Source organism: Thermovirga lienii (assembly GCF_036847465.1).
In the GTDB taxonomy this organism is placed as follows: Bacteria; Synergistota; Synergistia; order Synergistales; family Thermovirgaceae; genus Thermovirga; species Thermovirga lienii.
The window spans coordinates 19368-114731 of sequence record NZ_DAITZW010000004.1; the positions used below are offsets into that span (position 1 = coordinate 19368).

Consider the following 95364-nt stretch of genomic DNA (forward strand, 5'->3'; position numbering starts at 1 on the left):
GGTGCCTGTTCTTTCTGCTGAGCACCTTCAATCTCTGGGTTTTCAACCAACTTTAAAAGGTCAGAGAAGGCACCTTTCCCCATCCATTGAGATCTATCAAGCTGGAGAATGCTTTCCATTGGTGCCTGTTCTTTCTGCTGAGCACCTTCAATCTCTGGGTTTTCAACCAACTTTAGAAAGTCAGAGAATACCCCTTCCCCCTCGCATTGAGATCCATCAAGATGAAGAGCGCAAGAATCAAAACCATCCTTGCCAGCAACCGTATTCAACAGGCTTGAAATAGCGCTGATGTCCTTCATCTAACCACCGCCCAGCTTGATTTGAAAGCCCTCTAGATTATTTTTCGGCTCTTATGTTCCAAAGCTACATACCCGAGAGCCAAGTTTTCTATTCAGAACTGGTAGTAATTCAAAAAACCCAAGTACAACGTCATCTGAGTGAGCTCCGCGAGGCGTGTCTCCATGTCAGCGTACATGGCTTCAAGAGAGGCCTGCTCCATAGCCAACCGAGCCTCAAGCTCATCTATACGTTGGGATATAGCCCTGGCCTGCCTCTCCAGTTGGTCGATCTTATTGGGAATCTTTCCCTTCTTGGCGGTGGTGCCTCCCACGCTCTGGGATGACTCAGATACCATCCCATCGGCGTAGGCCTGAAGCTCCTTTGCAAAGGCGTTCATGACCGACTTGACCTTCTCCGGAGACTCCAACATGGCCTTCATGAACTTGCTCTCGTCAAAGGCAAGCTTTCCACTTTTTCCATAGTCACTGGAGTCCGTCTCGATTCCCAAAGAGGCCAAGGTGGCCAAGCTGCCGTCTTCATAGCTTCTAGGTTTGCTGATTATATAGCGCATGTTCTGCTTGGCTCCCCATAAGAGGGAATCGCCCCTTAGAAGCCCCCATCGTCTCTCTATGTCAGATTGGGGATCTGAAACCGGCTCTTCCGTCATTCTTATGTTGATCCAGTCCAACGCTGCGTTGTAAGCCTCGATCATGCTCTTTACGCTGCTTACTGCTTCCTCGGCATCGAGCACTATATCTATGGTTGCCTTACCCTGATACTTGACCTCAAATTTCACTCCATCAAAAAGGTCATCTATGGTGTTACTTGCGCGTTCCACGGTGAGCCCATCCACCTTGAGCATGGCATTGGAAGCCTCCTGGAGCTCGTTCTTGTACGCTCCCGTATCGTCCAAAAGACCCATCGCTTTCAGGACACCATCGGGGTCACTCACGGTAATTGAGTAATCCGCCCCCGTCTTTTCACTGGATAAAACCAACCTATTGTCTATTACCTCTGCCTTGAAGGGTGAAGCAACGCCCTTTTCCTCGGACACCTTGGAGATCTGCTCTGCTATCTTGGCCTCCACATCGGACAGGCTGTCATTGGCATCTACCGTTATGGTAACGCTGAAAGATCCAATGGACACACTGAAGGAGCCACTAACCCCCAAAGGTGCCCCTGGGTCATCCTGCCTATCCGAGGCCACCCGGTGTTCCTTGGCTACCTGAAGGACCTCTATTTCATATCTATCTATGGACGCATCACTTTGAGCATCCACAGATATAAAGTCCTCCGGCCCGCTCACCACATTTACCTCGGCGGACTTATTGAGAAACGTGGCCTCCCTGCTAAGGGGATCCAAACTGCTCCTTAAATCTTTGAAGTATGTGGCAAGCTCCTTGTAGAGGCTCTCCTTATCCTCTAACTTTTGCTGCTCTGACCTCCACTGGTTCTCTATGGCGCGCTTGCTGTTTATGAGCTCGTCAATTATGGAACCCCAATCTATTCCAGAAGATACCCCTGTAACCTGCATATCCGCCAATTAAATCACCCCCCCAATGGGCAGAAAAATCATCAAACCTTGAAGCGCTTTACTTCTTCCTCCATCTGCTCTGCAGTGGCGTTTAGCTCTTCGCTGGATGCACTGACCTCTTGAGCCGTATCAGCGAACTCCTTGAGGGATTGAGTCATGTCCCTAATGGAGAGGGCTATGGAGTTTACCGCCTCGGTCACATTCCCAACCATGCTGGCCATCTCCTGGCTTGACGCACTCTGCTCCTGCGCGGAAGCCGCCAAGTCTTGAATCTTATTGGCGACGGACTCTATGCCCTCCACTATGACCCTTAGCTTTTCCTTCACCGTTCTAGCATTAAGCTGAGACTCCTCAACGGCTTTGGCCGTGCTATGGGTCGCCTCCACCGCCCCTTGTACACCTTCTTTGATTTTGCCCAAAATGGCCCCAATGTGCTGCGTGGCTTCTTTACTGTTTTCAGCAAGTTTCCTGATCTCCTCGGCGACCACTGCAAACCCTCTGCCGGCCTCACCGGCGCGGGCCGCCTCTATGGCAGCGTTCAAAGCCAACAAGTTGGTTTGCTCCGCTATAGCGTTGATCTGCTCAAGGATATCTCCTATGTTCAAAGCCCTGTTAGCTACGTCTTTGACCACTCCCACCGTCAGAGATGTCTTTTCCTGAGCCACCTCCACGGCTTTGGTTATGTCCTCGGTGGCACTATAGCCTTCCTCGGCACTCTTCTGGACGTCGCTGGACAAGGAAGAAAGCTCCTGCGCCAACTCTGAAAGAGTCTGGGCACTGGAAGCCACTTCCTGCACACCAGCGGAAAGCTCCTCTATCGTGGCCGCTATGCTCTGGGATTCGTCGTTCACCGTCTGGGCCTTGGATGTCATCTCCTCACTCGCTGCACCCATTTCCTCCGCCATGGAAGCCAAACCATTGGCGGACTGACTTGTCTCAACTGCCATTCCCGCTATGCCTTTGAAAAGATCCCTGAGCTCCTCGGTCACCTTGTTTAGGGTCTCGCCCATCTGAGCTATCTCGTCCCTTCCCTCGGAGTCGAACCTTACGGTGAAATCTCCCTGCCCCACCAGCAAAAGCTTCTCCGCGAAAGTTCCTATCCGGCCGCTTATGTTGCTTGCAACGTACAAAATCGCTCCAACTATAACCAAAAGGCCCAACCCCATGACCAAAGAAAGCTTCATGGTCAAAGACCTAACGCCAGCAAAGAGTTCTTTCTCAGGAATCACAACACCCAAGGACCATCCTACACTTTTTATTGGAGCAAAAAAGAGAACCCTTCTATTACCCTGGGGGTCCACTATTACGCCAGAGCCTTCTTCACCAGCGACCATCTTGGAGGCCAAATCCGAAAAACCTTTGTAGCCCGCCCCATCTGCTCCCAGCACATTGAAGCTCATAACCAACTCTTTTTTGGGATGAGCCAAGGTTAAGCCGTCCCTTCCCACCAAAAAGCCATACTCCTTTCCGCCTAAGTTGAGACCTTTTATTTCATTGGTAAGATGTTCAAGCAAAATGGTGGCACCTAGGACACCCACCAGATTGCCGTTTTCTCCCTCCACCTTGCGGGCATAGACTATCACTGGCAAACCTGTTACCTTGCTTATCACTGGGTCGCTCCAAGCTGAGTCCTTTCCTTCTTTTATTATCTGCTGGAAATAATCTCTATCGCTTATGTTGGCCTTTTTCCCCAACGTTGTGTAAGCTTCACCATCGGGCTTTGCAAAAAGAAGCATCTCTACATTATCCATATTCTTAGCCGCATCCTGAAGTCCCCTTTCCATGAGCTGCCAAAACCCGGATCGAACGTCGCTTCGCACCGCTACCTGAGAAAGTTGAGATTCTACGGAGCGGAATGTCATATCCAAAAGGGCAGATTTTTCTTTCACTATGGTCATAGAGTAATCCCTTGCGTCCCTTTCTATATTGCCCTTGACGCTGCCCCACACCAAAACAGCAAGGACCCCAAACACCACAAGAGTACTTCCCACCAATAAAAGTAACATCTTGCCTCGGATGTTCATTCCTTCTCCTCCCCGCTTTATTGTTGTCTACTTCTCAATATTCCTCATAAAATATCTCCAGCACTTTGGCAGCTATGTTGCCCTTCTCCGTCTTACCAAAGGTAGCCGAGAACTTAGGTATGGCCCCCACCTTGACCACCCCAGGCTGGGATATAGGAACGCCAAGGTTTATAACATCACCCAAAGAGACATCGTGGATCTCCCTCAACGTAAGCTCAGCACTACAGAGTTCGGCTGTAACAGGAACCTCTACACCTTCTATCTTCTCCCTCAATTTGTCACGTTCTTCCTCGGACAAGGTCTTGTCCTTGGATAAAAACCACTCCTGAGGATTGAACTTATCCAATATGGGTTCAAGGGTATGATAGGGAAGCCCCAAATTCATTTTCCCTTCGGTAACCCCGACCTGCACTCTTATGGTCACAAGAAGCATCATCTCCGTCTTGGGAGCTATCTGAACAAAAAAGGGATTGCTCTCTATTCCCGAAAGCTTAAAGCGTACGTTGTTTTCAATGGTTTTCCAGCTTTCGTCCAGTTCCTTCAATACCCTGTGAAGAATTTTATCCACTATGGAAAACTCCAGATCGGTGAACTCCCTAATGTGAGAAGGAGGAGCCCCTTTGCCTCCCAAGAGCCTTTCTATCAACGCAAAGACCAAATGCTGACTTACCTCTAGGATAGCCTTTCCACCAAGAGGATTTACCTCCAGAATGGCTATGGTAGTGGGCGAAGCCACTGATCGCACGAACTCCTCATAAGGAATTTGCTCCACATTGGCTATGTCTACGGAGACCACTGAGCGGGTCATCGCGGAAAAGGTGCTCGTCAGGTACCTGCCGAACGCCTCATGGAGCATCTGAAAGGCCCTGATCTGGTCCCTATTGAACTTGCTGGGACGCTTGAAATCATAGACCTTAACACTTTTCCCAGGCTCCTCAACTACGGCATTTGCCTCGCCTGATGCAATAGCACTCAACAATTTATCTATCTCGGACTGATTAAGGACATCTACCAAGCTTTCTCCCCCCGCTATTGGGTAATAAAGGATTTCACTAAAACCCTTCTTATGGGCATCTCAACGCCCTCAAAGGTTGGAGCAACCTCGTTCAACCGGATAGCTATCCTCTCCAAAAGCCTAAGTAGCCCTTCAGCGCTCTTGAAACTATCCTTACCAGCCATGAGACACTGGGCTATTACCTCGTTCCTGAAGAGCACCTTCCAGTAATCGTCTTTGCTCAGCTCCTCCAGGACCTTTTCGTTCTCCAGCTCAAGAACCAACTCAAAACTCGCCAGAAGGTCCCCTGAAAGGTCGCCCGGCAAGGACAATCTAAACTCCCCAAGGTCGAAAACGGGGTAACTTTTGTTTTTAACCACGTCAAGACTTTCTGCAGGTTTTTTGCCTACTATCCCGCTGAAATAAAGCCCCGCAACCACTCCCACAACAATTACAATTAAAATAATGCCCCCAAAAATGGCTATTTTTTTAATTTTGCCTTTCAACGAAGGCCCCCCTAACTCTTGGCGTTTAAAGTAGACGTCATCTCTTATACTTTACTACTAGTATAAGAATCGGATGATGGCCATACAGCCTTTAGATTAGTGGCTTAACGTAAAGGAAAGGAAGATCGTTGAATGTTAAAAAAGTTTGTTCTTATGCTTGTTTTGTCCTTGCATTTGATAGTTATCCATCACACACCCACGGCCTTTGCGGAAAAAGGGCCTCGTCATAAAGTGCTCTTCATTACAGAGAGCAATCAAAAGACCCAAATGGCCACAAAAGCCTTGATGCTTCTTTTAAATGACCCCACGGAAAAAGTTCCTTTCATCACAGCCACACTAACCATAAGCCCTCTGGGTTCATTAACTTACTATAACATATTGGAACAGATAAAATCCCAAAAACCAACCGCATGCGTCTTTCTTCTAAAGACCCACCAATTCCCTTCCCTTGCAAAAATAATGGAGGAAGAAGAAATCCCATCCATATTCCCCTGGGGAGGCCCAGTGGAGGATAACCTTCATGAAAGGGCCTATACTTTCTTCATGAATTGGAACGAAGCCTCGCGCTTCGAGGCTTTAGGGATTTGGGCAGAAAGAAAAAATCTGCGAAAATGGAGCCTAATCGCCGAGAGATTGGACGCTACTTCGAGGGCTCTCAGCAAGGAAGCAGCCAAAAAACTTTTAAATGAAGGCATAAAAGATGTGAGAACATTCCAAATAAACCCCAATGACGACTCGAATCTCTTAAACACGCTAAAGGAAGGAAGGGCTACCGGCCATGGAAACATATTAGCTTTCTTGAACCCCATGAACATTATAAGGATAACCACCTTCGTCCAAAAACAAGGCATGCAGGACCTCCTTATAACAAGCGGCTGGGAATGGGAACAGACGCCTCCCGTAGAAGGGATACATGTTATCACCCAATACCCCCTCCCAACAGAAGAAACCCTATCCTGGGCAAAAAAACACTTCCATCAAGATATATTAGAACATATTCCCCTCGAGCAATTGATCAAAGCCTATGGGGCTGCTATGTGGCTATCCCAAGCTCTATCGCTGCCAACTTCGACTCCATTAGATGTAGCAAGAAACCTGGAAAGGACGGGCGCTCTAAACGTACTGGGATATGAGCTGGAGGTATCATCAAAGACACATCTGCCCCTTGAACAAACCTTCAGCTTGCTCAAACGCAGCCGAGGGAAATGGATATTAGAGGGAAAAATAACATTAGAAAAGCGTCAATGAGCCCTATCTATGGGACCAAAAGAGGGGCAGCATCTCAATGAAGCGATCAAGCTCCAAGGGCATGAGATACCTTATCACGGCAACAGAGAGTATCGCCAAAAACACAAGTCCCAAAAGAATCTTTACGGGAAACCCTAAAATGAAGATGTTCATCTGGGGAATCAGTTTGGCTATGAACCCCAATCCTATCTCGGTAAGGAGCAAAATGCCGAAGTAAGGCAATGCCACCTTCATGGCAAGAAGGAAGAGCTCCTTAAACCAAAGCCTGATCCCATCGAGCGATATCAAAGTAAAGACAGGGCTTCCCACAGGTATTATGGACAAGCTCTCCACTATCCCCTGAGTTGCCAAAAGGTGCCCCCCAAAGTAGAGCCAAAACCATGTACCTATGAGATATTTCATCTGACCAATAACTGACGTCCTCTGTTCCGACATGGGATCCATGACCTCAGCCATTGCAAAACCCATTTGCTGGCTTACCAGTCTGCCAGCAATCTTTAAGGCATATAAGGGGCTCGAGGCCAACACTCCCAAGATTATGCCCACCAAAAGCTCTCCCAAGGCCCCGAAAGCAAAGGTAAAGCTGGAAGACAAAATAGACACGTCCAAAGCCTTTGAAGATAAAGATGGATAAGATGCCACGGCCATAGCTAGGGACAAGTAGTACCTTACCATCATGGGCAGACTGGCATCTGAGAAGAAAATGAGGGAACTTATGACCCCCAAGAACCTCAAGGAGGCCAAAAACAAGAACAAGAGAAAAGGAACTATATCCAGCATCCTACCCCTCTTCTCATTTTATGAAGCTCTCCAAGTTACCAAATATATCTGATGCAAGCTTCAAAAGCGGGGAGAACAACGTTGTTCCCCAAAAAAGAGACACAAAAAGCACCACCAAAATCTTGGGGAGAAAGGACAAAGTCTGTTCCTGAATGGATGTAGCGGTCTGCAAAATCCCCATGGCCAACCCAACCAACGTGGCAGCCAAAAGTATGGGTAACACTCCACCTATGGCCGTCCACAGGGCGCTGCTAAACAGAGAACCTAAAGAACCATCCATCTTTAAAGCACTCCCTACCTAAAACTTTTTACAAGGCTGACTATCACGAGGTCCCAACCGTCAGCAAGAACGAACAACAGCACCTTGAAAGGCAAGGAAACCAACATGGGCGGCAGCATTATCATGCCCATGGACATGAGCACGCTTGAAACTATCATGTCGATGACCAAAAAAGGAACGAAAAGCACCACTCCCATTTGAAAGGCGGTCTTAAGTTCGCTGAGCATGAAAGCCGGCAGCAAAACAAGAGTGGGAACATCTTCGGGCGTGTTGGGCCTTTCCAAATCGGAAAGGGATATCATCAAGGAAAGTTCCTTTTCCTTGGTTTGACTTAGCATAAACTCCCTAACAGGCTTCAAAGTTCTATCCATGGCTTCCTGCGTAGTTATCTGTCCCTCCTGTAGAGGGATGTACGCCTCCTTGTACACTTCCTCCCACACGGGCCGCATTATGAAAAGGGTCAAAAATATCGCCAACGTTACAATCACCTGGTTGGGAGGCAACTGCTGAACCCCTATGGCACTCCTGAGGAAACCTAGAACAACCAAAATTCTGGTGAAGCTTGTGACCATCAAGGCCAACGCTGGCGCGAGACTGAGAAGAGTAACCAGAAGAAAGACTTGCATGGTTAAAGGCAGGTCTTGCTGGTTGCCATTGATGTTCAAGGAAACAGAAGGTACAGTAGGGCCTTGCACTTCTTGAGCAAAGGCTGCCTTCCCACACAAAAGATGCAACACCAATATTCCCACAAGAAACCAAAAAATCTTTTTATTACGAGTCATGTTGAGTGCAGACGTTCCCTTCACAAGATCGACTCTATCATATCCCTCTATCTAAAACCCAAGACTAAGTATAGCCTACCTCCTTCAGGGTCACACGACATGGGGATAGTGTAGTACTTTATGTCCGGAGACTCGGAGGGAACGGACTTTAGGTTCTCTCCGGAGAACATCTGAGGAGGAGTTACATCCACATGCTTACTGTAGCTCTTACTCAATTCCTGCAGTGCAGAACCACATATCATATTGGTAAGTTCTCCTAAGGCGCTCATGGAAATGGGATCATCAGGGGAGGGATTAGATATCATCCCCCCTGACATTACTTTTATTATGTAATTAAAGGCTTCATTATCTATTAGCAGAGACACTGATCCCTTGAAATCTTCACCTATAACTCCGATAAGAGCTGCAGCACAAGCAGTTTTGGACTTGATACCTGGAGCTATCGCACCTTTGTCCACTTTTATGGAAAGGCCTAGACTTTTAGATACCTTAACCGTAGAAACTGCAAAAGCCTGCACCATGACCGAAAGCAATTTCAAGTCTTTCATTTCGCCACCTCGTTCTCTCTTATTTCTACTTCCCATATAATACTACTGCTGGGTTTAATATCCACATATTTTTTTTCGTCCGTTTTGCCGATATAATTAACATATGTGCCCAACGTTGTTCAAGCTTTGAAATCTTCAAAAATGTGCTAAAAGGAGTCGTCGACATGTCCAATATGATCATCAACGTAAAGGTAACCGATCTAAAACCAGGACAAGTGATAGGCGAGACTATCTTCGATAAGCATGGACGGCCCCTTCTTTGCAAAGGGGTAAAGCTCACCCCTTCCCACATAACAAGGCTCTTGGCCAGAGACTACATAGAATACGTAAAAATAGAGATCCCTTACGAAGAGGCCTCCAAGGGCATCATAAAGCCCGCTGAATCCATAAAGAACATCCCTCCAATCGTTCACCAGAAGCTGGGACAATTCTTCAAAAAGGCCAGGCATATTGACCGTCTCGAGGAGAAGGCCGTGGAGGAACTGGCAGACGACATTCATCCTTTGATAGAAACCATATTCTCCTCGGAGCCATCAATACTGGACAACCTCCAGTTATTGTCTGGACATGACGACCATACCCACGAACATTCATGGACTGTGATGCTCATATCTCTTTCTACTCTACGAGCTGCTGAGATCCTGGGAATATATAGACCAACGGAAGAGGACAAAAACAGCCTCGCCATGGGAGCGGTACTCCACGACATAGGGAAAACCAAAATCCCCTTGAAAGTGCTAAACAAACCCGGGAAGCTATCCCCCGAAGAGTGGCAACTGATGCAGCAGCATGTCACCTTCGGCTACCAGATGGTAAAGGACACTCCCAACCTAATGCCCACATCCAAAGCTATAGTGGCCCACCATCATCGCTTCCTGGACGGAAGCGGATACAGCGCTCAAGGAGTCCAAGATTTGGAGTCCATCCCTAACCATGTACGGATAGTAACCATATCCGATATATACGACGCCATAGTCTCAGAAAGGCCATACCATGTTGCCGCTTTACCCTACCATGCGCTGAAGATACTTTATCAAGGTGCAGGCAAACGATTCGATAAAAGGTTCATAGATGCACTAAGCCACGCAGTAGCACCCTTCCCCACCGGATGCTTCCTGCTCTACAAAGACGGTATCCTTGCACAGGTAGAAGAGATCCCTAAAAAAGAGAAGGACAATCCCGTTGTACGCATCATTGGAACCTTCACGGAAAAATACACCCATCTCCTAGGAAAAACCTTCTCCTTCCAAAATCCTCCTATGGGCCTGCCAACTGAGGATACCCTCCTTCTGGGCTCCTATTCTCCCATGGGACTTGCGGATAAAACCAAAGGCGCTCTTAGCCTCGGCAAGGTGGGGAAAGACCTTTTGGGTACCGAAGAACCTACCAACCTATACGCCCTGCGCTCTTTTGACGATATTCTCCACAAAGCTTTCTCTTTCCTATTTGCATCCAAAGAAAAAGAGGAGCAACCGGCTAAAAGTTAACTAACCCTAGCCATCAGCTTGAAAGTGCCTTGTTAACCGCCTCCAAAACCCTTTCAGGCTGGAAGGGTTTGACCACAAAATCCTTGGCTCCTGCTTTTATGGCCTGAATTACAATATTTTGCTGCCCCATGGCGCTAACCATGACAACTTTGGCATTGGGATCCAGTTTTTTAAGGGCAAGGAGAGTATTGAGCCCGTCAAGTTCTGGCATAGTTATATCCAACGTCACCAAATCGGGTTTTGTCTTCGCGTACTCCAAAAGGGCTTGCTTTCCGTTCTCCGCCTCGGCAACAACCGTATGATTGCCTTTTTCAAGGATGTCCTTCATCATTATTCTCATGAAAGCCGCATCATCAACTACCATTATATTTGCCACTTCAAATACCTCCCTCACACCCTCATTTGCGCTAGTTCTTTTATCCTTTCTGGACCTTCCAGATTTCGTTAGTGAGTTTTTTTGCTGCACTTTTTACTCCCTGGGGATCCCCTGAAGCAAAAGCCTCAAGCATGCGAAAAAGCGCCTCTTCCTCCATGCGCAGTCCCGCCATTATCTTGCTGTACTCCTTTATCAATCTTGCGTCGGCCTTTGGTGGCTTGGGCACAGACGTTCTAAGAGCTTTATAGTACCGTGATATCCTCTCCTCCAAGACCCCTTTCTTGGAGGGATCCCTCAAACAAGTGGCCATCTCGCCGGCTGTAGGAAGTTTATCGGGACAACCCAACGAACTATTCACTCTCTATTCCCCCCTCAACTTGCGCAACAACCTCTGGAAGGCCCCAAAAGCCGCTAGCTCCTTCGAGTCTCCAGAAGCCTCTAGGCCACATTTTGTGATCAAGTTGCTTACAATAAGTTCCATGGCCCTGGCCATAGAACTTTTAGGATACGATTTTACCACAGGGCTACGTTCCTTCACTGCCTTCGCCACCTTGGGATCAAAGGGAAGATATCCCAAGTACCTCGGACTCAACGCTAAAAAACGATCGCTGACCTTTATAAGCCTTTCCGCTGCCGCATTAGCCTCCAACGAGCTTTGCGCCATATTAACCACGAAAAACAGGTCCTTCTTGGATAGCTTATCTCTCCCATAGGATAAAAGAAAGCTCTTCAGCAAACCATAGGCATCCTTCAAGGCCGTAGGTTCGGGAGTTGTTACTATTACTATCACATCCGAAGCCATGGCGAAAAACAAAACATCCCTGTTTACCCCCGCTCCCGTGTCGATCACTATGGCATCTGCCTTTTCGTCAAGGACATATAAATCTTTTAATAGGCCACTCTTTGATCCCCAATCCACCTCTTTAAGCCCTGAAATGCCGTTGCCCCCAGGAAGAAGCCATACTCTTTCTGAGATGGGAAGTATTATTTCTTTTAAGGTAAGTTCTTCCCTCAACACATGTCCCAAATTGAGCCTCACATTGAGACCCAAAAGCACATCCAGATTGGCCATGTTTATATCGGCATCCAGCAGGACTGTGGGGGTCTTGAACCTTTCCCCCAGAAGCAAAGCCAAATTCAGGGCTACATTACTCTTTCCTACTCCCCCTTTACCACTTACCACGGCGATGGACTTGGCTTTCATGGGGGAAACATCCCTTCTTGCTGTCGATGACCTCATGGCCCTTTCCAATTCCTTAGCCTGGATCGACGTAGGACCGTCCAACAGGGGAAATAAATTTTGATCATACAACGCTGTTCACCCCCGCCAGGAAACATGAGGTCACGAAGTCACAAGAAGCCACATGTATGTCCCTCGGCACGTTCTGCCCTGTGGTGACAAACGACAAAGGCACCCCCATAAACTTAGGCACCCAAAGTAAACTGGACGGCATTTGGGTCTCATCTACCTTTGTCAATATGACTCCATCAATAGCCACGTGAGTCCTTACGCTTTCAAAAGCTAGCTTGACATCCTGAAACTTCATGGTAGCCGAAACGGCAATATGCACCTTATCAGGCACAAAATGCTCGTAAACACCCTTTATGTGAGACAACCGATCAGACTCCCTGAATCCATGCCCTGCGGTATCCATGATGAACAGCGACTCTTCAGGATAGTTTCTCAAGATAGGCACCAACTCGGAGCCAGTGTTGATCACTTCCAAAGGCACGTTCAAAACCCTGGCGTAAGTCCTTATCTGCTCCACTGCGGCAACACGGTAATTGTCCGAGGACAAAAGCACCACCGGGAGCCCTTCCTGGATAGCCAATGCCGCTATCTTGGCTATGGTTGTAGTTTTCCCAACACCTGTGGGTCCAACTATCATGATCTTTCTGCCACCCAAAGCCTCCATGAGGGAACCTTCTCCTTTGCTCATGAAGAAGCCTTCCTTCTCTCTATTCATCCAAAGAGAAATAGGCACATCTTCCTCCAATGCTTCCCCGAAAATATGGGACAAAACCGATGTGGGAATTTCGCCCTCCAAAACCTCCTTCAACCTGAGGGAACTTTCCTGCTTCTTGGGCGGGAAAGGATCCCTACCACCCTTCGAACCGGAAGAAGGTTGAGATAGGGCTATCTCCACCTCATCCTCCACATTTTCTGCCAATTCCTCCAGGGTCCTGCCCCTTATTTTTTCTTTGCCCCCTAGATTACCCTTGAACTCCAAGAGAGCCTTAAAAACCTCTATCTGCTTTCTCTCCAACTCCCTATCCACAGAGCTGTCTGACGGTTTCTTTTCCTCCTCCACTATGCCTGCCCTAACTACTAATTTAGTTTTCTTCAAAAAGGGCAGGAAAAAAGGTACTTTCACTGTCTGGATTGACAATATTACACCGTCACTTCCCAGCCTCTGTCTTACTTTGTCGAATGCTTCCTTTTCCGTTTTGGCTTCAAATTCTATTTCCTTAACTATTCTCATCGATTTTCAACCTTCACCACCTGTTCCGCTTCGGCCACTTTCTTATAGAACGCAAACCCCGAATATTTGAACCCCATGTTCTCATACCCAAAGATCTGCTCCGTTGGACCTAGCATCAGGTAGCCGCCCTTTAACAGTATCTTGTTGAAATCCCTGTACAGCTTCTCCTTTGTCTCTGCGGAAAAATATATGACAACGTTCCTGCACAAAACGAGATGAAAACCTTTAGGTAAAGAGTCCTCCAAAAGATTGAGTTTCTTGAACTTTACGTTACTTTTAATTACGTCCTTTATCCTATATTTGTCAGGTCCCAGTTTCTCAAAATACTTATTTTTGACTGAACTGCTGATGTTTATAAGCTGCTCTTCTTTATAAACCCCTTCTTTGGCTTTCTTTAAAATCCCCTCATCTACGTCAACCGCCACGACCTCAAATTTTAGGTTACACTCGGTGGCCATAATGGCCAAAGAATAAGGTTCCTCGCCCGAAGAGCACCCTGCGCTCATCATCTTCAAGGGCCTATTCCCTGCCAGATCTTTGAGCTCCGGCAAGATCTTGTCCCTTAAATAATCCCACCTGTTGGGGTTCCTAAAAAACTCCGTCACATTTATGGTTATATAATCCAAAAACTCTCTTCTTTTTTCCTCATTTTTTTTTATGAGGTCATAGTAATCCTCGTATGACGAGATGTTCCAGTTTCTCATGAGAGTGTGAACTCTCCGATGAATTTGATACTTGTATATGTTAAGATCTATCCCTGTAAGCTGAGCTACCTTTTTCTTGAAAAGGTCGTAACCCTCACCAGCTGGATATACTTTCTCCTCCACTACAGTCCCTCCTATCACTACTATACCGCGCATATAAAGGGATTACTTTTTACCCTGCTTTTCAACTATCTCGGTGATTCGGACTCCAAAGTTCTCCTCTATTACGACCACTTCGCCTTTAAAGATGGGCCTGTCGTTCACCGTTATCTCCACAGGCTCTCCCACTTGTCTATCCAATTCTATGACTGCACCTGGCTCTATAGAAAGGATGTCCCCTATGGTCTTTTTGGTCCTACCGAGAACCACCGTTATCTTCACGGGTATGTCCATCAAAAGATCTATCTTCTCATCTACCGCTGCCGAAGGCACGAACCCTTGAGCCCCCTGACTTATATCGGGGAAGGACGCGGGCTGAGCTTTGGGCTGTTCTTTCGTAGGAACCTGCCCCCCCGGCGTGAAATCAAAGTTTGAGGAAGCTTTGACGCTTGCTATTAGCTCATCCATGGAAAGCTGGGCATCTTGGCCCATGCTTTCTAGATCGGGTATATCAGTCGCTGTGCCTTCATCCTCTAAGCCCTCAAGTCCTTTGGATATGGCCTCCAATTCCTCCATGCTCAAGTCAGGAGAAATCTCTTGTTCTTTTGCTTCACTTCCTCCCTCGGAAGAACCTTGCTTTTCTTCCTTTGGAGCTTCCACTTGCTCCTCTGGGTTTGGTTGTTGTTCGTTCTGCCTTTTTTCTTCATCCATGGGCCCAACTGCCACCTCACCACGAGAGGTAGCCCCACCTCCTCACGGCAAAATTTCAGTATATTCTAACATCTACACTCCGAAGGTCTCCACCATCTTCTGGGCTGTCTCGTTTTCCGATTCAAAGGATTTGGAGGCGGCCTCATAGGCTCTGCTGGCCTCTATGAGCCTAGCCATCTCCTCAACGACGTTTACGTTGGAACCCTCCAATGCCCCCACGGCCAAAGACACAGACTCCTGTAAAATTGCCTCACCAGAGTCTGGCGTAGCCGAAAAAAGACTATGACCCAATCGACGTAGAAAGGAGGGCCTTTCAAAGTCGTACAGTGCTATGACGCCAACAACCTCCCCGTCAGCTATCACCGATCCATCCTCCCGAATAGTCACTTCCTGAGCATCGCCCACCTCAATAGGGCCCCCTTCCCCCATGAGAAACAACCCCGATGGCGTTACGATCCTTCCCTCACTATCCAAGGTGAAATTACCAGCCCTGGTGTAAAACAGGTTTTGACCGTCGGAAAGTTGAAAAAAACCCTTGCCCTTTATTGCACAATCCAAAGGGTTGCCTGTACTCTTAACAACCCCTGGGGTAGCATCCATTGCCGTCTCGGCTACCACTACTCCCAGGTTGGTCTCCCCTACCACCTCTCTGGCGCTTTCCCCTCCTGAGCCTTTCTCCTCGCGGACAAGCTCCCCTGCGGGCAACGCCTTCTGGGTCAGTATTTCCTTAAAAAAACCTGTAGTGTTGACGTTGGCCAAGTTATTGGAAGCCACATCCACCTTGGACTGCTGCACCAACATGGCCGATATGACTTTATATATACCCCTAAACAATTTTTATGCCTCCCGCGCACGCCTATTTCTTAACCTTTAAGTAAATCCAAAGAGGCTTCCAGCATGGCTTTGGCTGATTTTACCACCTCTAAGTTGGCCTCGTATGCGCGGCTTGCCGTCATCATGTCGGCCATCTCGCGTACCACTGACACGTTGGGATATGCTACATAGCCTTCTTCATTGGCATCAGGATGACCTGGGTCGTACACCATTCTTGGTGCAGATTGATCGGTGGCAACCTCCTTAAGCTTGACTCCTGAGGCTCCCATCGCCTCATCCAACTTTTCCTCGAACACTGGGACTTTCCTCTGGTATGGGCCTCCATCCGGCGTTCTGGTGGTGTTTGCGTTAGCCAGGTTCTCAGAGATAACATCCATCATAGCTCTATGGGCGGTAAGACCGCTACCTGCTATGTCTATGGCCTTAAATATCTTCATGCTACTTACCTCCCATGGCAGTCTTGAGCATATCCACTCTCTTAGCCATCATACGTAGGACTCCATCATAGGCCAATCTGGTCTCCATCATCTTGGCCATCTCCACCTCGGGGTCCACGTTATTGCCGTCAAGCCTATAGCTTTCTCCTGAAACCCTCTTCTCCTTGAAGGCCTCAGCAGAGAGATCTTGAAGCTTCCGTCCGCCACCAATATGCCTTTCGTTAGTGACCTCAAGCTGAACCTTATCCGTCCCCTGGAGAGCCTCCTTCAAGGTCTTTTCGAACTCCACTTCCTTTCTTTTGTAACCTGGGGTGTTGACGTTGGCTATATTCTGAGCAACGGCCTTGAACCTCTTCGCCAGAGCACCAGCCGACACCTTGCTCACAAGCCATACTTTGTCGTCAAACATATCACTCCCCCCTCTCCGCAGTATAAACACAAAGAGCCCCTAATCGGCCCTTTTCTCTTCGCCTTTCATTCTCGCGTAATATATTATCTTCGAAGCCAATTCAGGCGCCATCTTTGAAAGAACCTGCATCCTCTGCTCCGAATCCATGATCTCCAAAAGCTGCATAACCTCCGGCAAGGGCAACTTGGACAATATCTTTGCAGCCTTGCTCGCCGGCATCTCAGCAACAGCTTCTCCAACCATATCGGAGATAGATTCTTTTTTGTCTTTCTGTGAGGCTGCCGCTTCTGCCTTCAATCTATCCAGTTGTTTCTTCAGGGCTGCCCTTTCTTTCTCCAGCTCCTGCCTTTTCCGCTCCAAAGCTTGCTCTCTCTCCTCCAGAAGCTTTTGCTGTTCCAATATGAAAGCTTTTTCCTGCTCAAGCTCCTTAAGGCGCCTTTCAAACCCTGTAAGGGGAGGAGATAACTTCTCCACCAAAGGATAAACTTTCTGCCCCACCCAAGGAAATTTCTCCAAAGCAGGCCCAACGCGGTCGATAAAAGGATATATACCTCCACCCACGTAGAGGCCCACTCCCAAACCGATCACAGCCGCAATCATAATTGCCAAAATTTTGAAGACCTTGAGGAATTTAGCCAGTCCCTTCACCATATCAATCTCCCAAAAGATCCCCCACTATCTTGGTCCTCCAAATTCCACAAACATAACCGCCGGTTGTACTGCTGTAAAGGCCCCAAAGGTGCTCGTAACCGTCCCACTCCTCGTGAATCAAAAACCAATCTTCCTCGGACGGAAGAACCCGAAGCATGACCTTTTTGGCTTCATCAAGGGTCCAAGCCAAATACGTCCCTACGAAAAAAAACGCAAAGGACGCCATGAAACTTTGAAGGCTTTTGTTGGGCTCCCAACTTCCACGTTCCTTGACCTCCTGAACCTTCTCCCAAAAGTTAGGATCCTTTGGCGATACTATTTGAATAACAAAGCATTGCAGATCGTCTACCCCATGGAAGCGCCCTTACACCTCCAAACATGCATATTCATCTTTTTGTTGAAAACCAACTCCACATCGAAGTCACCGGCCAATTTAAGAAGTTTAGCGTTTAAGGCCTCAAGGCCCTCCACGGTGGCATTTCTCGGGTTAACTTCAATAAAAGCATCTACGAAATCTCTACTTTTACCCGTTACCTCCACTCTCTCACCACACAAGTCCTTAGCTTCCGCAACAATAAGAGCGATCTCAAGAGCGTCTCGCAGGTTAGCCTGAACTCCACCATCGGAGAACGCCGCTCTCACCGCTTCCACCTTAGCCCTCATCCACTCCTTTGCATCATCGGGACAAAGCTCGTACATTAAGCCATCAGCAAACCATGCCCTGGAAACACAAAATATTGGCCATATAATCGACTCGAAGACCCTCTCCGGCAATGCTTCATCATACTCCACCACTATGGCAGAAAACAAAGGATTTACTTTCTCCGCTAGATAACTGTGGCAAAAATTTCTCAGCTTCACTATTTCAGGCACGGCCCCTTCTCGTGGAACATAAAAATAGTGTATCTTTTCTAGAGGATCAAAGGTAACATCGTAATAGGATTGGTCCCACTTTACTTCTGTTATAGGATACTCAAGCTCCCTTTGAATTTTATTGATGGCTTCCTGCAATGATATACTCTCCCTTCGATTCTTGGGGTTTCATTTTAGGTTCGGCATTTCCCTTATAAAAAAATAGCCCCCCATAAGTTTTTTCCTTGAAGGCCAATAAATATACTTACTGTTGAAAGGGGCCTTATTTGTGCTTATAATTGTCCTTCACGAAAGGCAGGAGATACCTAATGGACATGATGGCCTTGGGCTTTTTGGCAGTGACCATACTTCTGGTAGTGGGCGGGATAGTCCTTGGAGGGGCCCCAGGGGCCTTCATAAATATACCCTCCATGCTCATAACGGTTGGAGGCACCCTAGGAGCCATAGGAATAGCTACGCCTAAAAAGGATTTCTTCAAAATCCCTCAGACGGTCAAGGAAGCCTTTTCCAAGGAAGAGTTCATGGATTTGATCTCCCTTATGGACATACTAGTGGAAATGGCCAGGAAAGCCCGAGCGGAGGGTCTGTTGGCCCTGGAAGAAGAAATAAGCAAAATCGACAACGACTTCATAAGAAAGTCAGCTCAACTGGTCATAGACGGCACTCCCCCTGAGACAGTAAAGGCTATAATGGACGCAGAAATAGATATAACTGAACGAAGGTATGCAGTCTCCAAAAGAGCTTTTGACCTGATGGCAGAGTTGGCACCAGCTTTCGGCATGTTGGGAACCCTCATAGGGCTTATTCAAATGCTCCGCAACTTGGACACCCCGGAAGCTCTGGGGCCAGGCATGGCGGTGGCTCTTATAACCACCTTCTACGGATCCTTCATCGCCAACGTTATCGCCATACCCATATCAAAGAAGATCTCTGCTCGTGCATCTGATGCCATCTTGTCCATGGAAATAATCGTGGAAGGTATACTCTCCATCCAATCAGGAGAAAATCCAAGATTGGTGGAAGAAAAGCTCAAGATATTCCTGCCAAGGGAGGAGCGGGAAAAGCTTGCGGCGAGGAAGGCCTCGGGGAGAGCCTCAAGGGAAGCAGCAAAAGAGGCGGAGGAACCTGCTTCAGCATAAAAACTCAAAACTGGATGAAGGAACTCCAGAAGGGTATGCGGCCTTCCACCGTGGTTGGTCCTATCCTTCCCAAAACTAAAAGACCTGAATCGTCCCTAGATCCTGGAACATTGGGTGTGCTCGCAGAGCTGATCTTTAGTTTCATTACCCCTTCTTTAAGCATGTTGCTTTCCTCATCCATTAACAATCCTCCCCCAGTGATCTCAGCCAAGCGTACTTTCTCAACCTCCGGCATAGCATTGTCAGGTAATATGAAAATTTTAATGCCCTTTGCTAGGGCAAAGTTACCTAAACGAATCAAACTTGCCGTATCTTTAGGCAAGGCAGAACCCTTGATCGCCAGTACTGAAGCGCGAGAAGCCACAAGCTGAAGTTCCTTATCCTCTAACGATAAGGGAGCTTCTATTCTGACCACAGACTCTGGAGGGGCTGTCTTTTCTAGTACCTCCACTTCGGCAAGCTGTCCCTCTATGACCCCCTGAAGAATTACATTTTCAAGTTCCAATTTACCAAAGGGTATGACAACCCTTGCTTCGACCTTCCAAAAACTACCCTCCTTAGAAGGGGCCCTCATGACCAGGTAACCCTTTTTAGCTATCAACTTAAGACTTGAACCTTTGAAAAGCCTGGTATCCGTTGCGTAGACCTTTCCTTCCATGTTAAACAAAAACCAAGCTTCCGGGAAAATTTTTTTCGCTAAAAGTTCTGCCTGGTCTTTAATCGCCGAGATGATATATAAACTACCATCCTCTGTCAGAACTGCCCCTTCAGAGGAGTTAAAAAGTTCCACTGCCCTGGGAGGAGCTTCGAAGGAAAACTCCCTTATGATCTTCCTGTCCACTAGATCAAAAAGATACACTCTCATGGAGGACGTGTCCCCTACGGCCAATATGGGACCGTGCACGGCCAAAGATGCGGGCTTGAAATTTTTCACATCCGGAGGCGACCAAGAATATATATTTTCTCCAGTTGCGGCCCTTATGAAAGAAACCCTTCCCTCAATCCGCTCTGCAACCCCTATAATTCCACCACCAATGGAAACCCCATCGGAAGGAGATGAAAGATCAAGATCTACCTCGTGTATTTCCTCCAGCTTCCCTTTATCTTTATTCCATCTAGTAAGCTTCAAAAGGCCAGTATCAAAGAGCAGCGCAAGCTCTTGAGCCCCCAAAGGTATAGCCTTCAATATCCCCTTGCCTACATCAAATACCTCTTTTTTCTCCCACTTTTCTTTGTCGTCATCCTTTTGATAGATGTACAGCTTGCCCCTGATCTGATCCGTGAAGAACAAGTTCTCACCTGAACATACAGGCCGCCCAGGCATGTAGGGGATAAAACGATCCAAGGGCGAAACCCCCAACTCTTCCCACAGGGCAAAGGAGTTGCCGAGAAGAACTTGATCTACCGGAACCCCCTTTGTGATGGCGTTCTTTACGTAAACTTTCTTCTCCCTCACGTCCTCCAAAAAGGACTTAGCAAAAAAATCCTTGTTTCTTACTTCCAGATAAAAGTTGAGATTTGTGACGGCTTCATCAAACCTGCCCAGGTTGTACATACAAAATGCCTTCAGAAGATAGTACTCCACCAGGTAAGGATCCCATTTAATGGCAACTTCCAGCTTCTCCAAGGCCTCATCGATTTTGTCCTCCAGGGCGTATTGATAAGCAGAAACAAACGCAGCGAAACCGTACATTCGCTGCGCTTCCGGCAACTTCAGCCGTTCCTCCGCATAGCCAGTGGAAAGGTCGAAACAAAGTATTAAAAAAAGCAAACTCACTATTACTCTGAACTTGCTGCTCATATCAGGACTTAATTAAATCATACCTCCTCAACCTTTGCAGGATCTATTATCAAAGCTACGCTACCATCGCCCAGTATGGTTCCCCCGGAAAACCAGTTTATCTTTACCATTCCTGTGTTTCCTAGGCTTTTTATAACTATTTCCTGCTGCCCGATGAAATCATCGACTATGAACCCAACTTTTCTGAAGCCTGTGCGCATGACCACCACCGAAAGGACCGAAGAATCCTCTCTTTTGGGAAGTCCATAAAGGTCCCTGGAATCCACTAGATACAACATAGATCCCCTCAACATGGTGACTTGGCTCCCATTTACCACTTTTATATCATCCTTATTTACAAGGACCGTTTCATCCACGCTCTCCAAAGGTATCGCGTATATTTGCCCATCTATGTTCACCAAGAGAGCAAGGACTATAGCCAAAGTTATGGGAAGCTTTACTTTGATCGTGGTCCCCTTATCCACCTCGGATTCTATGGATAACCGGCCACCTATGGATTCTACTTTGTTTTTCACTGCGTCCAAGCCCACTCCACGACCTGAGATGTCCGTAACCTTATCGGAAGTACTGAAACCGGGGGTGAAAAGAAACTGTATGGCTTCCCTTTCTGTAAGAGAATCCAACTGCTCCTTGGACACGAATCCCTTCTCCAGAGCTTTTTGAAGTATCTTATCCTTGTCGATACCTCTTCCATCATCCTCCACCGAGACAACGACGCTACTACCATCCTGATAGGCCCTTATCCTCAAAAGGCCCGTTTCAGGCTTGCCCTTTGCGAGCCTTTCTTCCGGAGGTTCTATCCCATGATCCAAGCTGTTCCTTATCAGATGCACCATGGGATCGCCTATCTCATCTATCACTGAACGATCCAGTTCCGTGTCCCTTCCCTCCATCTCAAGGTGCACCTTTTTGCCAAGTTCCTGAGAAAGGTCCCTCACCAGGCGAGGGAAACGATCGAATATGAAGCTTATGGGAAGCATTCTGAGTTTAGTGACTAATTCCTGGATCTCCTTGGATATACGTCCCAACTGCAGAATAGGTTCCTCAAACTCCTTCAGGTTGCTGTCTTTCGCAAGCCTCTCTATCCTGGAACGGCCTATGACAAGCTCACCAACTAGGTTCAGGAGTTTATCAAGCCTGTTTACATCAACCCTAACCGTCTGATTGGTCTTCTTTTTTATGGTCTTGACTGTATCGGCTACCTTGCTGTCCCCTTTCTCTTTGGCCACCTCTTGAGGAGATTTGCTTTTAAACTCCACCCCTGGGCCGGACTCCGCCTCTTTTCCCACTGAAGGGGCTCCTTCTATAGAGCAAGATTCAACTTCACTTACCCTCAAAACTGCCTCCTCTATTCTTTCAGGCTCCTCACGGGTTTCCAGATGCACCACAAAAGACCTACCATCAAACTCCCCTTCCACAAGTTTCTCCATATCTGGCTCAGTGGACTCCACTCGGCCAAAGGAGGACAGTTCCTCCAGCACCATGAAAGCTCTGGCTCCCTTGAGCACACAATCTTTTCCAAGGACTACCTTAATCTTTTTGAAATCAGACACCGCTTTGGGCCCTTCTTGGTCTTTTACAACTTGATCTGTCACTTCATCGGAAAGATCTTGACCTTCCCCTGCTAAACTGCAAAGAGCTTTCAACCTGGATTTGATATCCTCTATATCCACCGATGTATCATCCTTGCCAGACCTTATCTCATCAAGCATTACGTTCAGAGTGTCCAAACATTCAAAAAGAAGCTCTATGTCCTCTTTGCGGCGCAATGCAAGCTTTTTTTGCCTTGCCAGGTCCAACACATCCTCCATATCATGAGTTAGCTCGGCCATCCTTGCAAAACCCATGGTTGACGCCATTCCTTTGAGGGTATGAGCTACTCTAAATATCTCGTCAATGACCGATGAATCGCCCTGCTCGAAGGCTAGAAGGCACTCGTTCAGTTTTTGCAAGTTCTCTTCCGTCTCATCGATGAAAGGGCCTATATAATCTTTCATATCCATTACATTTCACTCTCCTTAAGAACGTTTGGAGGCCTATCTCTCTTCTCGTTCTTTTCTCTCTACAGTATAGATCTTCCTGCTTTCACCGCTGGATTTCCTTTCTTTATCCATCTTTTGGATCTCCATCGAAAATTCCGATATAAGCCTTTCTTTCTCCCCTTTATCTCCAAGCCACGGTGCTTCTCTGTCGAATCGACCTTCTTCCGCCAAAATGTATATGTATATAGGATCAACTTCCAATCTATTGGCCAATTCTATGGCGTCCAGCTTCTCATCTGAGGGCAAATCCATCAGGATATCCCTGGCCTCAAAATAAATTCGATCCAGGTCATCTCTACAGGCCTCACATACCTTAGAACCTCTTATATAGGTAAAAGGCCTACCACATATACGGCAATTTTCCAATATGGGGAAACCCACGCCAGACACCACCTTCCACAATACAAGTTTAAGAGAGAAAAAAGAGACAAAAAACTCAAAAACCCTCAAAATATGGAACTCTCCGATAAAAAGACTATATCTGCCCTCCTGTTCATGTTTCTGTGCTCTGGAGTGTCATTGGGCATTATTGGCCTGGTATCTCCATAACCCACGGCCTGAAGGCGTCTGGACGATACCCCCGCAGTTTGAAAGTAGGCCACTATCCGCACTGCTCTCAAGGCAGACAGGGTCCAGTTATCTCGTACCACCCCATCTGCTCTTACAGGGATTTTATCAGCATGACCTTCCACGGAGACATCATTGGGCAGTTCTTTGATTATCCTGGTCAATATATCCAATACCCTTTTCCCCTCCGGCCTTATCTCGTACTCTCCTGATCTGAAAAGCAGCCCTTCTGCTATGGATACCACAACTCCTCTCTGGCTCACGGTAACAGAGACGTTGCTTTTCAATCCTTCTTGTTCTAATATGCTCTGGATTCTCTTTGCAGTCTCCATTATTTCCTGGGTGGTCTTCTTGGACTTCCCTATCTCATCCATAGTTTGACCCGAGAAGGCAGCCTCATCCTCCTCGAAAGTCTTTCCTCCTTTGACAACCCCTATGGCATCCTTGAAGGAAAAAAGCATTTTCTTGAACTTGATCACGTCTATCGTAGAAAAGGAATAAAGAAGTATAAAAAAGGTCAAAATAAGGGTGACCATGTCCCCATAGGTAGTAAGCCAGCTTCCGCCAGAAGATTCTTCCTCTTTTCTTTTCCTAGCCATTTCTTTCTCCCTCTACATTCATTCTACAACACCCACAGTGTTTATCTTGGAGTCTTTGGGAACCTCACTGTAACTTATAACAACCACGTTGGGAAAGGTCCGCTCCAAAAGTTTTCTCACGTAGAAACGCACGTCAGGATGAACTAGTACGACCTGAGGCAAGCCCTGCTCAAGAAGTTTTTTGGTCGCTTCTCCAACAGCCCTATTGAAATCTTGAACAACCTTGAAGTCCATGTTTATATGCCACCCCTCGACCAAATTGCCTTGAACGGACTCCTTTATTCTCTTTTCCCATACTGGAGATAAGGTTACAACAGTAAGTTCTCCAGTCTCCTCATTGGCATTTTGATAGTATATTATCTTACCCAACGACTCCCTCGCTCGCTCGGAGAGGAAGTCAGGACTTTGGGTGACTTTACCGTAATCAGCCAAAGTCTCAAAAATGCCTACCAAATCTCTAATGGGAACCTTCTCCCTTATTAGGTTCTGGAGAACCTTCTGAACGTCTCCAAGGCTCAAATAGCGCATCATCTCCTCCACAACGGCTGGAGAAGTCTCCTTGACCATGTCTATCATGCTCTGAACCGTCTGTCTCGTCAAAAGCTCCGCAGCGTGGGATCGAACCACCTCTGAAAGATGGGTGGCCAAAACCGAAGGAGCATCCACCACCGTGTACCCAAGTTCCTCTGCCTTGGCCCTTAGATCAGGGGTTATCCACAGGGCATCCAGCCCGAAGGCCGGCTCCTTGGTGGGTATACCAACCAACGTTCCAGTGGTATGTCCCGTGTCTATGGCCATGTAATAATCGGGCATGAGTTCTGAACTCTTTTTGGGCACTCCTCTTACCTTTATCACATAGGCTGTAGGCTTAAGCTGTAAATTGTCCTTTATCCTCACCGGTGGAGTCACAACGCCCATCTCCAAGGCCAGTTGTCTCCGCAATGTCTGTATCCTCTCCAAGAGGTCGCCTCCCTTGCTGGGCTCGATCAACGGTATGAGAGCATACCCAACCTCAAGCTCCAAGGGATCCACCGTCAAAAGCTTCATCACGCTACCAAAGTCACCAGGTGCTGCTCCCTCCCCAGGAGATTCTGCCTGCTTAGGGGGTTGCGCCTGAGGAGTTTCCCCGGAAGATTGAGGCTTTTGGGGTGCTTCAACTTTTCTTTCCCTGAATACCCACATTCCCTGAACTCCCAAGAAGGCAGCCAAAAGTATGAAAGGAATCTTTGGAAACCCTGGAATCACCGCCAATGCCAAAAGCAAAACCGAACCTATCCAAAGAGGTCTGCAGTGGTTAATTAAAGATTTGGTTATGTCCTTTCCAAGATGACTTTCTCCGGCCGTCCTGGTCACAAGTATTCCTGTGGCGGTGGAGAGGATCAAAGCAGGTATCTGGGCTACGAGACCGTCTCCCACCGTAAGGAGGCTGTAGCGCTGGGCAGCTTCCCCAATGGTGAGCCCCTGCTGGAATATCCCTATGCATATTCCGCCTATTATGTTTATGGTAGTTATGATCAGACCCGCTATGGCATCTCCTTTAACGAACTTGGAGGCACCGTCCATGGCTCCAAAAAAGTCTGCTTCCCTCTGCACCATCCTACGCCTCTCTCGTGCAGTCGCCTCATCTATCAGCCCATTGCCCAAATCGGCATCTATGGCCATCTGCTTCCCAGGCATACCATCAAGCTGGAAGCGGGCCTGCACCTCCGCAACTCGTTCAGCTCCCTTGGTTATAACCAAAAACTGGATCAACACCAAAATGAGGAAGACAATACCACCCACTAGGTAGTTGCCACCCACCACGAAGTTACCAAAGGCACCTATCAACTTACCTGCGTACCCGTGAAGCAGAATCAACCTGGTAGTGGAAACGTTCAAAGCCAACCTGAACAGGGTTGCGACCAACAAGATGGACGGAAAGGCGGCTATTTCCAGAGCGTGTTGAACATAAAAGGTCACCAACAACACTATCACTGCAAAGGTTATATTAAGCGCCAAAAGAAGATCCAAAAGAGGAGTGGGAAGGGGGATAACCATCATGACGACAATGAGAACCACCATAAAGGTGATTCCCATGTCTGAGTATTTCAACATTCCCTCTATTGGATTGGCCTTAGCCCTCTGCAACCCCATTTCCCCCTAAATAAAAAATATAAAAGGTTCTAACGGTCATCATCTATGGGGACTACCTTTACCTTACCGTCCTCGTATAAGAACTCTACCTCTTTGAGTTCCTCTCTAACCTGATACCGTTCCCGCCTTATAACGATCGTAACTCCTGGATAGCACACTTCCCTCACCTTGACACGTCCTTTGTGCTTCGCTTTCTTGATGAGCTCTTCCACCTTTAAAAGAAGAGACTCCACTTCTTTGTGTTTCAGCTCAAAACTTTCCAGCAGCTTTACAAAATTAAGCGCCAAAAGCTTTTTCTTCTCATCAAGCTTGCCCTCCTCCGCGAGCCTGGTGAGGTACTTTATGTTTTTTTTAACCGTCGCAATCTTGGACTCCAAATCCTCCTTTTTGGCCATAAGAACATTATGCTGATTCATAAGACGAGGTGACAACCCCAAGTGCACTAACGTCTTGGTCCCAACTTTACTACCCAAGGCGCGACACTCCACATCTCCACCAGAGTAGAGCTTACCTCCGGCTATTACTCCCTTTCCACCTTCCACGAGGTGGACCGACCCCTCCACCTCTATATCGCAGTGCATCAGTGCCCTTTTGAAGTAAAGTTCCCCTGCGGAGGTTATCTTACACTGGTCCGCATATTCCAAGTAAAGATTGCCTCCACAGTCAATTCTTCCCCTCTCCATTCCTCTAACGGCGGAGTGAAGCCTCATATCCTTTCCCGACCTCAATTCGGCCCCTTCGACCACGCCATTGATCTCCAAGGTCTCTCCGGCCACAACCGAAAAATCTTCCTTGACCCCCCCTGTTACATGTATGCTTCCAAAACACTCAATATTGCCTGTTCCATAGTCCACATCTCCTCTAACGACCAAAAGGGGCTCCACTCTAAACCTGTTTCCCTCTTTGACTATGAAGCCGTTAGCCGTTGCAGTTATCTCCAATCCGTCCTGGGAAAGCTCCGTGTTGGGCCCCGCCTTCATATTGATATCCTTGGGTTTTTTAACCTTTATGGGCTCTCCAAAAACGTCTTTCCCATCCTTACCTTCTTTGGGAGGAATCTTTCTGGCTATGAGAGTACCTTTCTTTACGTTGGGGATAAACCCCAAAGCTTTGAAATCTACGACCACAGCGTTCTCAAGCTCTTGAAGTCCTTTTTCCGCTATCTTCACCAGGACATCTATCCTCGCATCCTGGCTCTCTTCAGGAGGAATGCCCTCAGCTATCACAATCCACTGTTCTAAAAGATTGTCATCGTTTCCAGATGCCAGAAGCTCCACGACTTCTTCTTTTATGCCGAAAACAACTCCCGCCTCTTCAAGAGAACGGATTATTTCTTTCTTTGCTTCCTCTGCATTTAGATTCCTTATGGCCGGTTCCAGATAAACTTCCGCTTTTAACTTGTCCTCGGATATGCGTACCTTTACCCTCTTCCCTTTTACTCCCACAGACTGCCACTCTTCGTTCGAGTTGTTCAAAAGATCCCTAATGCTATCAAGAGATATCGCCACTCCCCTATCTTTGATGGCTTCCAAGATCACAACGGGGGAGATGCTTTTGTCCGAAACCTTCAAAAACAGCTCTCCATTTTCCTCCCTAAGCTCAAAGGGTTTAGCACCTGGGGGCATGGCCTCCTTCACTCCCTTTTTATTATTCCCTTTCAGCCCTTTCTTTAAGGGCCAAAACGGTCTTGACGTAATGCCTGACAATGGGATAGGGCGGAATCCCACCCCATTTATCAACCCTTGATGGACCAGAGTGATATGCTGCCAAGGCTAGTTTCTCATCTCCCCTGTACTTTTCAAGGAGCATTTTCAAGTACCTTATACCTCCATCCAGGTTCTCTTCGGGGTTGAAGGGATCCTTTACTCCCAGCATCTCGGCCGTTGAGGGCATAAGCTGCATCAGTCCCATAGCTCCAGCCTTGGACACTGCCCTTGGGTTGCCTCCTGACTCCATCTTTATAACCGCTCTCACCAAAGCCCCATCCACTCCGTATTTACGACATTTTTCCTCTATGATCCCATCTAGGTATGAAGGGGAAGGGTTACTTTTCGAGGATCTAGATGAATTAACATTAGAAGGAAAGGGAAAATCCTTATCCTGTGTCTTTTCAGCACCGCTCATCTTTTTGTCCAAGACCTCAACAAAGGTGCCTCTGGAAGTCTCATTTGTGGTCCTTCCAAATAGGTTTTGGATTTCAGTTATACGGTTTTTAACTCTGTTTACCCCTGAAAGGTCAGGATGCGGCAGGCCCTTCAATAAAGCTCACCACCCAAACTATGTAGCTCTCACGAACATGAGAGTAGCCCTTTCATCTATCTCCTTCTGTTCGGCCTTCAAACTGGCTTCCTTCAAGGCCTTTTTCCTTTTTTCAACCAAAACCTCCGCCATCCTCAAATCTGTGTTCTTTTTCATCAGCTCTTCCTTTAGGTTTTCGAGTTCTGCTTCCAATGCTTTTCTGCGTTTTTCTATCTCTTCAAGCTCCTGCTCCATTCTAGATATTTCCACCCTTATTCCCCATATCTCGTCAGGGTAAAAGGTACCATTTTGACACTTGTCAACGAAACTTTTTTCCATATGCTCTTTTTGTGATGATAGCTCCTCCATTTGAGAGATCACGTAACTGTAGCGATCTTGAACCTCCACAAACTTAACATAGGCTAGTTCCTTAACCTTCTCCTTAAGGTTTTTGACCTTTTCAGCTTTTTTGAGTTTTTTCATCAACTTTCATCATCTCCCCATGCAGGCAGTGCGTACAATAACTTGAGAGTTTCTTCAAAGGTGGAGCGCTCATCTATCCCCTGCCTCAAAAACTTGTCGAACTTGTCCTTGTTCTCTACCGCAAAATCCAATCGGGGATTGCTTCCCTTCTTGTAAGCTCCTAAGTTGATCAATTCCTCCGCTTCTTGATATAGGGAGAGATTTTCTCTAAGGGATCTAGCCGCCTCCTGCTGCTCGGTGGAAGTGATATCCTTCATAAGTCGGCTTATGCTGTGCAGAACGTCAATGGCAGGATAGTGATTTTTCACTGCCAGGTCCCTTGAAAGAACGATGTGCCCGTCTAGTATCCCTCTTACAGCATCCGCAATGGGCTCATTAAAGTCGTCTCCTTCCACCAAGACCGTGTATATTCCTGTTATGCTACCCGAAGCGCTGCACCCTGCCCTCTCCAATAGGCGAGGCAAAAAGGTAAAGACCGAGGGAGTATAACCTCTGGTTACAGGGGGCTCTCCCACAGCCAATCCCACATCCCTCTGAGCCATGGCCACCCTGGTGATCGAATCCATCATGAGCAGTACGCTCTTGCCCCTGTCTCTGAAGTACTCGGCTATCGCCGTACCTGTCAATGCTGCTTTGAGTCTGACCAAAGGAGGTTGGTCCGACGTGGCAACTACCACAACCGAACGTCTCATGCCTTCCTCCTTCAGGTCCCGGTTCAAGAATTCCTGGACCTCCCTACCCCTCTCGCCGACCAAGACGATCACGTTTACATCGGCTTCCGTGTAGCGGGCCATCATTCCCAATATAGTGCTCTTACCAACCCCCGAACCAGAAAAGATGCCTATCCTCTGACCTCTGCCCATGGTCAAAAGACCATCTATGGCCCGTATCCCAACGGAGAGGACATCTTTTACGGGTTTCCTCTTCAGTGGATGGGGGGGATCATTTTGCAATGGATAGTACTCAGTGCAGTTTATTGGACCCTTATCGTCAAGGGGTTCCCCCAATCCATTCAACACCCTCCCCAACAACCCTCCCCCCACAGGAACACCCATCGGCCTTCCCGTGGCTGATACGCTGCACCCAGGGCCTATCTTGCCCAGATCCCCCAAAGGCATTAGAAGGATCCTTTCCTCCCTGAACCCCACCACCTCACATTTAAGAGGCTGTTGGTTGGGTTTTCTGAAGCGAATCTCGCAAACATCTCCCAGCTGAACGTCTGGACCTATGGACTCCACAATAATGCCCGTAACGTTTGTAACCTTACCGTTTACAGAAACAAGCTCAACGTCCTTTAGCCTTTCATTCAGAGAGCTGAAAAGCACAAAGGGCCTAGGGCACATGAAGGGATTCCCCCATCAGGCTTTGTATTTCCCTTTCTATAGCTTCAAGCTGGGTTTTCCACCTAGCATCATAAACGCCAAGGTTAGTCTCCACCATACAACTTCCCTTTTCTATGGTTGCATCCCCAATCAGCTCGAATTCCTCTATCACTCTTTTGATTTCGGCCATTTCCTCGCTCTTTTTTAGGAAGAGATCCTTATCCTGGGGATTGACAAACAGTCTAACTCGGCGCCTGTCGCTTACTTTAGCCATTATCTCCTTGAATACCCTGAGGACAAGCTGCTCATCTAGGTCTATTTCCTTTCTGAGAAGCCTCTGCAAAAGAGCCTTCCAGATCTCCACCATGATGGGAGAACACCTTTCTATTTCCTCATCAAGGTTTTTCTGCAGAGTTTCTACTGCTTTTACCAGCTGTTTTTCCACGTTCTGGAACCTTTGCTTGTACTCCTCCTTAACTCTTTTTTCCACTTCCTCGTAGGCCTTCTTCAATCCATCTTTGTATCCTTCCTCAAAGCCTTTCTTCTTTTCTTCTTCCTTTGCCTCCATTGCTTCTTTCTCCAACTTTTCCTTTGCCTCTCTAAGCTCCGCCTCCGTCTTTTTCTGCTCCTCCACAAATTTGGCTCTCAGGCTTTCCAGCTCCTCCTTGAGCTTCCTCTCCCTATCCAAAAGCTCCGCTACTCTTTTTTGAAGCTCCTGCTTTTCTGCAGCAACTAAAAGATATGGATCTATCTGCCTTCCCCCCTCAAGACGAAAGGGCTCTGACGCAGGAATGGTAACCGCTCTTTCGTCCAGGGGAAGGTTTTTTATGACTTTTCCCTTGGGTTCACTATGTGACAATGTCCTCACCACTTCCTGCTATCACGATCTCTCCAGCCTCTTCAAGCTTTCTGATTATGTTGACAATCTTCTGCTGGGCCTCCTCAACATCCCGCAAGCGCACAGGCCCCATGTATTCCATTTCCTCTTTGAGCATCTCCACTGCTCTGCTGGACATGTTCCTGTAGAACTTCTCTCTCAGATCGTCGCTCACGCCCTTCAAAGCCATGGCCAGATCCTTGGTATCCACGTCCCGCACCACCTTCTGCAGTGATTTATCATCTATCTTCACGATGTCCTCGAAGGTGAACAGCTTCTTGCGGATCTCCTCGGCCATTTCAGGGTCCTTTTCATCCAATATCTCAAGTATCTGCTTTTCCGTCTTCCTTCCAGCCTTATTTATTATGGCCACTATGGAGTCTATACCCCCTGCCCTGGAGAAATCGGCTCCCACAACGGCGCTGAACTTACGCTCCATGACCTTCTCTGCCTCTTTTAGTACCTCCGGAGAAACGCTGTCCATCTTTGCTATGCGGAAGGCAACGTCCGCCTGAAGCTCACCGGGGAGCCCAGAAATTATGGCTGCGGCCTTGTCTGGGGGCAAATAGGCCAATATGAGGGCTATAGTCTGGGGGTGTTCTCCCTGCAAGAAGGAGAAAAGCTGCACTGGATCTGAGGTCCTCAAGAAATCGAAGGGCTTGCTCTGCAAACTAGAGGTAAGCCTCTTCAACAAGTCCTCTGCCTTCTCCTTTCCCAAAGCCTGCTCCAGAAGTTCCCTAGCGTAGGAGACGCCACCCTTCCCCAAAAACTCCTTGGCCATAATCAGCTCCTGGACTTCCTTCAAAACCGCTCGCCGCTCCTCTGAAGTTATCTTTCTAACCGAAGCTATCTCAAGGGTCAGAAACTCTATGGAAGCCTCGTCCAGATGTCTATATATTTGGGCTGCCCTTTCAGGCCCCAAAAGGATGAGCAATATTGCCGCCTTTTTCCTACCTCTTAATTCCATCAAGACTCCTCCAGCCACTTTTTAATGATGGAAGCAACCTCCTCAGGATAGGACTCGGAGTACAAAGATATCTGCTCCTCCAAGATCTCAAGCTCTGTTTTAGGATGATGAAGAAGTTCCACTTCCTCTGCTTTGGCTGCCTCTTGAACGGCTTCTTCTTCCTTAGTCCTACGCCTTTTGAGCAACATGAAAAGGCCCAAACCCACGGCTCCCAATCCGACAATTCCGCCGATTAGAACCACTGGATTCGCAAGGGAAAAACCTTCTTTCCGCTCAAGGTCGCCCACCTGAGCGTAAAATTGGTCAGGGGAGGCAAAGGGAATAAAGGTCACCGTCAGTTGATCTCCCCGATTCTCATCTACCCCCAGGGCCGAAGCAATGGAGCGGTAAAGCTCCTCCTTGGGACTTTCCTGCTCTGATCCGTTTATTACGACCGAAGCAGTAATTCTTTTCACTGTTCCTGGAGGACGTTCCTCGTTCTGCTGCAGCGTAGAGATCTCGTAGTTGGTCACCTGGTCGGTCTTACTGTACTCACCTGAACCCGCCCCAGAGGTCCTGACGGAATAGCCAGGAATGTTGGAGGAGGTTCCCACTCCTTGGGATTGGGCAGCCGTACCGCTGTAGTTTTCCTCCGTCACTTGAGTACTTCTTACTACACCTTTACCGTTCCCCTGAGGCAAAAACTGCTTGGAGGACCTGCTAACCCGACTGAAGTCCAGCTCCACTCTGACTCGAACCACAGCGTTACCTGGCCCGTATATGGCGGAAAGCATGTTTTGGACCTTGCGCTCCAGGTCATGCTCCTGCCTTCTTTCAAGCTCCCGCTGCAGGGAAGTGACGCTGCTTCCAGTGCTCAAAAAGAACTCTCCTCCCTCTGCAAAGCCCGAAAGCAACCTGCCCGATGTGTCCACCACCGACACATTCTCGGGAGAAAGTCCCTCCACGCTGGAAGCCACCAACTTCATTATGGCCCTGACCTGGTCCTGGCTTATCTCCCTACCGGGACGCAAACCAATCAAAACGGAGGCCGTGGCCTCCTCTTGCTCCTTCAGGAACAGCCTCTGCTTTGGCAAGACCAGGTTGACCTTGGCGAAACGAACCACCTCTATCTCGCTGATGGTACGAGACAGTTCTCCCTCCAGAGCCCTCACGTAAGCCACTTGCTGCTGAAAATCGGTCATGCCCATCTTTGAGTTGTCAAACAGCTCAAAACCAACCGTGCCCCTATTGGGCAATCCTAAGGAAGCCATCTCCAAGCGAAGCTCATAAACCCTGTCTTCTGGAACCAAAACAGCAGAAGCAGAAGGATCAATCCTGAAGGGAACGTTTTTCTCCTTGAGGACACTGACTATAGCAGCCGTATCCTCCATCTGAAGATCAGAAAAAAGAGGTGCGTACCTTGCCCGTCCCGAAAAAATCACTAACCCCACCAAAACAAGCAGGGTGCCCGCGACCGTAGCAGCCACGACCACCTTCTGTCTCTTGCTCCAGGAGCTCCAAAGGGCATTAAACTTGGAAAAAAGAGCTTTTATAGACTCCATACCCCTACCTGCCAGTCAAATAAGACTTTAAATCACACGGACATTCTTATTAATTGGGCGTACCCATCAAGAAGCTTATCCCTTATCATCACCGCAAACCTAAGGGCCACATCCGCCTCAGAGACAGCGGCAGCCACCTCGGAGATATCGTTTACATCCCCTGTGGCCATGGCCATCATCGCTTTTTCCGCCTTACCTTGAAGCTCACTTACTTTCTGAAACCCCTTGCTCAATACTTGATCGAAGGATTGGGCCTTTTTCTCTTCGGGCTTATTTGCCACTGAGACAAGAGGCTTTCCATTTATGCCGTACGCTGCCGATAAGGCTCTCAAGTCCACAATGGAACTCAAGGAGCACCCCTCCTATAAGTAAAGATTTTTCGCGTTTTAGCCCTCAACGTACATTACAGAATAAAGTTTTTGTTCCAGTTTTTCCAAAATGCGTTTATGTAGCTGGGATACCCGAGATTCAGATACCCCGAGCTCTCGGGCTATCTCCCTAAAGGTTTTGAACTCGAAATAGTACATCTTTATAAGCATTCGCTCCCTATCAGAAAGTTGGTCCAAAGCTTCGTAAAGCTTAGCTATTTCCTCGTTTCTCTCGACCACTTCCTGAGGGGAATCTTCTTCGCCGGCTATTATGTCACACCGGTCTACCTCAGAGTCCTCCAGTACAAGCTCCTCGTCCAGATAACCTATGTAGGATCGCTGAGATATTTTGAGCATCTCATCTAGTTGTTCTTCGGTCACGTTGAGCCTTTTCATTAGCCCTTCATTGGTTACCTTGCCTTCTTCCTGAAACTGTTGCTCCGCAGCGCGCTCCAAGGCCTGAACCTTCTCCCTGCCCGTCCTGGAGAACCAGTCAAATTTCCTTATCTCATCAAGAATGGTGCCTCTTATTCTGGAAACCGCATAGGTCTGAAAGGCATATCCAAGAGAGGGGTCGTACCTGTCTATGGCGTCCAAGAGCCCTATGTTGCCAAAGCTGATCAAATCCTCGTAGTCTAAACCTCTTGGTGGGGTAAGGGGCATTTTCTTCACCACGAAATAAACCAAATACTGAAATTTTTTGAAGAGTTTCTCCCGCAATAGATCCTGCTCTGCATTGCTTTGACTTTGCGCTTCCTTATAACTGAGCCACAACTCGCCCGTAGACACTCCAGCATCCATAAGCTTTTGTACTCTCTTAGGCATGCTCCCGCCCCCAAGGCCATACGGCACGTTTATAGTTTTATTTATAATATTATAAATGTTATTATAAATAAAACTATAAATTTTGCAAGTTAGAAAGTAAGTATAATTGCCTTGGAGCGAATAAACAACAAAAATCAGGCGGGGTGATACGCTTTTTCTTGCCTTTCTTTTTTGAGGGAATACACGTAAGCCAACACTTCCGCGATGGCCACATAAAGACTTTCTGGTATCTCCTCCCCTACATCCACATTCCTGTAAAGGGTCCTCGCCAAGGGCTTGTCCTCCACGATGGGCACGTTGGCATTCTCCGCTATCTCCCTTATTCTTAGCGCTATGTAGCCGGCCCCCTTGGCAACCACCTTGGGAGCGTTCATGGTAGCGCGATCATATTTCAGTGCCACCGCCAAATGGGTGGGGTTCGTAAGGACCACATCGGCCTGGGGCACTTGGCTTATCATCCTCTGCCTTGCTATCTCCGATTGCCTTCGCCGTATCCTCTGCTTCGTGAAAGGATCTCCCTCTGTCTGCTTGAACTCCTCTTTGACTTCCTGCTTGGTCATCCTTATTGACCTGGCAAACTCCCATTTCTGGTAACCTAGGTCGAACACGCCCAAAACCAGAAGGGCCACCCCCAGCCTCACTATGAGGCGAAAGATTATCATGAAGACCTGACCTGCTGCCAAATACACCCCCCCATAGGATATTTGCCTTATAACAGGAATCTCCTTTCGTAGTCCAAAATACAAAACTCCAAAAAGTATAGCAGCCTTTATGATTCCTTTTATGGCCTCGACGAGGGATCGCAAAGAGAACATTCTTTTAAGGCCCCTTACCAGGCTGAATCGCTCAAAAGAAGGAACAAGGGGTTTGAACGTCACCGCAAAGCCCACCTGTCGTGATAGCACAAAGACCAATATGATGCTACAAACAAGAGCAACAGGGAACCAAACCTTCAAGAAAAAAGCACCACTCTTGCTGAATGTAACCTTCGCCCATTCACCCTCATCCCAAACTGCTACAGAGGCCCACTGAAACACCCAAACAAGGTACGCCTTGAAGGCCTTCCAAAACAATTTAGAAAGAGCAAACAAGGTAACCATACCGCCTAAAATGCCAAAAGCAGAGGTAAGGTCCTTGCTCTGGGCAACATGGCCTTCTTCTCTTTCTTTCTTCTTCTTCCTAGGGGTCGCTTCCTCCGTCTTTTCTTGGGAGAATAGCTGAAGGTCAAAGAAAAGGGCACCTCCTGCATGAAGGGGAAAATCCCCCCTGGAGGTGCCACCTTTTTCCTCGAAATCCAAGAACCTTTCCTTCCTCATCTTTACGTCTATGACAAGTAATCCACCAATGTAGGCTGTATCACTTTAGCGATGGTCGCCAAGGTAGCCTGATAAACCATTTGGGAGGTCTGGAACTCCATGGCCGCCTCCGCTACGTCCACGTCCATGATGTTGCTGTACTGTGCAGTAAAGGATATGTTATCGGTCTCTATTCTGGCCTTTGCCGTCTCATACCGCCTTTGAAGGGCACCTCCCAATGCTCTAGCTCTCAAAAGATCATCCATCGCCTCGTCCAACTTGGGAAGCAAAGAGTCGGACACAGCGTCGATGGCCCCCCTTTCCACTGCCTTGGCAAGGTCATCCAGCAGGGCAAAAAGATCCCCCTCCTGTTGGTTTGCAGCGGTTCTTTTGACCATTCCCTGATTATAGGGCCCAACACTAGTGCCCCTTCTAGGAGAGGTAGTAGCAGTAATAGCATTCATCCCAGCAGCAGGAGTAACATCAAAGACCTTGCCCGTCGGAGAATAAAACACCAACTCCTCCACTCCTCCGTTGTCCACGACCTCCGCTCGGATGTCGCCATTGCCGAACCGCGCATTGACCAACGCTGAAACATCATGCAAAGAGCTTGCTCCACGAAGATCCACGACATCCCCATAACCATCTACGGCTACAGAGAGGACTCCTCCCCCAGACCAAGCACCAGCAGAAAGCCTCACGTCGGTGCTAATGCCCAAAAAAGTCCTGGCAGGAGAGCCTGAATTGTCATAAACGCTAACGGGGGCACCATCCATTGCTGAAAGGGATAACCTTACGTTTCCCGCCCCATCAGACGTGACCCCTACGTTCAGCCAACTTCCAGCCATGTCCTTGAGTTTGTACGCCACATCCAGCAGGGTCTCCGAAGGCCCCACAGACACCTCTAGGCTTCTTCCTTCGGTCTTTATCACAAAGCTACCCTCGACCCCAGCTGTGGCGCTGTCAGAAACCCACTCACCCACTATACCCGTTTGCAGTCCCGCCGAAGCAGCGATACCAGAAGTGATGCCGTTCAAGGCAGGATCCGCATAAGGCAAATCATAGATTCTCATGGGTTCCCCAGTAAGGCTGTAAAAGGCTACCCCCTTATCACCATCTATAAGGTCAAAACCCATCTTCCCTGAACCTACTTGCCTTTGAACCTCCTGGGCGAACAAACGAGGATCTATATGAAGGCCGTCGGAACCCACCACGTCATCTTTGTGAAGTTTAACCTCATAGAGGTCGTCCCCTATCTGAACCCCCACCCTTACTGGCACCTCACTACCTCCCAGGGGAGGAAATTCCACACTTGTAAGGTCCACCGAGTGGTTAGCGGTGCTCAGTCCAAGCCTTTGGCTCCAGTTGCCCTCTTTATCATATATGTTGACGGGACTTCCGTCCTTGGCATAAAGGACCAAGCGTTCCGTACCTCCCTCTAGATCCTGAGCAGAACTGTCAGTAACATTCTTTTGAGTCGCGTCGCTCTGGATGATGACCTCAAGCCAATCTCCCGCCGATGCCTTTATCCTGTCTGCAAGCTCCTCCAAGGTGAGATCGGAATCGTCCTGGACCAAAAGCCTCAAATTTTTATCCCCTGCGGAGATAACCATGTCCATTTTGTCCGTGGTAGTGTCGCCCAACACGGCCCCATCAGGGAAAAAAGTAGATTTTACTGAGGTCTCCAAACCAAGGAAGGAACTCAAGTTCATGCGATTTATATCCTTTGGGTCAATTGTCTCCCTGGACATTCTGGCCGTCCCAAAAAGCTCTACGGCACTTCCCGAGGCCTCTACGGAAAAAGATCCCCCTTCCTCTGCAGCGAGGGTGATGGATCCATCATCTCTGACCCCCGCCCAAATGCCTGGGACGTTCATCAAGGCATGGGCCACATCCTGCAATGTAGCACCACTAGCCACAGGCACATTGTAGCGGGTTCCATCGGACGCTATGACATCAATGGAACCTGGCTGCGAGGCCGTCCAAGGGGCTCCTACAATGTTCGAGGTAAGGATTTGCCCCCTAGGGTCGTTATCGCTCCACGGAACAGAGGTAACCCTCAAGGGCTCTCCAGAGAGACTCTCAATAACCAGCCGTTGAGTCCCTGTCAAATAGTCCTTCTCAACACTGGCGTAAACTAATTTTTTAGCTCCCTCGCTCTCATTTATGGCCGAAGCGATCTCGTCCAGCGTGTACCCTTTGACGTTTTCGCCAGGCTCAACGAAGCCATCGTAATCGGTTAGGTCTGCTAGGCTGTCGCTGTCGGTATCATTCCATCTCTTAGGCAAAAAAACCTCCGCAGTTTTGTCCCCCACCGTTATAGCAAGCCTCTCGGAGGAACCCTCCCAAGCAAAATCAACAGGAACCTCAACACTCGTTATCTTTCTCCTCACGAAGCTGAGGGGGAACACATCCCTTCCGTTCAAAGAGACCGTACCCTCTATTCCCTGCTCTATTTCGAAGGATATCCTGCCCGAGTCTCCTTGATACACAACCTTGCCTGTGTCGTCCTTTACAAAAGCTGGCCTATCGGTTTCATAGCCAGAAAAGAGGTATCTGCCCTGGATGTTGGCGTTGGCCACCTGAATCAGCTCGTCCCTCATGGCAAGAATATCCTTGGCTATTCCAAGGCGATCCACCTCGCTCAAAGCACCGTCGCCTGCATAAATGGCTTTCTCCCTCATGGATGACACCAGATCCGTTGCCTGACCCAAAGCAGATTCGGTGCTTTCAAGCCATGTAACTGCATCATCCAGGTTCCTCACGAACTGCTCCCTCTGAGATATCAAAGATCCAACCTTCATTCCCCTTGCCACTTCCGAAGGGTTGTCCGAAGGCCTGGAGTACATTTTCTGCGTGGACATCCTCTTTTCGGCCTCCACCAACCGCTTCAGGCTATTGTGCATATCCCTCAGAAACAGGCTGGATATCATGGAATGGGAGACTCGTTTCAATCAAACCACTCCTATCTCTTTATGTTCATAAGCTCCTCCAGAATCTGATCGCTGGTGGTTATGACCCTGGCTGAGGCTTGAAAACCTCTTTGGGCCTTGATTAGATTCACGAACTCCGCAGTCAAATCCACGTTGGAAGCCTCCAAGCTGCCCCCAGCAATGCTTCCGGCACCGCCTTCCATAGGCTTAAGTATCTGGGCCTCTCCAGAGTTAGCGGTGCTCCTGAAGGACCCACCCCCAACCTTCTCCAATCCACTTGGGTTGGAGAACAATGCTAATGCAACGGTATAAAGCTCCTCCGTTTGGCCGTTGTCGTAAACACCCCTTATGATCCCATCTGCTCCTACTGAATAGTCCTTGAGGACACCCATCTTGTATCCATCTTGATAATACTCCTTTGTTGTGAAGCTCGAACCAAACTGAGTGACGGCATCTATCGGGTCCTTACCCAGAGCTTTTCCCGTGAAATCAAAGACCACGCTAGAATCCTCCGCTCCAAGGGAGGCGAAGTTGAAGGTTACCGTGCTGGATTCGGCCCCTGTTTCGTCTATGACCCTCTCGATTAATCCGTCGGGGGAAAACTCTACGAGCCCCGTATTACTGCTCAAGCCTACCCCTGGTTCGTCAGGTAGCCAAACCCTCCAACGCCACAGGTTGTTGTCCACCTTCTCCCAGCTTGTCTCCACGGTGTGGGCGTTGCCCTGAGTATCGTATATATCGAACTTGGTGGAGTGGATGCTGGACGTCTGGAGGTTGAAAGTATCCACCACGCTGCCCGATTGCACCAGGGAAACACCCATGCCGGAAGTGGTGGCCTCCACGTCCAGATTTTGCCCACCTACGCTTATCGTGGTACCCGAGGGCACGTAAAAGGATCCATCGTCCTTGCTCTCCAAGTCCACGGAGCTTACCGCCATGGTCCCCGTTCCATCGTCGCCCCACACGGTAAGCCTCCTGCCTCCATCAGGCAGGTCAGTGAACTCCGCCAAATAGTACAATGTGCTGCCAGAGCCATCGTCCAACCCAAAAACCTGGTAATCCAATGCAGCACCAAGCTTGCCAGTCCAAAGAAGCCCCCCAGTGGCACCGCTTTTGACCAACAGGTCCCCGGTGGTGGAATCGAAGCTCACAGTATCGTTGGTTCCATCCCCGTCAAGGTCCACCGTGGTATTATCTGCCAAAGCAGGGAGGGCTGTGGAGGGGTTTACCCCCGAAAGGGTCATATCAACGGACACAGTGGTGCCGTCTTGTTTTTTGAAGGTCACCTTAAGAAAGTCGTTTACCGTAGTCCCCTCTGAAAAGGTTATGCTGGTGTATTCCTCGCTTCCTATCACACCGGTCAGAACCAGATCGTTGCTACTTAAGCCCATGGGCAATACAGTATCAACCCTGGAATCGAGGTTACATCTGAACCCCGCAGTGGTGGTGGCCTTTGCAGGTAGTTTTTGCCCCACAGGAATGTTTATATCCACCAGGTCGGTCCCCACTACCTTCTCCCCAGGATTTAGGGGGTCGTCGGCCATAGTGAAACCCTGAAGCTTGTAACCCGTTCCGCTCTGGACCAGGTCGCCACTTCCATCCAACACGAAGTTGCCAGCCCTGGTGTAAAGGTTGGTGGAACCATCCTTTACAACAAAGAACCCATCACCTTCTATGGCCATATCGCTCTTGCTGCCCGTGTAGTTTATGTTCCCCTGGGTATGATCCACCACTATGCTCCCAACGGTCACGCCCAACCCCACCTGAGTGGGATTAGTGCCCCCTTTCTCCGCGCTGGGCGCCGTGGCAGTCCTCTCCGTTTGGCTCATGAGCTCCTGAAAGTTCACATCGGACTTCTTGAACCCCGTGGTGTTGGCGTTGGATATATTATCGCCAACTACATCAAGCATGGTCTGGTGGCCCTTAACCCCACTGACCCCTGACATCAAAGACCTTAGCATCTTTAACCTCCTCCTTACGAACGTCTGCGGGCATCCATGCTCAAAAGGGCCGCCTTCCCTTGCGACCATTTATTCAAAACAAAAGGAACAACGAAACTAACCTATGGACAACAGCCTTTCAATGGGAACCTCGACCCCTTCTTGAAGCTTTAGGCTTACCTCGTCGGAGTCGAAGATAACCGATGCCACTGTCCCTTCCTTTTCTTCACCGGTTTCCACATCTGCGTAAGTAATCTTCTCTCCCACCAAAGACGATGCAGAGAACCTAAAAAACTGACTGAGTCCCTCAAGCTCTTCCTTTATGTTGGCTATTTGTTCCACGCTGGCAAACTGGGCCATCTGAGAGATGAACTCCGACTGATCCAGTGGCTCCAGGGGATCCTGGTTCGCCAGTTGAGTCACCAGTATCTTTAGAAAGGCCTCTCTATCGAAAGTGCTGTTTACCGAAGCCCTTCTCGTAGCGCTGTCCTGCACTGTACTAACGTCTCCTGCAGAATTTACACTGTTCACCAAGGCCATCACTCCCTTTAGAGCCTTATTCATATTTGTTATCGGCTTACACTGCACGATCTTGAATAGCTCTTAACCACAAATAGATTTGTACATTATAATCGTCCATATATTAATAAAAGGACGGAATGACATAATGGCAAAGTATCAAATGATACCAACGAACCGGGAGGAAATGCGTCAAAGGGGCTGGGATGAGCTGGACTTTCTTTTCATAACCGGGGACGCCTACGTGGACCACCCGAGCTTCGCCCACGCCATAATAACCAGGGTCTTGGAATCCAGAGGCTTTAGGGTTGGGATCGTTGCCCAGCCAGACTGGAAGAACCCAGACTCCATCGCCCTCATGGGGAAGCCCTCCCTGGGTGTGCTGGTCTCCGCAGGGAACCTGGACAGCATGCTCTCCAACTACACTGCTGCGAAGAAAAAACGAAAAAAGGACCGGTATTCCCCCGGAGGAGAAGGGGGGAAAAGGCCCGACAGGGCAACCATAGTCTACTGCAACATGGCAAGGAAACTGTGGAAGGACGTCCCCATAATAATAGGAGGCATAGAGGCCAGCTTGAGGAGGTTCGTCCACTACGACTACTGGTCGGACAAACTGAGAAAGCCCATACTCATGGACAGCAAGGCGGACCTTCTCGTCTGGGGGATGGGAGAAAAAACCATAGTCCAGATAGCGCAAAAACTTCAAAAAGGTATCCCCATTGCAGAGATCAGGGACGTAAGAGGCACATGTTACATCTTTAAGGATTTAAAGGACCTCGAAAGCTTCGTGGAGATTCCCTCTTGGGAGGAGATCCAGCAGGATAAAAAGGCCTTTGCCAGGGCTTATCTACTGACGGAACCGGAGCTTGACCCCTTGACCGGAAGGCCCATAGTCCAAAGGGTTGGTGACCGGTACCTGGTTCAGAACCCTCCGCAATTTCCTCTATCGGAAGAGGAACTTGACGAGATATACGAACTGCCCTACACGAGAAAAGCCCATCCAAGCTACGATCCTTTGGGAGGCGTTCCAGCCCTCGAGGAGGTTCAGTTCAGCATAACCGCTCATAGGGGGTGTTTCGGCAGCTGCTCCTTCTGCGCCCTATCCGCCCACCAAGGCAGGATAATTCAAAAAAGAAGCGATAGATCCATCCTCAAGGAAGCAGAGCTTTTGACCCGAATGGAGGGTTTCAAGGGCTACATCCACGACGTAGGGGGCCCCACCGCCAACTTTCACGAAAGAGCCTGCAAGATTCAGGACAAGGGATCTTCCTGCAAAAACCGCCAGTGTACGTGGCCTTCCTGCTGCCCAAAACTTCGAAAGTCAAACGATAATTACATGAAGCTTCTACGAAAGGTGCGCTCCATTCCCGGAGTGAAAAAGGTCTTTGTAAGGTCGGGCATACGTTACGACTACATAATGGCGGAGAACAACCGCTCCTTCCTTGAGGAACTCTGCGAACACCACGTAAGCGGCCAGCTAAAGGTGGCCCCGGAACACGTTTCGGCCCGAGTCTTGAACCTCATGCGAAAGCCCCCAAAGGAGGTGTTTTTAGAGTTCAAGAAGCTCTACGAGGAGGTCAACCGCTCCTTGGGAAAGAAACAGTTTCTGGTGCCCTACCTGATATCGAGCCACCCGGGAAGCACCCTGGAGGACGCCATAGAGCTTGCGGAGTTTCTAAGGGACATCCGTTACCACCCTGAGCAGGTGCAGGACTTCATCCCTACCCCAGGCACCCTTTCTACGTGCATGTACTACTCGGAGATAAACCCATACACGGGCGAAAAGATCTTCGTGGCCAAAACTGCCAAGGAAAAGGCCATGCAGCGAGCTCTGCTTCAGTGGAGAAACCCAAAAAACTACAAACTTGTAAAGGAGGCCCTATTGAAGGCAGGAAGAAGGGACCTAATTGGAAGGGGCAAGAAATGCCTTATCCGAGAGGACACAAGGGATGAAGAAAAGCACAAAAAAGGCCCAACAAAGCATAAAACCCACCCTAAGAATAAAAACCTAGACGAGAAAAAGAGAAAAAAGAAAAGATAACGACCTGCCTATACAAAAACGGAAGCCCCAGTTTCCCGGGGCTTCCGTTCTCTCTAAAAATATATCTATTAAAGGAGTAAAGGTGCAGGAAGCAAAGGTTGCGGCGGCCTTGCGCTTCCAGATGGTTAGTATATTGATTTTTTTCAAATTGTCAACACTTAAGTGTAAAATTCTCTACAATGTCTCAATTTTCAAACAATTATCCTTTGTTCTGCACACTTGGGCGTCCTGGTCCTCTCTCCTCGTCGGCTATACCAGCCTTAAGCACCTAAAACTGGTATTCCAGCGTAAGATACGCTCTTCTTTCTGGCCCGTAGTAATAGGTTCCCCATGACTCGCTGGCCCAGTAATCCTCGTCGAAGATGTTGTAGGCCGAAAGCCTGATGGTGTAAGGCTTTCCCTTGTACTCCAAGGAGGCATCCACCGTCGTAACATTGGATTCGACACCTTGTCCTTCGTTTCTGTTGCCCAGGTAGTGAAGTACCACCTGGCCGGACAGGGGGCCGTTGGTGTATATGAAGGAAGCGTCCACGTCCCATTCGGGGGTACGGGCCCTCTTCCATTGATTGTTTTTCTTTTCCTCTGCCCTCATCCACGTAGCGCCAAGCTCCAGATCCCAAAGGGAGGATATCTTCCAACGCCTGGAGAGCTCCAATCCCCAAGCCCGGTACTTATCGACGTTATCGTATTCTTTTCTGTCGCTTGACCAAACAATCTTGTCTTCCATGTCCATATAAAACATGTTAGCGCCCCAGGGGCCATCCTCATCCTTCCCCTTGACGCCCAGCTCATAGCTGTAACCCTTCTCCGGCTTCAAGTCGGGATTGGGAAGGACCCATGCACCATCACCTGCTATCTCGTAAAAACTTGGCATGGCAAAGAACCTTCCCGCAGATAGGTACCAAAGATTACCGTTCATCGTCTGGTAAGACAGGGAGAGTTTAGGGTTCAGCTCATTGTAGTCTTTTGCGTTATCTTGGTCCCATATCTCGTAGCGCAATCCCGCATTGAGGATAAAGTCCCCAACAGGCCTTGAAATCTCAATAAAGGGAGCGTAGTTTTTCCTCTTTCCTTCTGTATACCCAGAAAGCTTTTCATCTCTAAAGGAGGCCCCCCAGGAGACCAAGGCATCTTTCCAAGAGGTGTTTTTGGAAAACTCAGCCCCCCATGCTTCGTCGTCGTAAAAACTTCTGCCCTCCGGATCTTTGTAGTCTTTTTCTTCCTCATGCCTGTAAAGTATTGCCCTGGCAGTTTCCCCTTCCCATTTAACATAAAACCTTGAATAATCATTCTTTTGTTGATTTTCATCCCCATTATAGGTCCAGCGGGAGGTATATTTGCCCCATACTCCTGAGAAGGTGAATGGGCCACTTTTCAACGTCAAACCCCCTGAGTCCTGGTCGTAATCAAGATTCTTGTTTATAACCGTACCATTCCAGGACAGGCGTGACTCTCCTTCCTCTGAATGGCCGTACCATATCCTGGCGGAAAAATCCCCCTCGCTGGTCCAACCGCTGAAGGAGCCCTCTCGCCAGTCGTTGGTTCCAGCGCCTCCCGTGATCTTTACCCCTTCGCCCAAAGGTTTTTTGGTTATTATGTTTATCACACCCGCTGCAGCCATGGAGCCGTATAAAGCGGAACCAGCCCCCTTGACCACCTCGATACGCTCTATGTCCTCCAAGGGAATGGAGCGCAGGTCGTATGCCGCAGCCCCTGCCCCATGACTGGCCTTATAGTAGGGCACTCCATCAACCAAAATCAAAACCTCAGTCACAAGGCCCCTGAGCTTTATGTTGTCCTCTTGAGTACTGCCGTTGCGGGAAGATATATAAATTCCCGGGACCGTGGAGCTTAAAAGCTCTCCCAGCTCGGTGGCTCCGCTTCGCTCTATGTCCTCCGAGGTAACCACGTACGTGGCAGCAGGAACCTCCTCCAAGGACTGATAAACCCTGGAGCCGGTAACTACCTCGGGCTCAAGGGTCAAAGCTTCCTGAGCGAAGGAAGCTCCCGCCCAAAGCCCTACCACCATGACCGCAATGGCCAAAAAACCTGAAAAAAGCCTTCCCAACTTCATATAAAACCACCTCTCCTACGAAGTTTGGGGCCACAAAAAAAGGCCCATAAGGGCCAAAAAATCCGTCTCCTCCCTGGCCCTCGCGGGAAGAAACTTCCAGCTGAAGGGATCGGTATCCGGACTTGGGGTCTTCCTCCAGGTGCGCCTTCCCAGCAAACTTGCCAGTGGCTCTATGCACCCTTCGTCACCCTCACCGTAGCGGGGCTGTGCCGGATTCTCACCGGCTTCCCGATTTCCCTTCCGCTAATCTTTCGTTTTGCCCACATAAAATATAGCCAAAACCCTCCAAAGTCAAGCCCTCAGCAAAGAACAAGGGGAGCTTCGATGCTCCCCTCAACATTGGTTCTATCTATTCATCCATGCCAATCCTTGGATCAATACCTGAAGATGGCCGCCACATCCTTGCCTCCTGGCACCTCCTCGGGACTTACCACGTACACCTTGCCCCTGCTCCTCAAGGTCTCCACCGCTGCAAGGTCCAAAAGATCCCTTGCCTCAGGATCCTCCCTGGAGGTAAGCTCCATTTCGTGTGTGGCTTTTTTCCATTTGCCCCACACCTGGACCCCCAAAGGCACAAAGAGTACCTCCACCCTGCCTGAAAAGGCCGCCGGCAGTACTTCCTCGAGCATGGAAGAGGCCTTGCCTGTCCCCAAAAGGGCCTCGAACTTCTCCTTTGCCTCCATTTCCTCTTTCTTGAAGATAGGTTCCACTATGGCCTTTGCCCTCTGGAAGAGTTCCTCAGCCGTCAAATTGTCCGGGCTTCCCTCCACGAACTCCTCGGTCACGTGGGGATAGGACGCAACCTCCTTGTACAGGGAGACCACGTAGGCAACTCCTGCTGGAACCAGAGGCGCCGTCTCGTCCTTTAGAAGCTCCCGTATTCCCTTGTCCACCATTCGCAAGAAGGTTTTGAGGTTTTCCTTGAAGTCCTCGTCTCCTGCACCGTGGCCATGAAAGAGTCCCTGCCGGCCCGGGGCTGAGCCGATCTGACCCTGTTTCTCCAGGGGCTCGTACTGAAGGGCCTCGGATATGCTCTGGGGAACGTTCTCCAAGTCGACGTTTCTGAAGTCCTCTTTGGTGCACTGGATCAATCTTATTTTCTTCTTGCTGAGGCACAGAACGTAAAAGTCATCCCCACCGCCTACAAGAGGCAAAAGGGGCTTTATGTGAAATCCCCGGGAAACCACCGCAAGCTTGGGGACCTCCAAGGGTATCCTGTAGATCCTCTCGTACCCCTCGGACAAAAACACTGCAAGGGCCTTGCTTTGGTTTTCCCAGAACATGGAGTTCGAAAGCAGTTTCTTAGCAGGTTCCAAAAGATCCTCCACTTCCTGCTCCTTGAGTCCCCGACCCAAAAGTTCGTCCTGCACTTCCCCAAGGACACTCTTGAAAGCTATCTGGCTCTTTCGGGGCTCTGCGGGAAGGGGCGTGGGCATGTAGATGGAAACGCTGGGGGCCTTCTGGTGTTCCGATAACGCTATCAGCTCGCTTCGGGTCAACAACCTCATGACTTTTCGCCTCCCTTTCCTTTGCTGTTCTGCTCTTTGAGGCAATTCCCCAATGAAAAGGGACGGGGAATCAGCCTCCTTTACTTTCTCTAATTATAACACTAATCTATCAAGACAATGGGGCATCCTCAAAGGAAAAACTTTCCCGTTCGAAAAGCTCCACACAGGCTTCCACTACCTTGTGGTCGTACAAAATTCCCTTTCCTGCTTTGATCTCCTCCAACGCCTCCTCAAGAGTCAAAGCCGACCTGAAGGGTCTGTGGGAGACCATGGCCTCCACTACGTCCGCAACGGCCAATATTCGGGCCTCAATGGGGATATCCTCGCCTGAAAGCCCTCTGGGGTAGCCAGAACCGTCCAATCTCTCGTGGTGGGCATAGACTACTTCCGCAAGAACTGGCCTGTGGGTAAGCTTGCGCAATAGCTCATACCCTTTCTGGGGATGGGTGCGGACAATCTCCATCTCCACGTCGCTCAACCTGCCGGGCTTGTTCAAGATCTCCGCCGGCACTGCCACCTTCCCTATGTCGTGCACCAACCCTGCAAGTTTGACAAGCCTGATGCGCTCTTCTGAAAGACCCAATTTCCTGGCTAAGGCCTCTGAAAGAAAGGACACCCTTCTTTGGTGATCATAAGTATAGGGGTCCTTCATCTCCACCGTCTGAGCTAAAATTCCAATGGTGTCTTCCCAAAGCTTCTCAACCCGTCCCAGCTCCTCCTTGGCAAGGTCCCTTGCCGTTTTGTATTTGCGGGCCATCTCCGCCAAGGCTTCCACGTCGGTGTAAGAATTGAGTATCGCCTCCATCTTTCCATCGGAAAAGAGCGGGACTTGATTGAACAGAACGTGGAAGATCTCTCCACTCTTTTTCCTCCTTACCGTGACGCGCTCTATGCTTTTACCCTCTAAAGCCGATTTCATGTGATGTTCTGCCTCATGCATGCGGTCCTCGGGCACCACCAGCTCCCTCAAAGTCCTACCCTCTGCTTCCTCCCCGGAATAACCAAAGACCTTGGCGAAGGAACTATTGACCCGCTGTATCCTCATAGTGGTGGGATCCTGAAGAGCTACTGCATCTGGAATGGAGTCGAAAAGCCCCTCAAAGAAGGCCTTCTCCCTCAGGATCTCCTTCTTGCTGGACAAAAGCTCCTTGCCCTGGCTTATGCTTTTCTTAAAGGCACCATAGCCGCCCATAAGGCTCAGCACCAAAGCCATCGCCAATATGATGATCCCAGCAACTATCCAATCAGGATAGGAACCAGCGCCCCCATTAAGTTCCAGCCATTTTCTAATGGAAGCCTGTAGCACCGAGTTGGGGTCGTTTTTCATCTGCTTCAAATTGAAATCTATGACCTGCTTGAGAACGTTCTGCCTACCCTTTGGAAAGGCAAAACGCCACTCTGAGGGGTGGAATATGACGTTGGTGGCCACCACCGGGTATTTATGCTCATTGAAATACCCAAATATTCTACTGACGACCCCACAGGCCGCTTGCCCCCTCAATATGGCTTCGAATACCTCTTCCCCTGAAGGTACCTCCATGAACCTGCACCTGATGCCAAAATCCCCTAGGAGTTTTTTAAAATATTCACCGTATATGTCGCTTTTTTCCACCGCAACCGTCAAATCTTCAACGTCCAATATGGAATCTACGTTCAGGCCCTTTCGCTTGTAAAGCACCCCCCAATCGGTGAACACCGCCTCCGTGCTGAAATCGTAAAGTCTTTCCCTCTCAGGAGAGAAAACAATGGCTGTCATAACATCTATTTCTCCTCTTTCGAGGCGCTTCAATCCCTCATTGAAGGTTCCTTTGACGTATTGCAAAGTGTAACCTTCCTTTTTGGCTATATGCTCCAGGACATCGGCGTACAGTCCTTTGACCTTGTCATCTTCAGTAAAGATAAGGGGGTAATACTCATATACTCCTACCCTTATCAATTCTTCGGCACTGGACCTGACAGGAAGGAAAAAACACGCAAACAAACACAAAAGACATATCCACAAACATCTTTTCTTCATGCCTCGGCTCCTTCCTCTTCCTCTAGACTTTTGTTTGCTCCTTCCTTCACCAAAGCCTGCATTGCTCTCTCTTGGTCTATTTTATCAAGCACTCGTTCCAAACCTTTGCGCCTTGAATTGACCAGGGAGTCGTACTCGTCCTGAAGGGATTTGATCCTCTTGCCCAATTTATCCATCCTATCAAGGAACTTTTCCCACTCGGCTTTGAACCTGCCGAAAAGGGCCAGAATCTCCTTGGATGCCTGCTGTAGGGCAAAGTTTTCCACGGCCTGTCTCACTACGGCCAAAACAGCAAAGAGTGTAGTGGGGGAGCAGAATATTACTTTCCTTGAAAGGGCCTCATCCAAAAGCGCAGGTTCATTTTCTTGGATGAATGAAAAAACCTGCTCATTAGGGATGAAAAGTAGCGCATAGTCCACGGTCCCTTGCTCTGGATCTATGTACTCCCTGGAAGCTACTTCCTTTATCCTGTTTCGGACGTCCCTTATGAAGGCCTTAGCGTAAGAATCTTTTTCCTGCTCCGAAGGGGACTCCATATATCTTACATAGTTGTCGAAAGGAAATTTGACGTCCATATTGAGCACTAGGCCCCGAGGAAGAAGGAACGAAAAATCTGGCCTCGTGCCATTGGCCGTCTGGCTCTGTTTCTTGTAATTTATACCTTCGACTAGCCCTACAGCCTGCAATATGTCCTCGGCCATCCTCTCCCCCCACTGCCCTCTCGCCTTGGAGCTTGCCAAAACTTCCTTTAGGCTCCCGGCGGTTCGGACCAACTCCGCCGTCTGGATGCTGAACTCGGAAAGCTTTCCTGCAAGCTCCCCAAATTTCTTCTCCCTATCCTTTTCCAATTCCTTTATAAGCCTGGACACGTTCTCCAGCTTTGATGCCATCTCTTCCAGTTTCTGATCTATAAGGGCCTTTTTACCTTCGAGCTCCTGTGAGGTCGCCTGTCTTTCTGCTTCAAACCTCGAGCGAGCGAGCTTCAAAAACTCATCAGTGGAACGGCTCAGAGCCTGAACGGAAAGCTCACCGAAAGCCTCCTTCAGACGGGACATGGCCATCTCCATCTGGTTTTCTGCCAGCTCCCGTGCCGCCCTGCCATGAAAGAACCTCATGAAAGAAGACACTATTACTCCCAGCAAAAAACCCGCTATGAACACAAATATCAAAACGTAAACCATGCCAGAATTGGTCAATTCGTGAATCTCCCCCAGCAGCTTTTATTTATAAAATAAATGAAATATATTTTTCCACATATATTATGGTATATTAATACACAAAACAAAGCAACAAAGCCCTCTGCTTTTGGTTGTTAGGGCTTGAAAATAGGAGACGCCCATGAAAAAAAGAGGGTTTACCTTTGTAGAACTGCTTGTGGTCTTCATAATCATTGGGGTACTTTCGGGAATGCTCCTCTTGACCACCCTTTCGGGAAGGGATAAGGCCATGGCAACGAGGATAATCTCCGACATGCGCACATTGAAATCTGCCGCCCTCATGTATTACCACGAGGAGGGAAAGAAGTGGCCTATTGGACCGGTGAGCGAGGCCTTCTGCTCCAAGTACCTGGACCGAAAGGCGCCTGAGTCAGGGGACGAAAACCTTTGGTACGGCTTTGATTCATCAGATCAGACTCCATGCCTTGTGGTGGCAAACCTCCCATCCGAAAGCTTTGGTCTAAGGAAGAAACTTGCCTCCATGGCTAGCGAGGCAGGAATCTTCGAGGATAAAAGCTTAACCAGGATATACGGAGAAACCTCGCCCCCTCCGCAAAGGGTGTACATGCCTGTTGCCGTTAAATCACCATCTCCATGAAGGTGCCCTTTCTGTCTGAAGCCATGCTAAAATAACATCACAAGACAAACAGGTAAAAGGGGGAAGTCCCTCAATGGCCAGGCTCTTCAGCAAAAAGCACGAAAAAAAAGATTTCACGGGCCCTGTACTCGGCGGGTCCTTTTTCGAGAACCTCTTCGATCACTCCCCCGAGGCCATAATAATCTGCGACAGGGAAGAAAGGATCATAAGGGCCAATCGCACCTTCTGCAAGCTTTTCGGCTACTCCGAGGAGGAAGTGATAGGTAAAAACGGAAACGACGTGGTGGCCCCCACCCCCGACCTAATGAGGGAAGCTGTAGCTGTAGATGAACTTATGTGGACAACTATGGAAAAAGTATGTATGGAAACCATACGTCTTAAAAAAGATGGAACGGCCATACCGGTGGAGCTCCTGCAGGTGCCCTTTGAGCTGGAGGACGGAACGCTCTACGATTACACCATCTACCGGGACATAACCGAGAGGAAAAACGCCGAATATGCTTTCAGAAGAGAAAAGGTATTTTTCGAAAAGCTGTTCGAGGCAACCCCCCTTGCCATAATGATATGCGATCCAAAAGGCAGGATAACCAGGGCAAATCCAGCCTTCTTAAAACTTTTCGGTTACCCCGAGGGGGAAGTCATAGGAAGGGCCTGCTACGACATAGTGACCCAGGATGCAAGGTTGATTGCCGAAGCCCGAGAGATAGATAAGCGCTTCTGGTCGGGAGAAAACATTCACATGCAGGTAAAAAGACAGAACAAGGACGGGAAGATCCTCCACCTGGAGCTGGTTCAGGTTCCCCTAATTCTGGACCAAGACACCATGATGTGCTACGTCATATATAGAGACATATCTCAACAGATCAAAGCCGAGGAGGCATTGAAGGAGAGCGAAAGAAGGTACCATGCAGTGGTTCAGGACCAGGACGAGTTCATAGTCCGCCTCAATACAGATGGGGTTTTGACCTTCGTCAACGATGCCTACTGCCGATACAAGGGGATGTCAAAGGAAGAACTTTTGGGAAGCTCCATATTCGATGATTACACCCCTGAGACAGCAGAAAGGCTCAAAAGGGAGATTCTAACCTTTCTAACTCCTGAAACCCCCGTCAAAACCAGCGAAGTATATAACGACCTGCCCTCAGGAAAAAGACAGTTCGTCCAGTGGAGAAACAGAGGCATATTTGACCAAAACGGCAAGCTTATAGAGATCCAGAGCGTCGGAAGAGACGTAACGGACCTAAAAGAGGCACAAGAGCAGTTAAAGCGCTTGAACGTGGTGCTAAAATCCGTAAGAGACATTCACCGCCTAATAAACAGCGAAAAGGACCCCACACAACTTCTTCAGAGCATATGCGTAAGCCTAGTGGTCAACCAAGGATACCCCAACGTTTGGATAGCCATATTGGAGTTCAAAAATTGTCTGGCCAGCATTTTTGAGGCAGCCATGATAGATGGCGACACCCCCATATCCGAAAGGATGTGCCGCAAGGAGCTCAACAGAGCTTGCCGAAAAGTTTTAGAGAGCCCTGGGGTCATAATAGAAAAGGAAGTGGTCCCCTGCAGCTACATTCCATTATTGAACGAATATCCGGACAAATACTCCATGTCCACCAGGCTGGAATACCAGGGACACGTTTTTGGCCTCATCACCGTCGCCTTGCCCAAAGAATACATGGTCACAGAGGAAGAAAAAATAATATTCCAGGAAACCGCCCAGGACATAGCAATGGCACTTTATAACCTGGGGATACACTCACAGGGAGGCGTAAAAGGAAAATGCGACTAGAGGATGTTATAGGTCCAGTAATGATAGGCCCTTCATCCAGCCACACCGCTGGAGCGGCAAGGTTGGGCAGGTTGGCGGCTCTCATATGGGGCAGACCTGTAAGGGAAGTCACCATATTTTTGAGGGGTAGCTTCGCCGCCACCTGGTGGGGACACGGGACTGACCTTGCAATCCTGGCGGGGCTCTTGGGCTTTCTGCCCGATGATCCAAGGATTCCCAACGCAAGGGAAGAAGCAAAGAAAAAGGGCATCCATTGGACCTTCAAGGCGGAACACCCCGATGGAGCTCACCCTAACTCCGCTAGGTTTCTCTTCAAGGACGAAGACACTTCCATGGAAGTGGTGGGAGCATCCATAGGTGGAGGCGCCGTGAGGCTCTTGGAGATAGACGGCTTCAAGCTGGAACTCTCCGGAGAACTGCCTGCTTTGATCACCTTCCACAGGGACACTCCGGGAGTTGTAGCATCTATAACTGGCCTTTTGGCCTCAAAGGGCTTGAACATAGCGACCTTGACGCTCCACAGGCAGGGCAGAGGCAAAGGCGCAGCAATGGTAGTGGAACTTGACGAAAACCCCCAAACGGAGATAATGGACGCAATCTCTCGCTGCCACAGCGAAATATTCAGGGTGTTACCCTTGAAGCTTGGAGAGTGAAGGCCATGCTTTCTTTCGAGGAGATCCTTTCCATATCCAGGACAAAGGCCATATCCTTTCCTGATGCCTTCGTGGAGAGGCAGAGCCTGGAGTACGGAGACAAAATTCCTGTAATCAAGGAGAACATGGCCCTAAGGTTACAGGAGATGAGGAGGTCCGTGGAGGAAGCGCTTGAAAAGAAACCTTCAGGCAAGATAGTTTCGGACATCTCCGATAAGATGAACTTTTACGAGGGGGCAAATCAGCCGCTTTCGGGGAAATTCGTCACAAGAGCCTGTCAGATAGCCTTGGCGGTGGCAACGCACAACGCATCCATGGGAAGGATAGTTGCGGCTCCCACCGCGGGAAGTTGCGGCATCCTGCCGGGGGTGCTGTTTGCAGCAGAGGAGATCTTTTCGTTCTCTCAACAAACCCTTCTCGAAGGGTTAATAACGGCAGGAGGAATAGGAGCCATAATAGCATCAAGGGCAACCCTCTCTGGTGCTGAGGGAGGGTGTCAGGCTGAGTGCGGAGCTGCAGCGGCCATGGCCGCCGGAGCCTTGACCCACATGAGGAAGGCCTCCGCCGAAGCGGTGGCCCAAAGCGCAGCCCTGGTCATCAAGTCCATATTGGGCCTGGTCTGCGACCCAGTAGCAGGGCTCGTGGAGGTCCCATGCATAAAGCGAAATGGCACCTTGACCGCCCTGGCAGCCGTATGCTCCGACATGGCATCAGCAGGTATAGAGTCCTCCATACCGCCTGACGAAGTAATAGACGCCATGTACAAGGTAGGAAAGGCCCTTCCTGAAACCCTCAGGGAGACCAGTCTGGGAGGTATTGCAGCAACTCCAAGGGCTCTAAAGATAGAAGAAAAACTCAAAGCTCTGGCGCCTGATATAAAATAACAGTCTTGGGAGGGTTCAAGATGGATAGAGCAATGAGGAGAAAGGACAAGGAGATAACGGACCCCAAGGAAATAGAAAAGATCCTAAAAAGGGAGAAGATATGCAGGGTGGCCTTCAACGGCAGCCCCTTCCCATATGTGGTGCCCCTGTGTTACGGTTACGAGGATGGTGCCATATATTTTCATGGCTTCGGCGGGGGCAAAAAGATAGACTGCATAAAGGATGACCCTCACGTGTGTTTCGAGATAGACTGCGACGTCAAGATAATCTCAGATGAAGACCCTTGTGAATGGACCGTACACTACAGAAGCGTCATAGGCTACGGCAGGGCGACCATACTGGAGGATCCAGAGGAAAAAAAGAAAGGCCTCGATATAATAGTGAAACAATACGCCGGAAGGGCCTTGCCCTTCCCCGAAAAGGCCTTGGAGGCCGTTTGTGTAGTAAAGGTGGAAATAGAATCAGTTAAAGGCCGCAAAAACGGCTACGAAAGGTGATAGAGTTCATGTTGGGACACCTGGTCAATTTCCTGGTTGACACCATAGGACACATGGGATACCCGGGCATAGTGGCTCTCATGTTCTTGGAGTCCTCCTTCTTTCCTTTCCCCAGCGAGGTAGTGGTACCTCCTGCAGGATATCTTGCATCCCAGGGGGAGATGAACCTTTGGATGGTCATCCTTGCCGGTATAGTCGGCAGCTTGCTGGGTGCTATCTTCAATTACTGGATCGCAGTGAGGATAGGAAGGCCCTTCTTTGAACGGTGGGGCAAATATTTCCTGGTGAGCGAAAAGACCCTTAAAAAATCCGAGGTATTCTTCGCCCGGCATGGGCATATAAGCACCTTCATAGGAAGGCTCTTGCCCGGAATAAGGCAGTTGATCTCCCTCCCCGCAGGACTGGCCCGCATGCCCATGGGATTGTTTTTGACCTTCACGGCCCTCGGTTCAGGTATATGGGTGGTGGTGTTGGCCTTCATAGGATACTGGGTAGGCAACAATAGCGACTTGGTGGAAAAGCTGCTTCATAAAACTACCGTTATAACCCTAGTTTTATCTGCTATCACCATTGCCTTGTACACCTGGAAGGTAAGGAGCAAAAATACCTCCTAGAGCACATCCATTCTTTTTGCATATTACCCATTAACCAGTTAAAATAGTCATACGTACTGATGCGTATTGCCCATTAACCAATGTAGCATATATGCTAACATGGGACATTCAAAGACAAACAAAACAAAGAAATCGAGGGGATAGGCCATGTCCATGAGAGATATTTTCCACGGAGGGGGCGAAGGTAAGCCTTTGAACCTTCCCGCTTTGAAATTCAAGAAGGGGCTTTTAGTGCTTCTGGCCCTTTTAGTGTTTTCCACCGTCTTTTTCCCGGCTTTCGCCAAGTTCTACACCGATTGGCTGTGGTTCGATGCAAGGGGTTTTTCGGCGGTGTTCTGGAAGCAGGTACTTCCCCAATGGGGCTTGTTCTTAGCAGCGTCCATAGGGGCCTTTATCATACTGACGACCTCATGGCTTTTGGCCCGAAAGGGCGCCGCCTCCTTGGATATAGAGGGCGTAACCCCAATTCCCACCAAGAGGTCTGGAGTGATCGTAGTCATAGTGGCCTTTTTGATCTCCATAATGAACGGCCTGGGCGTAAAATCTCAATGGGACGTGGTCTTACGCTTCCTGAACAAGGCTTTGTTCTCGTCTTCCGACCCTATATTCGGAAAGAACATAGCCTTTTACGTTTTCGACCTTCCCTTTTACTCGCTGCTTCAGGACTGGCTCGTGGGAATACTCATAACGGCCCTTTTGGGTTCAACCTTGATCTTCGTTTTGGCATGGATTCCCCAGATGAGGGAACAAAGCCACTTTTCCCTCCCTCAAAAAGCAAGAAGACATCTTTCCGTTCTGGGTGCTTTGTGTGTGGCCTCCTGGGGGGCCGGTTTTTGGCTTGAGAGGTTCAATCTTCTCTTCTCTCCCCAAGGAGTAGTATTCGGAGCAGGATACACTGACATCCACGCAAGGCTTTTGGGCATCAACGTCATGTTCGCCCTATCGATGATCGTGGCCATCCTCCTTTTGGTAAACATCATGAGGAGGACTTGGAAGCTCGCCGCCGTGGCACTAGTGCTTTTGGTGGCATCGAATATAGTGATAAGAGGCGTCTACCCTGGCATAGTCCAAAAGTACGTAGTAGAGCCCAACGAGTACCAAAAGGAAGCACCATACATACAATACAACATAGAAAGCACACTGAAGGCTTACGGCCTTGATTCACTGAAGACGGTGGATTTCCTGCCGGCCAACAGCGTAACCTGGGAGCAAATCCAGAAAGAAAAGGAGACCATAAACAATATACGACTTTGGGATTACAGGCCTCTTTTGAGGACCTACAAACAGCTTCAGGAGATAAGATCTTACTACGATTTCAACGACATAGACATAGACAGGTACAACCTAGGGGGTTCATACAGACAGGTCATGCTCTCTGCGAGGGAACTGGACCTACAGCAATTGCAAAACCCAACCTGGGTAAACATGCACCTGGAGTTCACCCACGGCTACGGTGTAGTAATGAACCCGGTGACCGAGATAGACCCTGAGGGCAAACCGGTCTTCTTCATAAAGGACCTGCCTCCACGAATCTCCGTCCCATTGGAGATAGAACGGCCCCAAATATACTACGGTGAAAAGGTTCAGCCGTACGTGCTGGTCAAGACCAAAATAAAAGAGTTCGATTACCCCATGGGAGGCGCCAACGTGAGGACCACCTACGAAGGAACAGGAGGGGTCGCCATAGGCTCCATATGGAGGCGCCTTGCCTTCGCCGTCAGGTTTAGGGACTCTCAGATTTTGTTCACCGACGCCATACTGCCCGAAAGCCGGATAATGTTCTACCGGAGCATAGGGGAACGGGTCAGGAAGGTGGCCCCCTTCTTGCTCTACGACAACGACCCGTACCTTACGATCATGGACGGTAAACTGGTTTGGGTCCAGGATGCCTACACGGCGACTAACCTGTACCCCTACTCGGAGCCTGTGAGCACTCCCGCGGGGCGAATAAACTACATACGAAATAGCGTGAAGGTAACGGTTGATGCCTACAACGGGGAGATGAACTTCTACATAGCTGACACAGAAGACCCCTTGGTAAAAAGCTGGGCCAAGATCTTCCCTACCCTTTTCAAGCCCATGGACGAGGCCCCAGCCTCCTTTAGGAAGCACATAAGATATCCCAAGGGGCTGTTCCTCATACAGAGCGAGATATTCAGGACTTACCACATGAAGGACACCAACACCTTCTACAACAAGGAGGACGTGTGGGAGCTTCCCAAAAGCGGCAAGGCAGGAAGCCTGAATGCGTATTACGTGATAATGAAGCTTGCAGGAGAAGAAAGGGCTGAATTCATGCTCATCGCCCCCTTCACACCCGTGGGCAGAGACAACATGATAGCCTGGATAGCAGGAAGATCCGATGGAGACAATTACGGAGAGCTATTGGTGTATCAGTTCCCCAAGCAGAAGCTCATTTACGGCCCGACGCAGGTTGAGGCCCTGATAGACCAAGATCCGGAGATATCCGCACAGCTTTCCCTGTGGAGTCAGAGGGGTTCAGACGTAATTCGAGGCAACCTCCTGGTCATACCCACTGGGGACTCCCTGCTTTACGTACAGCCCTTGTACCTGAGGGCAGAAAACAGCGACCTTCCGGAACTTAAGCGAGTCATCGTTTCCTCAGGTGGAAGGGTTGCATGGGGAGAACGCCTGGAGGAAGCCCTGACCAACCTCCTGGGGCCAGCCCCTGATAAGGGCATCCAAAAGGCTAAACCTTCTATTGTTACCCAAAAGAGGGAACCTGATGGAAGCCTTTTAGAGGGCAAATCACCAGAAGTTTTGGCCCAAGAAGCAAAAATAGCCTTCGAGGCCGCCAAGGAAGCAGCACAAAAGGGAGACTGGGCCGCCTACGGAAGCAGGCTCAAGGAACTTGAAGAAGTCTTGACCGAGCTTTTGCAGAGGCTATCTGAAACCGAAAGCAACAAAATTGAATAAAAGGTGTGATGAATATGGGGACCCTAGAGGACTTAGGGAACATAGGGGAAGTAACGTTAGAGGAATTTCTGGACAAGATTCCTATCCCCATATTCGTGCTGAACAAAGACCATCAAATCATCGCATGGAACAGCTCCTGTGAGACTCTAACAGGCATCTTACGGGAAAATATCCTCGGTAAAACCTGGGAAAGCCTTGACTTTTACGATCCTCCTCGCCCCTTATTGGCCGACCTGATATTGGACGGAGCTGACACGGAAAAGATTCGATCTTTCTACGGTGAAGCATGCCATCCAGGGTTTTTAAACCATGAAAGCTGGGAAGGAGAAATCTTCTTACCTAAAATTAATGGGGGAACATGGATAAAGTTCGCCGCTTGTCCTATCAGAGATAAAAAAGGAAATGTAATAGGAGCATTGGAGACCTTGGTGAACATAAACGAAATAAAAGAAAAGGAATTTAAACTTCAAAAGTACAGTGACCGCCTAGAGCTGCTTAACAAAATAGTAAGAGAGATATCTGGTGAAGATTCTCTCCAGAGACTTTTTGACAGATCATTATCCCTGTTGAAGAAAAAACTGAATTATTCTAATATTAGCATCCTGGCTCAAGATTCTACCGCCAACGACATTTCCCTCTCAATAGTAGCTGCAACCTACTTGGACAGGGATCTTTTTAGAGAATTATCGGAAAAACTGAAAGAATCGGGCAAAGGCTTAACCTATAAGGCTGCTAGAGAAAAGCGAGTAATAAACACTCCTTCGGTGATCGGAAACGATGATTATTTCCCCCTCACGGAAGGAATAAAAGCGGAATTAGACGTCCCAATCCTTTTTTCCGATAGGCTTTTGGGGGTCATATGTGTTGAAGGGACCTCCCCATTTGGTGTGGAAGATGAAAAAATATTTCAGCTTTTGGCCGACCAGTTGGGAGTCCTTTGGAAAGAAATCGAGACCAGGGAGGTTATAAAGAGGCAGGCGACCATAGACCAGCTCACAAACCTGCCCAACAGGTTCTTGTTATTTTCCCGACTGAAGGAAGAACAAAACAGACTTCTGCGCTACGGTGGACGGATGGCTTTAGCAATGATGGACCTTGCAGGATTCAAAGCCATAAACGACAACTTGGGACATTTCGTAGGCGACAAGGTCCTCCGAGAAATAGGCAAGACCTTAAAAAATACTCTGAGAGAAAGCGACTTCTGCGCCCGATTTGGAGGAGACGAATTCGTCATCCTCTTCCCCTGCGTGCCCCATGAGGAGGTACTGACCGCCATATCAAGGCTTAGGTCGGCCCTATCGGAAATACGCATCGAAGAACTCCCAGATGGATACCCCATCGAGGCAGACTTTGGCCTGGCCTTCTATCCTGACGACGGAAAGAACTTAACAGCCCTGCTCCAGCTTGCAGACCAAAGAATGTACGAGGAAAAAAGACGGATGAAACGTTTGAGGGGACAATAAAGAGGAGGCAACAGAAATGGACGCAAGCCTTCAGCTTGTTGCGCTCTCCAAGGTAATAATAGCTGTCCTGCTTGGAGGCATTATAGGGGTAGAAAGAGAGAACATAGGCAAGCCTGCCGGCATGCGGACCCACATGCTCATAGCGGGAGCATCCACCCTCTTTGTCCTGTTGGGCAAGGTAATAATCTTAAATTACTGCATGTCCATAGGACAAAACGACTTCGTGAGAGGAGACCCCATAAGGGTCATACAGGCCATAGTTTTAGGCATAAGCTTCATCGGCGCAGGCACCATAATCCAACATCAGGAGAGAAAGACGGTAATATATCTTACCTCTGCAGCCTCCATTCTCTTTACGGCCGCCTTAGGCATCTGCGTGGCGCTGGATCTCTACATCCTCGCTGCAGGAAGTGTCGTGATAGTTCTGCTTATAAACAGAGGCCTGCGATATTTTGACAAGAAGATACTCAAAAGAAGAAAAGGGTCCTCCGTCAGCTGCAAGGACGCAAAGCCTTTCGAATAGCCATCATCTTTCGTCCAAGAACCGCTCCAGGTCCTTCACGTCGAAAGCGTGCAGGAAGGCCGTCTCCCTTGTTATCTTGCCCTTCTTGCACAAGGAAGCCAGGGAGTGCTCCATAAGCATCATGCCCTCGTTGGTACAGGTAGCCATTATGTTCCTTATCTGCTGAGGTTTCCCTTCCTTGACGAGGTTTCGTACAGCGTAGTTTGCCACGAGGACTTCCGTCGCCAAGATCCTTTTTTTGTCCGTGGTGTTCAAAAGCTGTTGGCTGCAGATTCCCACCAAGATATTGGCCAGCTGGGTCCTTATCTGGTTCTGCTGGTGAGGAGGGAATATGTCTATTATTCGGTCTATGGTGCCTGGAGCGTCCTGAGTATGCAACGTGGCCAATACCAAGTGACCTGTCTCCGCAGCTGTTATGGCAGAGGAAATGGTCTCAATGTCCCGCATCTCCCCAACCATTATGACGTCTGGGTCCTGTCTGAACACCCTCCTCAGAGCCTCGTGGAAGCTGGCCGAGTCCCTTCCTATCTCTCGCTGGTCGATTACGGCCTTTTGAGGAGTGAACACATATTCTATGGGATCCTCCAGAGTGACTATGTGACACCTTCTCCTAACGTTTATATCCTCTATTATGGATGCCAACGTCGTGGACTTCCCAGAGCCTGTAGGTCCGGTTATGAGCACCAAGCCCCTTGTCTTCTGGGCGAACCTGGATATAACCCAAGGTAGGCCCAACTCCTGCATGGAAGGGATCTTGGACTTGATGTGCCTGATAGCCATGGAAGGCCTTCCCATGGCTATATAGGCGTTTATCCTGAACCTTTCTCCCCCCACTAAAGAGGCTGCGAAATCTGCCTCGCCGCTCTCCCTGAACTTCCTGTAGCGCTCTGGGGAGACTAGCTTTTCCACAAAGCCAAAGATCTCATCATCATCAAGAGGATCCATGAACTCAAAAGGATAGATCTCTGTGTCCAAAAGACGGATGAAGGCGGGATATCCTGCTTTCAGATGAAGGTCACTGGCTCCCATTTTTACCATGGTCTCAAGCATGTCCACTAAGGATCTCGGGGCACCAGGGGCATTGAAAGGAGGGTCCCCAATGGGGAAGATAAACTCCTCCATTTCAAGCATCAACTTGGACCTTTCACTGCCCGATGAGTGTTTCCAGGAACTTGAATTAAAACTTTCTTCGTCTTTGGGAGGTATATTCATAGTTATTACCTCCAATATCAAATATTAGGTTCTCAACATACTAGCTAAACCTCTCCATTCTGTCATCTTGTATATAATCTTGCTAATGCTTTATAATTTTATCATGACAAGAGCAATCTTGCCACAATATTCTGCCCCCTTCTAATCGCCTTCTCCCAATTTAAGAGTACAAAGCAAAGCGAAGGCTGGAAAAGTCCAATCTTTTCCAGCCTTCGGGCGAAGCTCAATTTTATCCTTCCTAGTTATTATGTTTCCAATACCATTTTACCTTGTCCCTTCACAAACCTTCCGATAGGAGACGCCTTTACGAAGCCTGCCTTTTGGCACTCACGGCAGAACCCTTCGGCAACGTGCTCCGGGACCGCCAAAAGCAGTCCCCCTGAGGTCTGAGCATCGAAAAGAACGTCGGCCAAGGGCAAACTAAGGCCTTCCAGCCCTTCCACCCTTGGTTCATAAAGCTCCCTGTTGCGGTACGTCCCGGCAGGAACCAGGCCCATATTTGCCTTCTCCAGCGCTCCTTCAAGGATTGGTATTTTTTCTGGTTCCAAAAGAACATCCAGCGAACTTTCGCTTAACATGTCCAAAAGGTGTCCTGCCAAGCCAAAACCCGTCACATCGGTGCAGGCGTGCACCTGCGTCAATAGGTCATCGGAGAGCTTTAGGGGCAAGTCGTTCAGGGTCCCCATGCTTTCTACAGCCTCTTTTATCTCCTTCTCTTGGGCCATTTCAGCCTGGAGGGCCGTTATGATCATGCCCGTTCCCAAGGGCTTGGTGAGGATCAAAACATCTCCTTCCCTAGCGCCGGTAACCTTCCAAATACGGTCCCTTTCTACCTCGCCATATACCACCAGTCCATACTTGGGCTCCTCATCGTCCACGCTGTGCCCTCCTGCCAAGAGGGCTCCTGCCGCCATAACTCTCTCCTGACCACCTCGAAGTATCTCCTTAAGTACGTCGAGGGGCTGGCAGTTCACCGGAAAACCTACCACGTTGAGGGCCACCAACGGCCTGCCCCCCATGGCAAACACGTCGCTCAAGGAATTGGCTGCCGCTATCTGACCAAAGGCAAAAGGATCATCCACCACAGGGGTTATAAAATCCACCGTCAAGATGCCCAAACGCCGTTCATCTATCTCCCATACGGCAGCATCCTCACCGTGTTCCCATCCTGCAACCAAAAAGGTCTTCCCTTCGGGCTTGACCAAACCCTTTAAAACTTCCTCCAGGTCCGCCGGACCTATCTTGGCGGCTCAGCCGCTGGTTCTTGCCATCTCTGAAAGCCTCATTTTAAAAAACACCTTCTCCCGTACTAAGCCTTGCTTAGGTGTAGTTTGAACCCTCCATCTTCGTACTCTTCGACATTTACACTGTACCCCTTGCTCTTTGCAAACCGCTCTACGTTCAACCTGGAAGTTACGGTATCCACCAGCACCTCCAGATCATTATGCCCTTCGTCCAACGCCTTTTTTGTCAAGATGACCGGCTGAGGACACGACAACCCCCTTGCATCTACGATCTTTGCTTCGCTCATTTTACACCCCTCCTAAACCTTTTCCCTCATGGTAAACCCTACAATCAAGCAGAAAACCATTCCCACTATGGTGGCTATAGGACCAAAGGCTCCAGGTCCTGCGGGGGAACTAGCCAGGCTGAAGTTGTGGGCAAAACCGGCTCCCACGAGCATTCCCAAGATAAAAATCGCTGCGTCACCGTCACCTTCGCCGCTCATTATGAACTGCCGTCCAGGGCACCCTCCAGCCAGCGTAAAGGCTAGACCTGAAAGGGCCATCCCCATGAAGTTCCACAGGCTGTTGGTATGAGCCACCGGCTGGCCTTCAAAACCCAGGTGGAACTGCCCCAAGAGCAGGTTGGTCACGAAAGCCGCCACTATAAAGGCCAAAACTCCCTTCAGTAGATGACCGTCCTTCAGCATCACAAAATCCCTTATGGCTCCTACAGTGCAGAAACGGCTCCTCTGAGCAAGCCATCCCACAGCCAAACCCACCGCAAGAGATATGAGGATTGGTGCAGCCTGCGCACCTGGCCCCTTCACGGAGAAGAATATGGGGCCTGTGCCTCCAGGACCAAACAGAGGCTTGGTAATGTCCCAAACCAAGAGAACTACTGCTACTATGGGCATTACTAACCCAGAACTGGCTTTGTTAGGTAGGCTCTTTCCGAGGGTAAACCCATTCCACAGGAAATAGATGCCTATCAATATCCCTACCACGAGTCCTCCCAATCCAAACAGGGCGTTCAGGTCTCCAGCGCTTAGCCTCAAATAAGTCCTCCAAGGGCAACCCAAGAAAACCAAAGCCCCTATCATGGCAAAAAAGCCTAGGAAAAACCTAATGAGGGGGGAAGAACCGGACCGAGGCCTGTACTCCTTGTAGACTAATGACGCAAGGAAAGACCCCAAGATGAACCCTGAAAGCTCAGGCCTCAAATATTGCACCACCGCTGCTCGGTGAAGCCCCAAGGCCCCAGCGACGTCCCTGGTGAAGCAGGCCACACAGATACCCATGTTGCCGGGGTTTCCAAGAAAGGTAAGAATTGGAGCAAAAACACCTACAAAAAGTCCCGTAAGGGCTGGACCAAAACGACCGACCAACCATCGATTAACATAAGAAAACATGTCTTTCGCCTCCTTTTGTCTCTTGGAATGTACAAACTTTCTTCCATCCCAGAGAAGCCAAAAGGAAGCCAAAAACCTCAAACCTTAACGAGGTCTTGCCCCTGGTGCCATGCATGTCCATGAGGCAAGGCAAAAAACGGCCTTCTCCGGCGATGGAAGAACGCGGAACCCGCATTCAAATGCCTTCCTCACATGTGCATTAACACCATAAGGGACCCTCCTTTCATACATAAAATCGCTGTTGAGAATAATATCACAAAAATGTTACAAGATAAAATAAAAAGGAGCTCCTAAAGGAGCTCCTCACATTTATTCGTGCTAAAATTTGAACCTATTCTGCCTCGAACATGTCCTTTCCGACGCCGCAAACAGGGCATACCCACTCCTCGGGCACTTCTTCGAAGGGGGTCCCTGGGTTCACCCCGTTGTCTGGGTCTCCAGCCTCAGGATCGTACACGTACCCACACACGCTGCATACGTATTTCTGCATCTTAGTCCCTCCTCTTTCTTACTCTTTAATCCACAACCCGTGGATGTTGCAGTACTCCCTTGCCTTTACAACCTTGCCCTCGGGGACTTCGAAGACGGCCTTAGGCTCGTCACCAGGTTTCAAGAACTTCCTACACGATGCACCATCTACTTCAAGCTCTATCCACTCTATGTAATGCTTATCCTCCATGGGATGTAGGGCATTCTCCCCGACTCTGACTACGTAGGTGTTTCCTTGCCTCTCCACATAGGGCACGTGCTTTTCCTGGGACGTATCGGCCGTCTGAGGGGTTTGCGCCTTCATGGGCTGCCCACAACAAACTAGCTGGCCAGCTCCACCATGGAGCACCTCCACTATGTTCCCGCAGATCTCGCACTTATAAATCTCCCTGACCTCCGCCATGCTCACACCTCCTAACAAGGGTATAAAACAAGCTACTACTCTAAACTAATTTCCGCTACCTTCCTGTATCAAGGGTACGTAAACCCTCTGAGCCAGGTCCTTATCCAGCATGAACAGACCGTTTTTGCTGTCCCCTATAAGCTCCAGCTTGTCTATTATTTCCCTGTCGTTTTCCTCTTCCTCCACCTGCTCGTCAATGTACCACTGCAGGAAGTTGTAGGTGGCCCTGTCCTTCAGCTCCTCGGCGAGATCCACAAGGTCGTTTATGCACTGGGTTATGTGCTGTTCGTGCTTCAAAGTCTCCTGAAAAGCATGGAGGGGCGACTCCCATTGGTGGGGTGGCTGCTGTATGGGAAGGAGCTTTACCTCTGCGCCCTGAGAAAGCAGATAATTGTATATTTTCATTGCGTGGTCCGTCTCTTCTTTGTGCTGGACCATCATCCAGTTTGCAAACCCCTTTAATCCGATGTTGTCAAAGTATGCCGACATGGAAAGATAGAGGTACGCCGAGTACAACTCCTCATTGATCTGCTTGTTGAGAGCCTCTTGCATCTTCTCTTTCAACATAACTAGCTTTCACTCCTTTCTGTACTGCCTACCTTTAGGCTTCCCTTTACCGTGCTTTATTTACATGCACGTCTATTTGTATCAGGAAAAGCCGTTTATATGATACCACATTCATCTCTAGGGCACACCATATCATTAAAAGTCTACAGAGTAAGCCTTCAACACCAGTCCCTTGTGGATTACTATCGCTATGCTTTTTCCCTTGAATCTTTCGGCAAACTCATTAGGTGTTAAAGCCTTCCCCTCTGAGGAAAGGAACTTAGTTATTTTCGGATCCCATAAGTAATATTTCTTATCCTCGGCCAAAATCCTAGGGGGATTGAAGAACAGTTCCTTCAGGGTCACCCCTACCGTTTCGACGTCCATACCCTGCTCTTCAAATACAAGAGCATTTTCTGCTATCAAAGATACACTCTGCGCGAGGCCTTCCCCTTGGGAGAGGGCAAAAACCATCGCCCCTATCAAAATCGCGAGGATTTTAAGCTTCCTTCCATTTTTCCTCAACTTCACCATTACCTCCATTCTCTCCAGAAAAGAAGCCCGCCATCAATTCCTGAACCGTCGTCTGGATTAATCGGAATCCCCTCCGGCAGAGAAAAAGACAATAGGTTGTGCCCAAGATTCACCCCTGCACCAAGAACAGTGTTCAGATATTCTGCCGTAGCAAAGCCAGAAACCCCCAGATACACCCTTCCATCAAAGACAGTTATTCCAGAGACATGCAATCCCTTTATCTCCACGTACTTATTGCCGTTTTTCCATGCCCCTTCCCCCGTTTTAGCGTTCATAATGTACATTTTAGTTGTGCCTAGCTCACAGGGATCTTTGCTTTCTTCGAAAGTACAGAACAACAAATATCCATTGTAGAAAAGGACTGGGGTTGTAGGCTTTTCTAAGGGATCTGTGGCAAAGTCCATATACCAGCCTGTGACACTATCTGACGTGTCCTTCCTGTCAGCCATTACCTGCTCCAGATCGTCAATGGTAACAGGACTTTCCTCGGTCGCAGCTGAAGTGTTGATAGCATAAAGTCGATAGCTAGTTGCCTCTTCAGTAAGTCCCTCCGCATCACCTGTTTGATAGAACAACCATGGGTCATGATCTATCATTCCCACATCCATTCTATAAACTACACTGCCACTTACGTCAGTTCCGTCGAAAATCTTTATACCGTGGCCCCAATGATCCTGATCAGACCAACTGAACACGTTACCATACATATCCGCCACGTATATTCTTTCTACGTTACCTGCGCTCATGGTGGAGCTAAACCCTGTAACAGGAGCACAAACTGGCCCCAGTTCGCCTTCTATTTCAAGTTTTTTTATAACCTCGCCCGTTCCTATATCCATCAGGTAAACGGCTCCTTCTGTCAAGACATCGGAGAGATCCCCTGGGTGCCCATTTCCCATAATGGCAACCCACCTACCCTCCCAACCTGTGTCATCCTTGTAAACTAGAGAATCTGCATATCCCAGCAGAGGCGTACTCAAAGTCCTGTAAAGGTCTTTGTAATCCCATTGGCTACTATCCTCTATCTCTTCATGGGAGTAAAATTGGTAATCTACCTTTGACCCAGAAGGACCCCTTCTCCAATAATGGATTTTTCTGGACTCCGCAGGAAGCAAGGTTTTTCCGCCTGGGGCAACTATGTTGTTTTCGACAGCCCATAGGAATTTGGGCTCTTCGGGAAGGGTTACATCAAGAACGTAGAGGCCATTTCCTCCATAACCCAAACATCCCACGAGCACTGTCCGCCAACCTTCACCATCTGAGAGGAGAACATCCTCCGCAACTAGAGGTCCATCTAAAAGGTACCTGGGCACTGATATGGCATCGTCTATGAGCTTTATGTTATCACCGCTATAGTAAGCCTTAAGGCCTAAAAGACGACCTCTTGCAAGAACGTTGGGAGGAATGAAGGCCCATTTTTCCTCACCGTTTGTTGGGTCAAGAGCATGTAAAACTCCTGCATTGCTTTGGGCATATAAAACTTTGTCTCTGGTTTTGTGCTCTTGGGCAAAGTTATAATAGCTAGTAGACGGGTAGTTTGCCGATGGAGGACCAACTTCTGTAACACCTCCATGATAAATATCAGCAAAGGCGGATCTATATACGTTCCCAGCCGTCTCCCCCCACGCATCGTAACCATTTATCCATTGTATGAACTTCGAAATATAAGCTTCTGGAAGAGTTACTCCTTCAGGAGAAATTTCATCAGCAAGCGTCGAAGATTCTTGGGGGGACACTCTTACAAAATTTGTCCCTGACCCTAAGCCACTCGGTTTAGAGGCTGAAGAGCCCTCCCAATCTATCGTGCATACTACCCTACTATTTTCTTCTATAATCCTCTCCAACTCCTCTGCTGCATCCCATTCAGGAGAGTCCCCTATATCTCCTGAAACCAAACTATATTTATACAAATGACCTTTCCATTGAGAATATTCCTGCGGCAAAAAGGAAGCAACATAAACAGCTCCTCCCCCCACATCCGTTCGGGTCGGACTGACCAGAGGAGCGCCCCCCGTTATCTGATCTGTCTGGATAATTGAAAATATTTCTCTAAATGCTGCTAAAAGCTCATCGATGTTTGTTGCGAAATAAGCTCCTGGGTCTCCATCATCAAAGGGATCATCCGTTGGGTCTGCATTGCCTTCTGTTCCGTCCCACCCGTAATCGGCCATTTCGTTGAGTTCTTCCGCAAGGTCGGGCATGCTATCCGGATCGATAAGGCCTATGACCAACGTCTTAACCGGTTGAGCCTTTTTGCCAAAAAACCTAGGCCAATCATTGGCTTTTGCTTCTTCATACAGTTTTTTAACAGCCTCTACAGGGTCACCCACCTCTGTGTCAGCCCCATCGGTTAGCACTATTAGGTAGTTTTTCTGACACCATCCTTGTATAGCACCCTCAGCCTTGAAGAACTTCACTGCAGAATCAACGGAAGGATTCCATTTGCGCCCATCATGGCCGTATATGGAGGCGGCCAATGGAGTAGCTCCCTGTGCTCGCAGCTCTGGGTTACCTGCTTCCTCTTTTCCATCAAACCACCTTATCAGGGATGCCAAATGGGCGGGATCGTCTACTGAACCAAAGTTCTCCCTGAGTAGAGCCCTGGCTCCCCCAGTTCTATAATGTAGGTATTGATCTTCGTAATAATAACTACCGTAATAGCGTCGCGGGAATTTATACCAATCTGAAAGGCTGCCTCCCGATGAATACTCCTGATCGTAAGTTGCCAAAGCAACCCTTAACCCATAAATCAACTGCTCATCGGAAAATATGTTATTCAAAACCACCTTCATTTGGTACATCCGGCTGTCGTTCGGGTATAAATATTGGGAACTTGCGCTATCATAGCCCAAATACGTAAGAGCCCACTCTCCTTGATTTTGTTTAATTAACTCGACCTCTGTCTCTGACACGTATTTCAGATTGGGATGGTAATTGCGTTCCACATTGGGATCGTTGTTGGACGGGTCAGTGTCCTTTCCGTAATAAAACTGAGGACTGGAAAACCCATATGTCACAGGCTTGGAACCATCACCATAGGTAGATTCATCATCTTGCATGTTAAAAGTCATGGAGCCGCTAGTGTCCAAAAGAAGGAGCACATTGGGTTGAAGATTCGTATCGTACAGCGATGGTATGGGCTTCAAATAGGGATTGAAGACTTCTCCACCACTCCAAGGCTCTTCTTTTACATATATAGCGGCAGAAGCACTTGTTTCATAAGTACCTTTTTTGATAAGTACCCTATTGACAATCTCCTTCCCAACTAGATCTGTTTTCACCTTTGCCTTTATTTCTATTTCATAGCGACCTCCTAATTTGTGTTTTTCTCTCCATCGATCTAGCTTGCCAAGAGTCAAGCTTCCACTTGATGGCCAGCTTTTCCAAGAGGTATAGTCATACGGCGAATAAACATATACCCTTTTCCAGTCTTGCCACGACCAACTCCAGAAACCTACGCGATACCTATATTGGACGTCTTCAAACATACCCATGTCGTCGACAAGCACCGTACCTTCAGACTCTACCTTGTTTTCCCGGTTTTCAACTATTATAGAAAAAACCACCCAGTCCCCTGCTTTTGGTGTCGGGTTATCTACTGATTTGTAGAGCCACAAATTAGTAGCTTGTGCAGCTTTGCTTACCCCAGCAACAGTGAATATCACAAGCAACACGATCCATAAAACTTTTCGCCTGGCCAATCGACTCACCTACCCATAGAACTTTACCCATTGTCCATTGAAACTAGTTCAGTTTTACAACGATTCCCTCCGCTATCACCTTTTTGCGACTCTGGTAAGAGGCTTTGCTAACTACTAGGTACGCACCGTACTTTCCTTCCTCAAAACTGGAACCCGGGTCTCCTCCCCTATTATTGGACGCAGCATATGACGAATCCAGTTTTCTGGAACCTATGTACTTTAAGATGTCCTCGTCGATTTTCGGTGGGAAAGGACCACTGGCAAAAAGCTGATTTGGGTTCACTGAGCCCTGTTCGTACATGAGATCATAGACCGTTACCTCCAGGCTTACACCACCATTTTCAGATGCTGGCACCTCTATCCTGTGAACTACTAACTTCTCCAGCTCTCCGGGAACATCTATCCTATCTCCAACTTCCTCTCCATGCCTTGGCATGGGAGGAGCTTGGTCCATTTGTTTGGCGAGCCACACTTTCCCCATCTCCACTCCGCTCTCTGCGGCCTTTATCAAAATTGTGTCATCTATAACGCCCTTGGCTGAATAGAAGAGATTCTTCACAACGTACAAGGTTACTCCCGAAAAGGCTACTCCAAACATCAGCACTACCAGTGCAAGAGCTAAAACTGCTCCCTTTCTTCTCTTTATGAAGCTCATAGATTCCTCACTCTCCACGAAACAGCAAGCCATTCATTCTCCTCTTCCTGACCCTCGACACCGTACCCCTCCACCTCTACCAACAAAATCTTCATGTCATAAAAATACGTGGCCTGGAAGGTTCTTATTCCTTCAACGATGAAACTTTCACCTGTGCGTGGATCCACAGCATGAAAACCCTTCTCGTCCACATATGCCTCCATAAACTTAACAAGGTAAACCTGGTCGAACAACGCAATATCTTCAATATCCCTTTTACCTCTCAAGGTTATCTCTTTTGAATATTCATCCACGCCTATGACTTTGTAAGGGACCTCCCCCGTAGGGAACACTATCCAATCCGACCCAGCGGAAAGAACGATATCTCCGTCCACTTTGATCTTGCTGGAATCCACGTCTTTTTCAATGATGGAAAGGCCTGTAGGTTTGCCGTATACCAAGTAAAGCTTTCCGTTATCGTCAGTGATGTTTATGGGAGAGGGAAAGTTATCTTCGGTTATGATATGGTCATATATCTCTTCAAAACTCTCCTTGAACTTCTCTGGAGCTATCTGCATTCCAAGACCTGCATGTAGGACCGGGCCCTCTAAGATGGAAATAACCATCTCCGCCCGCTGTCTTGCCGTTGCTCCAGAAGATGAAACTTCAAAATGGGAAAAGAACACCGACAAGAATCCTAAAACTGCCCCCATTATTATCCCCAGAACTAATATCGTAATTAAAAGCTCTGTAAGGGATACTCCCTTCCGCCTTTTTATGCTCAACAAGCAAAACACCTCTACACCCAGTTATTTTTTGTTTTGCCCTGGAGGTCCAGTATGATCATGCAATGTATCCCCATACCCATATCCAGGACGTCCTTCCTTCAACTCCTGCCCCAGGCGCTTGCCTCTGGTATAACCAAAACTTCTGCTGAAAGTGTTTACAAAGGAAAGTCTTTTCTCCCCTCTTACGCCTTCCCATGCAACATCAAACGTCAATGTTTTCCCAAAAACCTTTCCACCAACAGAGTCTTCGCTTTCTACTATCCAAGAAACCGCGTAAGGTTTTCCTTCTATCTCGATGACGTCGGAACTTACCGTCAAGGCATCTATGCTCTCGAGGGCTTCCAGTTTTTGGAGTACCATCAGGGACGCCAACTGGGCGTTTTCCCTATCCTTAAGTGAAAGTTGCAATACTAAAGCGCTGACAAACATTCCGGCAATGGCAAAGAGGGCAATAGCAAGGATAAGCATTGAAATTAAAACTTCAACTAGAGTAAACCCTTTTCTTTTAACTTTTGCCTTACATAAACGTGAAAGCAAACCCTTATTTTTCATATTTCACCCCTTTTGAGCATAAAACCGCATTCTATTACTTTCATGCTATAGCAATGCACCCATCTTTATATTATAATTTATTATAGTACTCCAACAATAAACAAAAAACAACATACCCTAAAAGGATGGCATTTTCCCAATTTCTGTCTCTCCCGTTCCTTATAAAAATTTTTACAAAGCTGTTACATTTCTGTAATCCTTCCGTTACCTATCGAGGCTAAAATTTGGCTGTAACAAAATCAACTCGAAGGAGGAAGGTATCATGAAGAAGTTTATGGCTTCCCTTGCTGTGCTATCCATGGTCCTGGTGAGTCTATTGGGAGGAACAGCCTTCGCAGAGGAACTGGTGATAAACGGTTCAACTACAGTGCTTCCCATAGGACAGGCCGCTGCCGAGAAGTTCATGGAGGCAAATCCCGGGGTCAACGTATCGGTATCTGGCGGCGGAAGCGGAAACGGCATAAAGGCTCTGATAGATGGAACCACGGACGTAGCCATGTCCTCTCGCTTCATTAAGGAAAAGGAAGTGGCCATGGCCGTTGAAAAGGGACGCTACCCCGTGCCGTTTGCCGTGGCGGTGGACGCTTTGCTTCCCGTGGTTCATCCCTCAAACCCTGTCAAAGATCTCACCATAGAGCAGTTGAGAGATATCTACCTAGGAAAAATAAAGAACTGGAAGGAAGTTGGTGGCCCAGACAAGGCCATAGTCGCCGTTACCAGGGATACCAGCTCTGGAACCTTCGAGGTGTGGGAAGAGAAGGTAATGGACAAAAAAAGGATCTCCCCCAGGGCGTTGGTAGTGGCCTCTAACGGCGCCATGGTTCAGACCGTGGCAGGAAATCCTGCCGCCATAGGCTACATAGGAATAGGCTACCTGAACGACTCAGTAAAGACCCTCACCGTGGGAGGCATAGAGGGAACAGCCAAAACTGCGCTGGACGGCTCCTACCCCATATCCCGATATCTTTTCATGTTCACCCAAGGCTGGCCCACAGGCGTAACCCTCAAGTTCATCAACTTCGTCCTGAGCGATGAAGGACAGGAGATAGTCGCATCTACAGGGTTCATCCCCGTTCGCTAACAGAACAACATAAGCTCACATGAGGGGTTGGTGGCACAGAAAATGAAGGACACGCTCAGAGGAGACAAAGTTCCTCAGATAACCATAAAAATCATATCCATTATTGGGGTAGCCATTATGCTCTTCATTCTCTCCTTCCTTGTGAAGGAAAGCGTCCCCATACTAAAGGAGGTATCCCTATTACACCTCCTCATGGGAATGGAATGGTACCCCACATACGACCCCCCAGACTTCGGCATGCTGCCCCTCATAGTGGGCTCCTTGTCAGTGACCTTGGTAGCGTCCTTCATTGCAGTGCCTCTAAGCATCATGCTGGCAGTCTTCCTCTCGGAAGTTTGCCCCAATAAACTGAAAGAACTGCTCAAACCGGTTATAGAAATCTTGGGGTTCTTCCCATCGGTCGTGCTGGGCTTCATAGGCATGGTGGTGATAGCACCATGGATGATAGAACACCTGGATGCCTACTCGGGATTGAACCTCCTCAATGCAGCCAGTCTAATGGGAATAATGATCATACCAACGGTCACATCTCTTGCCGAGGACAGCCTTTCAAGCATCCCCAAAGACCTCAGGGACGCATCCTACGCTCTAGGGGCTACAAGACTTGAGACCATAACCAAAGTAGTCCTGCCCGCGGCCTTGCCGGGCATCCTGCAGGCCATACTGCTAGGCGTCATGAGGGCTGTGGGAGAGACCATGGTAGTTCTCATGGCAGCTGGAGGCGCCGCCATCATACCTATCTCCCTGATGGATCCCGTAAGGCCTCTTACGTCCGCCATAGCGGCAGAGATGGGTGAAACACCAGTAGGCTCAATCCACTACCATGCTCTGTTCTTCGCTGGGCTTCTCCTTCTGCTTTTGACACTAGGACTCAACCTCTTGGCCTTGCGTGTAGAACGACGAGCAAGGAGGTTTTAAGCATGAACGCCAGAATCATAAAAGATAAAGCAGCAACTGCCATTCTTTGGGCATCCATGATCTTGGTGGGGCTCGTGCTTGCTGGGATAATCCTGTTTTTGATCTCCAAGGGGTGGAGCGCCATAAGCTGGGACTTTTTGACCCAACCTCCAAGGAACCAGATGACCGAAGGAGGCATCCTGACTCCTCTGGTGGGAACATTACAACTTGTCGTCGTATCCATGGCCTTTGCCTTTCCCGTAGGGGTTTTCACAGCCGTGTATCTAGTAGAATACGCAAGAGATGATGCCTTTACAAGGCTTCTAAGGCTTGCCGTAAGAAGCCTGGCTGGAGTGCCGTCGGTAGTATACGGCCTCTTCGGTCTAAGCTTTTTCGTCATTTTTCTGAAGATAGGAGCAAGCCTTCTGTCAGCTGGACTCACTCTGGGTTGTCTGGCCCTTCCTGTGATAGTTGGAGCTTCCGAATCGGCTCTCATGGCGGTACCTCAGGACTACAGGGACGCATCTTATGCCATGGGTGCCACGCGATGGCAGACCATAAGGAAAGTGGTCCTGCCCGCGGCCTTTCCTTCCATAATAACTGGTGCTATCTTGAGTGTGGGACGAGTGGCAGGAGAGACAGCGCCTATAATATTCACTGGGGCTGCATTCTTCGCTCCAAACATAGCCAAGAGCCTGTTCGACCAGATAATGGCCCTGCCCTACCACATTTTGGTACTGGCTACCGCGGGGACCAACATAGATAAGACTCGTCCCATCCAATATGGAACTGCCTTGGTGCTTTTGGCTTTGGTTTTAGGAGTTACCTTGATAGGAGTTATATGGAGGGCTCACTTAAGAAGCAGGAGCCGAAGTCTAAAATAGAGGGTGAAACTATGGATATGGATAAAAAAGACAAGATAATAGTAGACAACCTCAACTTGTTTTATGGGGAAACCCATGCCTTGAAAAATATAGCCCTTACAGTCCCTGAAAAGGCCGTAACAGCCCTTATAGGCCCTTCAGGCTGCGGCAAGAGCACCTTCTTGCGCTGCCTCAACAGGATGAACGATTTCATACATTCTTGCAGGATAACGGGCAAAGTCATGATAGATGGAAAGGACATATATGACCCTGAAACGGACCCCATAGAGCTCCGCAGGAAGGTGGGGATGGTCTTCCAGCGCCCCAACCCCTTCCCTATGTCGATATACGACAACGTGGCCTACGGCCCCAGGCTCCACGGAATCAGAAACAAGAACAAACTGGATGAGATAGTCGAAAAGAGCTTAAGGGGAAGCGCTCTGTGGGACGAGGTCAAGGACAAACTACACAAACCGGCTACGGCCCTGTCAGGGGGACAACAGCAGAGGCTTTGCATAGCCCGGGCCATAGCCGTGGAGCCAGAGGTAATCCTGATGGACGAACCCACCTCAGCCCTGGATCCCATGGCCACTGCGAGAATTGAGGAGTTGGTGAGAATGCTAAGCAGCTCCTATACCGTGGTAATAGTCACCCACAACATGCAGCAGGCCGCCAGGGTATCAGATGTAACGGTGTTCTTCCTCATGGGAGAGATGATAGAGTACGGACCGACTCAACAGATATTCACATCCCCCAAGGACCGAAGGACCGAGGATTACATAACTGGAAGGTTCGGTTAAGCATGCCCCTAGGGCATCAAGCCTATAAATGAAAAAGGAAGTGATACCATGGCCAATCACTTGACGGGAAGAAAAGCTCTTGATGAAGAATTGAACTCTCTATACAACAAGCTGATGAAGCTTGGGACCCTCGCCGAAGACGCCATAAACAAGGCAATATGGGCCTTGAAGAAAAGTGACTTGAGCTTAGCAGAGGAAGTAATGCGGGGAGACGAAGAGCTGGACCAAATCACCCAATCAATAAACGAACAGGCCCTGGAGATAATAGCCCGCTTCCAGCCTGTAGCTATGGACCTGAGAATGATAGCCTCCATACTCCACATGTCCGTCGACCTTGAGCGCATAGGTGACCTAGGAGTGAGCATAGCCAAGATTGCAAAGGCCCTGTCAAAGGAAAAGCTCATCAAGCCCCTGATCGATATACCTCGAATGGGAGAGAAAATACGAGAAATGATCGACCTGGCCTTGAAAGCCTTCGTGAACAAGAACCCCGAGGAAGCGAAGAAGATATGCGCCCTTGACGACGAGATAGACGATCTGGACAAGCAGATATTCAGGGAGCTTGTGGTATTGATGATGGAAAACCCAAGGAACATAGAGCAGGCCATGCAGCTCATTTTGGTGTCCAGAGCCCTGGAAAGAGCCGGAGATCACGTGACCAACCTCTGCGAACACACAGTCTACATGTGCACCGGCAATTTTATAAGGGCTTCCAGCTATAGAAGGCGAATAGAGCGATCAGAGGAAGAGGAAAAGAGGGATTAAATCATGCAATCTGAGCGCATCCTTGTGGTAGAGGATGAGGAGGCTCTCTCCGACATCTTGTCAGATGCCCTCAAGCGCCACGGGTACAAAGTAGAAAAGGCCTTCGATGGAGATACGGGACTTGAAATGGCAGAAAACCTCCTGCCCGACCTCATCATATTGGATATAATGCTCCCTAAAATGGACGGCTGGGAAGTGTGCCGAAGATTGAAAGGGAATCCAAAGACCTCTAACATTCCCATAATCCTGCTGACTGCCAGGAGGGACGAACGTGACGTCGTGGCTGGGCTAGACTTGGGTGCTGACGACTACATACGCAAGCCCTTCTCTTTGATAGAGCTCATGGCGAGGGTAAGGAGCGTGCTAAGGAGGAGCAAGAGCAAAAGCTCAGAAAGTTCCTCCGTTAAAATAGGCCCTCTGGAAATGGATTTTGATAGACAGGTTGCGACCCTTGAAGGAAGAACCTTGGATCTAAGCCCCACGGAGTATCACCTTTTGGAGATCCTGGCCAAAAACCCTGGCCGGGTCCTATCCCGAGAGGAGCTTCTGGCTAAGGGATGGGGCTATTACCTTGGAGACAGTAGGACCGTGGACGTGCACATTTCAAGATTGAGGAGGAAGCTGGAGAAAGACCCCGAAAACCCAAAGATCCTGCATACCGTTCGGGGAAGGGGATATATGATCAAGTGGGAGGAAAAAGCGCATGAGAACTCTCAAAGGTAAGATGACCGATTTAGTCGCCATAATAGTGGTTCTGGTCCTCCTTTCAGGGTGGTTTCTTATAGGCAAAAACGTAGAAAACCAACTGTACAGGCAGGCAGAAAGTTCTCTTACCTCCCTAATGGAAGTATTGTCGGCCGAGATAGAAAATTACGGTGTTCAAGGCTTGATTGCCAATGCTGATAGATGGAAGAACGAAAGCTCAAGCCGAGTAACCATTATAACCTTCGATGGAAGGGTACTTTACGACAACAAAGTGCCCGTTGAGGAGCTAGACGATCACGGTTCCAGGCCCGAAGTCAGAGAGGCCATACTCAAGGGATTTGGAAAGGACTTGCGATACAGCCGCAGCGTCAAAGACCAGTCCCTCTACATGGCAAAAAGCGTAGCGGACAAGGATGGCAATTTGTACGTACTTAGAATATCCCTGCCTCTCTCGTACATGGACCAAGCCATATTCGAAGCACGGAAAAGTTTACTTTTTTCCCTTCTTGGCGCTGGGTTTATAGCCCTCATAGTGGGAATTTTCTTCTCCCGCCAAATATCCAAGCCCCTTGAGGACCTGACGAACGAAGCCTTGAAGAGCGAAAGAGGAAGGCTATCCATAGGCAAGAAAACCAACATACTGGAGGTTTTCAAACTGGCTGAGGCATTGGAGGGCATGTCTAGCAAGCTGGACAAGACCTTACAGGATTTAAAGAGGGAGCAGAGCTATCTTGAATCTTTGTTGGATTCCCTACCCATAGGCGTAATGGTCATTGATAAAAACAGTAAGATAAGATATGCCAACAACTCTATAGCCTACGCCTTACGGGAGGCCCCCAAACTTTCCAAGGGGTTGCCTTTCCAGAGCGTAATAAAGGTTCCAGAACTCATAACCCTACTGGAAAAGTCTTTCAAAGGCGAAGATTCAACGATCGTTTTCACTTCTATAAACAAAACGGAGCGCTACCTCCAGGCCCAAAGCCTCTCCATAGAGTGGGGCGTCATGGTAGTGGTGACCGACATGACCGAAAGAGTACTCCTGGAGGAGGCAAGAAAGGCCTTCGTAGCCGATGCAAGCCACGAACTGCAGACTCCTCTCACTATAATAAGAGGGGCTGCAGAGCTACTTATGGAAAACGAAAAAATGGAACCCAAAGAAGCAAAAGAGCTAGCTAAAAAGATCATAACCCAACAGGAAAGAATGACCGGCCTGGTGGACGACCTTTTACTTCTATCCCGACTCGAAGCCAGACCCCACGAGCCAAAGTGGGAGGACGTAGATCTTGCCGTCTTACTCAAAAACCTGGTAAACGAAGGTAAAAACCTACCTGCAGCGGAGAAGATACGCTTGGAATACTTGGGCCCCCAAGAGGCACCAACGAAGGGAGACGCCGAGGAACTGAGGCGAGCCTTCTGGAACCTGCTGGAGAACGCCATAAAGTACACCAGGAAACGTTTCCAGGACAGAGATGGAGGCAAAGTTGTCCTCTCTTTGGAAAAAGAAGAAGGGCATTGGATCATCACGGTGGACGATAACGGGATAGGCGTACCTTACGAGCTAAAGGACATCATATTTGAAAGATTCCAAAGGGGAGAAAAGGACCGCTCAAGAGAAGCCTCAAAAACCGGTGGGTACGGTCTGGGACTTGCCATAGCTCAGAAGATAATCAAGTCTCACGGTGGGACCATTAACCTCGAAGATAAAGAAGAAGGGGCTCTCTTCCGCGTCAAGCTCCCCAGTGGATAAGGATACGCCCTACGTTTTTGTATAAAAGTATAGTTAAAGTGGAGTTTACGGCAGTCTTGAAGACATTGAAAGGGATGACTGCCGTAATTATTATCTCCTTCACTGCCTCCTTGGGAAGGTCCAGGAACATGGAAGTGAAGATTAAATTCATGGGAATCATCAACACAATCATTGTACAAGATCCCAAAAACAACCCCATCAAGGCTCCCTTGAACGTAGGATTTCTTCTGTACACCATACCCGCGACCAACACCATGGACCCCGTAGCCGCAAAGTGCATCAAAGCACCTATCCAGGAACTTCCCGCACTGACCGTAAGGGCCTGTACTATCACGATGACTGCAGTGACCAAAAGCCCCGATGATGGTCCATACAGAAAGGAAGCCACAAGGGCCGGAACATCTCCCGGTTCGTACTCAAGAAAGGATGCAGTGGGAATGACAGGAAACCTGACGAAGAACATCAAAACCAACCCCAAAGAAGAAAGTATGGCCAATTTAACTATCCGTTCCGTAGTGTATCTCAATGTTCCTTCTCCTTTCTTGAGATTGGTCAAATTTGTCATACAATAGTTGCATTTTTCACATTTATGTGTATAATTCCCACACCGGGAGATATTTTAAATATTCTTTCTTTTTTTCGAAAGGAGCGGTTTCAAGATTCGAAAAATCGGTATGGAACTCGTAAAAGCGATATTACTAGTAGCAATTATAGCGACTTCGGTCAACTTTACCATTGGAGGTGTTCTTGAAGGGTCACCCTTAGCCGTATGGGAGAGGGCAAAGGAAAGGACTTGGCGGGACCAGGTGGTTAATTCCTTGGATCAAACGGTGGTAGCCTCTTTGAAGGACATGGGGCTTGCGCCTGAGGACTTGTACAGGCTCTACGTAAAGAAGCCCGACTCAAAGATCCGCTTCCTTTGGAGCTGGGACAAAGAAACCCAGCAAAAGGCAGCGGTTCTGGCACTGTACATCAAAAAACAAAACCCAAAGATAGACGCCTTAACGGCCTGGCGTGAGGCCGCTGCCTTCCTCCACTACAGCAGCAAATACAACATTCCGCTGAGCTTGGCCGTGGCCGTTGCAAACACGGAAAGCCACTTCGACCCCAAGGCTAAAAGCAACTTTGGCGCCATGGGTGTTATGCAGGTGGCCTGGCACGTTCATTACAACTTATTGATGGCAAACGGAATAAAATCCCAGTCGGAACTTTACGACCCGGAAAAGGGAATTGCCGCAGGAAGCCTGTTGTTGTCCCGCTACCTCAAACACTACAAGAGCACAAAGATCGCCCTTAAAAGGTATTACGGTGGCCCCGTGGGGAAATATTGGGCAAAAGTTTCTCGCTACAAAAACAAAGTGGAAAATTTTGTTTCAGACATAGAGCTCTAACCTGCGAACTTTTTTCTTGCAAGCTCTATGTGCTTTAGTGCGGCTTTTTTGGCCTTAGCCTCGTCTTTGTCCTTTATGGCTGCAAAAAGCGCCCGGTGCTGGTCGAGGATTATCCTCGGCCAGTCACCCCGGGAGAATACCAAGGACCTGCTTTGGCCTATGTACTTTTCCATGATGTAGCCGAACTCCTCAGAAAATCGCACCAGTATCCTGTTGCCAGAGGCTTCCACTATGGCTGTATGAAGGAGGGCATCCCACTTAGCCCCCTCTCCCTCGTACTTTTCTCCATGGAGGTAAACTTCCTCAAGGTGTCTTATGCACTCCTCCATCCTTTTTAGGTCTTCGGCGGTGCGTCTTTTTGCGGCCAATCCCGCAGCTGGAACCTCTATGATGACTCTCATCTCCATGAGATCCCGGAGCATGTTCTCCGGCCACAAAACCACACTTTTCAAGTTGGGAGAAAAATCCAAAGAGGGATCGCCCTTCACGAAGAGGCCCTCCTTCGCCCTGACCTCTATGATCCCCATGCACTCCAAGACCACCAAAGCTTCCCGAAGAAGGTTTCTGCTGACTCTGAAAAGTGCAGCTAGATCCCTTTCCGTTGGCAGCCTTCCCTCCTCGTCCACGATGGAGCGGTCTTTTATCTTCTCCAATATTTCCTCTGCAAGTTTCTTTCGCCTTTTGCTCAAATGGACCATCACCTTTTTTACGATGTCCTTGTCGCCACAAGGACATTATATTACAATATGCCCGTTGGTAGTACCAAGGTAGTACAAAAGATGGGAGGGATAAGGTTTTATGAGAAAGTTATTTGCTCTTTTGGTTGTGTTCTCCTTTTTGCTAGTAGGGGTCCAGGGTGCTTTTGCCAAGGGCCTAAATATCAAGTTGGCCCACGTTGTAAATGAGAAAGACGCTTTCCACGTCTGCGCTTTGAAGTTCAAGGAAGTAGTGGAGGCAAAATCCAACGGCGAAATCACCGTCACCATTTACCCCAATGCGAAGCTCGGTGATGAAAGAGCCTTGCTTGAAGGCATGAAGATGGGCGTCGTGGATGCAGGTATAATAACCAGTGGCCCTATCATCAATTTCATTCCCGAATTCGGCGTATTCGATCTTCCTTTCCTGTTCAGAAGCCCTGAACACGCTTACGCAGTGTTGGACGGCCCAATAGGAACAAAGATGCTCAAGAAGATGGAAACCCAAGGATGGAAAGGTCTTGCTTACGGCGAGAGGGGATTCCGCAACCTCACCAACAGCAAGCGTCCCGTAGTGACCCCTGATGACGTCAAGGGACTCAAAATCAGATTGATGCAGAACCCCATATACGTGGACGCCTTCAAGGCCCTTGGCGCCAACGCCGTGCCCATGGCTTGGACCGAGGCTCTGACGGTCCTCCAGCAGAAGACCATCGACGGACAAGAAAACCCCCTAAACGTAATAGTGGCCTTCAAACTATACGAAAGCCAGAAGTATCTGTCTCTAACAAGGCACGCCTATGCTCCAAACGTGATAATGATGAGCATGAAGACTTGGAAAAAACTAACACCTGAGCAACAAGCCATAATTCAGGAGGCGGCAACGGAGGCCTCCAAGGCAAACCGACAGTACGACAACGACAAAGCGGCCGAATGGCTTGCCTTCTTAAAGGAACAGGGAATGGAAGTAGTGGAAAAGCCCGACCTTGAGGCCTTCAGAAAGGCAGTGGAGCCTGTTTACGAAAAATACGGTGCATCTTTCGGCGAGGACGTCCTGAAGGCCATAGCTGAAACCAAAGCCAACTAGTAGAGGAAAACCATGAGAAGAACAGAACCATCTGCTGAGAGGGAGGGCCTTGACAGGTCATCCCTCTCAGCCTTAAGCGATAAGATAAACAAAATATGCGAAGGGCTGCTATTCATCCTGATGACGGCCATGATCGCCATAACGACCCTCCAGATAGTCTTCAGGTTCTTCTTTGAGGCCCTGGTATGGTCGGAGGAACTGACCCGGTTTTTGCTTGTGGCCTCTTCTTTGGTGGGTGCGTCCATAGGCTTCAAAAGGGGAAGCCATATAGCCATAACCTTTTTGGCCAACAAGCTGTCTCCTAAAGCATCTAAGGCCCTTGGCGTTTTTATCCAGCTTGCAAGCATGGCCTTTTTCGTCATAGTGGGCTGGTACGGAATATTGATGATGAAAAGCGAGGGAGGACAGACCACTCCGGCTTTAGGCATATCCATGGCGTGGATATACCTTTTCTACCCTGCCGTGAGCCTGGTCATAATGGTGCATCTTGCGGACAGCCTCCTAAAAATCTTAAGGAGGGATTGATCTTGGGCCTTGTTCTCGCTATATCATTTTTCCTTTTGTTGATTTTGGGATTCCCCATAGCTTTGGCCATAGGAATTTCATCGGTTTTGGTCCTCATCTTAAGCGACCTTCCTCTGCAGATGGTTCCTCAGATGATGTTCATGGGGAACAACTCCTTTGCCCTGGTGGCCGTACCCTTTTTCATCCTTGCCGGGGACATCCTAGCCAAAGGCGGCATCTCTGAAAAAATAGTCTCCTTCGCTGAAGCCACACTGGGAAGGGTCAAGGGGGGCTTTCCATAGTTTCCACCGTAGCCTCCATGTTCATAGCCGCCATTTCCGGTTCGGGAGCAGCTACAACAGCAGCTGTAGGCTCGGCGCTTTTACCGGACTTGAAACGAAAGGGATACGACCTGGACTTCTCTGCTGCCCTCATAGCCGCTTCCGGCACCATCGGCGTAGTGATTCCCCCAAGCGTTCCCATGGTTCTTTACGCGGTGATATCCGGGGAATCGGTGGCCAAGCTCTTCATGGGTGGTTTCATTCCTGGATTATTGATGGGTTTGGGACTTATAGTCTTTGCTTTATATGTAGCACAAAAGCGAAACTACCCTGCAAGCGACCCCGTACCTTCCGTGGAAAAGTGGCGTAGATTCAAGAGCGCATCCTGGGGCCTCCTAACACCAATAATAATCCTAGGTGGTATTTTCACAGGCTGGTTCACCCCCTCTGAAGCAGCGGCCATTGCCGTTGATTACTCCCTTTTTGTGGCTTTATTCATATATAAAAGCCTTGACTTCAAGAAACTTTACAACCTTGTGGTAGGGGCAGGTGTTACATCCTCTCTCATAATGTTCATAATTGCCACCTCCAAGCTTTTTGGATGGAACCTCGCTTTCTACGAGGTCCCCGATAAGGTGGCAGGGGCCCTGATGCAGATGGCTGGCGAAAATCATTTTATGATATACCTGGCAGTCCTGTTGGTGGTCCTTGTAGCTGGAATGTTCATGGAGACTGCCTCTGCATTGATAATCCTAACGCCCATATTTTTGCCCACCATATCTCAGTTGGGAGGTAACTTGATCCATTTCGGCGTTATAATCGCAGTGGGGCTTGCCATAGGGATGGCAACCCCGCCAGTGGCTATAGATATATACGTGGCAAGTGCCATAACGGGCCTCAGCATCGAAGAGATAAGCAAGCCCATAATACCCATGGTAATCATCCTCGTCGTTACGCTCATACTGATAACATACCTGCCATCGTTGGTTCTTTTCTTGCCCAATATGCTGTGGAATGGCCCGATGTAAAAGGAAATCAAAGAGAAGGAAGGGATTCAAATGAACAGCAACAAAGCGAAAAAAGGCGCAGAAAGGGCTCCTCACCGCTCCCTGTTAAAGGCTGGAGGCTTTACAGATTGGGAAATTGACCGTCCATGGATAGGTGTAGTTAATGCTTACAACTCCATAATACCAGGACACACTCACCTGAATAGAGTTGCTGAGGCAGTCAAACATGGAGTCTATTCAGGAGGAGGCCTCCCGCTGGAGTTTCCGGTGATAGGCGTCTGCGACGGCATCGCCATGAACCACGAGGGCATGAAGTTCTCCCTGCCCAGCAGAGAACTCATCGCCGACTCCATTGAAGTCATGGCAAAAGCTCACGCACTGGACGGCCTTGTCATGGTCACCAATTGCGACAAAATAATTCCCGGCATGGCCATGGTCGCTGCAAGGCTCAACATCCCCTCCATAATAATAAGTGGAGGTCCCATGCTGGCCGGCCAACACAAAGGATGCGAAGTGGACTTGAGTTCCGTATTCGAGGCAGTGGGAAAATATGACTCGGGGAAAATGAGCCTAGAAGAGCTCATTGAGCTTGAAAATTCCGCCTGTCCCACCTGCGGTTCTTGTGCAGGGATGTTCACGGCAAACACCATGAACTGCATGATGGAGGCTTTAGGGCTGGCCCTGCCAGGTAACGGAACCATTCCCGCCGTATACGCTGCCAGAGAGAGGCTTGCCAAGGATGCTGGCAGGATCATCTTGACACTTGTCGAAAAAGGCATAAAGCCGCGGGACATCCTGACGAAGGAGGCTTTCGAAAACGCCGTGGCTGTAGATATGGCTTTGGGAGGCTCCACTAACACGGCATTGCATTTGCCAGCGATAGCTCGCGCAGCAGGGGTTTCTCTCACTCTGGAAGACATGGACAGAATAAGCCGCAAGACTCCCCACCTGTGCAGCATGAGCCCTGCAGGAAAACATCACATGCAGGACCTGTACAGGGCTGGAGGTGTTCAAGCCGTCATGCTGCGTCTTGCAGAAGGGGGACTAATTAACGGCGACTGCCTGACGGTCACCACTAAAACAGTGAAGGAAAACTTATGTAGCGCAAAAGTTATAGATGAAAATATCATCAGGTCCTTGGACAACCCCTATCACTCAGAGGGCGGAATAGCTGTCCTGAAAGGCACTTTAGCGCCAGAGGGATGCGTAGTAAAGCAGGTAGCAGTGGTCCCCGAGATGATGCACCACGTAGGACCCGCTAGGGTGTTCGACTGCGAGGAGGACGCGTCAAGGGCCATAAGGGAAGGCAAGATAAAACCAAAGGACGTGGTTATAATCCGCTACGAAGGCCCCAAGGGAGGCCCTGGCATGAGGGAGATGCTTGGCCCCACCGCTAGCATAGCTGGAATGGGCCTTGACAGCTCTGTAGCCCTCATAACCGACGGAAGGTTCTCTGGAGCTACCAGGGGAGCATCCATAGGGCATGTATCACCTGAAGCCGCAGCAGGTGGTCCAATAGGCCTCGTAAAGGACGGGGACATGATAGAGATAGACATACCCAACAGAAAGCTCAACTTGCTGGTGGATGAAAAAGAGCTTGAAGAAAGGCGCAAATCGTTCAAGCCAAAACATCAAGAAACCACTAGCTCTTTCCTGGAAAGATACAGGCACTTCGTTACCTCCGGCAGCACCGGAGCCGTCTTCGAAAAGTAAAAAATAAAAAAAGCAGCTGGGGATTTACCAGCTGCTTTTTACTATCTTGTTACTCGTTTTTTGCTTTCAGCTATTTCTTTTCCTCGTATCCGAGGAACTTGGCTTCGTCCTTGTATCCCAGCTCCCAAAGGGCACTGCGGTATATGTCAAGATATTCTTTTCCTTCCGGAGTCTTCATGCACTCGTCATAAACCAGTTTCAGACCTATCTCCCTGGCCTTCTTCTGGTCCTCTGGGCTCCAGGTGATTATCTCTATGCCTTCCATTTCTTTCCATTTCTCTCTTGCCTTGATCTCATGGACGTATACCATGGCGGACATATAGCGGGCCCTATCAAGAGCGGCGAACACTATGTCCTTGTAATTCTGAGGCAGAGAGTCCCATGCAGCGGGGTTCACCGTGAGGGGGAAGTACTCACAGGTTCCGTTCTGGAACGCAGGATCTATAACGTACTTAACCACTTCGTGGAAGCCCATCCTCATGTTCTCATCCCAGAAGGTCCACTCTGCTGCATCTATGTTGTTGGTCTGCAAAGCCGTGTATATCTCTGGAGCAGGGAGCGAAACGGTGGTTGCACCAAGGGCATTGTAGAACCTTGCACCAAAGCCGGAGGTACGGATTTTCTTACCCTTTATCTCCTCAAGATTGCGGATTGGAACCACAGACATGAGCTGCTCATAAAGGGGGCTAACCATTGCGTGTCCCAAATATTTGATCCCGTGTTTGGCATAGAGCTTCTCGAAATAGGGGAAGAGCTTCTCCGTCACATATGCACCCTCAGCATAGGTCCCCAGGGGATCTCCGGGGCGGGTGGTCAGGATGAAGCCCGGGTCCTTTCCAGGCCAGTAGGCGCCGTACACCATGGAAGCCTGGACGACACCGTTTCTCAAATTGTCAAAGGTCTCAAACACTGGGAAGAGAACGCCGGCTGGGAAAACCTCGATCACGAACTCTCCACCAGAGAGGGTCTCAACGGTCTTTCCAAACTCTTCAGCTATCCTCTGCTGCTCCGTACCAGGCATGGCATGGGTTACCATCCTCCACTTTACCTTCGCAGCAAAGGCTGCGTTAGCGCTAACGAGCACTAGAGCCACCAACAAAAACAGCGTCAAAAACTTTCGCATCTTCCTGCATACCTCCTCTTTTTGTTTTTGTACCAAAACCTTCGTGGAACTACACTCTCTCGCTCAACTACCACCCCCGTTCCACAGTTAAACAACCAAACACTGAAACATAAAGTTTAATAAGTCTAAATGACCAACATCCTCACAGCCCCAAGACCTGTTTCGGTAGCCACAAGAAAAAGTCCGGGAAAACAAACATGATGGCAACGCAGGCTACCTGCAAGACCAAAAATGGAATACTAGCCCTGTAGATCTCCGTTATTGTGACATCCTTAGGCGTTACGCCCTTGAGGTAGAACAAACTAAATCCAAAAGGCGGAGACAAGTAACCACACTGCAAGAGGACGTTGAACACCAAACCAACCCACAGGGGGTCATAACCCAACCTAGCGAGAATGGGAGCAATTATAGGCACGGCAAAGAATATTATCGCTCCTGGTTCCAAGAACATCCCCAAGATAAAGTAGAAAACAGAAGAGGCAATAAGGACCATGACAGCTCCGCCAGGCATGTTCATTGCTAGCTGAGACACCAGGCGATTTCCTCCTACCCCTGAGAAGACCGACCCGAAAGCAGTGGCACCTATCATAACCCAACCGACCATAGCCGTAATGGACAAGGTCTCGTAACAGGAGGAAAAGACAATCTCCCAATTGAGCCTCTTTTTAATCAAGCCGATCAGCATCGCCCCTGCCGCACCGAAAGCCGCTGCCTCCGTAGGAGAGGCGATTCCAGAAAGGATGGAACCCAAAACCAGGATTATTAAAAGGCTGGGAAGGAACACGCTCCTTAATGCGTAAAGTTTTTCCTTAAACGAAGCTCTTTCGTCGGGAGGAAGAGGGGGACACAGATTGGGGTTTATAAGGCTTCTTATAAGGACGTATCCAATGTACAGGATGCCCAGAAAAACACCAGCAGTAAGCCCTCCGGCAAAAAGTCCTCCGATGGAAACCCCTGTGACGGCACCATAAAGAACCATGTTGGTGCTCGGTGGTATTATTTGTCCCAAGGTACCTGAGGCCATAACAATGCCCATGGAGACGTTCTTGTCGTACTTGTACTTCAACATCTGAGGAAGACCTATTAAGCCCAACCCAATAACCCCAGCTGCGACGACTCCCGAAACGGCCCCCAAGAAGGCTCCAACTATTACAGTGGCTATGGCAAGACCACCTCTTAAGCCGCCAGACCACTTATAGAAGGCATCATATAGGTCCTCTACCACGTTGGTTTTCTGTAGTATGTAGGACATGTAGATGAAGAGAGGGACCGCTATTATGACGAAGTTGTTCATGGCTCCCCACGTGGCCGATATCAAGATATTCAAGGCTCCTGGGCCCCAAAGAAAGTAAGAAAAAACTATGGCTACAGCAGAAAGGGAAAAGGCAATGGGGACTCCCGCCGCCAAAAGAAGGAACAAAGCCGCAAACATCAAAAGTGGTAACATATCGCCAGTCATCGCTTACACTCCTTTTTCGTTTTCCATGTCATCAGGTCGCTGAAAGATGAGACGCATCATGTTCTTGAAGGATTGCCACGACATAAGTGCGCAAGATATGGGTATGACCCATCGATACCACCACACTTGAGGGTTGAAGGGCGTTTGATGGGTAGAGCGCTCCTTCATTATGGTCGATCGGATTGCCGTGGGAACACTGAGGTATATCATCACCAAGACCACGAAAAGAACCACTATCTCCCCGAATATACCAAAGATTCTTCTCCACTTTGGGGGAAGGTAGTGGTTGACCACGTCCACGCTGACGTGATTGTTGAGCATGTGGCAGTATGCAGCCCCCAACATGAAAAAACAACCAAAGAGAAATATGGACACCTCAAAGGTCCAGATAGGCGTCCTGTTGAGGAAAAAACCCTTAAGGGAACTGTAAACTATGATGGCAATGAGAGGGAGAATCAGAAGAGATATCATCTTTCCTAACTTATCCATTTGCGCCACTCCTTAATCTAGAATAGACATAAAGCCACTATGAAACAAGGCTCGTAAGACCGAAGGTTTACTTTTGTAGACTTAAACACATACCAGGAAGGTGCCCCACTTTTTCCGTGAAAGCGGACTCATAAAACTTTGAAAAACTTGAGGGGCGCACGTTACAAAGGTAACATGACGCTGACGCCAAATATACTATATGCCACCACCATCATTGTCAACCTGTAGATTGTATAAAAAACGGTAAAGAATACAGCAAATCGTTTGAATCTTTAGAATGGTTCCAGAGATAAGGAATTCATAAAAAATTCTTGAAATGTAAGGTTTTCTTCAAGGGGGATATGCTCTGTTTTTTGGACTACAGAACAGGCTTTATGCCATTCTTTCTCTCCTCCAAGCAAAACCAGCTTGGCCCCCTCCGCTGCTCCGTTGCCTACGGGGATTACCTTGTCCTTCATGGCAGAAGGAATAAGGCCTATCTTCATTGCCGAGTCTGGATTTATGTAATTTCCCAAGGCCCCAGCCAAGACCAATTCATCGACGTCCTTCCAGGTCATACTGGCCTTTTCCAAAAGGGCTTTCATAGCGGCCACCACTGCTCCCTTGCTAAGCTGTAGCTGACGAAGGTCCTTCTGGGAGATGAAGATCTCTCGACTTTCTCCCTTAGCTATCATCACTACCCTTTCTCCACCTCTTTCCACTACCATAGAGGCCAAAGATGGGTTTTTTATATTTTCTGGAGGATTAATCCTCCCCGAAGGGAGAACCACCCCTCCCTCGCAGAGGATCGCCACAGCATCCACCAAACCCGAGCCGGTAATCCCCACAGGTTCTCCTCCTCCTATGACCTTAGGGATCATGTTCTCTCCTTCCCAAGAGAGCTCATTGACAGCCCCTGTTGAGGCCACCATTCCACAGAAAATATTTCCTCCTTCGAACGCAGGCCCTGCAGCCGCAGAACAAACTAAGATCTTGCCTTGGTGTATCAAGGCTATCTCTCCGTTGGTCCCCAGATCAAGAACCAACCTGGTCCTTTGAGGCATCACCGATTCCACGAAGTGCAAAAGTCCGACCATATCCGATCCTACGAATCCGCCTATCAGGGGCAAAAACCTTATCCTCGCACTGGAGGAGACCCCCAAGGAGAAATGGTCCGCCTTATCACAAGATGGACCTTTCTGCACTGGACAAAAAGGAGCTCTCCCCAGAGTGACGGGCAAAAGCCCCTTGAAGAAGTGATGCATACACGAATTACCGATCACCAAAACTTCTTCGCAGTTCTTCAAGTCAGCCCCCACATCTGAAGCTAGACGCGCAAGAAGAAGAGCAACTTCCTCTCTCAGGCCCTTGACCATAGCCTTAAAGGTCTCTTTTTCCTTGAGAGCGTGGGCTATCCTTGAAACCACATCCGCTCCGAAGGGAACTTGGGGATTTCTGCTCATAAGGGCACCCAGTTGATGTCCCTTTTTCAGATCCAGCAAATAGCAGGCTATCGTCGTGGTCCCGATATCACATACCGCCCCTAAAATGGGCTTTTCTTCCTGCTGTGAGCTTACGGATACCACATCCTGCCCTCTAAGGGTAGCTGAAACATCCAAGGTCTGACGTTCCATAAAAAGCTCTGCGATATCAGCCATTACCTCGTCTCTTATGGGATTTACAGGTCGTCCTGCAAGAGAGGAAAATTTTTCCCTCAACGCTTCCTCCAGGCTCTCGTATGCTCTTATCTCCTCCCAGCCCAAGGAAACATTGATCCTGATCGTTTCTGGGGAAACTTTTATTCTCGCCGGTTTTACTACAGAAGCTATCTTCTTTTGGCTTTTTATCTCCTCGAAATGAACGCTAACTCGAAGCTCTCCCATGATCCTTACTCTGCACGCAAGCCTAACCCCCTTGGAAAGGGACTCCTCTCCCAAAAAGGTCCTCTCCAAACTGTCCGGCAGGCTTGCCTTCCCTGAGACCATGACCTTACACTTGCCGCATAGGCCAAAGCCTCCACAGGGAGCCTCAATAGCAACTTTTTCTCTTCTTAGGACATCAAGAAGGTTGTCCCCCTCCTGACAGTAACAAACCCTTTGGTGTCCATTTCCCGTTTCAATTACCACCCTGCAAGAATTTTTCGGCAAACCTACCACCTCTAGGTTAGTTATCAAAGGGGAAATCGCCCATATCTTCCAGACTTCTTGAAGTAGCGTATTTTCTAGATGACCGCAAATGATACCTCATGGCCGCTTCAGCTGCCTTGGAGTCCCTCTCCTTGAGGGCCGTCACTATGAAATGGTGCTCCAGCGGAGAATCAAGCTCGTTCTCCCCGAGCTCATATATGGGGTCAAACAAGGCCAAAAATATATCGTAGCGAAGTATCAAGTTCTTTATACTTTGTTCCAAGAGGCAGTTTCCCGAGATTTTAGCTATAGTACCATGAAACTCATCGTTGACCTCTATATAGCCTTTGAGGTCTCTTTTATGAAAAGCCTCCCTTTCCCTGGAAATCAATCCTTCAAGATAACAAATGTCCTCCCCTGTCGCTCGTTCGGAGGCCAATGCCGCAGCAACGGGCTCCAGAGTCTCCCTCATGAAGACCACCTCTTCTATGTCCTTTGAAGAGGGCAGAGCGACAACCGCTCCCTGGGTTGGAGAAGGCTCCGCCAACCCCTCCGCCATGAGACGTTTTATGGCCGCCCTAACCGGCGTTCGGCTTATCTTGAGCTGCTTTGCCAGAGCCGGCTCAGAGAGCCTGCTTCCCGGTAGAAGCCTCCGAGCTAGAATGGCCTGCTTTATCTTTTGATATGCTTCGTTCTCCAGCGTTCCCGTCGTAGGCAAGGAAAGTCCCCCTTTTTATTGAGCACGATTATATCAACAAGGAAATAAAAAGGGCAGGGGTACAAGGCATTCCTCCCCCTACCCCTCAAGACCCTTTAACTACAGCTCTTTCACTTCATGATGGACTTTTACCCCTCGTTTTTCCATCTCCTCTATGAAACGTTTAACTGCTACCTGGTTGCTGCCTATCATCTCGGGAGTGTTCACACCAGGCATGTCAACTATGCCTTCAGCTATGAGGCGGCCCATGATAACACAGGGGAAGCCTGTGGTACGAGCCATGGAGGTGTATCCTGTCTCCATGTCCCTTTCATCGTACATAACGAAGGTATGGCGAACAGTCTTTTTGTCCTTTTTACCAGTAACGTCTATCTTAAAGAAGGTGAACTCCACCTCGTCGTCCTCCAACTTCATCTTGGGGTAAGCCAAAGCCGCAAAGAACTCCCTGGGAGCTATCTTGCACCCTTTGATCTCTATGGGCTCCAAATCGAAGAAACCTATGTCCCTCAAAAACTTCAACCTATCGGCCGTTCCAGGATACCTCAAGGTCTTCTCCGATATGTTTTTGGCGGGAATGGTTTTAAGGAGAGAGCGGAGGCCATCGGTCAGGAAACCCTCCATCTCGGGAAGATCTAATCCAGGTATGTCAAACTTGTACACCTCGTTCATGCTCAAAGCAGGCATCTCGACTATTTTGCCGTCTTTCTTGAACCGAACCGGACGGACATACTCCTCTATGCAGTCGTCGGGAGAGAATACGAACTTGTAGTTGAAGGGCTCCTTGGGCTCCTTTGGAAGCCCCGTAACATATATGTCCACGTCCTCAACTTCGTCGAGCTGGTGTACGGCGCTTCCTATCAAAACGTTGGAGAAACCTGGAGTGACGCCCACATCCTCGAATATGGTAACTCCTGCCTTCTTGGCCTCCTCGTCCCACTGGAAATAATCCTCCGCCATGAAGCTTATGTCCGACATGTTCTTTCCAGCCCTGATCACCGCGCCCATCATCTGGAAGCCCAAGAAACCAGGGACCGCTCCTATAACCAGATCATAGTCCTTTACGGCTCTTTCTATGGAATCAGGGTCTGCAAAATCCACATCGTTTCGGGTGTGTACAGCTCCATTTGATTTCTTTGCTATTCTATCCAACGCTTCTTGACTCTTATCCGCCACAGTTACATCGTAATTCGGGTCAGAGCCTAAATCCAACGCCATTACAGAACCAACAAGCCCGCCGCCTAAAACTATCACCTTTTTCATGCACCCTACCTCCTTGAACGTTTGTGTATACATATTTTGAATACATAGTTATTATACCTTATGATGGCATCCGGTCAACGTCCAAAAGTTTTAAAATAAATTTATGGACCTTGCCTTGAAAGTCCTGATAAAATCCTCATATCCTCGGCGCTTGGCGGGGAAGAGTGTTTTGTAAAGGGAGCTCAAAGGGTGAAAATTTTCTTCGAAAACAGATCTGGTTTACTGGTTGACACAAAAAGAGTACACACGTCGGAGTTTATTGCACCTCAAGGAAATAACCTCAGGCCTTATTACGATAAAAGCGCTTCCCTCCGGGAAAGGTTCGAGGTTTTTATCAGCCTTTGGCAGAACAGTCTAAAAGAGGCACTGCTTGATCCCTTTGCTCGGGTTATCCTTCTGGACCAGGAAGGTCTGCATAAGTTTTTTACCCTGCCTAGTGATGGGTTTTTCATATGTGCTGCAGCGTCTTTTTGGACCATAGGGCCTAAGCTTGAAGAGCATGCCTCACATCTTGCAGCATCAGGACAGGCAGTGGAGGCTCTCATTTTGGACGCTTTGGGAACCATGGCTCTTGCGGAGGCAAAGGAAAGGGTAAGAAATTTCATAGAAAAAGAAATCGCCATACCCCTCGGACTCTATTCAGCAGAACATTACCCCACTGGGGAAGAAAAAATCCTTTCTGAGATGCTGGCCCTTTTTCATACCTCGGCAAAAAGAAGGGGCGCAGAAGGGACAAGTCCCACCTCCAAGGAGCCCTTGTACCCCATGAAGTCCGGGTTTTGCCTTTTCTTGTTCAGCGAAAATGAAGTGGAACTAAAGACATCGGAAAAAAGGTGCAAGCCTTGCCTTAAAGAAGGTTGTGGCTACTTTCAAATCGGAGGGTGTCCTATAATGAAAGCGGACGGACCTTAAAAGCTGGCCGCCCGCTCCTGCCCGTTGGAACATCAAATTACCTTATCCAAGCATATAATAATCCAGTATGGCCTCTATGTGGATCTGAGTGGTATCCAAGATGGGTACCTCCAGATCTTCTTCCTTGATGATGAGGGGAAGTTCGGTGCATCCCAAAACCAAAGCTTCTCCACCTTCTTGATGAATCATCCTATTGGCTATTTCCAATATCCTTTCCTTCTCCTCGGGAAGAACTATGCCCGCCTCCAGGTTTGGGAAAATTATGTTGTGAATCGCCCTTTGATCCTCTGCCTCGGGAACTATGGCCTCTATCCCGTACTCCGAAAACTTCTCCGTGTAAAGGCCACTGCTCATGGTAAAGCCCGTTCCAAAGATTATGACCTTCTTGAAATTTTCCTTCTTGGCGGCTTTGCAAGTCTCCTCCACGATGCTTACAAGAGGCAGAGGAGACTCCGCCTTCACCTTCTCAAAGACTATGTGCGCCGTATTGGCAGCCATGGCGGCAAACTCCGCCCCACCTAGAGCCAATCGCTTGATAGAATCTATAAGCCGCTGAGAAAAGGATTCCCAATCCTTTGCCGCAGCCAGATGGTACATCTCTGAAAGGTCTAGGCTGTCTATTATCATCAAAGGATAGATGTCTTTCCCCGTCCTCTCCCTAAAGCCCTGGATTATCCCCTTGTAGTAATGAACCGTAGACTCAGGCCCTATGCCTCCCACTAGACCAAGCTTTCTCACCTTAAACCGCCCTCCTTGTCAAACCAGGTTGATGCATACTACATTAGATATTCTACAGCAAAAGCCCCGTAAAACTCGGCAGCTTTTATAAGTTTGTCTATTTCCACGTACTCGTTGGGTTGATGGGCTAACCTTGCTTCACCAGGCCCCAAAATAACCATCGGCAAGCCTGTCTCCGGCACGAAGACAGCCCCGTCAGTGTAGTAATTGACACCTCCTGGCACTAACTCTCTTCCAAAGACCTTCTCTCCAACCTTCTGTGCAAGCTTCACTAATTCATGCCCCTCGTCGGTCTCCACGGAAGGCCTGTCGTTTTCCACCATTATGGATATATCGACGTCTGGGTTCTTCTCCTTCATCTTTTCCACTATGGATCTAAGATCCTCCATGATTTCCTTATGATTCATTCCCGGTACCGTCCTTATGTCGACAGTGATCTCGCAACGGTCTGGGACCACGTTGGTCTTTATGCCTCCTTTTATGGTGCCTATATTCATGGTAGGACAGCCAAGGAGTTCATGTTCCTGATATTCAAATTTGTAACCGCAAAGCTCTTCCATAAATTGCTTCATGTGTAAAATTGCGTTTATACCCATCTCAGGCATTGAACCATGCGCCGTCTTTCCCAAGGCCTTAACTCTTAGCCACAAAGCTCCTTTTTCTGCTATATACAACTCGTTTCCACTGGGTTCTCCAATCAGGATAGCTCCAACTTTAGACATCTCTTTTTCTTTTAAAAGTTCCTTTGCCCCAATACTATCGGTTTCCTCACCTGCCGTTGCAGCTATTATGAGGTTTCCTTCAAGCTCCACTTTAGATTTTTTTAGAGCGCCTGCAGCCATGATCATGGCCGCAAGGCCAGATTTCATGTCTGCTGCACCTCTACCATAAATTTTATTTCCAACAATTTCTCCCGAAAACGGCCCATACTCCCACCTAACATCCCCTGGAGGTACCGTATCAAGGTGACCGTTATACAGCAAAGCCGGCCCTTTACCCTTTCCCCTTAAGACCCCCACTACATTTGCCCTCTTTTCTCCAATGGGGCGAAGGTAGACATCAAGGCCCAGCTCTTCCATCTTCTCCG

90 protein-coding genes, 1 pseudogene and 1 riboswitch are annotated in these 95364 nt (G+C 48.8%); of the genes and pseudogenes, 26 read left to right on the forward strand and 65 right to left on the reverse strand.

Features of this window, described 5'->3' with window-relative positions; genetic code table 11:
* The 5 genes from V7Z69_RS02580 to V7Z69_RS02600 form a co-directional block, all read right to left on the reverse strand.
* Positions 1 to 299: hypothetical protein (locus tag V7Z69_RS02580; RefSeq protein WP_334138372.1), on the reverse strand; the 299-nt coding region annotated here is incomplete at its 3' end.
* 92 nt (positions 300 to 391) lie between these two features.
* Positions 392 to 1813, reverse strand: a complete 1422-nt coding sequence (gene fliD, locus V7Z69_RS02585; protein WP_334138479.1) for a flagellar filament capping protein FliD — start codon at positions 1811 to 1813, stop codon at positions 392 to 394.
* Between the two features lie 41 nt (positions 1814 to 1854).
* Positions 1855 to 3837, reverse strand: coding sequence for a methyl-accepting chemotaxis protein (locus V7Z69_RS02590; protein ID WP_334138373.1), 1983 nt, complete (start codon positions 3835 to 3837; stop codon positions 1855 to 1857).
* A 34-nt stretch (positions 3838 to 3871) separates the two neighbouring features.
* Positions 3872 to 4852, reverse strand: a complete 981-nt coding sequence (fliM, locus tag V7Z69_RS02595; RefSeq protein ID WP_334138374.1) for a flagellar motor switch protein FliM — start codon at positions 4850 to 4852, stop codon at positions 3872 to 3874.
* Positions 4853 to 4866: 14 nt separating this feature from the next.
* Positions 4867 to 5337: a flagellar basal body-associated FliL family protein gene (locus V7Z69_RS02600; protein WP_014162275.1), complete on the reverse strand. Its 471-nt coding sequence runs from the start codon at positions 5335 to 5337 to the stop codon at positions 4867 to 4869.
* A gap of 132 nt (positions 5338 to 5469) precedes the next feature.
* Between V7Z69_RS02600 and V7Z69_RS02605 the strand changes: the two genes are divergently transcribed.
* Positions 5470 to 6585 carry a type 1 periplasmic-binding domain-containing protein gene (locus V7Z69_RS02605; RefSeq protein ID WP_334138376.1) on the forward strand — a complete coding sequence of 372 codons (1116 nt, stop codon included), beginning with the start codon at positions 5470 to 5472 and terminating at the stop codon, positions 6583 to 6585.
* Between the two features lie 3 nt (positions 6586 to 6588).
* Here V7Z69_RS02605 and V7Z69_RS02610 read toward each other — a convergent pair whose 3' ends face one another.
* From V7Z69_RS02610 to V7Z69_RS02625, 4 genes are read right to left on the reverse strand one after another with little or no spacing between them, the layout of a single operon-like run.
* The gene (locus V7Z69_RS02610) at positions 6589 to 7365 is read right to left on the reverse strand and encodes a flagellar biosynthetic protein FliR (RefSeq protein ID WP_014162273.1); all 777 of its coding nucleotides are present in this window, start codon (positions 7363 to 7365) and stop codon (positions 6589 to 6591) included.
* A 13-nt stretch (positions 7366 to 7378) separates the two neighbouring features.
* Positions 7379 to 7645 carry a flagellar biosynthetic protein FliQ gene (locus tag V7Z69_RS02615; protein ID WP_014162272.1) on the reverse strand — a complete coding sequence of 89 codons (267 nt, stop codon included), beginning with the start codon at positions 7643 to 7645 and terminating at the stop codon, positions 7379 to 7381.
* Between the two features lie 14 nt (positions 7646 to 7659).
* Positions 7660 to 8427 carry a flagellar type III secretion system pore protein FliP gene (fliP, locus tag V7Z69_RS02620; protein ID WP_334138378.1) on the reverse strand — a complete coding sequence of 256 codons (768 nt, stop codon included), beginning with the start codon at positions 8425 to 8427 and terminating at the stop codon, positions 7660 to 7662.
* A gap of 47 nt (positions 8428 to 8474) precedes the next feature.
* Positions 8475 to 8975, reverse strand: a complete 501-nt coding sequence (locus tag V7Z69_RS02625; protein ID WP_334138379.1) for a chemotaxis protein CheX — start codon at positions 8973 to 8975, stop codon at positions 8475 to 8477.
* Between the two features lie 164 nt (positions 8976 to 9139).
* Between V7Z69_RS02625 and V7Z69_RS02630 the strand changes: the two genes are divergently transcribed.
* Positions 9140 to 10462: an HD-GYP domain-containing protein gene (locus V7Z69_RS02630; RefSeq protein ID WP_334138380.1), complete on the forward strand. Its 1323-nt coding sequence runs from the start codon at positions 9140 to 9142 to the stop codon at positions 10460 to 10462.
* Positions 10463 to 10475: 13 nt separating this feature from the next.
* Here V7Z69_RS02630 and V7Z69_RS02635 read toward each other — a convergent pair whose 3' ends face one another.
* From V7Z69_RS02635 to V7Z69_RS02690, 12 genes are all read right to left on the reverse strand, one after another.
* The gene (locus V7Z69_RS02635; protein WP_014162268.1) at positions 10476 to 10838 is read right to left on the reverse strand and encodes a response regulator; all 363 of its coding nucleotides are present in this window, start codon (positions 10836 to 10838) and stop codon (positions 10476 to 10478) included.
* A gap of 40 nt (positions 10839 to 10878) precedes the next feature.
* Positions 10879 to 11196 carry a hypothetical protein gene (locus tag V7Z69_RS02640; RefSeq protein ID WP_014162267.1) on the reverse strand — a complete coding sequence of 106 codons (318 nt, stop codon included), beginning with the start codon at positions 11194 to 11196 and terminating at the stop codon, positions 10879 to 10881.
* Positions 11197 to 11199: 3 nt separating this feature from the next.
* Complete coding sequence (locus V7Z69_RS02645; protein ID WP_014162266.1) at positions 11200 to 12150, reverse strand: P-loop NTPase; 951 nt, start codon at positions 12148 to 12150, stop codon at positions 11200 to 11202.
* Positions 12143 to 13321, reverse strand: coding sequence for a flagellar biosynthesis protein FlhF (locus V7Z69_RS02650; RefSeq protein ID WP_334138383.1), 1179 nt, complete (start codon positions 13319 to 13321; stop codon positions 12143 to 12145). The genes V7Z69_RS02645 and V7Z69_RS02650 overlap by 8 nt, the downstream gene beginning before the upstream one ends.
* Positions 13318 to 14148 carry a CheR family methyltransferase gene (locus V7Z69_RS02655; protein WP_334138385.1) on the reverse strand — a complete coding sequence of 277 codons (831 nt, stop codon included), beginning with the start codon at positions 14146 to 14148 and terminating at the stop codon, positions 13318 to 13320. Before V7Z69_RS02655 ends, V7Z69_RS02650 begins: the two co-directional genes overlap by 4 nt.
* Before the next feature lie 42 nt (positions 14149 to 14190).
* Positions 14191 to 14835 carry a flagellar motor switch protein FliN gene (gene fliN, locus V7Z69_RS02660; RefSeq protein WP_334138387.1) on the reverse strand — a complete coding sequence of 215 codons (645 nt, stop codon included), beginning with the start codon at positions 14833 to 14835 and terminating at the stop codon, positions 14191 to 14193.
* Between the two features lie 72 nt (positions 14836 to 14907).
* Positions 14908 to 15669, reverse strand: a complete 762-nt coding sequence (flgF, locus tag V7Z69_RS02665) for a flagellar basal-body rod protein FlgF (protein ID WP_014162262.1) — start codon at positions 15667 to 15669, stop codon at positions 14908 to 14910.
* Positions 15670 to 15698: 29 nt separating this feature from the next.
* Positions 15699 to 16106: a flagellar basal body rod protein FlgC gene (flgC, locus tag V7Z69_RS02670; RefSeq protein ID WP_014162261.1), complete on the reverse strand. Its 408-nt coding sequence runs from the start codon at positions 16104 to 16106 to the stop codon at positions 15699 to 15701.
* Position 16107: 1 nt separating this feature from the next.
* A complete protein-coding gene (gene flgB / locus V7Z69_RS02675) occupies positions 16108 to 16515 on the reverse strand; it encodes a flagellar basal body rod protein FlgB (RefSeq protein WP_014162260.1) in 408 nt (135 codons plus the stop codon).
* A 39-nt stretch (positions 16516 to 16554) separates the two neighbouring features.
* Positions 16555 to 17166 (reverse strand): MotE family protein, encoded by a 612-nt coding sequence (locus V7Z69_RS02680; protein WP_334138392.1) that lies wholly within the window; start codon positions 17164 to 17166, stop codon positions 16555 to 16557.
* A gap of 1 nt (position 17167) precedes the next feature.
* Positions 17168 to 17392, reverse strand: a complete 225-nt coding sequence (locus V7Z69_RS02685; protein WP_041445684.1) for a hypothetical protein — start codon at positions 17390 to 17392, stop codon at positions 17168 to 17170.
* A 119-nt stretch (positions 17393 to 17511) separates the two neighbouring features.
* Positions 17512 to 18177, reverse strand: a complete 666-nt coding sequence (locus tag V7Z69_RS02690) for a hypothetical protein (protein WP_334138394.1) — start codon at positions 18175 to 18177, stop codon at positions 17512 to 17514.
* 170 nt (positions 18178 to 18347) lie between these two features.
* On the opposite strand from V7Z69_RS02690, the gene V7Z69_RS02695 reads away from it, so the two are divergent.
* A complete protein-coding gene (locus tag V7Z69_RS02695; RefSeq protein ID WP_334138396.1) occupies positions 18348 to 19178 on the forward strand; it encodes a motility protein A in 831 nt (276 codons plus the stop codon).
* A 4-nt stretch (positions 19179 to 19182) separates the two neighbouring features.
* On the opposite strand, the gene V7Z69_RS02700 is transcribed toward V7Z69_RS02695, so the two are convergent.
* The 18 genes from V7Z69_RS02700 to V7Z69_RS02785 all read right to left on the reverse strand — a co-directional run bounded on the left by V7Z69_RS02700 (position 19183) and on the right by V7Z69_RS02785 (position 41673).
* Positions 19183 to 20979 (reverse strand): tetratricopeptide repeat protein, encoded by a 1797-nt coding sequence (locus V7Z69_RS02700; RefSeq protein ID WP_334138397.1) that lies wholly within the window; start codon positions 20977 to 20979, stop codon positions 19183 to 19185.
* A 17-nt stretch (positions 20980 to 20996) separates the two neighbouring features.
* A complete protein-coding gene (locus V7Z69_RS02705) occupies positions 20997 to 22982 on the reverse strand; it encodes a chemotaxis protein CheA (protein WP_334138398.1) in 1986 nt (661 codons plus the stop codon).
* Positions 22983 to 23015: 33 nt separating this feature from the next.
* Positions 23016 to 23402 (reverse strand): hypothetical protein, encoded by a 387-nt coding sequence (locus V7Z69_RS02710; protein ID WP_334138399.1) that lies wholly within the window; start codon positions 23400 to 23402, stop codon positions 23016 to 23018.
* Positions 23403 to 23467: 65 nt separating this feature from the next.
* Entirely contained in the window at positions 23468 to 24187 is a 720-nt protein-coding gene (locus tag V7Z69_RS02715; protein ID WP_014162253.1) for an OmpA/MotB family protein, read from the reverse strand.
* 18 nt (positions 24188 to 24205) lie between these two features.
* Entirely contained in the window at positions 24206 to 26320 is a 2115-nt protein-coding gene (gene flhA / locus V7Z69_RS02720) for a flagellar biosynthesis protein FlhA (RefSeq protein WP_334138401.1), read from the reverse strand.
* A 29-nt stretch (positions 26321 to 26349) separates the two neighbouring features.
* A complete protein-coding gene (locus tag V7Z69_RS02725) occupies positions 26350 to 27945 on the reverse strand; it encodes a DUF342 domain-containing protein (RefSeq protein ID WP_014162251.1) in 1596 nt (531 codons plus the stop codon).
* A 22-nt stretch (positions 27946 to 27967) separates the two neighbouring features.
* A complete protein-coding gene (locus V7Z69_RS02730) occupies positions 27968 to 28579 on the reverse strand; it encodes a lytic transglycosylase domain-containing protein (protein ID WP_334138403.1) in 612 nt (203 codons plus the stop codon).
* Positions 28580 to 28597: 18 nt separating this feature from the next.
* On the reverse strand, positions 28598 to 29041 hold the full coding sequence (gene fliJ, locus V7Z69_RS02735) for a flagellar export protein FliJ (protein WP_334138404.1): 444 nt from the start codon (positions 29039 to 29041) through the stop codon (positions 28598 to 28600).
* Positions 29041 to 30384: a flagellar protein export ATPase FliI gene (gene fliI, locus V7Z69_RS02740; RefSeq protein ID WP_014162248.1), complete on the reverse strand. Its 1344-nt coding sequence runs from the start codon at positions 30382 to 30384 to the stop codon at positions 29041 to 29043. Before fliI ends, fliJ begins: the two co-directional genes overlap by 1 nt.
* Positions 30374 to 31222, reverse strand: coding sequence for a FliH/SctL family protein (locus V7Z69_RS02745; protein WP_334138406.1), 849 nt, complete (start codon positions 31220 to 31222; stop codon positions 30374 to 30376). The genes fliI and V7Z69_RS02745 overlap by 11 nt, the downstream gene beginning before the upstream one ends.
* Positions 31212 to 32207, reverse strand: a complete 996-nt coding sequence (gene fliG / locus V7Z69_RS02750; RefSeq protein WP_334138407.1) for a flagellar motor switch protein FliG — start codon at positions 32205 to 32207, stop codon at positions 31212 to 31214. The genes V7Z69_RS02745 and fliG overlap by 11 nt, the downstream gene beginning before the upstream one ends.
* Positions 32207 to 33748 (reverse strand): flagellar basal-body MS-ring/collar protein FliF, encoded by a 1542-nt coding sequence (fliF, locus tag V7Z69_RS02755; RefSeq protein WP_334138409.1) that lies wholly within the window; start codon positions 33746 to 33748, stop codon positions 32207 to 32209. Before fliF ends, fliG begins: the two co-directional genes overlap by 1 nt.
* Before the next feature lie 32 nt (positions 33749 to 33780).
* A complete protein-coding gene (gene fliE / locus V7Z69_RS02760; RefSeq protein WP_014162244.1) occupies positions 33781 to 34098 on the reverse strand; it encodes a flagellar hook-basal body complex protein FliE in 318 nt (105 codons plus the stop codon).
* Positions 34099 to 34134: 36 nt separating this feature from the next.
* Complete coding sequence (locus tag V7Z69_RS02765; RefSeq protein WP_334138410.1) at positions 34135 to 34941, reverse strand: sigma-70 family RNA polymerase sigma factor; 807 nt, start codon at positions 34939 to 34941, stop codon at positions 34135 to 34137.
* Between the two features lie 134 nt (positions 34942 to 35075).
* Positions 35076 to 36257, reverse strand: coding sequence for a flagellar biosynthesis protein FlhB (gene flhB, locus V7Z69_RS02770; RefSeq protein WP_334138412.1), 1182 nt, complete (start codon positions 36255 to 36257; stop codon positions 35076 to 35078).
* A gap of 8 nt (positions 36258 to 36265) precedes the next feature.
* Positions 36266 to 39190: a flagellar hook-associated protein FlgL gene (gene flgL, locus V7Z69_RS02775; protein ID WP_334138413.1), complete on the reverse strand. Its 2925-nt coding sequence runs from the start codon at positions 39188 to 39190 to the stop codon at positions 36266 to 36268.
* An 11-nt stretch (positions 39191 to 39201) separates the two neighbouring features.
* On the reverse strand, positions 39202 to 41130 hold the full coding sequence (locus V7Z69_RS02780; RefSeq protein ID WP_334138415.1) for a flagellar hook protein FlgE: 1929 nt from the start codon (positions 41128 to 41130) through the stop codon (positions 39202 to 39204).
* Positions 41131 to 41226: 96 nt separating this feature from the next.
* On the reverse strand, positions 41227 to 41673 hold the full coding sequence (locus V7Z69_RS02785) for a flagellar hook assembly protein FlgD (RefSeq protein WP_148256291.1): 447 nt from the start codon (positions 41671 to 41673) through the stop codon (positions 41227 to 41229).
* A gap of 103 nt (positions 41674 to 41776) precedes the next feature.
* Between V7Z69_RS02785 and V7Z69_RS02790 the strand changes: the two genes are divergently transcribed.
* Positions 41777 to 43669, forward strand: a complete 1893-nt coding sequence (locus tag V7Z69_RS02790; RefSeq protein ID WP_334138417.1) for a YgiQ family radical SAM protein — start codon at positions 41777 to 41779, stop codon at positions 43667 to 43669.
* A gap of 268 nt (positions 43670 to 43937) precedes the next feature.
* On the opposite strand, the gene V7Z69_RS02795 is transcribed toward V7Z69_RS02790, so the two are convergent.
* From V7Z69_RS02795 to V7Z69_RS02810, 4 genes are all read right to left on the reverse strand, one after another.
* Positions 43938 to 45743, reverse strand: a complete 1806-nt coding sequence (locus V7Z69_RS02795) for a TonB-dependent receptor plug domain-containing protein (RefSeq protein ID WP_334138418.1) — start codon at positions 45741 to 45743, stop codon at positions 43938 to 43940.
* Positions 45744 to 45833: 90 nt separating this feature from the next.
* A riboswitch (cobalamin riboswitch) is annotated at positions 45834 to 46010 on the reverse strand.
* A 107-nt stretch (positions 46011 to 46117) separates the two neighbouring features.
* Entirely contained in the window at positions 46118 to 47251 is a 1134-nt protein-coding gene (locus V7Z69_RS02800) for a baeRF3 domain-containing protein (protein ID WP_014162236.1), read from the reverse strand.
* 109 nt (positions 47252 to 47360) lie between these two features.
* Positions 47361 to 49268, reverse strand: coding sequence for an HD domain-containing phosphohydrolase (locus tag V7Z69_RS02805; protein ID WP_334138419.1), 1908 nt, complete (start codon positions 49266 to 49268; stop codon positions 47361 to 47363).
* Positions 49265 to 50449 carry a DNA recombination protein RmuC gene (locus V7Z69_RS02810; RefSeq protein WP_334138421.1) on the reverse strand — a complete coding sequence of 395 codons (1185 nt, stop codon included), beginning with the start codon at positions 50447 to 50449 and terminating at the stop codon, positions 49265 to 49267. The genes V7Z69_RS02805 and V7Z69_RS02810 overlap by 4 nt, the downstream gene beginning before the upstream one ends.
* A gap of 157 nt (positions 50450 to 50606) precedes the next feature.
* On the opposite strand from V7Z69_RS02810, the gene V7Z69_RS02815 reads away from it, so the two are divergent.
* The 9 genes from V7Z69_RS02815 to V7Z69_RS02855 all read left to right on the forward strand — a co-directional run bounded on the left by V7Z69_RS02815 (position 50607) and on the right by V7Z69_RS02855 (position 60443).
* Entirely contained in the window at positions 50607 to 51083 is a 477-nt protein-coding gene (locus V7Z69_RS02815) for a type II secretion system protein (protein WP_334138423.1), read from the forward strand.
* Between the two features lie 73 nt (positions 51084 to 51156).
* On the forward strand, positions 51157 to 52872 hold the full coding sequence (locus V7Z69_RS02820) for a PAS domain S-box protein (protein WP_334138424.1): 1716 nt from the start codon (positions 51157 to 51159) through the stop codon (positions 52870 to 52872).
* Entirely contained in the window at positions 52863 to 53525 is a 663-nt protein-coding gene (gene sdaAB / locus V7Z69_RS02825; protein WP_334138426.1) for an L-serine ammonia-lyase, iron-sulfur-dependent subunit beta, read from the forward strand. Before V7Z69_RS02820 ends, sdaAB begins: the two co-directional genes overlap by 10 nt.
* 5 nt (positions 53526 to 53530) lie before the next feature.
* Positions 53531 to 54409 carry an L-serine ammonia-lyase, iron-sulfur-dependent, subunit alpha gene (gene sdaAA / locus V7Z69_RS02830; protein ID WP_334138427.1) on the forward strand — a complete coding sequence of 293 codons (879 nt, stop codon included), beginning with the start codon at positions 53531 to 53533 and terminating at the stop codon, positions 54407 to 54409.
* A 20-nt stretch (positions 54410 to 54429) separates the two neighbouring features.
* A complete protein-coding gene (locus V7Z69_RS02835) occupies positions 54430 to 54906 on the forward strand; it encodes a pyridoxamine 5'-phosphate oxidase family protein (protein WP_334138429.1) in 477 nt (158 codons plus the stop codon).
* An 8-nt stretch (positions 54907 to 54914) separates the two neighbouring features.
* Positions 54915 to 55520 carry a DedA family protein gene (locus V7Z69_RS02840; protein WP_014162228.1) on the forward strand — a complete coding sequence of 202 codons (606 nt, stop codon included), beginning with the start codon at positions 54915 to 54917 and terminating at the stop codon, positions 55518 to 55520.
* 147 nt (positions 55521 to 55667) lie between these two features.
* A complete protein-coding gene (locus V7Z69_RS02845) occupies positions 55668 to 58457 on the forward strand; it encodes a UPF0182 family membrane protein (protein WP_334138431.1) in 2790 nt (929 codons plus the stop codon).
* A gap of 14 nt (positions 58458 to 58471) precedes the next feature.
* Positions 58472 to 59920: a sensor domain-containing diguanylate cyclase gene (locus tag V7Z69_RS02850; RefSeq protein WP_334138432.1), complete on the forward strand. Its 1449-nt coding sequence runs from the start codon at positions 58472 to 58474 to the stop codon at positions 59918 to 59920.
* A 16-nt stretch (positions 59921 to 59936) separates the two neighbouring features.
* Positions 59937 to 60443, forward strand: a complete 507-nt coding sequence (locus V7Z69_RS02855) for an MgtC/SapB family protein (protein WP_014162225.1) — start codon at positions 59937 to 59939, stop codon at positions 60441 to 60443.
* 3 nt (positions 60444 to 60446) lie between these two features.
* On the opposite strand, the gene V7Z69_RS02860 is transcribed toward V7Z69_RS02855, so the two are convergent.
* The 12 genes from V7Z69_RS02860 to V7Z69_RS02915 all read right to left on the reverse strand — a co-directional run bounded on the left by V7Z69_RS02860 (position 60447) and on the right by V7Z69_RS02915 (position 71937).
* Positions 60447 to 61655, reverse strand: coding sequence for a type IV pilus twitching motility protein PilT (locus V7Z69_RS02860; RefSeq protein WP_014162224.1), 1209 nt, complete (start codon positions 61653 to 61655; stop codon positions 60447 to 60449).
* A gap of 245 nt (positions 61656 to 61900) precedes the next feature.
* The gene (gene selD / locus V7Z69_RS02865; RefSeq protein WP_081468055.1) at positions 61901 to 62941 is read right to left on the reverse strand and encodes a selenide, water dikinase SelD; all 1041 of its coding nucleotides are present in this window, start codon (positions 62939 to 62941) and stop codon (positions 61901 to 61903) included.
* Positions 62942 to 62964: 23 nt separating this feature from the next.
* The gene (locus V7Z69_RS02870; RefSeq protein ID WP_334138434.1) at positions 62965 to 63186 is read right to left on the reverse strand and encodes a sulfurtransferase TusA family protein; all 222 of its coding nucleotides are present in this window, start codon (positions 63184 to 63186) and stop codon (positions 62965 to 62967) included.
* A gap of 12 nt (positions 63187 to 63198) precedes the next feature.
* A complete protein-coding gene (gene yedE, locus V7Z69_RS02875; protein WP_334138436.1) occupies positions 63199 to 64290 on the reverse strand; it encodes a YedE family putative selenium transporter in 1092 nt (363 codons plus the stop codon).
* Positions 64291 to 64621: 331 nt separating this feature from the next.
* Positions 64622 to 64780, reverse strand: coding sequence for a rubredoxin (gene rd / locus V7Z69_RS02880; RefSeq protein ID WP_334138437.1), 159 nt, complete (start codon positions 64778 to 64780; stop codon positions 64622 to 64624).
* An 18-nt stretch (positions 64781 to 64798) separates the two neighbouring features.
* Entirely contained in the window at positions 64799 to 65182 is a 384-nt protein-coding gene (locus tag V7Z69_RS02885) for a desulfoferrodoxin (protein ID WP_334138439.1), read from the reverse strand.
* A gap of 45 nt (positions 65183 to 65227) precedes the next feature.
* Entirely contained in the window at positions 65228 to 65749 is a 522-nt protein-coding gene (locus V7Z69_RS02890; RefSeq protein ID WP_334138441.1) for a ferritin, read from the reverse strand.
* 135 nt (positions 65750 to 65884) lie between these two features.
* Entirely contained in the window at positions 65885 to 66262 is a 378-nt protein-coding gene (locus tag V7Z69_RS02895; protein ID WP_334138442.1) for a hypothetical protein, read from the reverse strand.
* Positions 66262 to 69936, reverse strand: a complete 3675-nt coding sequence (locus V7Z69_RS02900) for a PilC/PilY family type IV pilus protein (RefSeq protein WP_334138444.1) — start codon at positions 69934 to 69936, stop codon at positions 66262 to 66264. The genes V7Z69_RS02895 and V7Z69_RS02900 overlap by 1 nt, the downstream gene beginning before the upstream one ends.
* A 70-nt stretch (positions 69937 to 70006) precedes the next feature.
* Positions 70007 to 70651 carry a hypothetical protein gene (locus V7Z69_RS02905; RefSeq protein WP_334138445.1) on the reverse strand — a complete coding sequence of 215 codons (645 nt, stop codon included), beginning with the start codon at positions 70649 to 70651 and terminating at the stop codon, positions 70007 to 70009.
* The gene (locus V7Z69_RS02910; RefSeq protein WP_334138447.1) at positions 70615 to 71382 is read right to left on the reverse strand and encodes a type IV pilus modification PilV family protein; all 768 of its coding nucleotides are present in this window, start codon (positions 71380 to 71382) and stop codon (positions 70615 to 70617) included. Before V7Z69_RS02910 ends, V7Z69_RS02905 begins: the two co-directional genes overlap by 37 nt.
* 24 nt (positions 71383 to 71406) lie before the next feature.
* Positions 71407 to 71937, reverse strand: a complete 531-nt coding sequence (locus V7Z69_RS02915) for a type IV pilus modification PilV family protein (RefSeq protein WP_334138449.1) — start codon at positions 71935 to 71937, stop codon at positions 71407 to 71409.
* A 262-nt stretch (positions 71938 to 72199) separates the two neighbouring features.
* Between V7Z69_RS02915 and V7Z69_RS02920 the strand changes: the two genes are divergently transcribed.
* From V7Z69_RS02920 to V7Z69_RS02950, 7 genes are read left to right on the forward strand one after another with little or no spacing between them, the layout of a single operon-like run.
* The gene (locus tag V7Z69_RS02920; RefSeq protein ID WP_334138450.1) at positions 72200 to 73018 is read left to right on the forward strand and encodes a phosphate ABC transporter substrate-binding protein; all 819 of its coding nucleotides are present in this window, start codon (positions 72200 to 72202) and stop codon (positions 73016 to 73018) included.
* 42 nt (positions 73019 to 73060) lie between these two features.
* Positions 73061 to 73936 (forward strand): phosphate ABC transporter permease subunit PstC, encoded by an 876-nt coding sequence (pstC, locus tag V7Z69_RS02925; RefSeq protein WP_014162211.1) that lies wholly within the window; start codon positions 73061 to 73063, stop codon positions 73934 to 73936.
* A 2-nt stretch (positions 73937 to 73938) separates the two neighbouring features.
* Entirely contained in the window at positions 73939 to 74799 is an 861-nt protein-coding gene (gene pstA, locus V7Z69_RS02930) for a phosphate ABC transporter permease PstA (RefSeq protein WP_014162210.1), read from the forward strand.
* Positions 74800 to 74810: 11 nt separating this feature from the next.
* Positions 74811 to 75578: a phosphate ABC transporter ATP-binding protein PstB gene (gene pstB / locus V7Z69_RS02935; protein WP_334138451.1), complete on the forward strand. Its 768-nt coding sequence runs from the start codon at positions 74811 to 74813 to the stop codon at positions 75576 to 75578.
* A 48-nt stretch (positions 75579 to 75626) separates the two neighbouring features.
* Positions 75627 to 76343, forward strand: coding sequence for a phosphate signaling complex protein PhoU (phoU, locus tag V7Z69_RS02940; RefSeq protein WP_334138453.1), 717 nt, complete (start codon positions 75627 to 75629; stop codon positions 76341 to 76343).
* Between the two features lie 3 nt (positions 76344 to 76346).
* Positions 76347 to 77066: a response regulator transcription factor gene (locus V7Z69_RS02945; protein WP_334138455.1), complete on the forward strand. Its 720-nt coding sequence runs from the start codon at positions 76347 to 76349 to the stop codon at positions 77064 to 77066.
* Positions 77047 to 78795: a sensor histidine kinase gene (locus V7Z69_RS02950; RefSeq protein ID WP_334138456.1), complete on the forward strand. Its 1749-nt coding sequence runs from the start codon at positions 77047 to 77049 to the stop codon at positions 78793 to 78795. The genes V7Z69_RS02945 and V7Z69_RS02950 overlap by 20 nt, the downstream gene beginning before the upstream one ends.
* Here the strand turns inward: V7Z69_RS02950 and V7Z69_RS02955 are convergent.
* Complete coding sequence (locus V7Z69_RS02955) at positions 78776 to 79321, reverse strand: ECF transporter S component (protein WP_334138458.1); 546 nt, start codon at positions 79319 to 79321, stop codon at positions 78776 to 78778. The genes V7Z69_RS02950 and V7Z69_RS02955 overlap by 20 nt on opposite strands.
* Before the next feature lie 148 nt (positions 79322 to 79469).
* Here V7Z69_RS02955 and V7Z69_RS02960 point away from each other — a divergent pair, with 148 nt between their 5' ends.
* The gene (locus V7Z69_RS02960) at positions 79470 to 80186 is read left to right on the forward strand and encodes a transglycosylase SLT domain-containing protein (protein WP_334138461.1); all 717 of its coding nucleotides are present in this window, start codon (positions 79470 to 79472) and stop codon (positions 80184 to 80186) included.
* Here V7Z69_RS02960 and V7Z69_RS02965 read toward each other — a convergent pair.
* Positions 80183 to 80875, reverse strand: coding sequence for a FadR/GntR family transcriptional regulator (locus tag V7Z69_RS02965; protein WP_334138463.1), 693 nt, complete (start codon positions 80873 to 80875; stop codon positions 80183 to 80185). The genes V7Z69_RS02960 and V7Z69_RS02965 overlap by 4 nt on opposite strands.
* A gap of 109 nt (positions 80876 to 80984) precedes the next feature.
* On the opposite strand from V7Z69_RS02965, the gene V7Z69_RS02970 reads away from it, so the two are divergent.
* The 4 genes and pseudogenes from V7Z69_RS02970 (at position 80985) to ilvD (ending at position 85473) form a co-directional block, all read left to right on the forward strand.
* A complete protein-coding gene (locus tag V7Z69_RS02970) occupies positions 80985 to 81968 on the forward strand; it encodes a TRAP transporter substrate-binding protein (protein WP_334138464.1) in 984 nt (327 codons plus the stop codon).
* A 12-nt stretch (positions 81969 to 81980) separates the two neighbouring features.
* The gene (locus V7Z69_RS02975) at positions 81981 to 82493 is read left to right on the forward strand and encodes a TRAP transporter small permease (protein WP_334138466.1); all 513 of its coding nucleotides are present in this window, start codon (positions 81981 to 81983) and stop codon (positions 82491 to 82493) included.
* Positions 82406 to 83781: pseudogene (locus V7Z69_RS02980) on the forward strand (TRAP transporter large permease). The gene V7Z69_RS02975 and the pseudogene V7Z69_RS02980 overlap by 88 nt, the downstream one beginning before the upstream one ends.
* Positions 83782 to 83811: 30 nt before the next feature.
* Positions 83812 to 85473: a dihydroxy-acid dehydratase gene (ilvD, locus tag V7Z69_RS02985; protein WP_334138469.1), complete on the forward strand. Its 1662-nt coding sequence runs from the start codon at positions 83812 to 83814 to the stop codon at positions 85471 to 85473.
* A gap of 70 nt (positions 85474 to 85543) precedes the next feature.
* Here ilvD and V7Z69_RS02990 read toward each other — a convergent pair whose 3' ends face one another.
* The 6 genes from V7Z69_RS02990 to V7Z69_RS03015 all read right to left on the reverse strand — a co-directional run bounded on the left by V7Z69_RS02990 (position 85544) and on the right by V7Z69_RS03015 (position 92627).
* Positions 85544 to 86596 (reverse strand): TRAP transporter substrate-binding protein, encoded by a 1053-nt coding sequence (locus V7Z69_RS02990; protein ID WP_014162198.1) that lies wholly within the window; start codon positions 86594 to 86596, stop codon positions 85544 to 85546.
* 142 nt (positions 86597 to 86738) lie between these two features.
* Positions 86739 to 88055: a TRAP transporter large permease gene (locus tag V7Z69_RS02995; protein WP_014162197.1), complete on the reverse strand. Its 1317-nt coding sequence runs from the start codon at positions 88053 to 88055 to the stop codon at positions 86739 to 86741.
* A gap of 3 nt (positions 88056 to 88058) precedes the next feature.
* Positions 88059 to 88544 (reverse strand): TRAP transporter small permease subunit, encoded by a 486-nt coding sequence (locus tag V7Z69_RS03000; protein WP_014162196.1) that lies wholly within the window; start codon positions 88542 to 88544, stop codon positions 88059 to 88061.
* Positions 88545 to 88816: 272 nt separating this feature from the next.
* A complete protein-coding gene (locus V7Z69_RS03005; RefSeq protein WP_334138471.1) occupies positions 88817 to 90670 on the reverse strand; it encodes an ASKHA domain-containing protein in 1854 nt (617 codons plus the stop codon).
* A gap of 16 nt (positions 90671 to 90686) precedes the next feature.
* A complete protein-coding gene (locus V7Z69_RS03010; RefSeq protein ID WP_014162194.1) occupies positions 90687 to 91367 on the reverse strand; it encodes a GntR family transcriptional regulator in 681 nt (226 codons plus the stop codon).
* A 99-nt stretch (positions 91368 to 91466) separates the two neighbouring features.
* Positions 91467 to 92627: a saccharopine dehydrogenase family protein gene (locus V7Z69_RS03015; RefSeq protein ID WP_334138473.1), complete on the reverse strand. Its 1161-nt coding sequence runs from the start codon at positions 92625 to 92627 to the stop codon at positions 91467 to 91469.
* A 189-nt stretch (positions 92628 to 92816) separates the two neighbouring features.
* Here V7Z69_RS03015 and V7Z69_RS03020 point away from each other — a divergent pair, with 189 nt between their 5' ends.
* Positions 92817 to 93539 carry a hypothetical protein gene (locus tag V7Z69_RS03020; protein ID WP_014162192.1) on the forward strand — a complete coding sequence of 241 codons (723 nt, stop codon included), beginning with the start codon at positions 92817 to 92819 and terminating at the stop codon, positions 93537 to 93539.
* A 42-nt stretch (positions 93540 to 93581) separates the two neighbouring features.
* On the opposite strand, the gene V7Z69_RS03025 is transcribed toward V7Z69_RS03020, so the two are convergent.
* Together V7Z69_RS03025 and V7Z69_RS03030 are read right to left on the reverse strand one after the other, a co-directional pair.
* On the reverse strand, positions 93582 to 94277 hold the full coding sequence (locus V7Z69_RS03025; protein WP_334138475.1) for an aspartate/glutamate racemase family protein: 696 nt from the start codon (positions 94275 to 94277) through the stop codon (positions 93582 to 93584).
* A gap of 38 nt (positions 94278 to 94315) precedes the next feature.
* Positions 94316 to 95364: M20 family metallopeptidase (locus V7Z69_RS03030; RefSeq protein ID WP_334138477.1), on the reverse strand; the 1049-nt coding region annotated here is incomplete at its 5' end.

Excerpts from the sequence above, each read along its gene's own strand:
- fliD (WP_334138479.1), bottom strand. The coding sequence starts at position 1,813 with ATGCAGGTTACAGGGGTATCTTCTGGAATAGATTGGGGTTCCATAATT.
- V7Z69_RS02590 (WP_334138373.1), bottom strand. The coding sequence starts at position 3,837 with ATGAACATCCGAGGCAAGATGTTACTTTTATTGGTGGGAAGTACTCTT.
- V7Z69_RS02605 (WP_334138376.1), top strand. The coding sequence starts at position 5,470 with ATGTTAAAAAAGTTTGTTCTTATGCTTGTTTTGTCCTTGCATTTGATA.
- V7Z69_RS02610 (WP_014162273.1), bottom strand. The coding sequence starts at position 7,365 with ATGCTGGATATAGTTCCTTTTCTCTTGTTCTTGTTTTTGGCCTCCTTG.
- V7Z69_RS02615 (WP_014162272.1), bottom strand. The coding sequence starts at position 7,645 with ATGGATGGTTCTTTAGGTTCTCTGTTTAGCAGCGCCCTGTGGACGGCC.
- fliP (WP_334138378.1), bottom strand. The coding sequence starts at position 8,427 with ATGACTCGTAATAAAAAGATTTTTTGGTTTCTTGTGGGAATATTGGTG.
- V7Z69_RS02625 (WP_334138379.1), bottom strand. The coding sequence starts at position 8,975 with ATGAAAGACTTGAAATTGCTTTCGGTCATGGTGCAGGCTTTTGCAGTT.
- V7Z69_RS02630 (WP_334138380.1), top strand. The coding sequence starts at position 9,140 with ATGTCCAATATGATCATCAACGTAAAGGTAACCGATCTAAAACCAGGA.
- V7Z69_RS02650 (WP_334138383.1), bottom strand. The coding sequence starts at position 13,321 with ATGAGAATAGTTAAGGAAATAGAATTTGAAGCCAAAACGGAAAAGGAA.
- fliN (WP_334138387.1), bottom strand. The coding sequence starts at position 14,835 with ATGGATGAAGAAAAAAGGCAGAACGAACAACAACCAAACCCAGAGGAG.
- flgC (WP_014162261.1), bottom strand. The coding sequence starts at position 16,106 with ATGAAGATATTTAAGGCCATAGACATAGCAGGTAGCGGTCTTACCGCC.
- flgB (WP_014162260.1), bottom strand. The coding sequence starts at position 16,515 with ATGTTTGACGACAAAGTATGGCTTGTGAGCAAGGTGTCGGCTGGTGCT.
- V7Z69_RS02680 (WP_334138392.1), bottom strand. The coding sequence starts at position 17,166 with ATGGTGAAGGGACTGGCTAAATTCCTCAAGGTCTTCAAAATTTTGGCA.
- V7Z69_RS02685 (WP_041445684.1), bottom strand. The coding sequence starts at position 17,392 with ATGGCGTCCTTTGCGTTTTTTTTCGTAGGGACGTATTTGGCTTGGACC.
- V7Z69_RS02695 (WP_334138396.1), top strand. The coding sequence starts at position 18,348 with ATGGACATGATGGCCTTGGGCTTTTTGGCAGTGACCATACTTCTGGTA.
- V7Z69_RS02700 (WP_334138397.1), bottom strand. The coding sequence starts at position 20,979 with ATGAGCAGCAAGTTCAGAGTAATAGTGAGTTTGCTTTTTTTAATACTT.
- V7Z69_RS02705 (WP_334138398.1), bottom strand. The coding sequence starts at position 22,982 with ATGGATATGAAAGATTATATAGGCCCTTTCATCGATGAGACGGAAGAG.
- V7Z69_RS02715 (WP_014162253.1), bottom strand. The coding sequence starts at position 24,187 with ATGGCTAGGAAAAGAAAAGAGGAAGAATCTTCTGGCGGAAGCTGGCTT.
- flhA (WP_334138401.1), bottom strand. The coding sequence starts at position 26,320 with ATGGGGTTGCAGAGGGCTAAGGCCAATCCAATAGAGGGAATGTTGAAA.
- V7Z69_RS02725 (WP_014162251.1), bottom strand. The coding sequence starts at position 27,945 with ATGCCCCCAGGTGCTAAACCCTTTGAGCTTAGGGAGGAAAATGGAGAG.
- fliJ (WP_334138404.1), bottom strand. The coding sequence starts at position 29,041 with ATGAAAAAACTCAAAAAAGCTGAAAAGGTCAAAAACCTTAAGGAGAAG.
- fliI (WP_014162248.1), bottom strand. The coding sequence starts at position 30,384 with ATGTGCCCTAGGCCCTTTGTGCTTTTCAGCTCTCTGAATGAAAGGCTA.
- fliG (WP_334138407.1), bottom strand. The coding sequence starts at position 32,207 with ATGGAATTAAGAGGTAGGAAAAAGGCGGCAATATTGCTCATCCTTTTG.
- fliF (WP_334138409.1), bottom strand. The coding sequence starts at position 33,748 with ATGGAGTCTATAAAAGCTCTTTTTTCCAAGTTTAATGCCCTTTGGAGC.
- V7Z69_RS02765 (WP_334138410.1), bottom strand. The coding sequence starts at position 34,941 with ATGCCTAAGAGAGTACAAAAGCTTATGGATGCTGGAGTGTCTACGGGC.
- flhB (WP_334138412.1), bottom strand. The coding sequence starts at position 36,257 with ATGAGGAAGGAAAGGTTCTTGGATTTCGAGGAAAAAGGTGGCACCTCC.
- V7Z69_RS02780 (WP_334138415.1), bottom strand. The coding sequence starts at position 41,130 with ATGCTAAGGTCTTTGATGTCAGGGGTCAGTGGGGTTAAGGGCCACCAG.
- V7Z69_RS02785 (WP_148256291.1), bottom strand. The coding sequence starts at position 41,673 with ATGAATAAGGCTCTAAAGGGAGTGATGGCCTTGGTGAACAGTGTAAAT.
- V7Z69_RS02790 (WP_334138417.1), top strand. The coding sequence starts at position 41,777 with ATGGCAAAGTATCAAATGATACCAACGAACCGGGAGGAAATGCGTCAA.
- V7Z69_RS02795 (WP_334138418.1), bottom strand. The coding sequence starts at position 45,743 with ATGAAGTTGGGAAGGCTTTTTTCAGGTTTTTTGGCCATTGCGGTCATG.
- V7Z69_RS02800 (WP_014162236.1), bottom strand. The coding sequence starts at position 47,251 with ATGAGGTTGTTGACCCGAAGCGAGCTGATAGCGTTATCGGAACACCAG.
- V7Z69_RS02805 (WP_334138419.1), bottom strand. The coding sequence starts at position 49,268 with ATGAAGAAAAGATGTTTGTGGATATGTCTTTTGTGTTTGTTTGCGTGT.
- V7Z69_RS02810 (WP_334138421.1), bottom strand. The coding sequence starts at position 50,449 with ATGGTTTACGTTTTGATATTTGTGTTCATAGCGGGTTTTTTGCTGGGA.
- V7Z69_RS02815 (WP_334138423.1), top strand. The coding sequence starts at position 50,607 with ATGAAAAAAAGAGGGTTTACCTTTGTAGAACTGCTTGTGGTCTTCATA.
- V7Z69_RS02820 (WP_334138424.1), top strand. The coding sequence starts at position 51,157 with ATGGCCAGGCTCTTCAGCAAAAAGCACGAAAAAAAAGATTTCACGGGC.
- sdaAB (WP_334138426.1), top strand. The coding sequence starts at position 52,863 with ATGCGACTAGAGGATGTTATAGGTCCAGTAATGATAGGCCCTTCATCC.
- sdaAA (WP_334138427.1), top strand. The coding sequence starts at position 53,531 with ATGCTTTCTTTCGAGGAGATCCTTTCCATATCCAGGACAAAGGCCATA.
- V7Z69_RS02835 (WP_334138429.1), top strand. The coding sequence starts at position 54,430 with ATGGATAGAGCAATGAGGAGAAAGGACAAGGAGATAACGGACCCCAAG.
- V7Z69_RS02840 (WP_014162228.1), top strand. The coding sequence starts at position 54,915 with ATGTTGGGACACCTGGTCAATTTCCTGGTTGACACCATAGGACACATG.
- V7Z69_RS02845 (WP_334138431.1), top strand. The coding sequence starts at position 55,668 with ATGTCCATGAGAGATATTTTCCACGGAGGGGGCGAAGGTAAGCCTTTG.
- V7Z69_RS02850 (WP_334138432.1), top strand. The coding sequence starts at position 58,472 with ATGGGGACCCTAGAGGACTTAGGGAACATAGGGGAAGTAACGTTAGAG.
- V7Z69_RS02855 (WP_014162225.1), top strand. The coding sequence starts at position 59,937 with ATGGACGCAAGCCTTCAGCTTGTTGCGCTCTCCAAGGTAATAATAGCT.
- V7Z69_RS02860 (WP_014162224.1), bottom strand. The coding sequence starts at position 61,655 with ATGAATATACCTCCCAAAGACGAAGAAAGTTTTAATTCAAGTTCCTGG.
- V7Z69_RS02870 (WP_334138434.1), bottom strand. The coding sequence starts at position 63,186 with ATGAGCGAAGCAAAGATCGTAGATGCAAGGGGGTTGTCGTGTCCTCAG.
- yedE (WP_334138436.1), bottom strand. The coding sequence starts at position 64,290 with ATGTTTTCTTATGTTAATCGATGGTTGGTCGGTCGTTTTGGTCCAGCC.
- rd (WP_334138437.1), bottom strand. The coding sequence starts at position 64,780 with ATGCAGAAATACGTATGCAGCGTGTGTGGGTACGTGTACGATCCTGAG.
- V7Z69_RS02885 (WP_334138439.1), bottom strand. The coding sequence starts at position 65,182 with ATGGCGGAGGTCAGGGAGATTTATAAGTGCGAGATCTGCGGGAACATA.
- V7Z69_RS02890 (WP_334138441.1), bottom strand. The coding sequence starts at position 65,749 with ATGTTGAAAGAGAAGATGCAAGAGGCTCTCAACAAGCAGATCAATGAG.
- V7Z69_RS02895 (WP_334138442.1), bottom strand. The coding sequence starts at position 66,262 with ATGGTGAAGTTGAGGAAAAATGGAAGGAAGCTTAAAATCCTCGCGATT.
- V7Z69_RS02905 (WP_334138445.1), bottom strand. The coding sequence starts at position 70,651 with ATGGCTTGCTGTTTCGTGGAGAGTGAGGAATCTATGAGCTTCATAAAG.
- V7Z69_RS02915 (WP_334138449.1), bottom strand. The coding sequence starts at position 71,937 with ATGAAAAATAAGGGTTTGCTTTCACGTTTATGTAAGGCAAAAGTTAAA.
- V7Z69_RS02920 (WP_334138450.1), top strand. The coding sequence starts at position 72,200 with ATGAAGAAGTTTATGGCTTCCCTTGCTGTGCTATCCATGGTCCTGGTG.
- pstC (WP_014162211.1), top strand. The coding sequence starts at position 73,061 with ATGAAGGACACGCTCAGAGGAGACAAAGTTCCTCAGATAACCATAAAA.
- pstA (WP_014162210.1), top strand. The coding sequence starts at position 73,939 with ATGAACGCCAGAATCATAAAAGATAAAGCAGCAACTGCCATTCTTTGG.
- pstB (WP_334138451.1), top strand. The coding sequence starts at position 74,811 with ATGGATATGGATAAAAAAGACAAGATAATAGTAGACAACCTCAACTTG.
- phoU (WP_334138453.1), top strand. The coding sequence starts at position 75,627 with ATGGCCAATCACTTGACGGGAAGAAAAGCTCTTGATGAAGAATTGAAC.
- V7Z69_RS02945 (WP_334138455.1), top strand. The coding sequence starts at position 76,347 with ATGCAATCTGAGCGCATCCTTGTGGTAGAGGATGAGGAGGCTCTCTCC.
- V7Z69_RS02950 (WP_334138456.1), top strand. The coding sequence starts at position 77,047 with ATGAGAACTCTCAAAGGTAAGATGACCGATTTAGTCGCCATAATAGTG.
- V7Z69_RS02960 (WP_334138461.1), top strand. The coding sequence starts at position 79,470 with ATGGAACTCGTAAAAGCGATATTACTAGTAGCAATTATAGCGACTTCG.
- V7Z69_RS02970 (WP_334138464.1), top strand. The coding sequence starts at position 80,985 with ATGAGAAAGTTATTTGCTCTTTTGGTTGTGTTCTCCTTTTTGCTAGTA.
- V7Z69_RS02975 (WP_334138466.1), top strand. The coding sequence starts at position 81,981 with ATGAGAAGAACAGAACCATCTGCTGAGAGGGAGGGCCTTGACAGGTCA.
- ilvD (WP_334138469.1), top strand. The coding sequence starts at position 83,812 with ATGAACAGCAACAAAGCGAAAAAAGGCGCAGAAAGGGCTCCTCACCGC.
- V7Z69_RS02990 (WP_014162198.1), bottom strand. The coding sequence starts at position 86,596 with ATGCGAAAGTTTTTGACGCTGTTTTTGTTGGTGGCTCTAGTGCTCGTT.
- V7Z69_RS02995 (WP_014162197.1), bottom strand. The coding sequence starts at position 88,055 with ATGACTGGCGATATGTTACCACTTTTGATGTTTGCGGCTTTGTTCCTT.
- V7Z69_RS03000 (WP_014162196.1), bottom strand. The coding sequence starts at position 88,544 with ATGGATAAGTTAGGAAAGATGATATCTCTTCTGATTCTCCCTCTCATT.
- V7Z69_RS03015 (WP_334138473.1), bottom strand. The coding sequence starts at position 92,627 with ATGAAAAAGGTGATAGTTTTAGGCGGCGGGCTTGTTGGTTCTGTAATG.